At 69.8% G+C, this 112,681-nt stretch carries 100 protein-coding genes and 2 tRNA genes (2 of these 102 running past the window's edge); 35 read left to right on the top strand and 67 right to left on the bottom strand.

What is annotated here, in order from left to right; translation table 11 throughout:
• A protein-coding gene (locus ACZ6Z4_RS25360) for a nucleoside/nucleotide kinase family protein (protein ID WP_465569147.1) crosses the window boundary here: on the top strand, window positions 1-346 show its 3' portion. It extends 284 nt beyond the left edge of the window; the window shows 346 of its 630 coding nt (coding positions 285-630); its start codon lies off the left edge, out of view; its stop codon occupies window positions 344-346.
• Here ACZ6Z4_RS25360 and ACZ6Z4_RS25355 read toward each other — a convergent pair.
• Window positions 343-1,077, bottom strand: coding sequence for a TetR/AcrR family transcriptional regulator (locus ACZ6Z4_RS25355; RefSeq protein WP_465569275.1), 735 nt, complete (start codon window positions 1,075-1,077; stop codon window positions 343-345). The genes ACZ6Z4_RS25360 and ACZ6Z4_RS25355 overlap by 4 nt on opposite strands.
• A 57-nt stretch (window positions 1,078-1,134) precedes the next feature.
• Here ACZ6Z4_RS25355 and ACZ6Z4_RS25350 point away from each other — a divergent pair, with 57 nt between their 5' ends.
• The 3 genes from ACZ6Z4_RS25350 to ACZ6Z4_RS25340 all read left to right on the top strand — a co-directional run bounded on the left by ACZ6Z4_RS25350 (window position 1,135) and on the right by ACZ6Z4_RS25340 (window position 3,379).
• Window positions 1,135-2,070 (top strand): ATP-binding cassette domain-containing protein, encoded by a 936-nt coding sequence (locus tag ACZ6Z4_RS25350; protein WP_465569145.1) that lies wholly within the window; start codon window positions 1,135-1,137, stop codon window positions 2,068-2,070.
• Entirely contained in the window at window positions 2,067-2,840 is a 774-nt protein-coding gene (locus ACZ6Z4_RS25345) for an ABC transporter permease (protein WP_465569143.1), read from the top strand. The genes ACZ6Z4_RS25350 and ACZ6Z4_RS25345 overlap by 4 nt, the downstream gene beginning before the upstream one ends.
• A gap of 344 nt (window positions 2,841-3,184) precedes the next feature.
• Window positions 3,185-3,379, top strand: coding sequence for a hypothetical protein (locus ACZ6Z4_RS25340; RefSeq protein ID WP_465569141.1), 195 nt, complete (start codon window positions 3,185-3,187; stop codon window positions 3,377-3,379).
• A 98-nt stretch (window positions 3,380-3,477) separates the two neighbouring features.
• On the opposite strand, the gene ACZ6Z4_RS25335 is transcribed toward ACZ6Z4_RS25340, so the two are convergent.
• The 7 genes from ACZ6Z4_RS25335 to ACZ6Z4_RS25305 are packed head-to-tail and all read right to left on the bottom strand — an operon-like array spanning window position 3,478 to window position 10,486.
• Window positions 3,478-4,311, bottom strand: coding sequence for an alpha/beta hydrolase family protein (locus ACZ6Z4_RS25335; protein ID WP_465569139.1), 834 nt, complete (start codon window positions 4,309-4,311; stop codon window positions 3,478-3,480).
• Window positions 4,308-5,147 carry an ABC transporter ATP-binding protein gene (locus tag ACZ6Z4_RS25330; RefSeq protein WP_465569137.1) on the bottom strand — a complete coding sequence of 280 codons (840 nt, stop codon included), beginning with the start codon at window positions 5,145-5,147 and terminating at the stop codon, window positions 4,308-4,310. The genes ACZ6Z4_RS25335 and ACZ6Z4_RS25330 overlap by 4 nt, the downstream gene beginning before the upstream one ends.
• Entirely contained in the window at window positions 5,144-5,941 is a 798-nt protein-coding gene (locus ACZ6Z4_RS25325; RefSeq protein ID WP_465569135.1) for an ABC transporter ATP-binding protein, read from the bottom strand. The genes ACZ6Z4_RS25330 and ACZ6Z4_RS25325 overlap by 4 nt, the downstream gene beginning before the upstream one ends.
• Window positions 5,938-6,792, bottom strand: a complete 855-nt coding sequence (locus ACZ6Z4_RS25320; protein ID WP_465569133.1) for an ABC transporter permease — start codon at window positions 6,790-6,792, stop codon at window positions 5,938-5,940. Before ACZ6Z4_RS25320 ends, ACZ6Z4_RS25325 begins: the two co-directional genes overlap by 4 nt.
• Window positions 6,789-7,733, bottom strand: coding sequence for an ABC transporter permease (locus ACZ6Z4_RS25315; protein ID WP_465569131.1), 945 nt, complete (start codon window positions 7,731-7,733; stop codon window positions 6,789-6,791). Before ACZ6Z4_RS25315 ends, ACZ6Z4_RS25320 begins: the two co-directional genes overlap by 4 nt.
• A 3-nt stretch (window positions 7,734-7,736) precedes the next feature.
• Complete coding sequence (locus ACZ6Z4_RS25310; protein ID WP_465569129.1) at window positions 7,737-9,374, bottom strand: ABC transporter substrate-binding protein; 1,638 nt, start codon at window positions 9,372-9,374, stop codon at window positions 7,737-7,739.
• A gap of 8 nt (window positions 9,375-9,382) precedes the next feature.
• Entirely contained in the window at window positions 9,383-10,486 is a 1,104-nt protein-coding gene (locus ACZ6Z4_RS25305; protein ID WP_465569127.1) for a C45 family autoproteolytic acyltransferase/hydolase, read from the bottom strand.
• Window positions 10,487-10,639: 153 nt separating this feature from the next.
• On the opposite strand from ACZ6Z4_RS25305, the gene ACZ6Z4_RS25300 reads away from it, so the two are divergent.
• Window positions 10,640-11,473 (top strand): MurR/RpiR family transcriptional regulator, encoded by an 834-nt coding sequence (locus tag ACZ6Z4_RS25300; RefSeq protein WP_465569125.1) that lies wholly within the window; start codon window positions 10,640-10,642, stop codon window positions 11,471-11,473.
• Window positions 11,474-11,971: 498 nt separating this feature from the next.
• Window positions 11,972-12,298 carry a putative quinol monooxygenase gene (locus ACZ6Z4_RS25295; RefSeq protein ID WP_465569123.1) on the top strand — a complete coding sequence of 109 codons (327 nt, stop codon included), beginning with the start codon at window positions 11,972-11,974 and terminating at the stop codon, window positions 12,296-12,298.
• Window positions 12,299-12,304: 6 nt separating this feature from the next.
• Here ACZ6Z4_RS25295 and ACZ6Z4_RS25290 read toward each other — a convergent pair whose 3' ends face one another.
• From ACZ6Z4_RS25290 to ACZ6Z4_RS25275, 4 genes are all read right to left on the bottom strand, one after another.
• Window positions 12,305-12,517, bottom strand: a complete 213-nt coding sequence (locus tag ACZ6Z4_RS25290) for a hypothetical protein (protein WP_465569121.1) — start codon at window positions 12,515-12,517, stop codon at window positions 12,305-12,307.
• Entirely contained in the window at window positions 12,514-12,963 is a 450-nt protein-coding gene (locus ACZ6Z4_RS25285) for a hypothetical protein (protein ID WP_465569119.1), read from the bottom strand. The genes ACZ6Z4_RS25290 and ACZ6Z4_RS25285 overlap by 4 nt, the downstream gene beginning before the upstream one ends.
• Before the next feature lie 167 nt (window positions 12,964-13,130).
• Entirely contained in the window at window positions 13,131-13,538 is a 408-nt protein-coding gene (locus tag ACZ6Z4_RS25280) for an SgcJ/EcaC family oxidoreductase (RefSeq protein WP_465569117.1), read from the bottom strand.
• A gap of 33 nt (window positions 13,539-13,571) precedes the next feature.
• A complete protein-coding gene (locus ACZ6Z4_RS25275) occupies window positions 13,572-14,366 on the bottom strand; it encodes an NAD(P)-dependent oxidoreductase (RefSeq protein WP_465569115.1) in 795 nt (264 codons plus the stop codon).
• Window positions 14,367-14,462: 96 nt separating this feature from the next.
• On the opposite strand from ACZ6Z4_RS25275, the gene ACZ6Z4_RS25270 reads away from it, so the two are divergent.
• On the top strand, window positions 14,463-14,837 hold the full coding sequence (locus ACZ6Z4_RS25270; RefSeq protein WP_465569113.1) for a DUF1304 family protein: 375 nt from the start codon (window positions 14,463-14,465) through the stop codon (window positions 14,835-14,837).
• A gap of 41 nt (window positions 14,838-14,878) precedes the next feature.
• Here ACZ6Z4_RS25270 and ACZ6Z4_RS25265 read toward each other — a convergent pair whose 3' ends face one another.
• From ACZ6Z4_RS25265 to ACZ6Z4_RS25250, 4 genes are all read right to left on the bottom strand, one after another.
• On the bottom strand, window positions 14,879-15,052 hold the full coding sequence (locus ACZ6Z4_RS25265; RefSeq protein ID WP_363665055.1) for a hypothetical protein: 174 nt from the start codon (window positions 15,050-15,052) through the stop codon (window positions 14,879-14,881).
• Window positions 15,053-15,181: 129 nt separating this feature from the next.
• Window positions 15,182-15,682 carry a DUF402 domain-containing protein gene (locus ACZ6Z4_RS25260; RefSeq protein ID WP_465569110.1) on the bottom strand — a complete coding sequence of 167 codons (501 nt, stop codon included), beginning with the start codon at window positions 15,680-15,682 and terminating at the stop codon, window positions 15,182-15,184.
• Window positions 15,679-16,401: a class I SAM-dependent methyltransferase gene (locus ACZ6Z4_RS25255; protein WP_465569108.1), complete on the bottom strand. Its 723-nt coding sequence runs from the start codon at window positions 16,399-16,401 to the stop codon at window positions 15,679-15,681. The genes ACZ6Z4_RS25260 and ACZ6Z4_RS25255 overlap by 4 nt, the downstream gene beginning before the upstream one ends.
• Before the next feature lie 44 nt (window positions 16,402-16,445).
• Window positions 16,446-17,147 carry a helix-turn-helix transcriptional regulator gene (locus ACZ6Z4_RS25250; RefSeq protein WP_465569106.1) on the bottom strand — a complete coding sequence of 234 codons (702 nt, stop codon included), beginning with the start codon at window positions 17,145-17,147 and terminating at the stop codon, window positions 16,446-16,448.
• A gap of 49 nt (window positions 17,148-17,196) precedes the next feature.
• Here ACZ6Z4_RS25250 and ACZ6Z4_RS25245 point away from each other — a divergent pair, with 49 nt between their 5' ends.
• Window positions 17,197-17,868 carry an alpha/beta fold hydrolase gene (locus ACZ6Z4_RS25245; RefSeq protein ID WP_465569104.1) on the top strand — a complete coding sequence of 224 codons (672 nt, stop codon included), beginning with the start codon at window positions 17,197-17,199 and terminating at the stop codon, window positions 17,866-17,868.
• A gap of 41 nt (window positions 17,869-17,909) precedes the next feature.
• Here ACZ6Z4_RS25245 and ACZ6Z4_RS25240 read toward each other — a convergent pair whose 3' ends face one another.
• Both ACZ6Z4_RS25240 and ACZ6Z4_RS25235 read right to left on the bottom strand, forming a co-directional pair.
• Window positions 17,910-18,269 carry a YciI family protein gene (locus tag ACZ6Z4_RS25240; RefSeq protein WP_465569102.1) on the bottom strand — a complete coding sequence of 120 codons (360 nt, stop codon included), beginning with the start codon at window positions 18,267-18,269 and terminating at the stop codon, window positions 17,910-17,912.
• Between the two features lie 127 nt (window positions 18,270-18,396).
• Window positions 18,397-18,470, bottom strand: a tRNA-Met gene (locus ACZ6Z4_RS25235).
• A 111-nt stretch (window positions 18,471-18,581) separates the two neighbouring features.
• On the opposite strand from ACZ6Z4_RS25235, the gene ACZ6Z4_RS25230 reads away from it, so the two are divergent.
• Genes ACZ6Z4_RS25230 through ACZ6Z4_RS25205 form a run of 6 tightly spaced genes read left to right on the top strand, consistent with a single transcriptional unit; the run spans window position 18,582 to window position 31,476 of the window.
• Window positions 18,582-19,574 carry an ABC transporter substrate-binding protein gene (locus tag ACZ6Z4_RS25230; protein WP_465569100.1) on the top strand — a complete coding sequence of 331 codons (993 nt, stop codon included), beginning with the start codon at window positions 18,582-18,584 and terminating at the stop codon, window positions 19,572-19,574.
• Window positions 19,571-20,617, top strand: coding sequence for a FecCD family ABC transporter permease (locus tag ACZ6Z4_RS25225; protein WP_465569097.1), 1,047 nt, complete (start codon window positions 19,571-19,573; stop codon window positions 20,615-20,617). The genes ACZ6Z4_RS25230 and ACZ6Z4_RS25225 overlap by 4 nt, the downstream gene beginning before the upstream one ends.
• Window positions 20,614-21,690 carry a FecCD family ABC transporter permease gene (locus ACZ6Z4_RS25220; protein WP_465569095.1) on the top strand — a complete coding sequence of 359 codons (1,077 nt, stop codon included), beginning with the start codon at window positions 20,614-20,616 and terminating at the stop codon, window positions 21,688-21,690. Before ACZ6Z4_RS25225 ends, ACZ6Z4_RS25220 begins: the two co-directional genes overlap by 4 nt.
• Window positions 21,691-21,740: 50 nt before the next feature.
• Window positions 21,741-22,538, top strand: coding sequence for an ABC transporter ATP-binding protein (locus tag ACZ6Z4_RS25215; RefSeq protein WP_465569273.1), 798 nt, complete (start codon window positions 21,741-21,743; stop codon window positions 22,536-22,538).
• 4 nt (window positions 22,539-22,542) lie between these two features.
• Window positions 22,543-29,616: an amino acid adenylation domain-containing protein gene (locus ACZ6Z4_RS25210; RefSeq protein ID WP_465569093.1), complete on the top strand. Its 7,074-nt coding sequence runs from the start codon at window positions 22,543-22,545 to the stop codon at window positions 29,614-29,616.
• Between the two features lie 9 nt (window positions 29,617-29,625).
• The gene (locus tag ACZ6Z4_RS25205; protein ID WP_465569091.1) at window positions 29,626-31,476 is read left to right on the top strand and encodes an SIP domain-containing protein; all 1,851 of its coding nucleotides are present in this window, start codon (window positions 29,626-29,628) and stop codon (window positions 31,474-31,476) included.
• A 56-nt stretch (window positions 31,477-31,532) separates the two neighbouring features.
• On the opposite strand, the gene ACZ6Z4_RS25200 is transcribed toward ACZ6Z4_RS25205, so the two are convergent.
• The 4 genes from ACZ6Z4_RS25200 to ACZ6Z4_RS25185 are packed head-to-tail and all read right to left on the bottom strand — an operon-like array spanning window position 31,533 to window position 36,062.
• Complete coding sequence (locus ACZ6Z4_RS25200) at window positions 31,533-31,784, bottom strand: phosphopantetheine-binding protein (RefSeq protein ID WP_465569089.1); 252 nt, start codon at window positions 31,782-31,784, stop codon at window positions 31,533-31,535.
• Window positions 31,784-32,653, bottom strand: a complete 870-nt coding sequence (locus ACZ6Z4_RS25195) for a class I SAM-dependent methyltransferase (RefSeq protein ID WP_465569087.1) — start codon at window positions 32,651-32,653, stop codon at window positions 31,784-31,786. Before ACZ6Z4_RS25195 ends, ACZ6Z4_RS25200 begins: the two co-directional genes overlap by 1 nt.
• Window positions 32,650-34,395, bottom strand: a complete 1,746-nt coding sequence (locus tag ACZ6Z4_RS25190) for an ABC transporter ATP-binding protein (protein ID WP_465569084.1) — start codon at window positions 34,393-34,395, stop codon at window positions 32,650-32,652. Before ACZ6Z4_RS25190 ends, ACZ6Z4_RS25195 begins: the two co-directional genes overlap by 4 nt.
• On the bottom strand, window positions 34,392-36,062 hold the full coding sequence (locus tag ACZ6Z4_RS25185; RefSeq protein WP_465569082.1) for an ABC transporter transmembrane domain-containing protein: 1,671 nt from the start codon (window positions 36,060-36,062) through the stop codon (window positions 34,392-34,394). The genes ACZ6Z4_RS25190 and ACZ6Z4_RS25185 overlap by 4 nt, the downstream gene beginning before the upstream one ends.
• Before the next feature lie 141 nt (window positions 36,063-36,203).
• On the opposite strand from ACZ6Z4_RS25185, the gene ACZ6Z4_RS25180 reads away from it, so the two are divergent.
• A complete protein-coding gene (locus ACZ6Z4_RS25180) occupies window positions 36,204-45,365 on the top strand; it encodes an amino acid adenylation domain-containing protein (RefSeq protein ID WP_465569080.1) in 9,162 nt (3,053 codons plus the stop codon).
• On the opposite strand, the gene ACZ6Z4_RS25175 is transcribed toward ACZ6Z4_RS25180, so the two are convergent.
• The 9 genes from ACZ6Z4_RS25175 to ACZ6Z4_RS25135 form a co-directional block, all read right to left on the bottom strand.
• Window positions 45,358-46,578 carry an FAD-dependent oxidoreductase gene (locus ACZ6Z4_RS25175; RefSeq protein WP_465569078.1) on the bottom strand — a complete coding sequence of 407 codons (1,221 nt, stop codon included), beginning with the start codon at window positions 46,576-46,578 and terminating at the stop codon, window positions 45,358-45,360. The genes ACZ6Z4_RS25180 and ACZ6Z4_RS25175 overlap by 8 nt on opposite strands.
• Window positions 46,579-46,582: 4 nt before the next feature.
• The gene (locus tag ACZ6Z4_RS25170; RefSeq protein ID WP_465569076.1) at window positions 46,583-48,208 is read right to left on the bottom strand and encodes a (2,3-dihydroxybenzoyl)adenylate synthase; all 1,626 of its coding nucleotides are present in this window, start codon (window positions 48,206-48,208) and stop codon (window positions 46,583-46,585) included.
• Window positions 48,205-49,035, bottom strand: a complete 831-nt coding sequence (locus ACZ6Z4_RS25165) for an alpha/beta fold hydrolase (RefSeq protein WP_465569074.1) — start codon at window positions 49,033-49,035, stop codon at window positions 48,205-48,207. The genes ACZ6Z4_RS25170 and ACZ6Z4_RS25165 overlap by 4 nt, the downstream gene beginning before the upstream one ends.
• Before the next feature lie 43 nt (window positions 49,036-49,078).
• Complete coding sequence (gene dapB / locus ACZ6Z4_RS25160; protein ID WP_363665073.1) at window positions 49,079-49,825, bottom strand: 4-hydroxy-tetrahydrodipicolinate reductase; 747 nt, start codon at window positions 49,823-49,825, stop codon at window positions 49,079-49,081.
• 118 nt (window positions 49,826-49,943) lie between these two features.
• The gene (gene panD, locus ACZ6Z4_RS25155) at window positions 49,944-50,357 is read right to left on the bottom strand and encodes an aspartate 1-decarboxylase (RefSeq protein ID WP_363665074.1); all 414 of its coding nucleotides are present in this window, start codon (window positions 50,355-50,357) and stop codon (window positions 49,944-49,946) included.
• Between the two features lie 49 nt (window positions 50,358-50,406).
• Window positions 50,407-50,655 carry an MbtH family protein gene (locus tag ACZ6Z4_RS25150; RefSeq protein WP_465569070.1) on the bottom strand — a complete coding sequence of 83 codons (249 nt, stop codon included), beginning with the start codon at window positions 50,653-50,655 and terminating at the stop codon, window positions 50,407-50,409.
• A gap of 62 nt (window positions 50,656-50,717) precedes the next feature.
• Entirely contained in the window at window positions 50,718-52,067 is a 1,350-nt protein-coding gene (locus tag ACZ6Z4_RS25145) for a lysine N(6)-hydroxylase/L-ornithine N(5)-oxygenase family protein (RefSeq protein WP_465569068.1), read from the bottom strand.
• 121 nt (window positions 52,068-52,188) lie between these two features.
• Complete coding sequence (tcuA, locus tag ACZ6Z4_RS25140; protein WP_465569066.1) at window positions 52,189-53,637, bottom strand: FAD-dependent tricarballylate dehydrogenase TcuA; 1,449 nt, start codon at window positions 53,635-53,637, stop codon at window positions 52,189-52,191.
• 229 nt (window positions 53,638-53,866) lie between these two features.
• A tRNA-Met gene (locus ACZ6Z4_RS25135) sits at window positions 53,867-53,940 on the bottom strand.
• Window positions 53,941-54,042: 102 nt separating this feature from the next.
• Between ACZ6Z4_RS25135 and ACZ6Z4_RS25130 the strand changes: the two genes are divergently transcribed.
• Together ACZ6Z4_RS25130 and ACZ6Z4_RS25125 are read left to right on the top strand one after the other, a co-directional pair.
• Window positions 54,043-55,122 carry a GNAT family N-acetyltransferase gene (locus tag ACZ6Z4_RS25130; RefSeq protein WP_465569063.1) on the top strand — a complete coding sequence of 360 codons (1,080 nt, stop codon included), beginning with the start codon at window positions 54,043-54,045 and terminating at the stop codon, window positions 55,120-55,122.
• A 107-nt stretch (window positions 55,123-55,229) separates the two neighbouring features.
• Complete coding sequence (locus tag ACZ6Z4_RS25125) at window positions 55,230-56,294, top strand: hypothetical protein (RefSeq protein ID WP_465569060.1); 1,065 nt, start codon at window positions 55,230-55,232, stop codon at window positions 56,292-56,294.
• Between the two features lie 66 nt (window positions 56,295-56,360).
• On the opposite strand, the gene ACZ6Z4_RS25120 is transcribed toward ACZ6Z4_RS25125, so the two are convergent.
• The 7 genes from ACZ6Z4_RS25120 to ACZ6Z4_RS25090 form a co-directional block, all read right to left on the bottom strand.
• Window positions 56,361-56,492, bottom strand: a complete 132-nt coding sequence (locus ACZ6Z4_RS25120) for a hypothetical protein (protein WP_465569058.1) — start codon at window positions 56,490-56,492, stop codon at window positions 56,361-56,363.
• Window positions 56,493-56,595: 103 nt separating this feature from the next.
• The gene (locus tag ACZ6Z4_RS25115) at window positions 56,596-57,054 is read right to left on the bottom strand and encodes a hypothetical protein (RefSeq protein ID WP_465569056.1); all 459 of its coding nucleotides are present in this window, start codon (window positions 57,052-57,054) and stop codon (window positions 56,596-56,598) included.
• Between the two features lie 103 nt (window positions 57,055-57,157).
• The gene (locus tag ACZ6Z4_RS25110; protein WP_465569054.1) at window positions 57,158-60,124 is read right to left on the bottom strand and encodes a UPF0182 family membrane protein; all 2,967 of its coding nucleotides are present in this window, start codon (window positions 60,122-60,124) and stop codon (window positions 57,158-57,160) included.
• 2 nt (window positions 60,125-60,126) lie between these two features.
• Window positions 60,127-60,693: a PPA1309 family protein gene (locus ACZ6Z4_RS25105; RefSeq protein ID WP_363665083.1), complete on the bottom strand. Its 567-nt coding sequence runs from the start codon at window positions 60,691-60,693 to the stop codon at window positions 60,127-60,129.
• Window positions 60,681-61,718, bottom strand: a complete 1,038-nt coding sequence (locus ACZ6Z4_RS25100) for a YlbL family protein (RefSeq protein ID WP_465569052.1) — start codon at window positions 61,716-61,718, stop codon at window positions 60,681-60,683. The genes ACZ6Z4_RS25105 and ACZ6Z4_RS25100 overlap by 13 nt, the downstream gene beginning before the upstream one ends.
• Window positions 61,715-61,954, bottom strand: a complete 240-nt coding sequence (locus tag ACZ6Z4_RS25095) for a hypothetical protein (protein WP_363665085.1) — start codon at window positions 61,952-61,954, stop codon at window positions 61,715-61,717. Before ACZ6Z4_RS25095 ends, ACZ6Z4_RS25100 begins: the two co-directional genes overlap by 4 nt.
• A gap of 37 nt (window positions 61,955-61,991) precedes the next feature.
• The gene (locus tag ACZ6Z4_RS25090) at window positions 61,992-62,417 is read right to left on the bottom strand and encodes a molybdenum cofactor biosynthesis protein MoaE (RefSeq protein ID WP_465569050.1); all 426 of its coding nucleotides are present in this window, start codon (window positions 62,415-62,417) and stop codon (window positions 61,992-61,994) included.
• 145 nt (window positions 62,418-62,562) lie between these two features.
• On the opposite strand from ACZ6Z4_RS25090, the gene ACZ6Z4_RS25085 reads away from it, so the two are divergent.
• Window positions 62,563-63,855, top strand: a complete 1,293-nt coding sequence (locus tag ACZ6Z4_RS25085; RefSeq protein WP_465569048.1) for a zinc-dependent metalloprotease — start codon at window positions 62,563-62,565, stop codon at window positions 63,853-63,855.
• The gene (locus ACZ6Z4_RS25080) at window positions 63,852-64,400 is read left to right on the top strand and encodes an NUDIX hydrolase (protein WP_465569046.1); all 549 of its coding nucleotides are present in this window, start codon (window positions 63,852-63,854) and stop codon (window positions 64,398-64,400) included. The genes ACZ6Z4_RS25085 and ACZ6Z4_RS25080 overlap by 4 nt, the downstream gene beginning before the upstream one ends.
• Before the next feature lie 183 nt (window positions 64,401-64,583).
• Here ACZ6Z4_RS25080 and ACZ6Z4_RS25075 read toward each other — a convergent pair whose 3' ends face one another.
• From ACZ6Z4_RS25075 to ACZ6Z4_RS25050, 6 genes are all read right to left on the bottom strand, one after another.
• Complete coding sequence (locus ACZ6Z4_RS25075; RefSeq protein ID WP_465569044.1) at window positions 64,584-65,186, bottom strand: DUF2064 domain-containing protein; 603 nt, start codon at window positions 65,184-65,186, stop codon at window positions 64,584-64,586.
• A gap of 9 nt (window positions 65,187-65,195) precedes the next feature.
• Complete coding sequence (locus tag ACZ6Z4_RS25070) at window positions 65,196-66,854, bottom strand: helix-turn-helix domain-containing protein (RefSeq protein WP_465569042.1); 1,659 nt, start codon at window positions 66,852-66,854, stop codon at window positions 65,196-65,198.
• A 7-nt stretch (window positions 66,855-66,861) separates the two neighbouring features.
• The gene (locus ACZ6Z4_RS25065) at window positions 66,862-68,166 is read right to left on the bottom strand and encodes an MFS transporter (protein WP_363665091.1); all 1,305 of its coding nucleotides are present in this window, start codon (window positions 68,164-68,166) and stop codon (window positions 66,862-66,864) included.
• Between the two features lie 10 nt (window positions 68,167-68,176).
• Window positions 68,177-68,914, bottom strand: coding sequence for an SDR family NAD(P)-dependent oxidoreductase (locus ACZ6Z4_RS25060; RefSeq protein WP_465569039.1), 738 nt, complete (start codon window positions 68,912-68,914; stop codon window positions 68,177-68,179).
• 75 nt (window positions 68,915-68,989) lie between these two features.
• Window positions 68,990-70,834 (bottom strand): rhamnogalacturonan lyase, encoded by a 1,845-nt coding sequence (locus ACZ6Z4_RS25055; RefSeq protein ID WP_465569271.1) that lies wholly within the window; start codon window positions 70,832-70,834, stop codon window positions 68,990-68,992.
• On the bottom strand, window positions 70,768-71,217 hold the full coding sequence (locus ACZ6Z4_RS25050; protein WP_465569038.1) for a rhamnogalacturonan endolyase family protein: 450 nt from the start codon (window positions 71,215-71,217) through the stop codon (window positions 70,768-70,770). The genes ACZ6Z4_RS25055 and ACZ6Z4_RS25050 overlap by 67 nt, the downstream gene beginning before the upstream one ends.
• 169 nt (window positions 71,218-71,386) lie before the next feature.
• Here ACZ6Z4_RS25050 and ACZ6Z4_RS25045 point away from each other — a divergent pair, with 169 nt between their 5' ends.
• On the top strand, window positions 71,387-73,648 hold the full coding sequence (locus tag ACZ6Z4_RS25045; protein WP_465569036.1) for an FdhF/YdeP family oxidoreductase: 2,262 nt from the start codon (window positions 71,387-71,389) through the stop codon (window positions 73,646-73,648).
• Here the strand turns inward: ACZ6Z4_RS25045 and ACZ6Z4_RS25040 are convergent.
• Window positions 73,617-74,780: an MFS transporter gene (locus tag ACZ6Z4_RS25040; protein ID WP_465569034.1), complete on the bottom strand. Its 1,164-nt coding sequence runs from the start codon at window positions 74,778-74,780 to the stop codon at window positions 73,617-73,619. The genes ACZ6Z4_RS25045 and ACZ6Z4_RS25040 overlap by 32 nt on opposite strands.
• A 25-nt stretch (window positions 74,781-74,805) precedes the next feature.
• Here ACZ6Z4_RS25040 and ACZ6Z4_RS25035 point away from each other — a divergent pair, with 25 nt between their 5' ends.
• Window positions 74,806-75,381 (top strand): CGNR zinc finger domain-containing protein, encoded by a 576-nt coding sequence (locus ACZ6Z4_RS25035; protein ID WP_465569032.1) that lies wholly within the window; start codon window positions 74,806-74,808, stop codon window positions 75,379-75,381.
• A gap of 42 nt (window positions 75,382-75,423) precedes the next feature.
• Here the strand turns inward: ACZ6Z4_RS25035 and ACZ6Z4_RS25030 are convergent, their stop codons facing one another.
• Both ACZ6Z4_RS25030 and ACZ6Z4_RS25025 read right to left on the bottom strand, forming a co-directional pair.
• On the bottom strand, window positions 75,424-77,637 hold the full coding sequence (locus tag ACZ6Z4_RS25030) for an MMPL family transporter (protein WP_465569030.1): 2,214 nt from the start codon (window positions 77,635-77,637) through the stop codon (window positions 75,424-75,426).
• Window positions 77,638-77,849: 212 nt separating this feature from the next.
• Entirely contained in the window at window positions 77,850-78,386 is a 537-nt protein-coding gene (locus ACZ6Z4_RS25025; RefSeq protein ID WP_465569028.1) for a YgjP-like metallopeptidase domain-containing protein, read from the bottom strand.
• 510 nt (window positions 78,387-78,896) lie between these two features.
• Between ACZ6Z4_RS25025 and ACZ6Z4_RS25020 the strand changes: the two genes are divergently transcribed.
• Both ACZ6Z4_RS25020 and ACZ6Z4_RS25015 read left to right on the top strand, forming a co-directional pair.
• The gene (locus ACZ6Z4_RS25020; protein ID WP_012922897.1) at window positions 78,897-79,055 is read left to right on the top strand and encodes a DUF5679 domain-containing protein; all 159 of its coding nucleotides are present in this window, start codon (window positions 78,897-78,899) and stop codon (window positions 79,053-79,055) included.
• 133 nt (window positions 79,056-79,188) lie between these two features.
• Window positions 79,189-80,499: an ABC1 kinase family protein gene (locus ACZ6Z4_RS25015; protein WP_363665099.1), complete on the top strand. Its 1,311-nt coding sequence runs from the start codon at window positions 79,189-79,191 to the stop codon at window positions 80,497-80,499.
• Window positions 80,500-80,503: 4 nt separating this feature from the next.
• On the opposite strand, the gene ACZ6Z4_RS25010 is transcribed toward ACZ6Z4_RS25015, so the two are convergent.
• Both ACZ6Z4_RS25010 and ACZ6Z4_RS25005 read right to left on the bottom strand, forming a co-directional pair.
• Entirely contained in the window at window positions 80,504-80,671 is a 168-nt protein-coding gene (locus tag ACZ6Z4_RS25010) for a hypothetical protein (protein ID WP_465569025.1), read from the bottom strand.
• Window position 80,672: 1 nt separating this feature from the next.
• On the bottom strand, window positions 80,673-81,197 hold the full coding sequence (locus ACZ6Z4_RS25005; protein ID WP_465569023.1) for a hypothetical protein: 525 nt from the start codon (window positions 81,195-81,197) through the stop codon (window positions 80,673-80,675).
• Window positions 81,198-81,219: 22 nt separating this feature from the next.
• Between ACZ6Z4_RS25005 and ACZ6Z4_RS25000 the strand changes: the two genes are divergently transcribed.
• Together ACZ6Z4_RS25000 and ACZ6Z4_RS24995 are read left to right on the top strand one after the other, a co-directional pair.
• Window positions 81,220-83,550: a hypothetical protein gene (locus tag ACZ6Z4_RS25000; protein WP_465569021.1), complete on the top strand. Its 2,331-nt coding sequence runs from the start codon at window positions 81,220-81,222 to the stop codon at window positions 83,548-83,550.
• A 3-nt stretch (window positions 83,551-83,553) separates the two neighbouring features.
• Entirely contained in the window at window positions 83,554-84,090 is a 537-nt protein-coding gene (locus ACZ6Z4_RS24995; RefSeq protein WP_465569019.1) for an NUDIX hydrolase, read from the top strand.
• 21 nt (window positions 84,091-84,111) lie between these two features.
• On the opposite strand, the gene ACZ6Z4_RS24990 is transcribed toward ACZ6Z4_RS24995, so the two are convergent.
• The gene (locus ACZ6Z4_RS24990) at window positions 84,112-85,128 is read right to left on the bottom strand and encodes an alcohol dehydrogenase catalytic domain-containing protein (RefSeq protein ID WP_465569017.1); all 1,017 of its coding nucleotides are present in this window, start codon (window positions 85,126-85,128) and stop codon (window positions 84,112-84,114) included.
• Window positions 85,129-85,143: 15 nt separating this feature from the next.
• A complete protein-coding gene (locus tag ACZ6Z4_RS24985; protein WP_465569015.1) occupies window positions 85,144-85,887 on the bottom strand; it encodes a glucose 1-dehydrogenase in 744 nt (247 codons plus the stop codon).
• A 114-nt stretch (window positions 85,888-86,001) separates the two neighbouring features.
• Between ACZ6Z4_RS24985 and ACZ6Z4_RS24980 the strand changes: the two genes are divergently transcribed.
• The gene (locus ACZ6Z4_RS24980) at window positions 86,002-86,913 is read left to right on the top strand and encodes a LysR family transcriptional regulator (protein WP_465569013.1); all 912 of its coding nucleotides are present in this window, start codon (window positions 86,002-86,004) and stop codon (window positions 86,911-86,913) included.
• 424 nt (window positions 86,914-87,337) lie between these two features.
• Here ACZ6Z4_RS24980 and ACZ6Z4_RS24975 read toward each other — a convergent pair whose 3' ends face one another.
• The 4 genes from ACZ6Z4_RS24975 to ACZ6Z4_RS24960 form a co-directional block, all read right to left on the bottom strand.
• Window positions 87,338-87,523, bottom strand: a complete 186-nt coding sequence (locus ACZ6Z4_RS24975; protein WP_184797048.1) for a hypothetical protein — start codon at window positions 87,521-87,523, stop codon at window positions 87,338-87,340.
• Window positions 87,524-87,584: 61 nt separating this feature from the next.
• Entirely contained in the window at window positions 87,585-87,872 is a 288-nt protein-coding gene (locus ACZ6Z4_RS24970) for a WhiB family transcriptional regulator (protein WP_344179750.1), read from the bottom strand.
• Between the two features lie 151 nt (window positions 87,873-88,023).
• Complete coding sequence (locus ACZ6Z4_RS24965) at window positions 88,024-88,221, bottom strand: hypothetical protein (protein ID WP_465569010.1); 198 nt, start codon at window positions 88,219-88,221, stop codon at window positions 88,024-88,026.
• A 334-nt stretch (window positions 88,222-88,555) separates the two neighbouring features.
• Window positions 88,556-90,679, bottom strand: a complete 2,124-nt coding sequence (locus ACZ6Z4_RS24960; RefSeq protein WP_465569008.1) for an ATP-dependent DNA helicase UvrD2 — start codon at window positions 90,677-90,679, stop codon at window positions 88,556-88,558.
• A 102-nt stretch (window positions 90,680-90,781) separates the two neighbouring features.
• On the opposite strand from ACZ6Z4_RS24960, the gene ACZ6Z4_RS24955 reads away from it, so the two are divergent.
• Window positions 90,782-91,021 carry a mycoredoxin gene (locus ACZ6Z4_RS24955; protein ID WP_363665108.1) on the top strand — a complete coding sequence of 80 codons (240 nt, stop codon included), beginning with the start codon at window positions 90,782-90,784 and terminating at the stop codon, window positions 91,019-91,021.
• Window positions 91,022-91,042: 21 nt separating this feature from the next.
• Here ACZ6Z4_RS24955 and nudC read toward each other — a convergent pair whose 3' ends face one another.
• Window positions 91,043-91,966: an NAD(+) diphosphatase gene (gene nudC, locus ACZ6Z4_RS24950; protein WP_465569006.1), complete on the bottom strand. Its 924-nt coding sequence runs from the start codon at window positions 91,964-91,966 to the stop codon at window positions 91,043-91,045.
• A gap of 43 nt (window positions 91,967-92,009) precedes the next feature.
• On the opposite strand from nudC, the gene deoD reads away from it, so the two are divergent.
• Together deoD and ACZ6Z4_RS24940 are read left to right on the top strand one after the other, a co-directional pair.
• Window positions 92,010-92,723, top strand: coding sequence for a purine-nucleoside phosphorylase (gene deoD / locus ACZ6Z4_RS24945; protein ID WP_363665110.1), 714 nt, complete (start codon window positions 92,010-92,012; stop codon window positions 92,721-92,723).
• A 20-nt stretch (window positions 92,724-92,743) separates the two neighbouring features.
• Window positions 92,744-93,259: a hypothetical protein gene (locus ACZ6Z4_RS24940; protein ID WP_465569003.1), complete on the top strand. Its 516-nt coding sequence runs from the start codon at window positions 92,744-92,746 to the stop codon at window positions 93,257-93,259.
• 65 nt (window positions 93,260-93,324) lie between these two features.
• Here the strand turns inward: ACZ6Z4_RS24940 and ACZ6Z4_RS24935 are convergent, their stop codons facing one another.
• Complete coding sequence (locus ACZ6Z4_RS24935; protein ID WP_465569001.1) at window positions 93,325-94,005, bottom strand: GOLPH3/VPS74 family protein; 681 nt, start codon at window positions 94,003-94,005, stop codon at window positions 93,325-93,327.
• A gap of 148 nt (window positions 94,006-94,153) precedes the next feature.
• Between ACZ6Z4_RS24935 and ACZ6Z4_RS24930 the strand changes: the two genes are divergently transcribed.
• Complete coding sequence (locus ACZ6Z4_RS24930) at window positions 94,154-94,318, top strand: hypothetical protein (RefSeq protein ID WP_465568999.1); 165 nt, start codon at window positions 94,154-94,156, stop codon at window positions 94,316-94,318.
• Between the two features lie 69 nt (window positions 94,319-94,387).
• Window positions 94,388-94,957, top strand: a complete 570-nt coding sequence (locus ACZ6Z4_RS24925; RefSeq protein WP_465568997.1) for a Uma2 family endonuclease — start codon at window positions 94,388-94,390, stop codon at window positions 94,955-94,957.
• A 431-nt stretch (window positions 94,958-95,388) separates the two neighbouring features.
• Here the strand turns inward: ACZ6Z4_RS24925 and ACZ6Z4_RS24920 are convergent, their stop codons facing one another.
• The 4 genes from ACZ6Z4_RS24920 to ACZ6Z4_RS24905 all read right to left on the bottom strand — a co-directional run bounded on the left by ACZ6Z4_RS24920 (window position 95,389) and on the right by ACZ6Z4_RS24905 (window position 105,383).
• Window positions 95,389-98,631, bottom strand: coding sequence for a UvrD-helicase domain-containing protein (locus ACZ6Z4_RS24920; protein WP_465568995.1), 3,243 nt, complete (start codon window positions 98,629-98,631; stop codon window positions 95,389-95,391).
• Window positions 98,631-101,756 carry an ATP-dependent helicase gene (locus ACZ6Z4_RS24915; protein ID WP_465568993.1) on the bottom strand — a complete coding sequence of 1,042 codons (3,126 nt, stop codon included), beginning with the start codon at window positions 101,754-101,756 and terminating at the stop codon, window positions 98,631-98,633. The genes ACZ6Z4_RS24920 and ACZ6Z4_RS24915 overlap by 1 nt, the downstream gene beginning before the upstream one ends.
• Window positions 101,757-101,939: 183 nt before the next feature.
• Window positions 101,940-104,702, bottom strand: a complete 2,763-nt coding sequence (locus tag ACZ6Z4_RS24910) for an AfsR/SARP family transcriptional regulator (RefSeq protein ID WP_465568991.1) — start codon at window positions 104,700-104,702, stop codon at window positions 101,940-101,942.
• A 39-nt stretch (window positions 104,703-104,741) separates the two neighbouring features.
• Window positions 104,742-105,383, bottom strand: a complete 642-nt coding sequence (locus tag ACZ6Z4_RS24905) for a TetR/AcrR family transcriptional regulator (RefSeq protein ID WP_465568989.1) — start codon at window positions 105,381-105,383, stop codon at window positions 104,742-104,744.
• A 56-nt stretch (window positions 105,384-105,439) separates the two neighbouring features.
• Between ACZ6Z4_RS24905 and ACZ6Z4_RS24900 the strand changes: the two genes are divergently transcribed.
• Window positions 105,440-105,961: an ester cyclase gene (locus ACZ6Z4_RS24900; protein ID WP_465568987.1), complete on the top strand. Its 522-nt coding sequence runs from the start codon at window positions 105,440-105,442 to the stop codon at window positions 105,959-105,961.
• 23 nt (window positions 105,962-105,984) lie between these two features.
• On the opposite strand, the gene ACZ6Z4_RS24895 is transcribed toward ACZ6Z4_RS24900, so the two are convergent.
• From ACZ6Z4_RS24895 to ACZ6Z4_RS24885, 3 genes are all read right to left on the bottom strand, one after another.
• Window positions 105,985-106,290 (bottom strand): MGMT family protein, encoded by a 306-nt coding sequence (locus ACZ6Z4_RS24895; RefSeq protein WP_465568985.1) that lies wholly within the window; start codon window positions 106,288-106,290, stop codon window positions 105,985-105,987.
• A 33-nt stretch (window positions 106,291-106,323) separates the two neighbouring features.
• Entirely contained in the window at window positions 106,324-107,163 is an 840-nt protein-coding gene (locus tag ACZ6Z4_RS24890) for a TIGR03560 family F420-dependent LLM class oxidoreductase (RefSeq protein WP_465568983.1), read from the bottom strand.
• A gap of 177 nt (window positions 107,164-107,340) precedes the next feature.
• Window positions 107,341-107,607 carry a DUF2277 domain-containing protein gene (locus ACZ6Z4_RS24885; protein ID WP_465568981.1) on the bottom strand — a complete coding sequence of 89 codons (267 nt, stop codon included), beginning with the start codon at window positions 107,605-107,607 and terminating at the stop codon, window positions 107,341-107,343.
• A gap of 57 nt (window positions 107,608-107,664) precedes the next feature.
• Between ACZ6Z4_RS24885 and ACZ6Z4_RS24880 the strand changes: the two genes are divergently transcribed.
• Genes ACZ6Z4_RS24880 through ACZ6Z4_RS24870 form a run of 3 tightly spaced genes read left to right on the top strand, consistent with a single transcriptional unit; the run spans window position 107,665 to window position 109,835 of the window.
• Window positions 107,665-108,348 carry a hypothetical protein gene (locus ACZ6Z4_RS24880; protein WP_465568978.1) on the top strand — a complete coding sequence of 228 codons (684 nt, stop codon included), beginning with the start codon at window positions 107,665-107,667 and terminating at the stop codon, window positions 108,346-108,348.
• Window positions 108,349-108,393: 45 nt separating this feature from the next.
• On the top strand, window positions 108,394-109,032 hold the full coding sequence (locus ACZ6Z4_RS24875; RefSeq protein WP_465568977.1) for a TetR/AcrR family transcriptional regulator: 639 nt from the start codon (window positions 108,394-108,396) through the stop codon (window positions 109,030-109,032).
• Between the two features lie 2 nt (window positions 109,033-109,034).
• The gene (locus tag ACZ6Z4_RS24870; protein ID WP_465568975.1) at window positions 109,035-109,835 is read left to right on the top strand and encodes a maleylpyruvate isomerase family mycothiol-dependent enzyme; all 801 of its coding nucleotides are present in this window, start codon (window positions 109,035-109,037) and stop codon (window positions 109,833-109,835) included.
• 55 nt (window positions 109,836-109,890) lie between these two features.
• Here ACZ6Z4_RS24870 and moeZ read toward each other — a convergent pair whose 3' ends face one another.
• The 3 genes from moeZ to ACZ6Z4_RS24855 form a co-directional block, all read right to left on the bottom strand.
• The gene (gene moeZ / locus ACZ6Z4_RS24865) at window positions 109,891-111,081 is read right to left on the bottom strand and encodes an adenylyltransferase/sulfurtransferase MoeZ (RefSeq protein WP_363665125.1); all 1,191 of its coding nucleotides are present in this window, start codon (window positions 111,079-111,081) and stop codon (window positions 109,891-109,893) included.
• A gap of 91 nt (window positions 111,082-111,172) precedes the next feature.
• Window positions 111,173-112,399 (bottom strand): MFS transporter, encoded by a 1,227-nt coding sequence (locus tag ACZ6Z4_RS24860; protein WP_465568974.1) that lies wholly within the window; start codon window positions 112,397-112,399, stop codon window positions 111,173-111,175.
• A 25-nt stretch (window positions 112,400-112,424) separates the two neighbouring features.
• Window positions 112,425-112,681, bottom strand: partial view of a Calx-beta domain-containing protein gene (locus ACZ6Z4_RS24855; protein ID WP_465568971.1) — the end only. The gene runs 2,452 nt beyond the window's last position; only the last 257 of its 2,709 coding nucleotides appear in the window; its start codon lies beyond the right edge, outside the window; its stop codon occupies window positions 112,425-112,427.

The following is a 112,681-nucleotide window of genomic DNA, read 5'->3' as shown; positions in this document are numbered from 1 at the left end:
GAAGGAGCGCGACGGGACGACGGTCTGGGCGCCACGCTTCGACCGCCGGCTCGAGGACTCGATCGCCGCGAGCATCGGCGTCGGGCCGGAGATCGACCTGGTGGTGACCGAAGGCAACTACTTGCTCCTCGATCAGGAGCCGTGGGCAACTGGTCGCTCACTCATCGACGAGGTCTGGTACATCGACCTCCCCGACAAGGTCCGCCATTCCCGCCTCGAAGCCCGTCATCGCCGCTTCGGGCGCTCACCTGAGGAAGCACACGCGCGCACGTTCGGCTCGGACGAGCACAACGCGCAGCTGATCGCCGCCACCAAACCGTCGGCGGACGCGATCCTTCAGCTCTAGCCGCAGGTGCGCTCGATGAAACCCGCGACGCCGTCCAGGTAGAGCTGCAGGCCGAAGTCGAAGTCCTCGTTGTCGGACTCTTCGTAGGTGATCTCGGTGTCGAAAACCCCCGCGGCGAGGACTCGAGCCAGGGCAGGGAGGCGCTGGGGATCGACGACGGCCTTCAGGACCGCGCCGTACCGGCTGAAGAGCTCGGGCTTGTCGGCGAAGCCTGCGGCGAGGTCGAGGGACAGGCGGATCTGACCGTGGACGTAGGTGAGCAGGCCCATCACCACACCGACCTTGCCCTCCTCGGACAGACCGGTGTCGGCCAGAACGGACAGCGCGGAGTCGAACCAGGCCAGGTTCTTCGGGCCGGTGGGCGGACCCGACAAAGTGAGCTGTGAGTACCAGGTGTGCCGGCGCGTCACGGTCAGGACGTTGTCGGCCCAGAACGTCAGGCCGGTGCGCCAGTCGACGCCTTCCGGCATCGGTTCGGGGTGCTCCAAGGCGGCGTCCGACATCAGCGTGAGCAGGTCGTCCTTGCTCTTCACGTGCCGGTAGAGCGCCATCGTCGAGTTGCCGAGGCGTTCGGCGACGCGGGCCATCGAGACCGCGGCCAGGCCCTCGGCGTCGGCGAGCTCGATCGCGGCCTGGGTGATGTCGTCGACGGTCAGCGACGGCTTCGGGCCGCGCCGGGCGGTGTCCTTCAGCCCCCACATCAGCACCACGTCCGCGGGCAGCTCGCTCATCTCCACCTCGCCAGTCTAGAAACGACTACTGCGTACCTGCTACGCTAATTAGCGTAGATGATACGCAGTAAGGGGATGATCATGATCGTCGAGGCGACCGGCCTGACCAAGACGTACGGCAGTACCGAGGTGTTGAGCGGGGTCGACCTGGAAGTAGAAGAGGGCGAAGTGCTCGCCCTGCTCGGCCCGAACGGCGCCGGCAAGACCACCACCGTGCGGATCCTGACCACGCTCACCCGCCCGACCGCCGGCACCGCGTCCATCGCCGGGTACGACGTGGTGCACGCGGCGGCCAAGGTCCGCGGCGTGATCAGCCTGACCGGCCAGTACGCCGCGGTCGACGACAACCAGACCGGGCGCGAGAACCTCGTCATGGTCGGCCGCCTGATGCATCTCGGCCGCGGCCAAGCGAGGCAGCGGACCCAAGACCTGCTCGAACGCTTCGGCCTCACCGACGCGATGGACCGCCGGGTGAAGACGTACTCCGGCGGCATGCGCCGCCGCCTCGACCTCGCGATGAGCCTGATCGGCCGGCCGCGGGTGATCTTCCTGGACGAGCCGACCACCGGGCTCGACCCGGCCAGCCGGCTGACCATGTGGGAGGCGATCGGCGAACTGGTCCGGGACGGGACCACGATCCTGCTCACCACCCAGTACCTCGAGGAGGCCGACCGCCTGGCCGACCGGATCGTGCTGCTCGACCACGGCCGGATCACCGCGGCCGGGACCGCGGACGCACTCAAGAGCCAGGTCGGCGGCGAGCGGATCGAGCTCTATTTCACCGACCCGGTCGACGCGCAGAAGACGGCGCAGGCGCTGAACGGCCTCGCGGACGGCGTACTGGTGAACCTGCCGTCGGACGGGACGGCCGCGCACCTGCACGCCGTACTGGACGATCTGCGGGCGCAGGGTCTGCAACCCCAGCGTGTCTCGTCGCACCGGCCGACGCTCGACGATGTGTTCCTCACCCTGACCGCCAAGGAGACCGCATGAGCCACGAGGGGTTCGCGGCCGCGCTGAGCGACACCGCGACGATGATCGACCGCAGCATCCGGCTCAGCCGGCGCAACGTGGACACCCTGTTCGTGTCGATCCTGCTGCCGTTGCTGATGATGATGCTGTTCGTCTACGTGTTCGGCGGCGCGATCGAGACCGGTACGGCGTACATCAACTACGTGGTGCCCGGGATCCTGCTGCTGACCACCGGGTACGGCGCCTCGAACACCGCGATGGCGGTCGCCGACGACATGACGAAGGGCATGATCGACCGGCTCCGCTCGTTGCCGGTGCGCAGTTTCGCGGTGCTGACCGGGCACGTCACCGCGAGCGTGGTCCGGAACGCGGCGTCGACCGCGATCGTGCTGCTCGCGGCGCTGGCGATGGGCTTTCGGCCGAACGCAACACCGCTGGAATGGCTGGGCGCGATCGGCCTGCTCGCGCTGTACGTGATCGCGCTGTCCTGGCTCGCGGCCGGGCTCGGCGTGATCGCGAAGACGGTCGAGTCGGCGAGCACGCTGAGCTTCTTCATGCTGTTCCTGCCGTACCTGAGCAGCGCGTTCGTGCCGCCCGAGACGATGCCGGGCTGGCTCCGCCCGATCAGCGAGCACCAGCCGATCACGCCGGTGATCGAGACCGTGCGCAGCTTCCTGACCGGTACGCCGCTGGGCAGCAGCGGCTGGATCGCGCTCGCGTGGTGCGGCGGCCTGCTGGTCTTCTCGGTGACGTTCGCGTCGCTGCTCTACCGGCGCAGCGGCAGCAGCTGAAAAAACGAGTGCCCCGACCTTGGATCGGGGCACTCGCCCGTGCGGGTCCCGGGGGGAGTGGGACCTCCACACGTGGGGGGGACCTCGAATCTATCGCCTCCGAAGGGTCAGACCGGAATCGAGACGGCGATTCTCGTAACCCTGTCCGCTGAGCGGTCGATCGGTGCGCCCAACGGTCGATGTTTGCCTTGACAACGTTTGACCTGGAGGTCCGGAGGTTCGCCTTGTCCGACGACGAGCAGCGTTGTCCGGCCCCGCTCGAAGATTCTCCTCCCCCCGATGTCGATTTCGGGAGTTCTGGTCCGACGTACCAGTGAGAGCGAAAAACAAGGGAGAGGGTCAGCATGAACGGGAACAGCGCCAACCAGATGATCGTCAGCATGCTGGCCGAGGGGAACCCGGTCTGGTACGTGGCGGCGATGGTGAACATGCGCAGTCACGACGTGTACGTGATCGGGCAGGCCGCCGGGTACCCGGACAAGGCGAAGTTGCGGCGGGCGGTGTGGGCCGAGCAGAACCGGGCCCGGGCCGCCGCGTGAGCGCGGCGCCAGGAGCAGTGGGGCGGGGCGGTGCACCCAGGGCAGGGACCGGGTGCACCGCCGGCTGAGCGGGGCGGGACGTCAGTACGTCGTACGGATCAGGCCTTGGCCGCCAGCAGGCCGGCCATCCAGCGGGTGACCGTGGGGAGCATCGCGCTGCCGGAGTGAGCGGCGCCGTCGACCATGTCGAAGGTGACGTCGAGGCCGTGGGAGCGGTAGTTGCGCTCCAGGGTGCGGAGCCGCTCGATGCGGGTGCTGCCGGTCTTCTCGACGCCGTCCATCCAGTTCGACTCGCCGGGGTTGTTGATCTCCCAGGTCTCGACGTCCTCGGTGCCGACCACCATCTGGATCGGCACCCGGCGCAGCGCGTCGAAGTCGATCTTCTGCCCGAACTTCTGCTCGAACCCCTTCGTCCCCAGCCACCACTCCAGCGTGTCGTCGAGCTGGGTGATCCGGCCCGGCGCCCCGATCGAGGCCGCCGCGAGCCGGTCCGGGTGCAGGTACAGGAACCGGTGCGTGAACTGCCCGCCGCCGGAGAACCCGTGCAGGTAGAACTTGTCCGCCGCCACCGGGAACCGCTCGGCCACCTCGTCGACGATCGACAGCAGCATGTGGTCGAAGCGGATGCCCTCGTACTCGATGAACTTGAAGTTGTGCAGGTCGTTGGGGTCGATCAGCCCGGCCGGGAAGATCGGCGTCAGGATCACCACGCCGTACTCGTCGGCGAAGTCCTTGAGGTTGTCGCGGTACTTCGCCGCGGTCCGCGCGGTCCCGTGCTGGACCACCAGCAGCGGCGCCCGGTCGTCGTCCTGCAGCTGCTTGGGCACGTAGAGCAGGTAGTGCAGCCGCGGGTCGGCCTGGGAGGCGAAGATCGGGATCGACCCGCGCTGGTAGAACGCAGCGGTAGGGGCGACCTGCTGGGTGTCGGTCATGAACGTCCTTCGGTGAGTGCGAATGCGGCCCGCAGTTCGGCCACGCGTTCCGGCTGCCAGCCGGGCGCGGGGGCCGAGGAGAGCAGCATCTGGGTGTAGGGGTGCCGGGGCCGGCGGAGCAGCTCGGCGGTGGCGTTCTGCTCGACGTCGTCGCCGCGGTACATCACCAGGATGTGGTCGGTGACCTCACCGACCACCGCGAGGTCGTGGCTGACGAAGACCAGCGCGATCCCGAGCGCGTCGCGGATCTCGTTGAGCAAGGCCAGGATCTTGGCCTGGACGGAGACGTCGAGCGCGGAGACCGCCTCGTCGAGGACCAGCACCTTCGGCCGTACGGCGAGCGCCCGCGCGATCGCGACCCGCTGCCGCTGGCCGCCGCTGAGCTCGTGCGGCCGGGACGCGGCGAGCTTCGACGCGAGCCCGACCTGGTCGAGCAGGTTGCCGACCTCGGCGGCGACGGCCGCCTTGGCCAGGTCCGGCCGGTGCCGGTTCAGTACGTCGCGCAGGCACGACTCGACGCTGAGCCGGCGGTCGAGCGAGGTGTAGGGGTCCTGGAAGACCATCTGGATCTCGCGGGCGCGCCGCAGCCGGGCGGCCTTGCCGCGCTCGAACGCCTTGGTCTCCCGGCCGTCGACCGTGACCGTGCCCTGATCAGGACTGGACAGCCCGACCAGCATCCGGGCGACGGTGGTCTTGCCGGAGCCGGACTCCCCGACGACACCGAGCGAACCGCCGGCCTCGACGGAGAAGCTGATGTCCCGGGCCGCGACGACGGGAGCGGCGCCGCGTTTGCCGTGGAAGGTCTTACAGAGCTTGTCGACCGCGAGCACGCTCATCGGGTCACCACCTCGTCCTGCTCGGGCAGCGTCGGGACGGCCTCCGACAGCTGCCGGGTGTACTCGTTGGTCGGGTTCTCGAAGATCGTCGCCCCCGGCTGGTGGTCGACGATCAGCCCTTCCCGCATCACGTACACCCGGTCGCAGTACGCCGCCGCCAGGTGCAGGTCGTGGGTGATGAACAGGACGCCGAGGTCCCGCTCGCCGCGCAACCGCTTGAGCAGGGCAAGCACCTCGGCCTGCGTCGTCACGTCCAGAGCGCTCGTCGCCTCGTCGGCCAGCAGGAGCTTCGGGTCGATGCTCAGCGCCGCCGCGATCACGACCCGCTGCAGCATCCCGCCGGACAGCTGGTGCGGGTACTTGCGCAGCAGCGACTCCGGGTCACGCAGGCCGACGTGCTCGAACAGCGTGAGCAGCTTGGACCGCGCGGCCTTCTTGTTCAGCCCGTGTACCTGGACCAGCCGCTCGGTGGCCGAGTCGCCGATCCGGCGGACCGGGTTGAGCGCCGTACGAGGGGCCTGGAAGATCATCGCGGCGTCGTTCGCGCGGATGTTCTGCACGGTCGCGTCGTCGGCGGACAGCACGTCCACTCCCCCGACGCTGACCCGGCCGCCGGCCTGCGCCTCGTCCGGGAACAGCCGGAGCGCGGCGCGGGCGGTCGTCGACTTGCCCGACCCGGACTCACCGACCAGCCCGACCGTCTCACCGGTCGCGACCTGCAGCGAGATCCCGCGCAGGATCTCCACCGTCGGGACCCGCAGCGTCAGGTCCTCGATCTCGAGCAGCATGCTCATTTCCTCACCGCCAGCTTGTCGGCCAGCCGGACGCCGATGACATTGGTCGCGACCACCACGATCGCGATCGTCAGACCGGGGATCAGGGCCGGGCCGACGATGCCCTGGATGACACCGGTCCGGCCTTCCTGCACCATCAGGCCCCACTCCGAGCTCGGCGGCTGCGAGCCGAAGCCGAGGAAGTTCAGCGAGGCCAGACTCATCAGGCCCTCGCCGAACAGCACGACCAGGTAGCCGACGAGTGTGGGCATCAGGTTCGGCAGCAGGTACTTGCCGCACAGGACGGCCCCACCGACTCCTTGCAGCCGGTAGGCGTCGACGTACGGGCGGGCCATCTCCTCCAGCGCGATCGCGCGGGTGAACTTCGCGATCGCGGGCGCGTAGGCCAGCGCCATGCCGAGCACCGAGGTGAGCTGACCGCGGTCGAACACCGCGATCACCAGTACGACGAACAGCAGGCCCGGGAAGGCGAACATCACGTCGGTCACCCGGCTCAGCGCCGTGTCGACCCAGCCGCCCTTCCAGGCGGCGGTGATGCCGATCAGCACACCCATCACGGTCGCGACCGCGAGCAGCGCGATCGCGCCGAGCAGACTCGGCCGGGCACCGTGGATGATCCGCGACAGGATGTCGCGGCCCAGCTGGTCGGTACCCAGCCAGTGCGTCGCGCTCGGCGGCTGCCAGAGCGCGCTGAAGTCGGTCTGCGACGGGTCGAACGGTGACACCAGCGGCGCGAACACCGCGGCGATCACCGCCAGCGCCAGCACGCCGGCGCTGAGGTAGAAGGGCCACTCCTGACGGCGGCGGGTCGCCGTCGCAGTCAGGACGGGCGCGGACAGGTCAACGGTCATGAGGTGCTCCTGGCCAGAACCCTTGCATCGAGCAACGGATAGATCAGGTCGACGATCACGGTGACGGCCATGTAGGCGATCACCATGTAGAGCAGGATGGCCTGCACCACCGGGAAGTCGTGGGTGTTGATCGCCTCCACCAGCAGGCTGCCGATCCCGTTCAGCCCGAAGACCCCCTCGACCACGACCGTGCCGGCCAGCATGCCGGCCAGGATCAGCCCGCACATCGTCACGATCGGGCCGAGGGAGTTGCGCAGCACGTGCCGGGTGACGGTCTTCCGGGACGCGAGACCGTACGACCGGGCCGCCTCGACGTGGTCGAGACTCTGCTGCTCGACCATCGTCTGCCGGGTGACCCGGCTGACCACCGCGATCGCCCCGAGGGCGAGCGCGATGGCCGGCAGGGTGAGGTGGTGGATCCGGCCGAGGAACCCCTCGCCCGGACCCGACACCGAGAACCAGCGCAGTTTCACCGCGAACACCGAGATCAGCACCACCGCGACCACGAAGTTCGGGATCGAGGTGGCGAAGGTGGTGACGCCGGTGATCAGCGCGTCGAGCGCGGTGCCCTTGCGCAGCGCGGAGACCACGCCGAGCAGGACACCGATCACGATGAACAGCACCCCGGCGTACGCGACCAGGGACAGGGTGACCGGCAGCCGGCTGCCGAGCAGATCGGTGACCGGCAACTGGTAGACGAACGACGAACCGAAGTCGCCGTGCAGCAGGTCCTTGGCCCAGATCAGGTACTGCTGCAGGAACGACTGGTCCAGGTGGTACTCGGCCCGCACCGCGGCGATCCGCTCCGGTGTCATGTTCTCCGGGTTGCCGATCAGGAACGCGACCGGGTCACCGGGCGCTGCGTACATCCCGGCGAAGATCACGAACGAGCTGATCACCAGGGTGAGCACCATCGCGCCGAGGCGCCGCAGTGCGACCATCGGTCAGGCCCCCTTGGTCCCGAGGTCGGCGGCCCACGGCGAGTAGCGGTAGCAGCCGCTGGCCGGGACACCGGTCACCTTCGACGACAGCGCCACCGTGCTCGGGCTGTCCACCACCGGGATCCACGGCATCGCCTCGGCCCACTTCTGGGCCAGCTGGATCGCGATGTCGGCGCGGGCACCGTCGTCCAGGGCACCACGGCCCTTGTTCACCAGCTCGTCGTACGCCGGGTCGTTGAGCAGCCACTGCACCGTCGAGGTGCTGGCGCCGTTCTTGTAGAAGCCGACCGGGTCGTTCTTGGAGATGAAGTAGTCGTCGGTCAGCACGTCGACGCTCTTGCGGATCGCCTCGTCGTACGGGTCGTACTGCGCGGTCGGGATCTGCGTGATCGAGGCCTTCAGCCCGATCTTCTGGGCGGCGTCGACGAACGCGTTCGCGATCACGTTGCGGACCGGCGAGCCGTCGCTGGCGATGATCAGCGGCTGGGTCTGGCCGACCTCGCCGACCAGCTTCTTGGCGGCGTCGAGGTCGCTCTGCGCGGGCTTCGAGGGCAGGCCCTGCAGGGCGTCGTACGCCGACTTGAACTTGTCCTTCTCGTAGCCCCAGGCACCGGAACCGACCGGCTCCTTCCACGGCTGGCCGAGCCCGGAGAAGGCCGCCTTGGCGATCCCCTCCCGGTCGATCGACATCGCCAGCGCCTTGCGCAGCCGGACGTCGCCGAGACCGCCGCGGTCGGTGATCATCATGTTCCAGACCCGGGTGTCCGGGCCCTGGCTGACGGTGGTGGTGCCGCCGGAGGCCAGCTGGGTCGCCGACGACAGGTTCTCCAGGTACGAGCCGGTCGCCTCACCGGTCTTCAGGGAGTTGACGATGACATCGTCGCTGCCCCACTTGAAGGTGATCTCGTCGGTCTTGGCCGCCTTCTCCTTGTTCCAGAAGTTCGGCGCCTTGGTCAGCGTGATCGACTTGCCGGACTGCCACTCCTTGAGCTGGAACGGCCCGGTGCAGGCGTCGGTCCCGCTCGGCGTGCCGTACTTGCTGCCCTGCGCCTCGACACCCTTCTTGCTCAGGACGACGCCGGCGTCGCCGGCGATCGCCTCGACGAACACCGCGTCGGACTGCTTGAACTTGACCGTCACCTCGTTCGGGCCGGTCTTGCTGACGCCGGTCACGTTCACGTACTCGTCGGACTCGGCGGCGCCGTCGGCGCGGTGCCGGTCCAGGCTCCACAGCACGTCGTCCGCCGTCATCGGCGTACCGTCGTGGAAGGTGACGCCCTGGCGGATCGTGAAGACCAGCGTGGTCGCGTCCTTCCACACGTACTTCTCGGCCAGCCCCGGCTTCAGGGTCAGGTCGGGCTGCAGCTGCAGCAGCCGGTCGCAGACGTTGGACAGGATCAGGTCGCTCTGCGAGTTCGCCGCGTCGTTGTCCAGGTCGAGGGAGCGCGGCTCCTTCGGCATGAACCAGATCGCCTTGTCGAGCTGCCCGGCCGCGGCCGGGGTGCTGTTGACCAGCTTGATCTGGTCCAGGGCCGGCGACTGCGCGGGGCTGCTGCCGTCACCACAGCCCGCGGCGACGAGCAGGCCGGCCGCGGCCAGCGCCGTACCGGTGGTGAACCTCTTCAAGGAGGTGGCGGACATGGGTACTCCTAGTCGTAAAGATTGAAGGGCACGAGCTCGTAGTCGTGCTCGCACGGGGTGCCTGCTGCGACGCGGTAGTCGCCGGTGGTGAGATCGACCAGGCTGGACAGCACGGTCGACCATTGGCTCAGCGGGCCGAGCCGGTCGTCGGGATGGGCACAGAGCGAGTCGGGCTGCCCCAGGTGGTCCGACATCGCGGTGCGGACTGCTTTCGGTACGTCGGTCGTACGCGCTGCCTCCTTCAGCCCCTTCCGGGCCTGCGGCACCCGGAGCAGGGAGTCGGGAGACATCGGGCGGTGCTGTGCCGCCAGCTGCGGCGGCACGAACGCCTGGTAGTGGTTGCCGTGCACAAGCAACCCGTCGGCGGCCGGGTACTCCCAGCCGTGGGCGCCGGGAGTCGTCTCGAGGTCGATGCTGAAACCGGATCGGTCGGTCAGCAGCGCGTTGCTCGCGATGTGCGCCTTGGTGCGGATCAGCACCTTGAGCGCGTCGGAGATGGTGGTCGAGTCCAGGACGAGCCGGCGGATCACCGTCTGCGGTACGCCGACCGTCTCGTCGAAACGGCCGCCGAGGCCGTTCGCGTTCAGGGCGAAGCCGTTGCTGCTGGCACCGTGCCGGCCGATCTGGCCGGCCTCGGTCTGGATGATGATGGTGGGTTTGGGCGGCTGGACCACCTTGAGGACCACGACGGTGTCCTTGACCGCGTGCCGCCAGTCCCAGTTCTGGCCGGCGTAGACGTGGCCGTCGGCCGCCGCCTCGCCGGTCAGCGAGAAGGAGGTGCAGCCGTCCGGGACCTCGTCGGTGGTCTTCCGGTACACGGCGGCGTCGTACACGATCTCGCCGCGGCAGTTCAGCACGACGATCTCGCGGACGGCGACACCCGATCCGGCCGCGATGCCCCGCATCTCCTCGTACAGTTCGGGGAAGTCGGTGCCGATCAGTCGTTCCCACGGCGCGGACAGGGTCTGGACCTCGGTCCAGGTGCGGCCGAGCTGCTGCTCGAACGCGGCGCGGTAGTAGTCGATCGACGCCGCGACCAGGTCGGCGGCTGCGCGACCGTACTGCAGTCCGCGATCATAGGCCGACGGACTCGACACCTCGATGATCCTCATCAGGACGGAACTCCTTGTGGGGACTTACCATGGCATTACAGGGGACCGTCTTTTGAACGGTTCGTTACAGGCTCGATGGGATCGGATGATACACAGATGACCGATGAGGTAACAGGGGTTACGGCAAAGAATCCGGCGATCGCGGAGCTGCGGATGCGAATTCGTGACCATTGGGACGAGTTCACCCCGGCCGCACAGGCCGTCTGCCGGTCACTGTCGGAGATCTCGCCGGAGCGGCTGCTCTACCTGTCCGCGGCCGACCTGGGCGTGGAGAGCCGGACCAGCAACGCGACCGTGATCCGGACGCTGCAGGCGCTCGGGTACAAGGGCCTGGCCGAGCTGAAGGACAAGGTCGCGTCCCCGTTCGGCACCGCGCAGCGCGAGCAGCGGCTTCGAGACCGGATCACCTCCACCGGCGGCGACCCCAAGCACGTCTGGGACAAGGTGATCACCGAGGCCGTCGAGCGGATCGAGTTCCTCAACGAAGGCTTCCCGCTGGACGCGTACGCCGAAGCGGTCCGCCTCCTGCTCGACGCGCGTGAGATCGTCTCGTACGGCTTCGGCGCGAACTACGTCGCCGCCGAGCACCTCACCCTGAAACTCCGCCGCCTCGGCCGCCCGGCTCGCGCGATCACCACCTCAGGCTTCCGCCTCGCCGACGACCTGCTCGCCATCCAGCACGGCGACGTCGTCGTCGTGATCGCCCCCGGCCGCCTGATCCTGGACGCCGAAGCCGTCATCGCCCGCTCCCGCGCGGTCGGCGCCCACATCATCCTGCTCAGCGAACAGAAAGTCGCCGAACGCCTGGCCGGCGACGTCACGGTCGCCATGCACGTCCCCAACACGGTCACTGGTATCACCGCCGAGGTCCTGACGTCGATCGTCGTCACGGATGCGCTCGCGCAGGCGGTGGCGGCTGCCGACACCGAGCACACGCTGGAGTCGGCGCACACTCTCGCGACGATCCGTCAACAACTCGGCTTCTGACCTAGCAAGGAGCTACCGCATCCAGCCGCACACCAGTGGCCGCGCTTGACGTTCCATCCGGCGGCAGAGTGGCAGGACGCCCGACGGCAGCGCCAGCTCCGGTGGAGCAAGGAGCTACCGCATCCAGCCGCACACCAGTTGCCACGCCTGACGTTCCATCCAGCGGCAGAGTGGCAGGACGCCCGACGGCAGCGCCAGCTCCGGTGGAGCAAGGAGCTACCGCATCCAGCCGCACACCAGTTGCCGCGCCCTGACGTTCCATCCGGCGGCGGAGTGGTCGAGCGGGGCAGGACGCGCGGACAGCTCGCCACCACCGTGTCCACCCCGATCTGGGGCAAGCTGTCCGACCCGGGTAGCGCCGGCTGCTGCGGACAAGCTCGGCCCGCGCGCCCTCCTCAGCCCCATGCGACCTCGTCGGCGGCACCACCCCGCACACCGGCAACGACTGGGCCGGTCGAGCGCTCTCGCTAGCGCGCGTGCGTCGGTAACATCCCATCCATGATCTTCATCACCGCGAAGTTCCGTGTCCTGCCCGACGACGCCGACAACTGGCCCACCATCACCGCCGACTTCACCGCCGCCACCCGCAACGAGCCCGGCTGCCTCTGGTTCGACTGGTCGCGCTCGGTCGACGACCCCACGGAGTACGTTCTCGTCGAGGCCTTCGCCGACGACGAAGCAGCCACCGCCCACGTCACCTCGGACCACTTCAAGACCGCCCAGACGTCCCTCCCACCCCACCTCGTCGAGACCCCGCGCATCGTCAACTTCAAACTCGACCAGAACGAGTGGTCCGAACTCGGCGAACTAGCCGTCAAGCGCTGACCCAGCTCACCGGAACTGCCGAACCTGCGCTGCCCGGATCGACCCCGCGACGTCATCCGGGATCCGCACCACGCAGATCTCCACCCCGAGCTCACGGATCGCCTGCCCCTGCCAAGAACGTCCCCGGAGATGCTTGACCGCGAGCTCGTCGCTCACGCAGAGCACCAGCCGGCGGGTCGCCGACATCGGTAGTGATTGAGCGATCCAGTGCAGCTTCACCGCGTCGTCATCAACTTGTACTTCTGAGCCACCTTGGCCGTTCCCTGATGAGCCCAGCACTCGGCCAACACGGACCGATCAGGGCTCACCCCGTCCACCTCGACCCGTGTCCCACTCGGATGCAGGATGCGCGCAGGCGCCAGCGGCACGCCGAGCAGGCTGCTCAACTCGCGCAGCATCACCGCCTCAGCCATCCGCTGCTCCCCCGAGCTCCCCGGCTCCGGGACCAGGGCGGCAGGCTCGACCGCCACAATCCCGTTGCCCACCGCAGTCTCGTTGGCTACCGGCGCCGAGTCGGCCGTGGACTCCTCGACCCAGCTCACCAGCTTGCCGCGCGGGCCGGTACCTCGACGGATGACGCCGTCCGCGGCCAACTGCCGGCAGATCTGGTTCACCGCCTGCCGCGGACTGATCCCGGTCACCTTCGACAGTTCGTCGTCATCCATTGGCATGGCTCGGGACCGGATTGCCCGGAGGATGCGCTCGCGATTGGTCTCCGTGCCTCGGCCCCCCGGTGGCGATTCGTCGTTGCCCGGACTGAAGTGCGCGGGCCCTTCATGCCTACCACTCGGGGTGACTGTGCACGATGGTTCAGACCTGAGGATCTCCCCTGCTATTCCGCAACGACGATCGTGTTCTGCGCGGCGGCGATGCGCCAGGTGTTGTTGTCCTTGGCGAGGACGTAGACGGGGGTGCCTCGGTCGAGGTGGCCGGTGCGGTGGATGTAGGTCTGGTTGACGTTGAGGACGGCGATGTCGGGGCGGACGAAGAGGAGGTGGTCCGGTTCGTACGTCGCGTAGGACTCGGTGGTGGCGCCGGGGAGGACCTGGCGGGTGAAGGCTTCGATGGTGGGGCGGCCGTAGAGGCGTTTGCCGTGGCCGGTGACCCAGAGGGCGTCCTCGCGGAAGACCTCGAGGAAGGCGTCGGGATCCTCGGTGCGCTGGGCGTGGTCGACGGTGGTCAGCAGGGCGAGGATCTGGTCGACGTCGTCCTGGCTCGGGATCGTTCCGGTGATGTCCATGGGACGATCCTCGGAGTTGAAGTTTGGTTGAGGTCAACTGCGGAAGTGCTTGACGAGGTGGGCGATGTCCTCGTCGGAGGGTTCGGGGTACGACGTGAGGCGGTCGTGGACTGCTCGGGCGATGGGGAGGTCGCCGGCGCGGGCTGCGAGGTCGACGTCCTTGGCGGCGAGTTTGACCTGGTAGAAGGCGTTCCCGGCCGCGGCTCGGGTTGCGAGGCCGGCCAGGGGTGAGGTGGCGAGGGACTGCTTGATCAGGTCCTCGGGGAGGCCGTAGGCGTCGGCGAGCTGGTACGCCTCTGCTACCAGGGCGACGCCGTTGACGATGGCGTTGATCATGACGATCTTCAGGGCGGCGCCGGTGCCGACCGCGCCGGTACGGCGTACTGATCCGAAGAGCTCGAGGAGCGGCATGACCTCGTCGGCGTCGCCGCCCACGAGGAGGTTGAGCTCGCCGGCGGCGGCTTTGTCGACGCTGCCCATCACGGGGGCGTCGACCAGGGTGATGCCGGCGGGGAGCAGGGCGGCGATCTCGTGGACGGCTTCCGGGCCGATGGTCGACGCGTCGATCAGTACGGCGCTGGGCTTCAGCTCGTTCGCGATCGCGCCGACGACCTCGCGGACGGCGGCTGGGTCGGACAGCATCGTGATCACCACGTCGGCATCGCTGACCGCCTGGCCCGACGTACCGGCGACGTCGGCGAAGCCGTCGGACTTGCCGGCGGATCGGTTCCACACCGTCAGCGGATAGCCGGCCTCGGCCACGCGCCGGGCCATCGGGGCGCCCATCGATCCGAGGCCGAGGAACGCGATCTTGCTGTTCTTGTCCATGCGACCAACCTAGGCACGCGGCGGACGGCGGACCAGCACCCTCTTGTATTAGTCAGAGACTCGTACCATCCTTGAAGCGAGCTTCAAGGGGGAACCATGGGCACGACAGAGCAGGTCCTCGCGGTGGTCATCGGCGTCATCCTGGTCGCCGTCTGCGTTCTCGAACTGTTCTTCCACAACCATCCGCGGTTGCGTTTCATGTTCCTGATCGAACCCGAGGACGAGGCCGCGGTTCGGCTGTGGCGGATCAGCATCGCGTTCTTCAACCTCACCACGGCGGTCGCGCTGTTCGTCGGTGCCTACCTGCTCGACACGAGCCATCCCGACGCCGGCAAGGCGCTGATCGTCTTCACCGCCGCGCAGCACATCTTCCTGGCCGGCGTCATGCTCGTCACGCAACCGAAGCTCTGGCTCAACTCGGTGATGGAGGCGACGCCGAACATCATCCTGCTCGCCTTCGCGCTGACCTGACGCGCCGGTCGTCCCCTGATCGACCGGCGCGCACCGGTCGGTCAGCGGCGCCGACCCCACTTGGACGACGAACCGACGCCGGCCAGGTGCAGCGCGATGCAGAGCAGGCCGGCCATCAGCAACGTCTGCGGCGTGAACGCGTCGCTGACACTGGCGTTGGCCCAGTCCAGAATCAGGGCAAGACCGAAGATCACAGCGGCGATGATCGCGAACATCTGGTGCTCCTTAACGGATGAACAGCGGGCGGAAGGTCGCTCATCTAACTCCTCCGGCTGGTACCCGCACAAGGCTTCGCTGACACGGTGCCGCCAACGAAGCGAAAGTTCAGTTGAACTTCGCGTTTCTCACCCGAACGCCGGCCGGTCGAGCAGCGGGATCACCGCGGCCGGCGGGAAGTCCGGCCAACTGGTCGGTGCTGCCTCGCCGGGGGTGCGGAGGTGCCGGTCGACGAAGCGCTGGGTGTTGCGGAGCACCTTGCCCGCAACGCCCGCGTCGATCGTCCCGGCCTCCAACGCGTCCGCCAACTCGTCGAGGTCGAGTACGTCGTACCGTAAGACGCCCGGCGGGATCAGCAGGTCGACGTAGAGGTCGTGGACGACCAGGCGGTTCGGGTCCCGCTCGTCGAGCTCGATCAGGTCGATGTACCAGCCGCCTTCGTACGCGCCGGTGAAGGTGTTCGGCTTGGTCAGCTGGACGCCTTCGTCGGGGAGGACGAAGCAGCGGTCGGTGGTCGGGCGACCGGGGGCCTGGTACTGCGGGAGGATCGGTACGTCGTACGCGATCACGTTGTCGGCGGTGCGGATCGCGGGGCACCACTGGCCGGTGCGGTGCAGGACGGTGATCATCGGCGGACGGTGAGGGTGAAGTCGTCCTCGTCGGTCTCGAGGTGGGTGACGGTCAGGCCGGCTTCGGTGCACAGGGCTTGGATCGAGGCCTCTGTGTGCCAGTGGATGATCCAGTCGCGGGTGGCCGACTCTGGTGGGGCGTCGGGAGAGTGGCGTTCGTAGCGGACCTTGGTGGTTCGGGTGCGGGTGGGCTCGTCGTAGGTTTCCGAGAGGGGCGTGTAGGTGAGGGTCGCGCCGTCCGGGTCGACGGCTTCGAGGGTTACGCCGAGGTCCGCCTCAGGTGTGGGGTCGGGGATCCAGAAGGGGATCAGGGCTTGGCCGTCGGGGGTGAGGTGGTTGCGGATTCCGCGGAGGGATTGGAGGGCGGTGGCGTCGTCCGGGAGCAGGGTGAACGTCGGGCCGGCCAGGTAGATCGCTCGGTAGGGGTGTGGGAGGTCGAGGTCCTGCATGCGTTGGTGGTGGAGGGTGACCTCCAGGCCGAGGGCGGCGGCGTTGGCTTGGCAGCGCTGCAGCATGTCGGCGGAGGAGTCGAGGCCTTCGACGTTCAGGCCGGCTTGGCGGAGGGCGAGCAGCGGTTCGCCGTCGCCGCAGCCGATCTCGAGGGCTGGTTCGCCGGCCGTCGCGACGAAGTCGGCGTACGGCGTGGGGTCGAAGGTTGACGACTTCAGCTTGGCGTAGGCGTCGACGACGATTCCGGTGTAGAAGTCTGCGGTGTCCATTGGTCCGGAGCCTAGAACTCGATGGCCGCGGTGGGCCAGGCGATTTAGAGGGCTGCTCTCGTACGGACGGATGCCGCGGTGGTCGGTGGAGTGCCGAGGGACTCGACGGGGAGGTCGCGGGCCGGGCGGGTGGTGAGCGTGGCGCGCTCGATGCGGTCGAGGCGGAACCAGCGGATGGCGTTGCGGTTCTGGCAGTGGGCGACCAGGTACCAGTGGGCTTCGGTGAAGGTGAGGAGTTGCGGGTCGACGGGGCGGGTGGAGACCTCGTCGTTGCGGTTGCGGTAGTGCAGCGAGAGGACCTTGCGTTCCTGGAGGGCGCGTTCGATCGCCTTGCGGTGGCGTGGAGCCGTCGGCTCGGGGTGGTCGATCCAGATGCGTTCGGTGAGAGTGTCGACCTGATGGCGGGCCTGAGGGTCCATCACGGCAAGGACTTTGACGAGCGCGGCGCGGGCCTGCTGGTCGAAGGGCTGGCCGTGGTGGGCTGCGATCGCGGCGGCGAGAGCCGCGGCTTCGGGGGCGGTGAAGTTGACCGGCGGCAGCGTCGCGGACGGGTCGACGACGTACCCGCCGATCCGGCCGGTGCGGGCCCAGATCGGGAAGCCCGCCTGCTGCAGGGCCGAGATGTCGCGCTTGACGGTCCGGACGCTCATCTCGAACGTCGTGGCGAGCTGCTCGGCGGTCCGGCCGCGCGGGCCGGCGCGGCGGAGCTCCTCGCGGATCGCGTACAGGCGGTCGGTGCGATTCATCCCTAAACGGTGCCATAAGGGTGACATCGACACCAGCCAGAATCGGACCATGAGACAGGGACCGATTCTGTTGGTGAGTGGCGCCGGACTGGCGAGCTGGATCTGGGACGACGTCCGTAAGGAGCTCGACCGGCCGACGGTGGTCGCGGAGCGGCCGCAGCACGAGGGCGCGACGCTGAGGCAGTACGCCGAAGCGGCGCTGGCGTCCGCGCCGTGGGAGCGGTTCGCGGTGGTCGCGCACTCCAGCGGTGGCGCTGTTGCGGCGGAGATGATGGCGGTCGCGCCGGAACGCGTGAGCGCGCTGCTCGCGGCGTCGGCGGTGGTGCCGAAGACCGGCGGAAGCTTCGTCTCCTCGATGCCGTTTCCGCAGCGCGCGGTGTTGAGCGTGGCGATGCGGCTCGCGGGGACGCGGCCGCCGGACAGCGCGATCCGGCGCGGTGTGGCCGGGCGGGTCGACGAGAAGACGGCCGATCGGATCGTCGCCGACTTCACGGCCGAGTCGCTGCACCTGTACCGCGACAAGCCCCGAAACACAGGCTTTCCGGCGCATCGCGGCTATCTCACGACGACGCAGGACGCCGAGCTTCCGGTGGGACTGCAGCGCCGATTCGCAACCAACCTCGGTACGGCGTGGAACGAGTCCCTCGAGACCGGCCATCTGCCGATGCTCGAAGCACCGGAAGCTCTCGCTCGCTGGATCGAGCGGTTTCTGACGGCGTGAGCGCAACCGGCCCGGACAGCGCGGTCCGGGCCGGCCGGGCATCAGCTCTCTTTGCGCTCCGGGTAGACGCGACGAATCTCGTGCGGCCAGCCACAGGCCGCGGCGATCTTCGCGCCCCAGAACTTCGCCGCCTCGTCGTCGGGGACGTCAACGATCGCGAAGCCGCCGAGGAACTCCTTGCTCTCGACGTACGGGCCGTCGGTGATCAGGACCTCTTCGCCCTGGGTCGGGTCCGCGCTCCAGCTCTGGCTGCGTTCCTCGAGCCCACCGGCGAAGACGTAGACGCCGGCCGCCTTCATCTCCTCGACCGCCGCGGTCGAGAACTCACTGCGCGCGGCGAACCACTCCTCGGGGTGATCGCCCACCCACTGCTGGTTGAAGTAGAGGAGGTACTGGGCCATGACAGCTCCTTCGGCTCGGGCGGACCCGCGTCCGCCTCCACCTACGCTACGAACAACCCGCACCGAATCCGACAGACCCCACGCGACAAAAAGAAGGCCCGGACCAGTTGGTCCGGGCCTTCCGAAGTAGCGGGGGCAGGATTTGAACCTGCGACCTCTGGGTTATGAGCCCAGCGAGCTACCGAGCTGCTCCACCCCGCGCCGCTTCAAAGCTCCGCCAGTCTAGGCGACGGCCGGTACGCAACCAAATCCGGTCCCATCACACCGACGGCGGCTAGCTTTTTAGGTAAGGGTTACCTAATATTTCGACCCATGACCACGACTCCCCTGCGACGGCGCGGCGCGGCCCTGACCGCCGCGATCCTGAGCGCCACGCTCGTCCTCACGGCCTGTGGCGGCGGCGACGACACCGCCGACGGCAAGACCGGTGACACCGTCGCCGCGACCCGCACCGTCAAGGCCGGCAACGGCGACATCACGATCCCCACCGAGCCGAAGCGGGTCGTCACGATCGGCAACACCGACCTGCCGTTCATCGACATGGGCGGTGAGCCGGTGGGCGTCACCGGGGTGGCCGACTCCGAGCTCGGTCTGCTGCCGGAGGAGCAGCAGGCGACCTTCAAGAAGGCCACGAACCTCGGCGACGAGGTCGACCTCGAGAAGGTCGCGGCGCTCAAGCCGGACCTGATCCTGGTCCAGATCCCCGACGCCGAGTTCAAGAAGATGGAAAAGCAGCTGACGACGGTCGCGCCGACCGTCTTCTGGGGCCTCGACACCGAGTGGAAGGCACTGGCCGAGGGGCTCGCCGAGGCCGGCAACGTGAAGGACGCGCTGTCCAAGCAGAAGGGCGACTTCGAGGCGAAGATCGCCAAGATGAAGGAGACCTACGCGGGTCTCATCTCGAGCACCAAGTTCGTCAACCTCGACCGCTACTCGAACTCCGACCCCGGCACGTACGTCGTCGCCGACATCGGCTGCGTCGAGATCGCCCAGGACGACATCGGCCTGAACTTCCCGAAGGCGCCGGCCGGCAAGGACCCGCTGGCCTACGAGGCCCTGCCGTTCGAGCAGCTGTCGAAGCTGTCGCAGTACGACGTGATCACCTACCCGGCCGACGCCAAGGGCCAGCCGACCGAGGTCTTCGCGCCGGTGGTCGCCACCAACACCTGGAAGGCGCTGCCGATCGTGACGTCCGGCAAGGCGCTCGGCGTCTTCTGCCCGGGGAACAACTCCTACGGCTCCGTCCTGCGCTACCTGGACTCGCTCGACAGCGCACTGGGGACCCTCCCCGACGCCAAGAAGTGACCACTCTCTCCCTGCGACGATCCGACGATCCGGGCACCGTCACGGTGTCCGGATCGCGGCGTCGGCTGATCGGTCTGCTCGTCGCGCTCCTGGTGCTGCTGGTCCTGCTGGTGGCGAGCGTGCTGATCGGGTCGACGGCCATCTCCCCCGCCGTGGTGTGGAAGGCTCTGTTCCATCCCTCGCCGGACATCGACCAGTTCGCGATTCGGGACTTCCGGCTGCCGCGGACCGTCGTCGGCCTGGTCGTCGGTACGGCGCTCGGCGTCTCCGGCGCGCTGATCCAGGCCCTGACCCGCAACCCGCTGGCCGATCCCGGCATCCTCGGCGTGAACGCCGGCGCCTCCTTCGCGGTGACGGTCGCGGTCGGGCTGCTCGGCGTCCGCGACATCCAGAGCTACATGTGGTTCGCGTTCGGCGGAGCGCTGATCGTGACCCTGATGGTGCTCGCGCTCGGGTCGACCCGGCGCGGCCAGTCGCCGGTGATGATGGTGCTCGCCGGGGTCTGCGTCGGCGCGGTGCTCGGTGGTGCCGGTTCGGCCCTCGAACTGACCAACCCGGACGCCTTCGACGCGATGCGGTCCTGGAACGCCGGCTCGATCGTGAGCCGCCCGCTCGACCTGCTCTGGCCGATCCTCCCGTTCTTCGCGATCGCGCTCGTCCTGGCCTTCGTCATCTCGGGCCCGCTCAACGCGATGGCCCTCGGGGACGAGCTGGCCGTCGCGCAGGGCGTCCGCCTGGTCCGGACCCGGATCCTCGCGATCATCGCGCTGACCCTGCTCGCCGGCGGCGCCACCGCGATCGCCGGGCCGATCGGCTTCGTCGGCCTGATGGTCCCGCACGTCGCGCGCTGGATCGTCGGCCCGGATCAGCGCTGGATCTTCGCCTACAGCGTCGTGCTGGCGCCGAGTCTGCTGCTGGCCTCCGACATCCTCGGCCGGGTCGTGATGCGGCCCGGTGAGATCCCTGTCGGCATCGTGACCGCGTTCGTCGGCGCCCCCGTGCTGATCGCGTTGGTGCGGCAGAAGAAGGCGAGCGGGCTGTGAGCAGACTCCATCCGTACGCCGCACCGACGCGCCGCGTCGACTTCGGGCGACGGCTGCTGGTCCTGCGGCGCCGGCGGTTCGCCGTACGGCTCGATTGGCGCTCGGTCGTCATCTGCTCGGTCCTCGCCCTGGCCGTCGCCTGTACGGCGGTGCTCGCGCTGATGACCGGCTCGTACCAGCTCAGCCCAGGACAGGTCGTCTCCGCGCTGACCGGTCAGACCACCGGGCTCGTCCGCGACATCGTGGTCGAGTGGCGGCTCCCCCGCGTGGCCGCGGCGGTGGTGTTCGGCGCCGCGCTCGGGGTGAGCGGGGCGATCTTCCAGTCGACGCTGCGCAACCCGCTCGCCGACCCCGGCATCATCGGCTTCTCCCAGGGCTCCTACACCGGGGCCCTGATCGTGATCCTGCTCGTCAACGGCACCTACTGGCAGTTGGTCGGCGGCGCCCTGATCGGCGGGATCGCCACAGCCATCGCCGTGTACCTGCTCGCCTACCGGCGCGGCGTGCAGGGGTTCCGGCTGATCATCGTCGGCATCGGCATCTCGGCGATGCTCGGCTCGACCAACACCTGGCTGATCCTCAAAGCCGACCTGGACCAGGCGATGGCCGCGGCGACCTGGGGTGCCGGGTCGCTGAACGGCGTCTCCTGGACGCAGGTCGCCATCGGCGGCGCCAGCATCGGCGTACTCCTGCTGCTGGCGGCGCTGTCGAGCCGGCCGATGCGTCAGCTGGAGCTGGGTGACGACGCGGCCGCCGCCCAGGGAGTACGGGTCTCGCCGACTCGGCTCGGGCTGATCGTGCTGGGGGTGGCGCTGACGGCGACGGTCACCGCCGCGTCGGGCCCGATCGCGTTCATCTCCCTGGTCGCACCGCAGATCGGACGCCGGCTCACCCGCAGTGCGGGCATCACCCTCGCGCCCGCCGCGTTGGTCGGCGCGTTGCTCTGTCTGGCGGCGGACTACCTCGCCCAACACGTCGCCCCCACCCCGTTGCCGGTCGGCATCGTCACCGTGATCCTCGGCGGCGGCTACCTCGGCTGGCTGCTGATCACCGAAGCCAGGAGACGCCTGTGAGCACCCAAACCACCACCGGCGACGGCCTGACGGCAGCGGAAGACGCACCGATGCCCACTCCACGACTCCACGTGGAGTCCGCGACGATCGGTTACGACAAGCGCGTCATCTCCCGGGACCTGTCGGTGGCGATCCCCGACCAGTCCTTCACCGTGATCGTGGGCCCGAACGCGTGTGGCAAGTCCACCCTGCTCCGCGGGCTGTCCCGGCTGCTGAAGCCGTCGGCCGGACAGGTCGTTCTCGACGGCGCCGACATCAACTCCTTCAAGACCAAGGAGGTGGCGAAGCGGGTCGGGTTGCTGCCGCAGAGCTCGATCGCGCCCGACGGCATCACCGTGGCCGACCTGGTGGCCCGCGGCCGGTACCCCCATCAGGGGTTCGTCCGGCAGTGGACCGAGGCCGACGAGCAGGCCGTACTGCGGGCGATGGACCAGACCTCGGTCACCGACCTGTCCGGCCGGCTGGTGGACGAGTTGTCGGGTGGTCAGCGCCAGCGGGTGTGGGTGGCGATGGCGCTCGCGCAGCACACCGACATCATGCTGCTCGACGAGCCGACCACGTTCCTCGACATCACCCATCAGATCGAGCTGATGGAGCTGTTCACCGACCTGCACCACGTCGGGCACACCCTGGTCGCCGTACTGCACGACCTGAACCACGCCGCCCGCTATGCCACCCACCTGATCGCCATGAAGGACGGCCGGGTCGTCGCCGAGGGCCCGCCGGCCGAGATCGTGACCGCCGAGCTGGTGCACGAGGTCTTCGGCCTGCGCTGCCTCGTCGTGCCCGACCCGGTCGCCGGTACGCCGTCCGTCGCGCCGCTGGGCCGCGACCGAAGTGGGAGCTGAGCGCATGGAGCTGACCGCGAGCCAGCGGGGCAACTGGGTGGCACGCAACCTCGCACCCGAGTCCTCCGTCTTCAGCGCCGGCCAGCTGATCTGGCTCGACAGCTCCATCGACCCCGCCGCTCTTGCGTCCGCAGTGAGTACGGCGTTCGAAGAAACCGACGCGCTCCGCGTCCGCTTCGGCGAGGACGACGGCGTCCCGTTCCAGTACGTCGACCCGACCACCACGCTGCCAACGACGGTCGTGAACGCCGGCCACGGCGACGAGGAGATCCGGGCCTTGGCCCGCGAGCACCTCAAAGGCACAGCGGAACCGGCAACGAGCTCGACGCTGGTCCGCCGCGACAACGGCGACTGGGCCTGGATCCTCGTCACCAACATCCTGCTCGTCGACGGCTACAGCATCTCCCTGTTCATCCGCCGCGTCACCGAGATCTACCAAGCCGCCGGCCCGGTCCCCGACCGCTGGTTCGGCAGCCTGAAACCCGTCGTAGACCTCAGCTCCGACGACGATGTCGCGTACTGGAACGGCGTCCTCGGGATCGACGGCGCCGACCACTCCGAAGACCTCTCCGCGGTCTTCGTCTCCTCCACTCGGTCGGTCGTCGTCCCGACACCCGAGGACACCTACGCGAGGGTTCAGCAGTTCGCCCGCGCGGCTCGGGTCTCCTGGACCGATGCCCTGATCGCCTTGTGGGGCGTCTACACCGCGCTGGCCGAGGTCCGCGAGTACGTCGCGGTCCGGGTCCCTTTGATGCTGCGCGACGACCGCGAGTCGCTGAAGACCCCGGGTGCGCTCTCGCGAGCGATCCCGCTGGTCACCGAGATCAGTCCGTACGACACCTTCGGGCAGGTCCTCGGGGTCGTCGCCGAGCAGCTGAAGACCTCCCGGCGGCACACCGCGGTCGAGGATCACCAGATCGCCCGTGCCTGGCCGGCTGGTCAAGCGTCGTACCTCGGGCTTCCGACGATCAACATCCGACTGTTCGAGTCGCCGGCCGGTCTGGGCGAGTCCGAGACGATCAGCACCGGGCCGGTCGGATCGCTCGATCTCGCGGTCTACCGCACGCCGGACACCGGGATCCGGCTCGAACTGTCCGCGGGCTCCGCCGACAGCGATCCCCATCGGCACGCCGAACAGTTCGGCCGCTTCCTCGACACCGTCCTCGACGGACCGCTCGACCAGATCCTGCACGAGCTCGTACCGAGTGCCGAGGCCCCGGAGTCGCGCGGCGAGCTGCTCGACGTTCCCGACGCGACGCTCGACGAGTTGCTGCGCCGCCGGACAGCCGCGAGCCCGGACGCTGTCGCGATCGTTGCCGACAGCATCGAACTCACGTACCGCGAGTTCGACGCGCGGGTCAACGCGCTCGCCCACCTCCTCGTCGACCAAGGCGTCCAGGTCGGCGACCGGGTCGCGATCACCATGGACCGCTCGGTGGACCTCGTCGTGGCCCTCGCGGCCGTGCTGCGGGTCGGCGCGGCCTACGTGCCGATCGATCCGGGCTATCCCGCGGAGCGCATCCAGCACATCCTCGATGTGGCCGCACCCAGCCTCACGATCACCGCCGAGCTACTCGCTGAACAACGGCACGAGCAAACCGCCCCGATACTGTCCAGGCCACTGAACTCACTCGACGCCGCCGTCGTCATCTTCACCTCAGGAACCACCGGCAAACCCAAGGGCGTCACCCTCACCCACCGCGCACTCGTCAACCGCCTCGCCTGGGGGCAACAAGTACTGGGCTACACCGCAGACAGCGTGGCGCTGTCAAAGAGCGGTATCGGCTTCGTCGACGCCGTCACCGAGCTGTTCGGCCCGCTCATCGCCGGCACCCGAGTGGTCGTCGTACCGGCTGAAATCGCGCAAGACCCGGCCGGCCTGCTCGACACCATCGCCCGCCACAAGGTCACGCACCTGCTGACCGTCCCCAGCCTCGCCGACGTTCTGATCCGCCACGACACCACGGCGCTGGCCACGATCCAGCATTGGATCTCCTCCGGCGAAGCACTCACCGCAGGCGTCGCGAAGACCATGCAGGCCGCCGCACCGCAAGCAACCCTCCACAACTTCTACGGCTCCAGCGAAGTCACCGGCGACGGCACCGCGGCCATCGGCAACACAACGATCGGTACGCCGGTCGCGAACACCACCGCCCAGGTCCTCGACCCGTGGTTGCGCCCGGCGCCCGTCGGAGCAGCAGGTGAGCTCTACCTCGGTGGCGTACAAATCGCAGACGGGTACCTTCACCGTCCGGGTCTGACGGCCGCCCGATTCGTTGCCTCCGACAACGGCACCCGGCTGTACCGCACCGGTGACCTGGTCCGCCGGACCGTCGAAGGACAGCTGGAGTACCTCGGCCGCAGCGACGACCAGGTGAAGATCCGCGGCCACCGCGTCGAACCGGGCGAGATCCGCGCGGTTCTCGAACAGCACCCGGCGGTATCAGGTGCCGCGGTCGTCGCGCTGGATCACCCGGCCGGCGGTCAGTATCTCGCCGCCTATGTCACGACGGCGGCCGAGGGGGTCGCCGACGCTGCACTGTTCGAGCATCTCGCCCAGTCGCTGCCGGACTACATGATGCCCACCGCCCTCGTGCGGCTGGACGAACTCCCCACCACGCCGAACGGGAAGCTCGACCGCCACGCACTCCCCCAACCAGACCTCGCCGCAACCGCGAGCGACGGCCGGGCACCAGAGACCGCCACCGAGATCGCCCTCGCCGGCATCTTCCGCGACGTCCTCCACCTCGACACCGACCCCGGCGTCGACAACGACTTCTTCCGCCTCGGCGGGCACTCGCTGCTCGCCACCCGCGTCGTCGCCCGCGCCAACGCACAGCTCGGCACCGCGCTGACCCTGCGCGACGTCTTCGACCACCCCACCATCAGCCAACTCGCCCGGGCGACCACAACCGCCAAAGCCCTCCGGCCACGGATCGGCGATCTCCACCGCCCGGCCGTCCTCCCCGTGTCCTACGGACAGCAGTCTCTCTGGCTGATCGATCAGCTCGGTGGGCCAGGCGGTCGGTACGTCGTGCCGGTGGTGCTGCGTCTGCACGGCGAGCTGGATTCCGCCGTGCTGAGCACAGCGGTCCGGGACGTGGTCGCTCGTCACGAGGCACTGCGCACGCTCCTGGTCGAGGACGACGGCGTGCTCTGTCAGGTCGTCGTACCGGCGAACGAAGCGGCCGACCGCGTCGAGTTGCTCGTCGAAGACACCACAGACGCGGACGGCCGCGTGAGCGCGGTGATCCAGACCGGGTTCGATCTCGCGGTCGACCTCCCGATCCGGGTCGCGTTGTTCCGTACCGGCGACGACGACCGGGTGCTCGTCGTCGCCGTCCACCACCACGCCGTGGACGAGTGGTCGTTCCCGTCACTGCTCGGTGACCTGTCGACCGCGTACACAGCGCGGGCCGCTGGGCAGGAGCCGACCTGGACGCCCTTGCGGGCGCAGTACGCCGACTACGCGCTCTGGCAGCGTGAGGTCCTGGGTACGGCGTCGGACCCGACGTCGTTGCTCTCCCAGCACCTGACCTACTGGCGTGAGGTCCTCGCGGACGCCCCCGACGAGTCCACGATCACGCTGGACCGGGCCCGGCCGGTGGCACCGACCCACCGCGGTGCGGATCTCCGCTTCACCGTCGATCCGTCGGTGGCGAACGGCCTGCGCCGGGTCGCGGACGCGCAGGGCGTGAGCATGTTCATGACGCTCCAGGCCGCGACCGCGCTGACCGTCTCGATGCTGGGCGCCGGTACGGACGTCGTGATCGGTTCACCGGTCGGCGGGCGTACCGAAGACGGCCTGGAAGACCTGGTCGGGTACTTCGTGAACACGCTGCCGATCCGCCACCGCCTGTACGCCGGGGACTCGATCGCCGACGTACTGCAGCAGACCCGGCGTACGGTGCTCGACGGGTTCGAGCACCAGGCCGCGCCGTTCGAGGAGATCGCCCGCGCGCTCGGCACCGAGCAGTCCGTCGGCCGCAACCCGCTCTTCCAGATCATGCTCACCCACCGCGTCATCGAGAACCGCGCGGGCGGCCTGCAGATCGGGAACACCACGACGACCCGGGCTGCCGCGGCGGTCGGCGCGGTCAAGACCGATCTCGACCTCGACCTCTTCGACGCGCCCGGCGAGCTGAGCGGGAAACTCGCCTACGCGACCGATCTGTTCGACAGCGCCACGGCGGAGCGGTTCGTTGCCGTCTTCACCTCGGTGCTGAAGGCAATCGCCGCCGGCCCGGAGGCGCGGCTCGGTGACCTCGACCTGTTGGAGTCGCCACAGGTCGACACCTGGTCGCGTGGCGAAGCGGTCGACGTTCCCACGACGACTCTCGACGAGCTGGTACGCCGCCAGGTCGCGGCGACCCCGAACGCCGTCGCGGTCGTCGCCGACAACGGCACCGAGCTGACGTACGGCGCGTTCGACGCACGGGTCAACGCACTCGCCCACCGGCTGGTCGAGGAGGGCGTGCGGGTCGGCGATCGGGTCGCGGTCGCTCTCCCGCGCTCGGCCGACCTGGTGGTCGCGCTGGCCGGGGTGATCCGCGCCGGGGCGGCGTACGTGCCGATCGATCCCGACTACCCCGCCGAACGCGTCAAGCACATCCTCGAGGACGCCCAACCGCGGGTGATGGTCACCGAACGGTACGCCGATCATCCGGTGCGCACCCTCTGCATCGACGACGAGACCGTGCGGCGACGTCTCGCCGCCGGTGTGGTCGACCCACCACGACCATCGCGTCCGCTGCTCCCGACCGACCCCGCGTACGTGATCTTCACCTCCGGCACCACCGGCCGCCCCAAGGGCGTTCAGGTCACCCACGAAGCGATCGTCAACCGCCTGCACTGGATGCGCGACGACTACCAGATCGGCGCGCAGGACCGGGTGCTGCTGAAGACCCCGTTCACGTTCGACGTGTCGGTGTGGGAGTTCTTCCTGCCCCTGGTCACCGGCGCGACGGTCGTCGTGGCGCAGGACGGCGGCCACAAGGACCCGCAGTACCTGCTCGAGGTGATCGATCGTCACGCGGTCACAGTCACCCATTTCGTCCCGTCGATGCTGCAAGCCTTCCTCACCTCGAACCCGGACGCGGCGTCGGTGACTTCGGTACGCCGGGTCTTCTGCTCCGGCGAGGCACTTCCCGTCTCCCCCGCGGCCGGCGCCCTTGCCCTGTTCAAGAGCGCGGAGCTGCACAACCTCTACGGGCCGACCGAGGCCGCGGTGGACGTGACCGCGCACCCGGTGGTTCAGGCCGACCTCGTCGATGCGGTGGGAGTGCCGATCGGTGCCCCGGTGGCGAACACGACGACGCGGGTTCTCGACACCTGGTTGCGTCCGGTGCCGGTCGGCGTGGCGGGTGAGCTCTACCTGGGCGGCGCGCAGCTCGCGGACGGCTACGTCGCTCGCGCTGCGCTGACCGCCGGCCGATTCGTTGCTGATGACAACGGTGCCCGGTTGTACCGCACCGGCGACGTGGTGCGCTGGAACGCACAAGGACGGCTGGAGTACCTCGGCCGCAGCGACGACCAGGTGAAGATCCGCGGGAACCGGATCGAGCTCGGCGAGATCGGCGCGGTCCTCGAACAGCACCCGGCAGTCTCGGGTGCGGCGATCGCCGCCCTGGATCATCCCGCAGGCGGGAAGTACCTCGCGGCGTACGTCGTCACCGACGCCGACGACGCCGTACTGCGGGAGTACCTCGCCGAGTCGCTGCCGGACTACATGGTGCCCGCGGTCTTCGTGCACCTGGACCGCTTCCCGGTCACGGCGAACGGAAAGCTCGACCGCCGCGCGTTGCCGCAGCCGGAGCTGGGGGCAGGCGCGGCCGACGGCCGAGCGCCCGAGACCGACACCGAGATCGCCCTCGCCGGCGTCTTCCGCGACGTGCTGCAACTCGATCAGGGCGTCGAGCTCGGCGTGGACAACGACTTCTTCCGCCTGGGCGGCGACAGCATCTCCGCGGCCCGCCTGGTGGCCTTCGCTCGTGAGCACGGTCTGACCTTCAAGCTGTCCGAGGTGTTCGTGGGACGGACGATCGGCGCCCTCGCGGCGCTGGTCGAGCCATCCGCCGCCGTCACGTCCGTGCCGGTCCTCGTCCCGACCTCAGCTGCTCTCGAGCGCCTGCGCGAGGCGGACCCTGCCCCTGACGAGTACGTCTTCACCGAAGTCATCCGCAGACCGGTGAGCGAATCGTCCTTCCGCGAACTCGTTGCCACCACGGACGCGCTTCGCCTGTCGGTCGACACCGGCAGCAGGCGGCTCTGGTTCACCCACCTGCTGCCTGCCGAGACGGTCGAGCCACCAACCGTGGAGCTAGCCGGCGACGTCGACGCACTCAGAGCGGCCGTCGTCGATCTCGTCGACATCTCGGCCGGTCGTCCGGCTGCCCTCGCCTACTCCCTGACGGAGGCGGTGCTCGCCGTCCACGCGGCGATCGTCGACCGGGCGTCACTGCACCGGCTGGCGGAAGCCCTTGGGCAGGACGAAACGTCCCGCCCATCAGCGCTCGTCCCTGCGCTCGAAGCCATCGAAGCAGCCGGCGACGCGGTCGCCACCGACAGGCTCGATCGCTGGAAGGACCTGCTCGCCAAAGCGCAGACCGACGACGTACAGGTGTTTGCTGCTGGCAACATCTTCAGGTTCGACTGGGACAGCTGCCTCGCTGAGGACGTCGTCAGCAAAGCCATCCGCAACGCGCTGCACACTGCAGGAATCAGCGTGGTCGACGAAGAGGTCTCGCTGACTCCCGACAGCACCGCGATCGGTCCGTTCACCGCCACCGTCGCCCTCGACGAGACCGAGTCGGCCCGAACCACCGAGCTGGCGCTGCTCCGCTACCACAACAAGGTCGGCCGCAGAGCCTTGCGGCGTATCCCCTCCCCCGCGGTACTCGTCACACGGATCTACGACAACGGATCGCCTGCCCCAGAAGGCACCGAGCAGCTGTACCGCGCGGTGATCCGGTACCGCCTCGCACCGACCAGCACCACGATCACTTTCCTCGGCTTCACCGACCAGGCGGTCACCGACCTCCGCGAAGCCGTCGCAGACGAGTTCAAGGCCAACGAATGAGGAGTCAGCGTGCCGCGTCGTGCCCGCCCGTCCGTCGTCCACACCATCGTCCTGCGCGAGCTGGAGGTGGCGCGGGTCGTCGACATCACGCCCGGCCTGCGCCGGGTGACGGTGACCGGTGACCAGCTGGGAGCGTTCACCGCGAGCGACGGGACGGCCTTCCCCGCGTTCTCGGCCGACGGTTTCGACGACAGTGTCCGGCTGATCTTCCCGTACCCCGGCGAGACCGACCCGATCCTCCCGACCTACAAGGACGGCAAGTACAAGTGGCCGGCCGACCCGCCGTCGCTGTGGCGGGTCTACACCGTCCGCCGGTACGACGCGCAGACCCGTGAGCTCGACATCGACTTCGTGAAGCACGGCGTCGGCGTCGCCACCACCTGGGCGTACCGGGCGAACCCCGGCGACCGCATCCACGTCGGCGGCCCCTCGGTCACCTACGGGCAGCCTGAGGGGTACGACTGGTTCCTCGTCGTCGGCGACGACACGGCCATCCCGGCGATCGACCGGTTGCTCACGGAACTGCCCGCCGACGCCCAGGCCGAGGTGTTCATCGAGGTGGCCGAGGAGGCGCACCGGATCGAGTTCCCGGCTCGCCCCGGTGTCCAGGTGACCTGGATCGTGCGGAACGGACAGGCGGCGGGCGCGGAACCCTTGCTGCTGCGGGCGGTCCGGGACGCCGGCCAGCGCGAGGGCTCGATGTTCGCCTGGCTCGCCGGCGAGCAGTCCGTCGTACGGGACCTGCGGCGGTACCTCATCGAAGAGCGCGGGGTCGACAAGGCCGACATCGACTTCACCGGCTACTGGCGGCGCGCGGAGGTCGTCGCGCTGGACGAAGACCCCTCGCTGCCGGACCCGGAGCGCAACGACGAGGCCTTCGAGAAGTTCCACGAGATGTCCGAACTGCTGCCGCCGCTGGCGATCCGGGCGGCCGCGAACCTCGGCATCGCCGACTGCATCAGCCGCGGCGTACGCACCCTGCCCGCGCTCGCTCAGCACACCGGCGCGAAGGAACGCTCGCTGGCGAAGTTCCTGCGGTACCTCGAGGCGATCGAGCTGGTGGAACGCGTCGGCGACGAGTACAAGCTCACCGAGACCGGCGAGTTCCTGACCACCGAGACCGTGCTCGACCACCTGCTCTCCACCGGCGTCGAGGCCCGGATGTCGCAGGCGTTCTTCGGCGTGGAGGCGGCGGTCCGCGACGATCAACCGGTGCTGGACTCGGTGACCGGGAGGGACTGGGACGCCCTCCGCGGCGACGCGACGTTCGAGCACAAGTACCTGGAGAACAAGTCCCGGTTCGTCCAGGTCCTGGCCGGGCCGCTGGCGAAGTCACCCGCCCTGGCGGGTGTCGGCGAGGTGGTCGTGCACGCGACCGGCGCCGGCGTCCACGCCGATTTCCTCACCGCCGAGCACCCGGACGCCCGGGTGACCGTCGTGGCGCTGCCGACCGCGGCCAGGTGGTTCCGCGAGGACCTTCCGGTCAGCATCGCGGACGCGAGCCGACGCGACCGGATCCGGATCGTCGAGCAGTCGGTGTTCGAGAAGACCGAGCCGGCGGACGCCGTACTGGTCATCGAGACGCTCGGGCAGTACCGGGACGCGGAGGCGAGTCTGATTCTCCAGCGGGCCGCCGCGAGTCTGCGTCCGGGCGGCCGGGTGCTGCTGGTCGAGTCGACGTTCGATCCCGACGAGCTGGACGAGCACGACGCCGAGCTCGACATCCTGCGGCTGACACTGCACGGGTCCGGCTACCGCACCGCGGACGAGCTCGAGACGGTCATCGCCGACGCCGGGCTGCGGTTGATCGAGAAGTCGGTCGTGGGCTGGGGCAACACGCTGCGCGTGCTCGCGCCGTGAGCTGAAGTACCGGCCGGGTCGTCCACGACGACCCGGCCGAGCGCTCCACCGCAGGGTCAGGAAGCGACCTCTTCGCCGTTCTGGAGCTTCTCCATGACCTCGACCCAGTGCTCCAGCCGCGAGTCCTCGGCCAGCGTGATGAAGTCGATCCGCTCCACACCAGCGGTCCGCCAGCGCTCCACCAGGTCCATCAGCCGGACCGAGTCCATCCCCTGGTCGCGCAGGCTCAGCTCGTGATCGATCTCGGCCGGCTCGACGTACAGGACGTCGGCGATGTCGGCGATCATCTGCTCGCTGGACAGTCTCATCAGAACTCCTCGTTCGTTGTCACGGTGGCGATCAGCACTTCCTCGCCGCTGTAGGGACGCAGGCCGTCGGACCGGCCCGCGAAGTAGCGATCGGCCAGGCCGGTCGCGGAGATGTGCTCGACCTCGGCGAAACCGGCCTGACGCGTCAGTTCGACGGCCTGGCCGGGGGTGTAGAAGCTGATGAACGGCGTACCGGAACGCCGGGCGCCCTCCCGGGAGGCTCGGCGGATCGCCACGTCCTCGGGCCGGAGGTCCTCTAGCGGAAGGAAGAACGTCAGGATCAGCGAGGAACCGGCCGGCAGACTCGCCACCCGCTTCAGGGTCGCCGTCGTGGCCTCTTCGGTCAGGTACATGGTGACCCCGAGCCAGGAGACGACCGCGGGACGCGAGGGATCGAAGCCGGCCTCCTGCAGCCGCTCCCACCAGTCGTCGTTGGCTTCGAAGTCGACCGGGACCAGCCGCAACCGGTCCGGGAGGTCCTGGCCGAGCTCGATCAGCCGGTTCCGCTTCCAGCTCTGCGTCTCCGGCTGGTCGATCTCGAAGACGGTCATCGTCGTGTCGGGATGACGCTGGGCGTAGGTGTCCAGACCGGCGCCGAGGATCACGTACTGGTCCACGCCGCGGGCCGCAGCCTCCGCCACCAGGTCTTCGGTCAGCCGGGCCCGCCCGACGATCGTGGCGCGCTTGCCCCGGGAGCCGGCCGGGACCATGTCGCCACGCTCGCGCCAGCCGTCGTCGTCCTGCGCCAGCCGCGCGCCGAGCACGTCGTCGAGGACGTGCGGCGCCTCGTCGACCTGCGTGTGCAGGGCGCGCCACAACGCGGTCCGCACCGCCGTGTTGTCCGGTGTGCCGACAACGTTTCCCGTCATGACCGAGTCCTTCCTGAGTTGTTGTTCGTGCTCTGTCCGGCCTCCCACGCACTCCAGAGGCCGCCGTACACACCGCCTGCCGCGACCAGCTCGTCGTGGGTTCCGGTCTCGATGATCCGGCCGTGCTCCATGACGACGATCCGGTCGCAGGTCGCGGCCTGGGACAGGCGATGCGCGATCACCAGCCCGGTGCGTCCCCGCAGTACTGCGTCGGCTGCACGGTCGAGCAACCCGGCGTGGGTGGAGCCCGCCTCGGCGGTCGCTTCGTCGAGAATCGCCAGCTCCGGGTCGGCGAGCAGGAGCCGCGCGAGCGCGACCTGTTGAGCCTGTGCATCGGTCAGCAGCTGACCGCCGGTACCGATCGTCGTGTCGAGACCGTCCGGCAGCAGGTCGATCAGACCGGCTGCTCCGGTGGCGTCCAGCGCCGCGTGGATGTCATCGTCGGTCGCCCCGGGAGCGGCCAGCGTGAGGTTGTCCCGCAGCGTGCCGGCGAACACGTGCGTCTCCTGGGTGATCAACGTCGTACGGCCGGGCTGAGCGACTGTTCCGGCATCGGGCAGATGGATGCCGGCGATGACGGCGGCGAGCGTCGTCTTGCCGGCCCCGGAGGCACCGACCACAGCGACGCGCTGGCCGGCGGGGACGTCGAGGCTGAGGTTCTCGAACAGGCGCGGGCCGTCGCCGTACCGGAATCCGATGTCCTGGAGTCGTACGGCGACGCCCGGGTCCGCTGTCAGCGCCGGCTCGTCCGCTTCCTCCGGGATGGTGGCGACGCCGACCATGCGGTTGAGCGACGCCAGCGCCGACTGGAGATCGTCGACGACGAACACGAGCTCGTTGACCGGTCCGAGCAGCCGCAGGACGAGCAGCATCGCGGCGGTGGCCGCGCCGACGGTCGAGGCGTCCGCGTCGATCAGGACGAAGCCGACGACGAGCACGGTGACCAGGCTCAGACACTCGCCGAGGTTCAGGCGCAGACTCAGCATGACCTGGACGGCGCGCGCCCGAAGCGTCCAGATCGCGACGCCCCAGGACGCGGCCATCACGGTCTGGTGCCGCTGCTCGGCGAGGCCGAGCCCGAGCACGGTCGCGTAGCCGCGCTGCGACTCGAGGATCTGCTGCGCCCGGGCGCTCATCGCCGCACGTTCCGCGCCGTACACCCGCGGGCCGATCCGGAGGTACCAGCGCATGACGAGGAAGTAGACGGGCAGGACGACGGCGAACGCGACGGCGTACGGCCACTCCAGCGCCGCCAGGCCGCCCAGCGACACGACGATGGTGAACGCGGTGACGGTCAGCGCGGGGATCACCGCGGGGGCGGCATCGGCCACCGCGGTGACGTCGTCGCTGGTCCGGGAGATGAGGTCGCCGGTACCGGCGCGTTCGACGAGGTGCTGCGGGAGCGTCATCGCGCGGGCGACGAGTTGTTCGCGCAGCGCGGCGAGGATGGTGTGGTAGACGCGGGTGGCGAGCACGATCGTCACCGCCGTACCGGCCGCGCCGAGCACTGCCGAGAGGATCATGACGGCGGCGACGATGAGAACGGTGCCGACGTCGGCGGTACCTGCCCGCACCCGGTCGACGAGGAACCCGATGATCACCGGCGGGATCACGTTGACGCCGGTGCTGACGATCCCGAGCACGCCGACGGTGGCGAGCCGGAGCCGGTGCCCGCGGCTGAGTCGCCATACTTCCTTGGCCGTGTCCCTGCCGCTCGCGACCGGCAGCGCGTGCCCGGTCACCGCGCTGTCCCTGCGGGCACCGGCGCGTTCACGAGCAGGTCGACCACGCGGTCGCAGCTGCTCAGCAACGCGGGAGACGAGGTGATCAGCAGCGTCGAGCGGCCCGATCGCAGGTCGCGCATTCGCTCCGCGATCTTGTGCTCGGTGACCGAGTCGACCGCCGTGGTCGGGTCGTGCAGCACGAGCACCGGTACGTCGCTCGCCAGGGTTCGGGCCAGCGCGAGTCGCTGCAGCTGACCGCCGGAGAACCGGTTGCCGTCCTCGCCGACCGGAAGGTCGAGGTCGGCGGCGAAGTCGTCGCAGGCCGCGGCGCGCACTGCGGCGGTGAGTAGCTCGGGGGTCGCCGCGGTGGCGGTGAGGTTGTCGCGGATCGTGCCGCCGAACAGGACGACGCGGTGCGGTGTGAAGGTGACGCGCGAGCGGTACTCGTGGGCGGTCAGCTCACGCGCGGCGATGCCGTCGAGGCGTACGGTCAGCTCGCCGGACTCACGCGGATCGAGCAGCGCCTCCGCAAGGCGGGCGGCGGTCAGGTCGTCGGTGCGCAGTCCCACCAGTTCACCAGGCTCCACCCGAACGGTCATGCTGTCTGCTGAAATCTCCAGCACTGGCAGCTGCGATACCTCCGGCCAGGTCGGGTCTTCAGACTCAGGCACCACCGCCACGCCGATTTGCACCGCTTCGAGGATTCGCGCGGCCGAGGCGTGAGACCCCGCGAGATTGGGAATGGAGTCGTTCGCGATCGACTGGATCTGCGGCAGCAGAGCCTGCGCGAGCCCGACAGCAGCGATCAGCTCGCCAACGCTCAGCTGCCCGTCCACGGCAAACCAACCCGCGAGCCCCATCACCGCCGCAACGAAGACCCCGGTGACCACACCGGACCCCATCAGAAATCTCCCCAGCAACCCCGCATTGCGCTTGGCCCCGACGAGCGTCTCCTGACTCGCCTGCCGGTACCTCCTGGTCGCCTCGGTCTCCGCGCGAATCCCCTTGACCACCCGATACCCCGCCACGACATCCGTCGCCATTCCAACGGTGGTCGCCAGCAACCCCTGGTACTCACGCGTGTCCCGCGACAGCCGCTCGCTGAGCACGCCCATCAACCACACAGCGACCGGCGCCCCCACCAGCACCGCCAGCCCGAGCAGCCAGTGCGTCGTCAGCAGTGACACCGCGATGAACCCGATGGTCGTGATCCGCGCGACCGGCATGATCACCAGCTGCACCCCGTTGGACATCCGGGCGACGTCGTTGGTCATCACCGAGACGACCCCGCCGTCCGGCGCATGGGCGCCACCGCCGACCGGATGCAGTACGCCGGTCGAGAGCGTGCTCCGGAGGCGGTGCTGCAGCAGCTGGATCGCGTACGCCGTCAGCTGGGTGGCGATCTTCGCCGCCCCGGTCAGCGCGACGTACAAGCCCACCAGGACGCCGATCCACAGCACCAGCTGGCCCGCGTCACCAGTGGCCAGCGCGCGGTCGATCGCGATCCCCATCACCACCGGGACGGCCGCCTCGCCGACCTGCCACACGACCGCTGCCAGCGCTGCCGGAACGGTGATCCGCCGTACGGAGAGGATCACGCGGACCAGGAACCGGCCGGCCGTGGTCCCCGCGCCGGCCTCGAACGGCTGGACCTCGGGCGGCTCGGTCGGGGCCTGGAAAAGCACCGGCAACCAGCGGGTCAGAGGTCCCCGGCCCAGCCCTGAAGGGTCGGCGGCTGCACCTCGCTCGGGCGGTGGGATGGGTGGCGGCACGGGGCAAGGTTAGCCTAACCTTCGTTGGTGTTGCAGTGACCTGGTCCACGAGATGTGAGGGTGCTTCCGTTGACGGCTTTTGATCGTGTGGAACTGACCGCGAGCCAGCGGGGCAACTGGGTGGCACGCAACCTCGCACCCGAATCCTCGGTCTTCAGCGCCGGTCAACTGATCTGGCTCGACAGCTCCGTCGACCCGGCCGTCCTCGCGTCCTCGGTCAGTACTGCGTTCGCGGAAACCGACGCTCTCCGCGTCCGTTTCGGCGACGAGGACGGCGTCCCGTTCCAGTCCGTCGACCCGACCGCGACGCTGCCGACGATGATCGTGGACGCCGGTCAGGGCGACGACCAGATCCGCGAACTGGCCCGTGGACAGCTCGCCGCCACAGCGGAACCGACCACCAGCTCGACCCTGGTCCGCCGCGAGAACGGCAGCTGGGCCTGGATCCTGGTCACCAACATCCTGCTCGTCGACGGCTACAGCATCTCGCTCTTCATCCGCCGCGTCACCGAGATCTACACCGCCACCCAGGCCGGCGAACCCGTCCCGGAGCGCTGGTTCGGCGACCTCAACCCCGTGACCGGCATCAGCTCCGACGAAGACGTCGCGTACTGGAACGGCATCCTCGGGATCGAGAGCGCCGCCCACAGCACCACGGACGACCTCTCCGAGGCCTTCGTCTCGTCGAGCCGTCCGGTTCTCGTCCCGCTGACCGGCGACGCCTACGCACGGACCCAGCAGTTCGCCCGCTCCGCACGCGTTTCCTGGACCGACACCCTGATCGCCGCCTGGGGCGTCTACACCGCGCTGGCCGAAGGCCGCGACTACGTCGCCGTCCGGGTCCCGCTGATGCTGCGCGACGACCGCGAAGCGCTGAAGACACCGAGCGCGATCTCCCGCGCGATCCCGGTCGTCACCGAGATCAGCCCGTACGACTCCTTCGGACACGTCCTCGCGGTCGTCGCCGAGCAACTCAAGAGCTCCCGGCGTCACATCACCGCCGAGGACCACGAGATCGCCCGCTCCTGGCCCAGCGGCCAGGCGTCGTACCTGGCGCTCCCGACGGTCAACATCAGGCTCTTCGAGTCGACACCGAGTCTGGGTGAGTCCGAGACCATCAGCACCGGCCCGGTCGGATCGCTCGACCTCGCGATCTACCGCAGCGCGGACACCGGGCTCCGGCTCGAACTCTCCGCAGGCTCCACCGCCGATCCGCAGCCGCACGCCGAACAGTTCAGCCGCTTCCTCGATGCTGTCCTCGACGGATCCCAGAGCCTGTACGAACTCGCCCCGGCCACCGACGCCCCGGCGTCGCGCGGCGAGACGCTCGAGGTTCCGGACACCACGCTCGACGACCTCGTACGCCGGCGCGTGGCGACGAGCCCGGACGCGGTCGCGATCGTTGCCGAAGGCACCGAGCTCAGCTACGCCCGGTTCGACACCCGGGTCAACGCGATCGCTCACCTCCTCGTCGACCGGGGCGTGCGCGTCGGGGACCGGGTCGCGATCGTCATGGCCCGCTCGGTGGACCTGATCGTGGCCCAGGCCGCGGTGCTGCGCGCGGGAGCGGCGTACGTGCCGATCGACCCGGCCTACCCGGCCGAACGCATCAAGTACATCCTCGACGTCGCCGCACCCAGCCTCACCATCACCGCCGACCTACTCGCTGGAACACAGCACGAACAGACCGCCCCGGTCCTGTCCAGGCCACTGAACGCACTCGACGCCGCCGTCGTCATCTTCACCTCAGGAACAACCGGAAAACCCAAGGGCGTCACGCTCACCCACCGCGCACTCGTGAACCGTCTCGCGTGGGGTCAGCAAGTCCTGAACTACACACCGGACAGCGTGGCCCTGTCGAAGAGCGGCGTCGGCTTCGTCGACGCCGTCACCGAACTCTTCGGCCCGCTCGTCGCCGGCACCCGCGTCGTCGTCGTGCCCGGGCAAGATCCAGCCGCTCTGCTGGACAGCATCGCCCGCCACCACGTCACGCACCTGCTGACCGTTCCCAGCCTCGCCGAGGTCCTCGTCCGTGAAGACACTGCGGCGCTGGCCACCGTCCAGCACTGGATCTCCTCCGGCGAAGCACTCACCGCGGGCACCGCCGACGCCATGCGGACCGCCGCGCCCCAGGCAACGCTGCACAACTTCTACGGCTCCACCGAGGTCACCGGCGACGGCACCGCGGCCATCGGCGACACCACGATCGGCACCCCGGTCGCGAACACGACCGCGCATGTCCTCGACACCTGGCTGCGTCCCGTCCCAGCGGGTGTGACAGGAGAGCTCTACCTCGGCGGAGTGCAACTCGCCGACGGCTACGCCGGACGGCCCGGCCTGACCGCCGACCGATTCGTTGCCGCCGACAACGGCACGCGGCTGTACCGCACCGGCGATGTGGTCCGCTGGAACGCCCAGGGACAGCTGGACTATCTCGGCCGCAGCGACGACCAGGTGAAGATCCGCGGCTACCGCATCGAACCCGGCGAGATCCGCGCGGTCCTCGAGCAGCACCCGGCGGTGTCGCGCGCCGCGATCGTCGCCCTGGATCACCCGGCCGGCGGAAAGTACCTCGCCGCCTACGTCACCACGAACGCCGAGGACGCCGTACTGCGCGAGCACCTCGCCCGGTCGCTGCCCGACTACCTGGTGCCCACGACGTTCACGCGACTGGACCGCTTCCCGGTCACGGCCAACGGCAAGCTCGACCGTCAGGCACTACCGCAACCAGACCTGACCGGTACGACCGACGGCCGCCGGCCCGCGACCGGGACCGAGATCGCCCTGGCGGACATCTTCCGCGACGTACTGAATCTCGACACGGACCTCGGCGTCGACAACGACTTCTTCCGCCTCGGTGGACACTCGCTGCTGGCCGCACGGGTCGTCGCCCGCGCCAACGCTCTGCTGCACACCGCGCTGACCCTGCGCGACGTCTTCGACCACCCCCGCATCAGCGACCTGGCCCGAGTCGCCGACGCCACCACGGCCGCGGCACCCACGTCCCGGGTCGGCGATCTGCCGCGCCCGGCTGTCCTCCCCGTCTCCTTCGGACAGCAAGCCCTCTGGTTCACCGAGCAGATCGCCGGGCGCCAGGTCTACCGGACCGAGATCGTGCTGCAGGCAAGCGCCCGGCTCGATCTGGAGGCTCTGGAAACAGCCGTACGCCGGATCGTCGCGCGGCACGAGATCCTGCGCACGATCCTCGTCCCGGACGAGGACGGCTCGTCGCTGCGCCAGGTGATCTGCCCGGTCCCCGACCAGGTCCTGGAGGTCGAGGACGCCGGCACCGAGCCGCTCATCGAGAAGATCGCCCAGGTCGCCGCGCTGCCGCTCGACTTCACCACCGAGTTCGGGCTGAAGTTCCACCTGGTGCGGCACGCCGACGGCGACGTACTGGTTGCCTACGGCCACCACATCGTGACCGACGCGGACTCCTTCGGGACCCTGGTCCACGAGCTCAACGCGTTCTACCTCGAAGCGGCGACCGGACATCCCGCCGAGGTAGCGCCGTTGGCGACCCAGTACGCCGACTTCGCGGTCTGGCAGCGGCACGTGCTGGGTGACCGGAAGGACCCGGACTCCCGCTACCAGGCGGACCTCCAGTACTGGCAGGACCTGCTGTCGGACCTCCCGACCGAAACCGTCCTGCCGCTCGACCAGGACCGTGACGTCACCGAAGAACGAACGATCCGACCGGCGACGACGGCCCTCACCGCCGACGAGACCGCCACGGTGGACGAGTTCCTGGTCGACCACAAGGCGACACCGCTGCAGGCATTGATCGCCGCCTTCTCCCTCGCGCTCTGGGACGAAGGAGCCGGCGACACCGTCCCGATCGGTACGCCGGCCAGCCTGCGCGACCAGCCGGAGCTGCACGACCTGATCGGGTACTTCGTGAACACCGTCGTGGTCCGCGCCGACATCGACGCCGAGGCCGGGTTCGCGCAGACGCTGCTCCGGTGCCGCGACCGCATGCTCGAAGCCGCCGACCACAAGCTCGTGCCGTTCGAGCACGTGGTCGAGGCGGTGAACCCGCCGCGCCAGGTCGGGATCAGCCCGCTGTTCCAGGTGATGGCGGCCTACGTCGATCGCGGCGGCGACTCGGACGCGGACGCGCCGCTCACCAACTACGTCTCGACCACCGCCGACGGCCCGCTGGCGTCGCAGCCCTCCCTGTTCGACCTCGTGTCGAGCATCGAACGACTCGGCAGCGGGGCGTTCGGGATGAACCTGAACGCGGCCCGCGAGCTGTTCTCGGAACAGACCGCCGCCCGGTTGTTGCGGAGTACGGCGCGCTTCCTGGCGCTCGGTTCCCGGTACCCCGACCTGACGGTCAGGCAGCTCGCTCAGCTCGTTCGAATCGGCGAGACCGAAGCTGCCGAGAACACCGGCAACAGCAGCTTCCGGTTGCCGCTCGCGGACTTCGACATCAGCGTGGACTCCCTCTGGCGGGCGGCGATCGAGCATGTCGGTCAGGCACTGTCGGTTCCCAGCCTGCGCTTGGCGATCCGCGACGACGGCACCGGTGAACTGGTCGCCGAGACCGGCAACCCCGAGCTGCTCGACGCGGTCCGGGCGAAGCTGACCGAGCTGGTCACGGCGTACCAGGCGAAGATCCCGATGGTCGTCACGCCCGCTCGGCCCGCGGCCGGCTATACCGACGACGAGCTGACGGCTGTCCTCGACGATCCGTTCTGGGAGGACTGGGTCGATCAGCTCGCCGATGCGGAAGCAGGTGAACAACAGGCTCCCGCCACGGCTGAAACGTCCCTCCGGTCCGTCGTGCTGACGGCCGTGGCGAAGGCCTTGGCCGGGACCGCCGAAGCTGACGTGGTCGTGGAACTCCGCGAGTCCGACGGTCCCCTGACGACGCGGAGGTTCCCGGTCCTGCTCGACGATCACGCCGTCGTACTGAGCCCCGAGCAAGCGGCCCAGTACGCCGCCCTGGTCGGGCACCCTCGGTTCAGCCGCTTCTTCGACGACCTTCCGGTCCCCCGGATCCGGGTCGGGGTGTTCCGCAGCGACGCGGAGTTGGTCACCGAAGCTGTGCCAGAGGACGGACTCGACATCCACGTGCTCGTCGGGGACGTCGTCCGGGTCCGGGTGCCGTCGACTGACGAGCTCGACACTTCGGCGCTGGCCGCCGCGATCACCGAACAACTCGCTGGAATCCCTGCCGCCGACCGCCGGGAGGCCTTCACGCTGCGGCGCGCCGACCGGGTCACGTTGACGCCTGCCGAGGAGAAGGCGATCCGGGCCCGCTACGGAAACGACGCCCAGATCCTTCCGCTCGCGCCGTTGCAGCGCGGCTTGTTCTACCACCTGCTGCGGTCCCGTGAGTCCGACGACCACAACACCTACGTCTCGCAGATCACCCGGCGGCTCGAGGGCGATCTCGATCCCGAGCGGATGACGACCGCCATCGCCCACGCGATGGACAGGTACCCCAACGTCCGCGCGGCGTTCGTCCCGCCCGGCGACGTCCAGGTCATCCCAGCCGGCGTCGAGGTCCCGGTCCGGGTCGTCCGCCTGGACGAGTGGGCCGGCCTCGGGGTCGACGTGGAGCAGTACCTGACGGCCGAGCGCGGTGAGCCGTTCGACTTCGAGGTCCCGCCGCTGATCCGCTTCACGCTGCTCGAGCACGACCGCGCGACGTGGACGCTGGTGATGAGTTTCGAGCACATCCTGCTGGACGGCTGGTCGATCAACGCGCTGCTCGCCGAGATCCTCAGCATCTACGCCGACGCCGGGTACGTCGATCGGGTGCCGGCCGCGTCGTTCCGCTCCTACCTGGACTGGGTCGACGACCAGGATCCCGACAGCGCCTACCGCGCCTGGGACGACTACCTCGCGGACCTGTCCGGCCCGACGCTGCTGCGGCCCGACTTCGTCGACCGCGGCGACCGGCAGGGCGAGACCGGTGAGCTCCACCTCGACCTCAGCCCGTCGGAAGCCGCGACGGTCTTCAGCGCCGCCCGCGACGCCAAGGTCACGGTGGGCACCTTGCTGCAGACCGTCTGGGGGATCGCGCTCAGCCGGCTCACCGGCAGCAACGACGTCGTCTTCGGCAACACCGTCTCCGGCCGTCCGCCGGCGTTGCCCGACGCCGACCGGATCATCGGGCTGATGTTCAACACCGTCCCGATGCGGGTGCAGGTGCCCCCGTTCGCGACGAACCGGCAGGTCCTGGCCCGGGTCCAGTCCGAGCAGTTGCGCGTCATCGACCATCCGCAGGCGTCGCTGACCCAGATCCAGACCAACGCGGGCGCTCCGGTGCTGTTCGACACGCTGTTCGTGGTGCAGAACGTGCCGGTCGGCAAGCGCGCCGGCCAGGACACCGGCGGGCTGGAGGTCGTCGGCGCGAAGGTCGACGACTCGACGCACTACCCGGTGACGTTCGCGGTCGACCCGGAGGAGCTCGACGGCGCGGCGACAGTGCACGTGCGCCTGTCCTACCGCCAGGACATCTTCGACGCCACTACCGCGGAGCAGCTGCTCGAGCGCTACGTCCAGCTACTCGTTTCGCTCACCCGCCGGCTCGACGAGCCCGTCGGCACGCTGTCCGCGCTGCTTCCGGACGAGACCACCCCGCACACGGGTGTCGCCGCTGACCTTGTCCGCGAGGTCGAAGCGGTCACGGTCGCCGAGCTGCTGGACCGGCAGGTGCTCGTGTCCGGGGCAGAGACCGCGCTGGTCGCCGGCGACCGCTCGTTCACCTTCACGGAGTTCTCCGCCGAGGTGAACCGCTACGCCCGCCTGCTGCTGGCCGAGGGAGTACGACCGGAGCATCGGGTCGCGCTGGTGCTTCCGCGCGATGAGCGCACGGTGATCGCGATGTTCGCGGTGTTCGCCATCGGAGCGGCGTACGTTCCGGTGGACTGCGAACTACCGGACGAGCGGATCGGCTACATGCTCGAGATCGCCGAGCCGACCGTCACGCTGGTGACCGACCGCGACGCGGACCGGCTCACCGGTGCCATCGGCATGGTGGTCAACCTCGACTCCGGCACGACGGCAGATCAGCTCGCGCAGCTCGACACCGCGCCGATCACGACCGCGGAACGCGGCGGGGAGGTCTCGCTCGACAACCTCGCGTACATCATCTTCACCTCGGGAACCACCGGTCGCCCCAAGGGCGTCGCCGTCGGCTACCGCGGCCTGACCAACATGTACGTCAACCACGTCGAGAAGATCTTCGACCGGGTGGTGGACCACCAGCGCGGGCGCCGGATGAAGATCGCGCACACGACGTCGTTCTCCTTCGACGCCTCCTGGGAGCAGCTGTTCTGGCTGCTGAACGGGCACGAGGTACACGTCATCGACGAGGAGATGCGGCGCGACCACCAGCGGCTGCTGGCGCACTACGACGAGGTACGGATCGACGGGTTCGACGTCACCCCGTCGTACGGGCAGCTGCTGGTCGAGGAAGGGCTGCTGGAGCGCGATCGGCCGGCCGGTCGATCGGTCTCGAACGACGCGCCCGGTGTCGTCTTCGTGTCGCTCGGCGGCGAGGCCGTGCCCGACCGGCTGTGGCAGCAGCTGCGCGACGCCCCCGGCGTCGAGTCGTACAACCTGTACGGGCCGACCGAGTACACGATCAACGCGCTCGGCGCCGACCTCGCCGACAGCGCCACCTCGAGCGTCGGTACGCCGATCTTCAACACCCGCGCCTACATCCTCGACGAGAACCTGCAGCCTGCGCTGCCCGGTGTCGCGGGCGAGCTCTACCTCGCCGGCGAAGGCACCGCGCGCGGGTACTGGGGTCAGGCCGCGATGACCGCCGAACGGTTCGTGGCCTGTCCGTGGGAGCCGGCCGAACGGATGTACCGCACCGGGGACCTGGCCCGCTGGAACGACGCCGGGATGATCGACTTCCTCGGCCGCGCCGACGAGCAGATCAAGATCCGCGGCTACCGGATCGAACCGGACGAGATCCGTGATGTGGTGCAGGGCTTCCCCGGGATCACCCGCGCCGAGGTGGTCGCCTTCGAGCACGCCACGGGGAAGCAGCTCGCGGCGTACTACAGCACCACTTCGGACGGCGACATCAGTGAGTCGCTGCGGAGCCATCTGGCCAAGTACCTGCCGGACTACATGGTCCCGGCAGCGCTGGTCGCGGTGACGTCGTTCCCCCTCACTCCGACCGGGAAGCTGGACCGGCGAGCGCTGCCTCCGGCTGACGTCGCCGCGTCCGGACTCGGCACGGGCCGGGCGCTGGAGACGGACACGGAGCTGGCGGTGGCGGCGATCTTCCGGGACGTGCTCGGCCTCGACGAGGAACTGGTCCTGGGCGCCGCGAACGACTTCTTCCGCCTCGGCGGGCACTCGCTCGCGGCGATGCGGCTCGCCTCGCAGCTGAACCGCAAGTTCCCCGCGGAGATCGCGATGCGCGACGTCATCACCGCCTCGACGATCGGCGAACTGAGCGCGGCCGTCGACGCGAAGCTGCGGCAGGACGGCGACACCGAGGTCGGCATCAGCGCGATCGCGACCCGGTTCACGCCGTCCCGGAACGGCCGCACGCTGTTCTGCGCGCACCCGAAGTTCGGCGCCTCGTCGATGTACTCGGAGCTCGCGGGCTACCTCCCACCCGGCGTCGGGCTGGTCGGTCTCGACGATCCGGCGATCGTCGGCCTGGACGTCGAGTTCGACGACCTGGACGACCTCGCCTCGACGTACGCCGACGTCATCCAGGAGCTGCAGCCCAGCGGACCGTACGAGCTGCTGGGTTGGTCGTACGGCGGCCACATCATGTACGCCGTGGCGCGCCAGCTCCTCTCCCGGGGAGAGCGCGTCGGCCCGCTGGTGATCGTGGACGCGATGCCGGCCGGCGCGAACGAACCGGCGGCGCCGGACTCCCCCGAGGCGATGCGCGAGGAGATGCTGAAGGCGTTCGGCGAGGAGGCGTACCAGGAGTTGCTTGCCGACAGCAAGCAGCTGAAGGCGGTCGAGACGGCCGGCCGGCGGTGCGACGTCCTGACGTCAGCGCCGACGCTGGGCAGCCTCGACGTCGAGGCGCTGGTGGTCGCGTCGTCCGCGACGCACACGCCCCGAGTGGCGGAGCTGGGTCGCGAGGACTCGCTGGGATGGGACGGTCACCTGACCGACTTCTCGTTCTTCGTGGCCGAGGACGAGGACCACCAGTCCATCGTCGAACCCCACTCCGGCCTGCCGAAGTGGGGTCCGCTCCTCACGAAGTTGCTGATCAGGTAACGGCGGCGGCGTCGTGCAGGCTGTCGAACAGTGCTGCACGACGCATGTACGCGCGCGCGGTGTCGAAGTTCTCCGCCGTACGGCGTAACGCGTCGAAGTTCTGCCGGCGTACGTCGGGGTCGCGCTCCTCCAGCAGCCGCTTGTTGGCGATCGTCTGGGCCTGCACGTAGTTCACCGCGGCATGACGACGCTGGCGGCTGTACAGGTCGAGCACGTCGTCGGAGGCCGCACCGGCGATCACCGTCGCGAGCTTCTCGGTCAGGTTGATCGCGTCGTGGATGCCGCCGTTCATCCCCATCCCGCCGATCGGGTTGTTGACGTGCGCGCTGTCGCCGGCGAGCAGGATGCGCCCCCGGCGGAAGGTCGCGGCGACGCGCTGGTTGACGCCGTACACGTCGCGGTACTCGACGTCGTACGGGCCGGTCTTCGGGAGGAATTTCTGCAGCCGCTGCTCGACCCGCTCCGGCGACAGCGCGGTCGCGTCGTCCTCGTCGGCGCCGATCGGCAGGATCACCCGCCAGAGCCCCCCGGGCGATTCTCCGCGCACCTTGAAGACGTTGGCCCACTCGTCGGGGTCGGAGAAGTAGTTGCGGAACGACAGCCCCGGCCGGACCGTCCTCAGGTCGAAGCCGGTCGCGATCTTGATGAACCGCTCCGGGTAGGTGAACCCCTCGAAGTCGATCCCGGCCAGCTTGCGGACCGTCGACCGGCCGCCGTCGCAGCCGACGACGTACGCCACCCGCAGGCGCTCGGCGCCCGCGGGTGAGGTGATCTCGGCCTCGATCCCGCTCGCGGTCTCGGTCAGACCGGTCAGCGTGTGCGAGAACCGGACGTCGAAGTCGGACTCGTTCGCATACTCCGCGGCGATCGCCGCGGTCAGCTTGTACTGCTCGTACTGCAGCACGTACGGGAACCGCACCTCGCTCGCGAGCCGGCCCAGATCGAACTCCGCCACCACGTCCCCGGTCTGCCGGTCGTGGAAGCGGTAGGTGCTCGACACCAGGCCGTGCGGCCGGATCTTCTCGGTGACGCCGAGGTCGTCGAGCATCTCCAGGGTGCTTGGATGGATGCTCGCCGCGCGCTGGTCCCGTACCGGCGCCGGCTCGGACTCGACGACGGTCACCGGAACGCCCAGCCGGTTCAGCGCCAGCGCGCAGACCATGCCGACAGGGCCGGCGCCGACGACCAGGACACGTGTGCTCTCGGTCGGCATGCGGCTAGTTCAGCTCACGCTGCAGCCGCTTGCTGACCTTGCCGACCGCGGTGTACGGGAACTCGTCGACGACCTCCACGACATCGGGCAGCTTGAAGGTGGCCAGGCCCTTGTCGCGCAGGAACTGGCGCAGCTTGCCCAAGGTCAGCTCGGCCGCGCTGTCCGGGGTCCGGGGAATCAGGTACGCCTTGACGCGTTCGCCGAGCACGTCGTCGTCGATGCCGACCACCGAGACGTTGTGGACACCGGCGTGCGAGATCAGCGCGTTCTCCAGCTCCTCCGGCGCGATCTTCTCGCCGCCGCGGTTGATCTGGTCCTTCGACCGGCCGACGACCCGGATGAACCCGCGCTCGTCGCGCTCGACGATGTCACCGGTGCGGTAGAAACCGTCGCTGGTGAAGGCCAGCGCGTTCTGCTCGGGGTTGCGGTAGTAGCCGCGGATCACCGACGGTCCGCGGGTCAGCAGGTGACCGGGGGCACCGGGTGGCACCTCGTTGCCCTCGTCGTCGATGACCAGGATCTCGTCGGCCGCCGAAGCCGGACGGCCCTGGTAGCGCACGCTGGTCGCTCGGTCGACGTCGGCGGGATTGCTGACGACCAGGCCCTCGCCCATCCCGAAGCTCTGCGACAGCTGGACGCCGAACTCCGGCTCGACCCGGCTCGCCACTTGCTCGACCAGCTTCGCGCCGCCGCACATGATCGTCTTCAGGCTGGACAGGTCGTAGGACTTGCGCAGCGAGGAGTTCAGCCAGGCCAGCAGGATCGGCGGGACCAGCGATACCCGGGTCACCCCGTGCTTCGCGATCATCGGGAACGTCGTGTCGGGGCTGCCGTTCGGAGCGATCACGATGGTGGCGCCGACGCTGAACGCCCCGAGGAACCCGGGCGAACGCGTCGACATGCTGTGGCAGATCGGGATCACCAGCAGGTGCACGGTGCGCTCGGTGATGCCGCGCTCCCCCACGCTGCGCCGCAGCGCGTAGCCGTACGTCTGGTGGGTGTGCGGCATCAGCTTCGGGACGCCCGTCGTACCGCCGGACATCTGCAGCAGCGCGACGTCCTGCGGGTTGCAGCGGCGGGCGTGCTCGAGCTTGTTGTTGGACAGCAACGCCTCGTACTCAGCACCGCCGCCGCCGCGTTCCAGTACGACGGTGTGGTCCAGCTGCGGCCACTTGGCCTTCAGATCGGCCGCCATCGCCGCGAGATCGGTACCGCTGTCCGAGGCGACCGTGATGTAGGCGCGCGCCTCGGCGATCTCGACGAAGTGCTCGATCTCGGCCCGCCGGTGCGCGATCGGAGCGACGACGGGAACCGCGCCGAGCTCCCAGAGCGCGAAGACGAAGACGATGTACTCGTGGATGTTGGGCAGGTGGACGACGACCCGGTCGCCGCGGTTCAGCCCCAGCTCCTGCAGGCCGGCCGCGAGGCGCAGGACCTTGTCCGTGAGCTCCGCGTAGGCCAGCTGGGCGTTGCTGTCGATGACGGCAAGCTTGTCGGGAAGGCGCTCCGCGGTGGCGAACAGCAGCTCCGGAAGGGTCTGATCGCGCCAGTTCCCCTCGGCGAGGTACTTGGCCGCCGTCTCGGGCGGGAACGGAACGACCCCGTCAAGGGCCAGCGGTTCGATGCTCATGGGTTTCCAATCTCGTCTGCGAGGAAGTCGAGGATCAGCTGGTTGACCTGCTTCGGCTGCTCCAGGTAGCCGAAGTGGCCGGCGTCGGGAATCTCGGCGTACTCCGCACCCGGTACGGCGTCGGCGACCTCACGGCAGAGGTAGGTCGGGACGACCCGGTCGTCCGCGAAACCGATGACGAGCAGCGGCCTCGTGACCGCGGCGTACGCCGTGAGCCGGTTGTCGAGCTCGGCGGACAGCTCCAGCTGACTGCGTTTGCCGGCGTCCATCGGGCCCGCCGAGTAGGCCAGGACGTCGAGCCAGTCCCGCGCCTTGGCGGTGTCGCGCAAGGTCGCGGGAGACAGGTTCACGATCGCGTCGACCGCGGCCTTGTACTCCGCCGGGAGCACCACGGAGGTGTCGAACAGCTGCCGCTCGCCGGCGCTCAGACGCCGGGTCACCTCGTCGAGGCGCCCGTGCGCGGCCATCGCCACCGCACGCCGTACGAGGTGCGGGCGACTCAGCGCCAGCTCCTGGACGACACGGGCACCCAGCGACGTGCCGACGACGTGCGCGGGGCCTCCGAGGTGCTCGACCAGCTGCGCGACGTCGTCGACGAGGTCGTCCATCGTGATGCGGGGAAAGTGGGTGTCCGCCGGCCGGGGCGTCGGGCTGATGCCGCGGGCGTCGAAGGTCGCCACCCGGTACCCGGCGCCGACCAGCGCCGGGACCTGGTGCAGAGTCCAGACGTTGCCCTTGGCACCGGTGCCCATCACGAGGACGACCAGGTCGCCCTCGCCGGCCACGTCGTACGTCAGCTCCAGGCGGCGGACCGGCAGAACCGGCATCAGCACTCCTTGTTCACAGGCTGATGCCTGTCGTTGCTTCGGGTCAGCCCAGCTTCAGGACGGCGTCGAGACCGACCGTCACCCCGGACAGCTCCGGGACGGCGCGGAGCGAGGTGAGCACGCCGGGCATCAGGGACTCGCGCGTCACCGAGTCGTAGCGCAGCCGCAGGATCTCGCCGTCGACCCCGAGCAGCACCTCCTGCGACGACATGAACCCACGGACCCGGACCGAGTGGACCGAGACGCCCTCGATCCGGCCGCCACGCACGCCGTACGGGTCGAGGTAGGTGGCGTCGGGCGACTGGGCACACCCTGCTTCGGTGCGCGCGCGACCGACCAGCTCGGCGGTGTGCAGTGCCGTTCCCGACGGGGCGTCCACCTTGCCGGGGTGGTGCATCTCGATGATCTCGACGGACTCGAAGTACGGCGCGGCCTGGGTCGCGAACTTGGTCATCAGCACCGCGCTGACCGAGAAGTTCGGGACCACGAAGACGTTGACCTCGTCGTGGTCGACCAGCGCGGCGCGGATCCGCTCCACCGCCGCCTCGTCGAAGCCGGACGTCCCCACCACCACGTGCTTGCCGTGCTTGATGCACCACTGGACGTGCTCGTGGGCGACGTCCGGCGGCGAGTAGACCAGGACGACGTCCGCGTTGTTGTCGACGATGTCCTGCACGTCGTCGTCGATGTCGATCTCGGCGACCACGGTCAAATCGGAGCTGGCCTCAATGGCGCGGACCGACGCGACGCCCATGCGTCCGCGGGCCCCCAACACAGCAACTCGAATCATTTGGATAGCCTAACCTAAGTTGACCGCACGGCTCCAGTGTGCAAAGTCTCACCGGGTGAGACCCGCACCGGGTGCGGAGATGGATGCCGGCGGGCGATCACCGGCGCGCGGCGCGGGCTCAGCCCAGCCGCGCGGACAGCTGATCCTCGGCGCCGGGGACCGGCTCGGCCAGGTCGTTGCCCAGGGCAATGATGCGGTTGGCGCCGTCGACGTGCACGACCTTCGGCTGGTACCCGATCAGCTCGGACTCCTCGGCCTGCACGAACGACATGATGATCACCAGGTCGCCGGGGTGGACCAGATGGGCGGCCGCGCCGTTGATGCAGATGTCACCGCCGCCGGCCGGGCCGTTGATGATGTAGGTCTCCAGGCGGGCGCCGTTGGTGATGTCGACGACCTGCACCTTCTCGCCCTCGATCAGGCCGGCGGCCCGGGCGAGGTCGACATCGAGCGTTAGCGAACCCACGTAGTGCAGGTCGGCCTGGGTGACGGTGGCGCGGTGAATTTTTCCGCCCAGGACTTCGCGAAGCATGTCCGGCTCCTCCAAGAGTTGGTCGTACAGGGGTTGGGGTGGTGCGGGATCAGGTGACGGTGCTGGTCTGCGCCTCGGACCGGGCGATGTGGTCGCGCAGCGACTTCGGGCGGATGTCGGTCCAGTGCTCGTCGATCCAGTCGAGCACCTCCTGACGCGGCTTGCCGCCGGGTTCGCCGTACGCGATGCTCCAGCCGGTCGGGACCGGCTTGAACGTCGGCCAGAGCGAGTGCTGCTCCTCGGCGTTGATCAGCGCGTAGAAGAGACCGTTGTCGTCGTCGAACGGGTTCTGGGCCATTTCTGCTCCTCGTCCTGCTGGCGGGGTCGGCCGAGCGGGGTTGGTCCTAGCGGGGGTCGGTCCTAGCGGGGGTCGGTGTGGACCGCGGCCGGCAGTCGCTGTGGGCCGGTGGAGTGCTCGGGCTGCTCGTCGGTGATCGCGCGCAGGATGTCGGCGGCGCGGACCGCGACGTTCGACAGCAGCGACGACGTCAACCCGTGGCTGTGCTGAACCCCGCCATTGAGGAAGATCCGCTCGGGAACACTCGGCAGCCGCAGCCGGTAGTCGCGCTCGACGACCGGGAGCTCGCCCTCGAACGACGACGACGCGTCGATGCCCGGCCCGAGCATGCCGCGGGTGTCCGCGGCCCGGAACCCGGTGGCGAAGACGGCGGCGTCGACCTCGAGCGTGGTGCTGCCCCGGTCCCCCAGGTCACGGATCGTCGCGGTGACGCCGTCGGGGCCCTCGGTCAGCTGCTCGACCTCGGTGACGCGGTGCACGACCAGGCGGCGTACGCCGCGAGTGCTCTCGTCGTACTCGCGTCGGTAGAGATCCTTGATCAGGTCGGCGTCGACGGCGGAGTAGTTGGTCTGACCGTGGTAGTCGAGCAGCCGCCGCTTGAGCTCGGGCGGTGCGGTGAAGAACTCGTCGACGGCTTCCGGATCGAAGATGCGGTTGGCGTACGGGGTGTCGTCGGACGGGGAGTAGCCGAAGCGACGGAAGGAGGCGTGCACCTCCGCGTCCGGGTACGAGTCGTGCAGGTAGGCGGCGACCTCTGCGGCGCTCTGCCCGGAGCCGACGACCAGAAAGCGGCCGTGCGGGCGTGAAGGTAGCTCGGCGAGGCGGTTCAGGAGTTGGTGGTTGTGGAACACGCGGGGGCCGGGCACGATCCCCGCCGGCAGGACCGGACTGATGCCGGAGCCGAGGACGACATGACGGGCCGCGATCTTCGTCACCGCAGCGCCGTTGGCGACCGACTCGAGCGAGACCTCGAAGGTCTCGCCGTTCCAGTCAATGCTCGTCGCCCTCGTCCCATACGAGACCGGGATGCCGATCCGGTTCGCGGCCCAGCTCAGGTACCCGTGGAACTCACGCCGGGTCGGGAAGAACGTCTTGAGGTTGATGAAGTCGGTCAGCCGGCCCTGCTCCTGCAGGTAGTTCAGGAACGTGAACGGGCTCGTCGGCGTCCGCAGCGAGACCAGGTCCTTGAGGAAGCTGATCTGCATCGTCGAGCCCGGCAGCATCATCCCGTCGTGCCACCCGAACCGCGGCCGGGCGTCGACGAACCGCGCGGTCAGCGGCCGGCCGTCCCGGCGCTGGTCGTTGAGCTCCTCGATCGCGATCGCCAGGCTCAGGTTCGACGGCCCGAAACCGATCCCGAGAACGTCAACCGCACCCGAACGGTGGTCCCCGCCCTCGACCAACTCATCCATCGTCATCCGGTAATCGGCCCCTCTTGGCACGAGACATGAACGGCGCAACGACCGGCCGTCCCTCATCGAGGGGAGACCTTAGCACCAGGAACTTAGGTAAGGCTAACTTTAGTTTCGCGGCTCAGGCGAGTGTGCCCGCGCGTCGCCCGATCACCGATCCGGCGATCAGGCCGGCGCCCGTCGGGTAGTTCCCGCTGAACAGCCCACCGAGCGTTTCGCCGCACGCGAAGAGCCCGCGAATCGGCTCCCCCGCCCGATCGAGCACCCGCCCGTCGACGTCACCGCGCAGACCCCCGAAGGTGAAGCTGATCCCGCACGTCACCGGGTACGCGTAGTACGGCGCCTTGTCGATCGCCGCCGCCCAGTTGCTCTTCACCGGCTGCACCGCCGCGAGGCGGCCGTCCTTGACCGCCGGGTCGAGCGGACGCGTGGTGTCGATCGAGGAGTTGAACTCCTTCACCGTCCGCACGAACCCGTCGACGTCGATCTCCAGCGCCGCGGCGAGCCCTTCGACACTGTCGGCGACCACCGGGACGATCCCCGGCATCTCGTACTCGTACGCCGCCAGCCTCGCGCGCGCGTTCGCGTCGAACACCTGGAACGCGACCGACCCCGGTTGCTCTAGGATCACCTTGCCGTACTTCGCATACGTGTAGTTGCGGAAGTCGGCGCCCTCGTCGAGGAACCGTTCACCCCGGCGATTGACCACGATCCCGAGCGGATAGCCGTACCGGCTCAGCCTGTTGGTCAGCGCACGATTGCTCTCGTTCTCGGGAAACGACGCATCCCACGGAACGCTATGACAGGTCGCCCAGTCACCACCCCGATCGGCACCGATCTCCAGCGCCGCTTGGATCAGATCCCCGGTGTTGTACGGCGTACCGCGCACCTTCGCGTGCTGCCAGCCGTCACCCAGATAGCGCTGACGCCACTCGGCGTTCGCCTCGAAACCACCACTGGCGATCACCACGGATTCCGCTCGAAGCTCCTCGTCGCCGACCCGAACGCCGACGACCGCACCGCCGTCGACGATCAGCCCGGTGACCGCGCAGCCGTAGCGCACCTCGACCCCGAGCCGCGCCGCGACTTCCTCGTGAACCGCCATCAACCCGGGCCCGCCGCCGACGTTGCGCACGTGCGACCCACCCCAGAACTCGAAGGTCCCATCGGGTTGCTCGTGCGCCTGCCGCTCGTACATCAACTCGAACCGCAGCCCCAACCCGTGCAGCCAGCGGACAGCGTCTCGCGACCCTTCGACGACGACCTCGGCAAGCTCCTTGTCACCGCGCCCCTCGGTGACTCGCTCCAGGTCGGCCAGGAACTCGGCCTCCGTGTACGGCGGGACTTCGGTCCGCGCGTGCCGCTGATCAGGCTCGAGAACCTCGAGCAGATCACCGAGCCCGTCGTGCACCATGCGGGTCGAACCGAGGGTGTAGTAGCTGTTCCCGCCGGCGCCACTCTTCGGCGCCTTCTCCAGCAGCAGCACCCGCCGCCCCCGCTCGGCTGCCGCGTGAGCCGCGCAGTAGCCGGCGTTCCCTCCGCCCACCACGATCACCTGAGGATCGCCCACGTCCGCCTCCCACGCTTCAGTCTGCGGGGATGAGCTTAGCCTTACCTAAGTTGATTGGTCATGTGGTGTGGCCCACTGATTGGACAGCACTGAATCCGGGAAGCTGCGGTGGCGGCGTCGACCGTGCGGCGCCTTTAGTTGCTCCAGGCCCCTATATCCGAGTGGCATTCGAAGGAGAATAAAAAAAAATCCTCTGACTGGACATGTCCAGTCAGAGGATTTCTCAGAGTAGCGGGGGCAGGATTTGAACCTGCGACCTCTGGGTTATGAGCCCAGCGAGCTACCGAGCTGCTCCACCCCGCGCCGTTGTGTCTTCAGTTTAGGGGATGGGTGGCGGTAGAACCAAATCGGCGTCGGCGGGAAAACGGGTGTGGGGTGGGCAGGGTCGGGAGTACGGTGCCGGACATGAGTGCTGTGGGGGTTCGGGAGTTCGGGGCCGGGGATCTGAGCGGGGCTGCGCGGGTGCTGGCGGAGCGGCATCGGCGGCATCGGAGCAGGCATCCGCTGTTGCGCGGGGACTTCGAGGATGCACGGGTCGCGCTGGGGGCGGTGACGGAGGCGTGGGAGCTGGAAGGGGCCTCGGGCGCTGTTGCCGTCAGCGATGGCGAGGTCGTCGGTTACTTGCTGGGGGCACCTAAGGGAGCGGTGTGGGGGCCGAACGTCTGGGTGGAATCGGCCGGCGTGGCTGCCACCGACGCGGAGGTCGTGCGGGATCTGTACGCCGTCGCGGCCGCACGATGGGTCGAGGAAGGACGGACGGCGCAGTACGTGCTGGTGCCGGACGACGCCGGGTTGGTGGATGCCTTCTTCCGGTTGGGTTTCGGGGCTCAGCATGCGCACGCGATTCGCGCACCGTTCGACGAGAAGGCAACAACACAGGCCGCGGGCAAGGCTGCAGGCCAGGCCGAGACACAGGCCGCAGGCCAGCCCACAACGCACACCGCCGCGCAGCCCGCTGGCCAGGCCACAACCCAGCCGGTCCCGCAGGCCGCGAAGCAAGCCGCGGCTGTGCGGCGGGCGGAGCGGCGCGACATACAGGTGCTGGCTGAGCTGGATCTGGTGCTGCCGCGACACCAGGGAGCGTCGCCGGTGTTCTCGGCGGGTGAGATTCCTTCGCTGGAGGAGGCAGTCGCGGACTGGGAGGAGTCGGTCGACGATCCGGAGTACGCGACGTTTGTTGCCGAGGTCAACGGTCGGGTGATCGGGTCGGCGATCGGGTGCTCATTGGAGAAGTCGAGCGCACACCAAGGGCTGGCGCGGCCGGACAACGCCGGGTTTCTCGGGTTCGCGGCGGTGTTCCCGGAGGAGCGCGGGCACGGCGCCGGTCGCGCACTGGGTGAGGCGGTGCTGAAGTGGTGCGCGGACAGCGGCTACGACTCGGTGGTGACGGACTGGCGGGTGACCAACCTCCTCTCCTCGCGGACCTGGCCGCGGCTGGGTTTCGTTCCGACCTTCCAGCGGCTGCACCGGCTGATCGGGTACTAGTTCAAACAAACGCTCTGCGTAGTTGCGGAACTACAGCGAGCTATTGCGGTCGCTCACCGCGCATGCTTGCATCGGCTGGGTAATCGGTTCTCAGAGGGGGGATCGCGATGCTCAGACTGTCCTTGCCTGCGCGGATCGTGGGCTGTTTGTTGATGCTGGCAACGTTCTTGGTGGTGGTCAGGCCTGCCGAGGCCGCCGTCCCGGACCGGAAGGCGTGGGTGCTGTGGAACCAGACCAGTGGAACGGTCACGGGGTACGGGACCTGGCCGGCGCCGACGACCGTGACGGTAGTTGGGGTCGGTCGGTACCAGGTGAAGTTCCCCGGCCAGGGTGCGCCGAACGGGGTCGTGCACGTGACGGCCGTGAACAACGCGCCGCACTGGTGCCAGGCGGAGAACTGGTTCCAGTCCGGCGCTGACGAGATCGTCAACATCCGCTGCTACCGGGTCGGTGGTGCGCTCGACCCGAGCAGCTTCAGCGCGTTCTTCGTGCGCGCTTCGGGTGGGCCGGCGCCAGGCCCGTACGGGTACGTCGATTCGGCGGCCTCCGGTGCGTTGGTGAGTCAGTACAACTCGGTCGGTGCGCCGAACTCGTCGACGCCGGGCGGGGTCGGGCAGTGGTTGGTGCGGTTCCCCGGGCTGGTGACCGGTGGACCGCTGGACGGCAGCCTGCAGGCGACGGCGGTCAACGCCGCCACCGGGGCCCGGTGCAAGGTCGGCAGCTGGTCGTCGAACGCGGGCGGACAGGACGTCAAGGTGCTCTGCTTCAACGCCGGTGGAGCACCGCTGAACACCCGCTTCACGCTGACCTACCAGCACAAGGTGTCCCTGTACGGCGCGGCCGTACCGCCGAAGTACTACGGCTACTTCCTGTTCCAGCCCGGCGTCGGCCCGGCCACCACCAACCTCAACTCGGTGCTGGGCCTCGGCGCGAACACCGTGATGGGCGCCGGACCAGGCTTGTTCCTGGTGACGTTCCCCCGGATCGCGTTCCCCCAGAACACCGTCCAGGTGACGGCGTACGGCGCAAACCCGAACTTCTGCGGCCTCAACACCGGCTGGACGAACAGCACGTCGGGCCCCGACCTGTTCGTCCGCGACGTCAACTGCTTCACCAACGCGGGAGCCCCGGTGACCGCAGGCTTCACAGTCAGCGCCAACTCGATCCTCTGAAGTGCACCCTGGGTTCTCCCACCCTGCGGTCGGGAGAACCCAGGGAAGGGAAGGAAGGCGGAGTACTCAGAGCCGAGCGGGCTGCGCGGGCTTGGCCAGCGCAACCAGGCGCTCGGCGTCGACGGTGTCACCGATGTCGGTGACGAAGGCCAGGCGGACCGCCTCGGCGGTCTCGCCCGGGCTAGCCGGCTCGGTCACTCCGACGATTCGGCGGACTCGGCCGGCTCCGCGCACTCGGCGAGCGCAGCGCACTCGGCGGGCCGGGCGAACTCGCCCGCTCAGTCGGCCGGGCTGGCTTAGCTCAGGTTGGTTCGGGGTGGAAGCCTGCCGCGGTGGTCAGTAGCTCTTCCTGGGGAAAGCGTGAGCGGTTGATGGTGATCTCGGCGGCCAGGCCTGGTTCTACGAACCAGAAGGCCTGGCCGTCGGTGACGTAGCCGCCGTAGGAGCCGAGCTCTTGGGGGGTGAGGTCCCAGGTTGCTGGGTCTTTTTCGTGGTACTCGGTGAGGAAGGTGCGGAGGGACTCGAGGTCGGCGATGCGGTCGCCGCGGAGGGTTTTGAGGGTGAGGTCGACTGTGGTCGCGTCGCCGGTGGTGGTTTCCCAGACTCGGCTGTGGAAGGTGACGTCCTCCCACTCGTACTCGAAGTCGGACGACGCTCCGACGTTGGCTGGGACGTGGGTGATGGTGAAGCCGTCCAAGGTGCACACCTCCGGGTGGGGGAAGAGTCCGGCGAACAGGGCGATCAGTACGAGAGGGATCATGCAAGGAAGATGCCGTCGAAGTACCCAGGCGCGGCGGACGAAAAAGCGGCTGTGGACAAAGTGAAACGGCGGCCTCCCCGAAGGGAAGCCGCCGTTCACGGGCTCAGCCGGTTGGTGACGTCGGTGGACTCGTCGGTGTCGGGTTCGGCGTCGGTGTCGGTGTGGGCGTCGAGCTCGGCAGTTGCGCGCCGGCCGCGATCGCTCGCGCCACCGCCGCCTGGGCCTTCTTGACGTTGGTCTGGTACCCGCTCAGATCACCGCGTCGCAACGCCGCCTCGGCGTCGGCGAACGACTTGTCCGCGTCGGCCAGCGCCTGCTTGATGGTCTGGTTCGCCGGTGGCTGCTGCGGCGGGTTCGGGTCCTGCGGTGTCGGGTCGTCGGGCGTTTCCACCGAGGTGTTGAACACCTTGGTCAGCGCCTCCGACAGCGTCGAACCGAACGCGACCCGGTCACCGAAGGAGACCAGCACGTACCGCAGTACCGGATAACTACCGGGGCCGGACGTCCGCACCGAGTAGACCGGCTGCACGTAGAGCAGACCGCCACCCAGCGGCAGCGTCAGCAGGTTTCCGAACTGGGCTCTCGCGCCGCTGCTCGGCTGGTTGATCGGCAGCAGCGCCGTTCTGATCCCGTCGTCGGTCTGGAACTTGTTGTAGACCTGGCCAGGACCGGGGATCTGCAGGTTGCCCGGTAGTCGCAGGATCCTGAACTGCCCGTAGTCCGGTGACGACGCCTCCGCGTCGACGGCCATGAACGCGGTCAGGTTCTCCCGTTCGGCGTTCGGCACGTAGACCGAGGTGAGCGAGAACTTCGGCGAGTCCTGACCGGGCATCCGCAGCGACAGGTAGAACGGCGGCTGGTTCTGCACCGGGGAGTCCGCCGTACCGGTACCGGTCGGGTCGGCCGGGACGCGCCACAGGTCGCTGTTCTGGTACCAGGTGCCGGCGTCGGTGACGTGGTACTTGGCCAGCAGGTCGCGCTGCACCTTGAAGATGTCCTCGGGGTAGCGCAGGTGCGACATCAGCGCCGGCGAGATCTCCGAGCGCGGCTTGACCGTGTCCGGGAAGGCCTTCATCCAGGTCTTCAGCACCGGGTCCTTCTCGTCCCAGGCGTACAGCTCGACCGAACCGTCGTAGGCGTTCACGACGGCCTTGACCGAGTTCCGGATGTAGTTGATCTCCTCGCTCGGCTGCGACGCGATCGCGCCCCGGCCGGTGGTGGTGTCCCGGGTGCTGTCGTCGAGCGCGACCTTCTGCGAGTACGGGTAGTTCGCCGAGGTGGTGTAGCCGTCGACGATCCAGACCACCTGGCCGTCCACGACGGCCGGGTACGGGTCGCCGTCCGGGGTCAGCCACGGCGCGGCCTTCTCGACCCGCTCGCGCGGGTTGCGGTCGTAGAGGATCTTCGACTCGGAGTTGACCCGGCTGGACAGCAGCAGGTTCGCGTCCCGGAACTTGGTGGCGTAGAGCAACCGGTTGAAGAACGACCCGATCTGGACGCCGCCCTTGCCCTCGTAGGTGTTCAGCGTCGGGTCGCCGCCGCTCTTGCCCTCGGGGGTGTCGAGCTCGACCGACGGGGCGCCCTTGGGCGCGCCGACCACGGAGTAGTCCGGCGACTGCTCGCCGAAGTAGATCCGCGGCTCGTACTCGCCGAAGTCACCGGTCGGCGGCAGGTCCTTGGAGGAGAACACCGGCGTACCGTCGGCGGCGCGCTGGTTGCCGTTCGCGGCGACGACGCCGTAGCCGTGGGTGTAGACGGTGTGGTCGTTGTTCCAGTTCCGCTGGCCGGCCGGGAGCCGGTCGACCTGGACCTCGCGGACCGCGATCACCGTGTCGCGGACCTCGTTGCCGATCTTGTACCGGTCGACGTCGAGGTCGGTCGGGAACGAGTAGAAGCCACGGACCTGCTGCAGCTGCTCGAAGGTCGGGCCGACCACGCTCGGGTCGATCAGCCGGATGCCGGGGAGCACGTCGGCGTCGGCCTTGAGCTCGGAATCGCTGGCGTCGGTCTTGGCCGCGTAGTTGTCGACCTTGGTGCCTTCCAGCCCGTACGCCTGCCGGGTGGCCTCGATGTTCTTCGTGATGTACGCCGCCTCGCGGACCGGCTCGCTCGGGCGGACCCGGAGCTGCTGCAGCGCCGCCGGCCAGAGCGCACCGAGCAGCACGGCCGAGAGGATCAGCACGACGGTGCCGACCCCCGGGAGCAGCCAGGTACGCCGTACGACGTTGGCGAAGAACAACCCGGCGCACAGCAGCGCTATGACCGCCAGGATCTCCTTGCTGGGCAGGACCGCGTTGTCACCGGTGTAGGAGATACCGGTGAACAGGCGGCTGTCCGAGGTGGTCAGCCCGTACCGGTCGAGCCAGTAGCTGAACGCCTTGAGCAGGACGAGCAGACCGAGCAGCACCGAGAACTGGACCTGCGCCGCGCCGGAGGCCTTCTGGCCCTTGGCGGACGGGCGGAAACCGCCGTACAGGTAGTGGGTGATGATCGCGGCGACCAGCGACAGCAGGACGATCGAGTACCCGAAGCCGAGCAGGACGCGCAGCCACGGGTAGTCGAAGACGAAGAACGCGATGTCCTTGTTGAAGTGCTTGTCGGTGACGCCGAACGGCGTCCGGTTGCGCCAGGCCAGGAAGACCTTCCACTCCCCCGACGCCGCGGAGCCGCCGAAGACCAGCATCAGCGTGCCGAGCACGCCGACCGCGATCTTGCCGCGCGACTGCAGCAGCTCGCCGTACCGCTCGAAGCCCGGGCTGGGTGATGGCGCGAGCGCCACCCGCGGCCTGGTCCGGTACGCGACCACCACGTTGGCCACGACGGCCACCGCCATCAGCAGACCGACCACCACGAACAGCAGCACGCGCGTGCCGAGCACCGTCCCGAAGACCGAGCCGAGGTCGACCGAGCGGTACCAGAGGCGCTGCGTCCAGACGTCGGTGAAGACGCTGAAAAGAATGAGCAGGACGATCAGCGTCGCGATGGTGGGCAGCAAGGCCTTGGGGCGTTGCCCCGGAGTTCGCCGCGACCGACGCGGCTCCTCCGGCATGTCGTAGACATTGTCACTCATGCTTACTGCTCCTCGCCGCTGGAAGGCTCGAATGTCAGAGACAGTACTTGGCAGAGGGTAGGAACCAAGTCGCTGCCGGTCAGCACCGCACTGTCCTCGTCGTGAGTGCGCAGCCGGACGGCGCCGAACTGCTGTCCGTCCCGCAGTACGGCGGCCACCATCCGCACCTCGTGCCGGCGCGGGTCACTGGCCGCCATCCGGGCCAGCTCGGCGTCGGACTCGGCGTCCGGCAGGCCTGACTCGACCGAAGCCGGCAGGACGACGCGCTCGATCGCCAGCGCGCAGCCGGAGACGCCCTCGGGCCACTCGATCTGACCGAGCACCTCGGCCAGGTCACCGTCCTCGACGCCACCGGGCAGCTCGCCCTGGGCCACCGGCGTCAGCGGCTGGGCCGCGTCGTCGGCACCGAGCTCGGCCGCCAGCTGCGGCTCCGCGGCCAGCAGCTCCTTGGTCGGCACCAGCGCGAACAGCTGCGCGGGCTGGTCCCAGCCCGCGCTGCTGACGTGCTTCTCGATCTCCACCACCGCGCGGCTCAGGGCGTCGGCGGGCAGGTTGTCTATCGCGTGCATGCGGGGACGTCTCCAGTTCCGGCGGCCAAAGCCTTGAGGGCGCCGATCGCGTCGTTCAGGGTGCTGATCTTGACCAGCTGGATGCCGTCCACACCGGCGTGCAGCGCGGCCTCGCAGTTCGGGGCGGGGACCAAGAAGACGGTGGCGCCGTCGTTCTTGGCGCCGGCGATCTTCTGCTGGATGCCGCCGATCGCGCCGACCTGGCCGAGCGCGTCGATGGTGCCGGTGCCGGCCACGTGCTTGCCACCGAGCAGCGGGCCCGGCGTGAGCTTGTCGTAGATGGCCAGGGCAAACGCCGTACCGGCGCTCGGGCCGCCGATGTCCTGGCCGAGATTCACACTGACCTTGACCGGGGAGTCGACGCCGATCGTGATGCCGACCATCGGGCGGGTCGCGTCACCGGGCGTCGCCGCGGCCTTGATCACCACGGTCTGCTCGGCGCCACCGCGCCGGATCAGGAAGGTGACGTTCTCGCCGACCTTGCTCTTGCGGACCAGCTCGCCGACCTGCGGGACCTGGGTGGCGGCGACGCCGCCGACCTTCAGCACCACGTCACCGGGCTTGAGCTTGCCGTCGGCCGGGCTGTCCTTCGACACCGACGCGACCTTCGGGTGGAACGGCACCTTGGCCGCCTGCAGAGCGGCGGCGACCGCGCTGTCCTGCGAGCCGGTCATCTCGGCGGTGTTCTGCTCCTCCACCTGGTCCGCACTCTGCTCGGGCGGGTAGATGATGTCGCGCGGGAACAGGTCGTGGTGCGGGTCGAGCCAGTTGCGCATCGCCTGCGGCAGCGTCAGGTCACGGTCGGGCGAGGTGACCGAGACCGTGGTCAGGTCGAGCTGGCCGGTGGTCGGGAACGTCTCGTGGCCGGTGATGTCGATCACGGCCTTGCCGTTCGCCGTACCGAGGGTGTCCTTGACCGGGCCCGGGCTGAACGAGACGAACGGCACCGGGAAGACGGTGACCAGTCCGAGCGAGAAGACGAGCACGATGATTGCGGTGACCAGCGTGGCGGTACGACGTGTCACGAACCCTGCCCTTGCGGTTTGAACTTGTGGACCAGGCCGCGCAGCCCCGAGCGCGGTGCGGGAGTGGCCCGGGGGCCGGGCGCGGCGAGGGCGTCGGTGAAGCGGCGGAAGTCCTCGACCGAGGCGAAGGCACCACCGGTACGGCGGGGGCCGCGGGTCCGGCCGCGCCAGGCCGCCCAGCCCATCGCCAGGACGGTCGCGGCCAGCGGGAACGCCAGCCAGGCCAGGACCCTCATCCGGTCACCTTCGCAGTCATACGGCCCAGCGTACGGGTCAGCAGGCGCCGACCCACTCGCTCGCACCATCGGTGAAGTGCTGGTGTTTCCAAATCGGGACCTCCGCCTTGAGGTCGTCGATCAGCCGGCGGCAGGCCGCGAAGGCGACGTCACGGTGTGCGGCGGCCACGGCGACGATCACGGCGGCGTCGCCGATCACCAGCGGGCCGGTCCGGTGCACGGCGGCCAGCGCGGTGACGGCGGGGTCCTCGCAGATCCGCTCGGCGACCTTGCGCAGGTGCTGCAGCGCCTCGGGGTGCGCCTCGTAGGTGAGCTGGTCGACCGGGCGGGCGTCGTCGTGGTTGCGGACCGTGCCGATGAAGAACGCCGTACCGCCGGCGGCCGGGTCCGCGACCGCGGCCAGGACCTCGTCGCTCGACAGCGCGGTGTCGCGGATGTCCAGCAGCCTGATCGCGTCGCTCATGACCTTCCTCGTCTCCGGAGTTCGTACACAGTATCCCAAAGCCACTTCCCCGGCGTACGGTGAAACCGTTCGCCCCTGGAGGAACGGTAGCCCGCCACCGGTACGTTGGAGTTGTACGCCCCGTCTGCAGAGGAAGGCCACCGAGATGAGCGACGAACCGGACAACCCGTTCAAGGGAACTCCGTTCGAGGCCATGTTCCAGCAGTTCTCCGGCGCGGCCGGGCCGGGCGGCACGCCTGATCTGAACGCGATCTTCGCCCAGGTCCAGCAGCTGCTGAGCGGCCAGACCGACGGCAAGCCGGTGAACTGGGACCTGGCCAAGGACATCGCCCGCAAGACCGTCGCCGCGAACGGCGACCGCTCGGTCACCGCGACCGACAACGACCGCGTCGCCGACGCGGTCCGGCTGGCCGAGCACTGGCTCGACCAGGCCACCTCGTTGCCCGAGGCCTCCACCACGTCCGCGGCCTGGAGCCGTGCGGAGTGGGTGGAGAACACGTTGCCCACCTGGCAGACCGTCGTCGACCCGGTCGCCGAGCACGTCGCCGGCGCGATGGGGTCGGCGCTGCCGGCCGAGGCCCAGCAGCTGGCCGGCCCGATGGCGGGCATGCTCCGCCAGCTCGGCGGCTCCGTCTTCGGTGCGCAGGTCGGCCAGGCGCTGGGTGAGCTGGCCGGTGAGGTCGTCAGCTCGTCCGACATCGGTCTGCCGCTCGGCCCGGCCGGTCAGGCGATCCTGCTGCCGGACAACGTGGCCAAGTTCTCCGAAGGCCTCGGTGTGACCGACGAGGACGTCCGGCTCTACCTGGCGCTGCGCGAGTGCGCGCACCAGCGGCTGTTCGCCGGTGCGCCGTGGCTGCGGCAGCACCTGTTCTCCCACGTCGCCGACTACGCGGCCGGGATCCAGGTCGACACCGGCAAGATCGAGTCCGCGATGACCGAGGTCGACATGCAGAACCCGGAGGCCCTGCAGGCCGCGCTGGCCGGTGGCATGTTCGAGCCGGAGGACTCCGAGCAGCAGAAGGCGGCGCTGGTCCGGCTGGAGACGGCGCTCGCGCTGGTCGAGGGGTGGGTCGACGACGTCGTACGGGAAGCCACCAAGGACCGGATGCCCGCGGCTGTGCAGCTGGCCGAGACCGTACGCCGCCGCCGCGCGGCCGGTGGCCCGGCGGAGCAGACGTTCGCGACGCTGGTCGGTCTGCAGCTGCGGCCGCGCCGGCTGCGGGACGCGGCGAACCTGTGGGCCGCCGTACGGGATGCGCGCGGGGCGGAGGGGCGCGACGCGCTCTGGTCGCACCCGGACCTGCTGCCGACGACGGCGGACCTGGACGACCCGATCGGGTTCGCCCAGCAGACCACCAGCGGCGAGCTGTCCGACTCGGACATCTCCGCCTTCCTGGACGAGGCCGCCAAGGACGACGAGGGCCCGAAGGACCAGTGACGCTGCACGAGGACGCCACTGCCGTACTGACCAGCTGGACTCCCCCGGACGCGGAACAGGCCGCGCTCCGGGAGCACTACCTGCGCTATCTCGCTGAGCACGAGGACGGGATGTGGCGGAGCAGCCGGCCGGAGCACCTCACCGCGTCGGCGCTGGTCGTCGACGCCGGGCAGGAGCGGGTGCTGCTGACGCTGCATCGGCTGGTCGGGCGGTGGTTGCAGCTGGGTGGGCACTGCGAGGCTGGTGACACCACACTGACCGGGGCGGCGCTGCGGGAGTCGACCGAGGAGTCGGGACTGACCGATTTGAAGGTCGGTGCGGAGCCGGTGCAGTTGTCGCGGCATCTGATCGAAGCCGGTGGCTGCAAGGGCGCGTACCACCTGGATGTGCAGTTCTTGGTGACAGCCACCGCCGGGACCGAGTACGTCGTGAGCGAGGAGTCGCACGACCTCGCGTGGTTCAGCTGGGCCGACCTCCCGGCCGACCTGGACCACAGCGTGTCGGAGCTGATCAGACGGGCGGGGTGTGCGGGCCGGTCCCTGTGATCCGGCCCGCACACGTCTGTCCGGGGTTCGTCGCTCCCCCCTTCGCCGGGACCCGCCGGTTTCACCGCCCCTGAACGGCACCGACGGGCTGCCCCGGTTGCGGCGAACAGCCCTGGTGGACACCCCCATGTCCCCGCTGTCTGATCAAACGACGCACCGGGCGGAAGGTGACGCCTCAGCTAGTTACTTTCCGCGGAGAAGTGCGCGGGTGGCGTCCCAGCCCTCCAGGCCGGGGTCGAGCCGGGCCAGGTCGGCGGCCGAACGCAGCCGGTGCCAGCCCGGTCCGAGGGCGACGGCGTGCCGCCGCGGCTTGACGTGTTCGAGGGTCCCGAGCGCGGTGTCGAAGCTCGGGTCGACAGCGGCGACCCAGGGGGCGACCGGCTGCTTCACACCGATCGCACAGAGCGAGCCGTCCTCGGCAGGGGTGACGGCAACGTCCGCCGACGACAGCGCACGGAACAGCTTGCCGATCAGCAGACCAGGCAGATCCGGTACGTCGTGGCTGACGGCCACGACCGCTACCGCCGGGCCGGCCTTCTCCACCGCGTCCAGCACCGACAGCGCCGAGTAGACCGGCGTACCGGGCCAGGTGAGCGCAGCGATCTCGGCCAGCGCAGCGTCGTCCGCACCGATGACGGCGACAGCGACGTCGACCAGGTCGAGCGCGGCCAGCACCTCGTAGGTGTCCTCGGCCAGCGCCAGGCGCAACGCCTCCGGCTCCCGCCCCGGCGGAGCCCAGGTGCCGGCTGCGGGCACCACGAGCACCACCACACGTCGGTCGACCACCGGCTGAGCTTAACCGTGCAGCGTGCGGAGCAACCGCAGTGCCACCTGTACGTCGAGCGCCCGCTCCGGGTCCTGCCACCCGTCGCCGAGCAGCGCGGTGATCCGGTCCAGCCGCTGCTGGACGGTGTTCGGGTGGATGTGCAGCGCAGTCGCCGCGCGCGTCGGGCTCTGCCCGGCGGCGAAGTACGCCTCCAGCGTGCCGACCAGATCGGTGCCGCGCTGCGTGTCATACGCCGTGACCGGCCCGAGCACATGACCCACGTGCGCCTTCACGTCCACCTCAGCGGCGCCGACCAGCCCGGCCACGCCCAGGTCGTCCGGTGTCGCAGCCTGGCCGACCTTGCCGAGGCGAACCATCGTCAGCGCCAGCCGAGTCGCCTGCTGGTAGGCATCGACGAGTGACTGGCCCCAGCGGGCCGGGCCGGTGACGGCGATCGTCAGACCGCAGCGGCTCGCCACATCGTTCAGCGCCCGAGCAGCATCGACCACATCGGGCAGTGCGAGCAGCAGCACCAGGTCACCGGCGTACGGGCCGGCCAGGACGAGGCGGAGTGCCGCAGGCAGCCGAGCCAGTACGCCGGTGTGGTCGCCGCGGCAGACAGCGACGACCAGCTGCGTCGGCAGCCGACGCGCTGGGTCGAGCAGCCGGAGCCGGTCGGCCAGCGCTCGTGGGTCGGCGGTACCACTGACCGCATCGGCCAGCAGGTCGGCCTGGGCTCGCTGCGACTGCTCAGCGGCCTGGCGACGGAACAGCAGCACCAGTGCGGTGACCACAGCCGCCCGCTCGACGATGCGCTGGTCGGCGGCGGACAGGTCGTCCACTCCCCCGACCACCAAGGCGCCGAGCCGCTCGCCCTTGGCAGCCGCAGCGACGACCCAGCAGTCGCCAGTACGCACCAGGCGACCACTCACCGACGCCACCGCCGCGGTAGCAAGCTCCAGCGAGACAGCACCGGCAGCGGCGAGCTCGTTGCCCTGCGCATCGAACAGCACGACCCACACGTCCAGCAGCTCGGCCAGCGCGGCAGCGATCGCGTCGACGTCCCCGCCGGACAGCACGATGTCGGCGAACCGGTCGTGCGCTGCTGCTGCGTGCTCGACTCCGGCGTGAGCCTCCGACACCTGTTCCAGCGCGGCCGCGGTCTCGGCGGCCGCCCGGACCTGAACGATCGTGACCGCGGCCAGTGCGGCCAGCGAGCCGAGCAGCGACACCTCGTCGCGACTGAAGGGCCGAGCGGTTCGGTTGGACGCGAACAGTACGCCGACGAACGCGCCGTCCACGATCAGCGGCGTACCGAGGATGGCGATCAGCCCCTCCTCGCCCACCGCCGAGTCGATCTCGCCGGTGTGCCGGAAGCGGTGGTCGCCCGGGTAGTCCGCGGTCCAGTACGGCTTGTGGGTCTCGGCGACCAGTCCGCCCAGTCCGGCGCCCAGCGGGAGGCGGACCTGCTGGAAGGCCGCCGAGATCGACCCGTCGGTGGCTCGCATGTAGGTGTCGCCCTGCGCCGCGTCGTACAGGGTCAGGTAGGCGACGTCGGTGCCGATCAGCGTGCGGGCCCGGTGCACGATCGTGTCCAGGACCCGGCCGGGGTCGCGGGCGGACGCCAGCTCGAGAGCGATGTCCACCAGAGCGGTGAGCTCGGCTTCCCGCTTCCGGCCGGCGTCCATGCTGCTCCTAAACGTGGGCGAGGTCCCGCTTGCTGGTCTCGCCGTAGCTGAGCACCGCGGCGAGCGAGATCACCGAACACACTGCCACGTAGATCGCGATCGCGTAGCCCGAGTCGTACGCCTTGAGCAGCGCGACCGCGATGAACGGCGCCAGGCCGCCGGCGATGATCGAGGCCAGCTGGTAGCCGACCGAGACCCCGGAGTACCGGACCCTGGTCCCGAACAGCTCGGTGAAGAACGACGCCTGCGGCCCGTACATCGCGCCGTGCAGGACCAGCCCGACGGTCACCGCCAGCGTCGCCAGCGCGAAGTTCTTGGTGTCGACGAAGGCGATGAAGACGAACGCCCAGATCCCGACGCCGGCCGCACCGAACAGGTAGACCGGCTTGCGGCCGACCCGGTCCGACAGCGCACCCCACAGCGGGATCGCGCAGAAGTGGATCGCGGCCGCGATCAGCACCGCGTTCAGCGCGAACGACTTGCCGAGCCCGAGGTGGTCCTTGGCGTAGGTCGCGATCACGATCGTGAAGATGTAGTAGCTGACGTTCTCGGCCATCCGGGCGCCCATCGCGGTCAGGATCTCGCGCGGGTACTTGGTGATCACCTCGACGAACGGGATCCGCTCGCTCGGCTGCTGCTTGGCCCGGGCCTGCTTGAACAGCGGCGACTCCTCGATCTTCAGCCGCACCCACAACCCGACCAGGACCAGTACGGCGGACAGCAGGAACGGGATCCGCCAGCCCCACGAGTTGAAGGCGGCGTCGCTCTGGAAGGCCGCGAGCCCCGCCAGTACGCCGTTCGCGATCAGCTGGCCGGCGGGCGCGCCGGCCTGCGGCCAGGACGCCCAGAACCCGCGCCGCGCCGGGTCGCCGTGCTCGGAGACGATCAGCACCGCGCCGCCCCACTCGCCGCCGAGCGCGAAGCCCTGGATCAGCCGCAGCACCGTCAGCAGGATCGGCGCCAGCGCCCCGACCTGCGCGTACGTCGGCAGCAGGCCGATCGCGAACGTGGCCAGGCCCATCATCAGCAGCGACAGCACCAGCAGGTTCTTGCGACCGATCCGGTCGCCGAAGTGGCCGAACACCACGCCACCGATCGGCCGGGCGAAGAACCCGACCGCGAAGGTCGCGAAGCTGAGCAGCGTGCCGGTGAGCTGCTCGCCCTTGGGGAAGAACAGGTCGCCGAAGACGACGGACGCGGCGACGCCGTACAGGAAGAAGTCGTACCACTCGACGGTGGTGCCGACCAGGCTGGCGCCGACCACCCGGGCGATCGGGGTCCGGGAGCGGACCGGTTCAGTTGAAGTCGACATGCTTGGCTCCTTAGTGGGCGGTCCAGCCGCCGTCGAGGACGAACGAGCTCCCCGTGAGTGAGGCCGACGCGGGACCGCACAGCAGTGCGACCACCTCGGCGACCTCGGCCGGCTCGATCAGCCGCTTCACCGCGACCGGTTCGAGCAGGATCTTGTCCAGCACCTCCGCCTCGCTCAGGCCGTGCACAGCGGCCTGGTCGGCGAGCTGGGCAGTGACCAGCGGCGTCCTCACGTACGCCGGGTTCACGCAGTTGCTGGTGACGCCGTGCGCGGCGCCCTCCAGCGCGACCACCTTGCTGAGGCCCTCCAGCCCGTGCTTGGCCGCGACGTACGCCGCCTTGAACGGGCTGGCGCGCAGGCCGTGCACCGAGCTGATGTTGACGACCCGGCCCCAGCCGGCGCCGTACATGTGCGGCAGCGACTGCCGGATCAGCCGGAACGGCGACTCCAGCATCAGCCGCAGGATGTAGCCGAACCGCTCCGGCGGGAACTGCTCGACCGGAGCGACCAGCTGGACACCGACGTTGTTCACCAGCACGTCCACGTCGGTGGGGAGGTCCGGAAGCCGATCGAGGTCGGACAGGTCGGCTTGTACGGCGTCGATGCCGTCGCCGGCCACCGCCTGCAGCCCGTCGGCGTCGTAGTCGACCGCTACCACCCTCATGCCCTCAGCGGCGAGCCGGTGAGCGCAGGCCGCGCCGATCCCGGAGGCGGCGCCGGTGACTAGAGCGCGACGTGGTGTGGTCATGCGAGGACTGTAGGAAGCCCTTTAGCGTGCAGCCATGGGCTGGCGGCACACACCTGCGCCGCCAGCCATGTGGTGTCAGCGGATGAGCGGCACCTTCGCCCAGTCGATGTCGGAGCCCAGGTAGAAGCCTGTGTAGGAGGGCTGGTTGTACGTCGTCTGCTGCCGCGCCACCTCGACCCGGTACTGCGGGTCGTGCATCAGCGTGTACAGCTTCCGGTCGGTGCGCTCGGTGCTCAGGTAGATCCGGATGGCGCTGCTGTCCGCCGTACGGACCAGGAGCTCCTCGCGCCAGTCGCCGAAGATGTCGGCGACCAGCGACGGGTTGCCCTTGGTCCCGTTGTTGCTGAGGGTCCCGGTGGCGGTAAGCAGGGTGCCGCGACGCCAGTCCTCGATGGCCGGCGTTGTGCCGTTGACGATCTGCGTGGTCATGTCAGCCGCCCAGCGGATGCTCTGGTTGGTGCCGGGCATCGCCGTGCCCAGCGCGTCGCCGTCTGCTGTCCGGAGCCGCATCGCCCACGTCTCCAGCCCCGGCTCCTCCGGCACGATGTCGCCGACCATCCCGCGACCGGTGTCGCGGCCGGAGTACTCGCCGTACAGCACCTCGCCGGTCCTGGCGTCCCGCAAGGCGTACCCGTACGGCGCTGAGGTGGCGCCCTCGTGCACCGTGAAGATCTCCTTGCCGGGCCGCTGCGGGTGGATGTCGGTCACGTGCATCGCGTCACCGTGACCCAGGCGGGCCAGCGCACCAGGGTCGGCGCTGCCCGGCGGCAGCACGTCCTCCGAGCTGTAGAGCACGCTGCCGTCGTCGTCGAGGGTGGCCGAGCCGTAGACGATCTCCTGCTTGCCGTCGTCGTCCACGTCCGAGGCGCTGAGCGAGTGGAACCCCTGCGTGGTGATCGACCCGTACGTCGGGTCGGTGCCGTCGCGGCCGTGCGGGCTGTCGTTGAACGGGTTGGTCATCGGCGTCCAGCCGCTGTCGATCGCCCAGCCCTTGGTGACCCGGTGGCCGTTCCAGCCGTACGTGGCGAGCGTCGTACGGGTGTAGTAGCCGCGGGCGAAGACCGCTGACGGGTGCTTGCCGTCCAGGTAGGCGACGCCGGCCAGGAAGCGGTCGACGCGGTTGCCGGGCTCGATCCGGGCCATCGCGTAGTCGCCCCAGCGGAGCCCGTCGTCGGTGCGGCCGGGCTCGTAGCGGATGGTCTGGAGCTCCTTGCCGTCGGAGCCGCGGAAGACACTCAGGTACTCCGGTCCGCTGAGGATGAAGCCCTCGAAAGCCCTCAGCTGGTTGCGGGCACTGCGCGCCGGGGCATAGACGTCCATGAAGTAGTCGACCAGCGCTGAAGCGTCCGGACGCGACAGCGGATAGCTGTACTTGTCCGGGATGCCGAAAGCCGCCTCAAGCGTGGCCGGCCACTGGCCGCTCCTCACCTCCGGCTGCTGCTTCCACTGGAGGAACAGGTCGACCAGGTGGTCGTAGTAGTCGGCCTTGCTGACCCGGTAGTCGTCCTGGTTGCTGTAGCCGGCCCGGCGATCTGCTGCGGGCATGGTGATGTAGCGCTGGGACTTGACCCGGCCGGAGCGGTCGTACGTCGTCAGCTTCGTCCCGGGCGCGGTCTTGAGCATCGTCTCCGAGCGACCGTCGCCGTCGAAGTCGTAGACCAGGAACTGGGTGTAGTGGGCACCGGCCCGGATGTTCACACCCAGGTCCAGCCGGTGCAGCAGCGTGCCGTCGGTCTCGTAGGTGTCGACGTAGACGTTGCCGGTGTAGCCGACCTGGGAGACGTCCTTGGCGTTGGAGGGGTTCCAGACCACGACGTACTCGTACTGGCCGTCGCCGTCGACGTCACCGACGCTCATGTCGTTGGCGGCGTACGTGTAGGTCTCGCCGGCCGGGGTGACGCCGTCGGCGGGCTTGCGCAGCGGCAGCTCGGTGTAGCCACCGGTCCAGGGCGTGACGGTGTCGCTGCGGTCGCGTTCGCGGCCTTTGACGACGGAAGTGACTCGACCCGGGAAGTCGGGGTACCGGAGGGGTCGACGTAGTTGGTGCTGTCGGTGACCAGCGCGATCCGGCGGCCGTCGCGGTAGACGGCGAAGTCGGTGCCGGTCAGGCCGTGGTCGGAGTGGCCGGTCGCCTCGGGACCGAGCAGGCGCCAGCTGAGGAAGACACCCTCGCTGGTGGTGGCGGCGACCAGGCCGCGGTCGAGGCGTTCCAGCTGGGGGCCGGAGTGAGATTCAGCACTGGCCTGGGTCGCAGGAACGAGCAGCGCGAGCGAGGTGAGCAGGACGGCGAGTTTCGAAAGCATGCGCGGATCCCTCGGGCGGAGTGGTGGCGGCAAACGCTTTCCTCCGCACGCTAGAGCGGCCGCCACGAGCCTGTCGAGACTTCTGTCCGCTATCGGCCGTCACCTGACCGCAACCACAGCGACGCCTATCACCAACGCTCGTTCTCATAGAAAGATTTATGGTTGAACCATGGTCGACATCGAACAGCCGAAGAAGAAGGCGGCCGGCGTTCCGGCCGTGCTCTCGTCGTTCAAGTTCGGGTTCCGCGAGATGGGCCCGGCGCGGACCGGCAAGGTGTTCCTGAAGATGAACCAGGACGGCGGCTTCGACTGCCCGTCCTGCGCCTGGCCCGATCCCGACCACAAGCGCAAGCACGCGGCCGAGTTCTGCGAGAACGGCGCCAAGGCGGTGGCCTGGGAGGCGACCCGCAAGAAGGTGCCGCGGGCGTTCTTCGCCGAGCACTCGATCGACGACCTGAACCGGATCTCGGAGTTCGAGCTCGGCAAGCTCGGCCGGGTCACCGAGCCGATGCTGCTGCGGGCCGGCGCCGACCACTACGAGCCGGTCGGCTGGGACGAGGCGCTGCACGTCGTCGCCCGGCACCTGCGCGCGCTGGACGACCCCGACGACGCCGTCTTCTACACCTCGGGCCGGACCAGCAACGAGGCCGCGTTCCTCTACCAGCTGCTGGTCCGCGCGTACGGGACGAACAACCTGCCCGACTGCTCGAACATGTGCCACGAGTCCTCCGGTACGGCGCTCACCCGCGTGATCGGCAGCGGCAAGGGCGCGGTGACGCTGGAGATGCTCGAGGAGGCCGAGCTGATCGTCGTGGTCGGCCAGAACCCGGGCACCAACGCGCCCCGGATGCTCAGCCACCTGGAGATCGCCAAGAAGCACGGCGCCGACATCGTCTCGGTGAACCCGCTGCCCGAGCCCGGGCTGATGAACTTCAAGAACCCGCAGCGCCCGTCCGGCTGGGTCGGCAAGGGCACCGCGCTGGCCGACCAGCACCTGCAGATCCGGATCGGTGGCGACCAGGCGCTGTTCCTCGCCGTCGGTCACCTGCTGCTGGAGGCCGAGGCCGCGGCGCCGGGGACCGTGCTGGACAAGGACTTCATCGAGCAGCACACCAGCGGGTACGAGCTGTACTCCAAGCACAACGCGGAGCTGGACTGGCCGGCCGTCGAGCAGGCCACCGGGCTGACCCGGGCCGAGATCGAGGAGTTCACCGACCGGTTCCTGAAGTCCAAGGCGACGGTGATCTGCTGGGCGATGGGCCTGACCCAGCACCGCGAGGCGGTGGCCACGATCACCGAGATCGTCAACGTCCTGCTGCTGCAGGGCAACATCGGCAAGCCCGGCGCCGGGCCGTGCCCGGTCCGCGGCCACTCCAACGTCCAGGGCGACCGCAGCATGGGCATCTGGGAGCAGATGCCGGCCAAGTTCCACGACCGGCTGGACGCGGAGTTCAACTTCACCTCGCCGCGTGACCACGGCATCGACGCGGCCGCGACCGTGCAACGGCTGCGCGAGAACGACGTCCGGGTGTTCTTCGCGATGGGCGGCAACTTCGCGATGGCGACGCCGGACACCGAGGTCGTGCACCGCGGTCTGCGCGAGTGCGACCTGACCGTGCACATCTCGACCAAGCTGAACCGGTCGCACACGGTCCCCGGCAAGGAGGCGCTGATCCTGCCGACGCTCGGCCGGACCGACCACGACCGGACCGTGCTCGGCCCGCAGTCGGTGACCGTCGAGGACTCGCAGGGCGCCGTCCACCTGTCCACCGGAAACCTGCACCCGCCGAGCCCGGACCTGCTCTCCGAGGTCGGCATCGTCTGCGCGCTCGGCGAGCTGCTGGTGCCGGAGGTCGGCGAGATCCCGTGGGCCGACTTCGCCAAGGACTACAGCCTGATCCGGCAGCGGATCGGCCGGGTCTGCGACGGGTACGAGGACTTCGAGGACCGGCTGCGCGCGAACGAGGGCGGCTTCCTGCTCGCGCACGCGGCCCGGGACAGCCGCGAGTTCCACACCTCCGACGCGCGGGCGCAGTTCAGCGCGAACGACCTGACCTGGCTGCCGACCGGCAGCGGGCGGCTGCTGCTGCAGACGATGCGCAGCCACGACCAGTTCAACACCACGATCTACGGGCTCGAGGACCGCTACCGCGGCGTGCACGGGACCCGCGAGGTGGTGTTCGTGAACCCGGACGACCTGGCCGAGCTCGGGCTGACCGACGGGCAGGTCGTCGACATCGTCAGCGAGTTCGCCGGGGTGGAGCGGCGGGCGTCGGGCTTCCGGCTGGTCTCCTACCCGACGGCGCGTGGTTGCGTTGCGGCGTACTACCCGGAGACGAACGTGCTGATGTCGGCCGACGACCTGGCCAAGGGCAGCAACACCCCGGTGGCCAAGGGGCTCACCGTGCGGCTGGAGTCAGTCGCCTCCTGAACCAGGGCTGCAAGCTCGCCAGTACTGCGGCTGTCGCGGCGCTGGCGAGCCACAGGCCCTCCGGACCGGTGCGCTCCAACAGTTGCGTCGCGGTGAGTGGTGCGACGGTTGTCGCGATTCCCCAGCTCAGGCCGAAGACGGCCAGGTAGCGGCCGCGCGCATGCTCGGGAGCGAGCCCGGACGCCTGGGTGAGATAGCGGGTCAGCAGGAACAGCTCACCGAGGCTCCAGAGCACTGTGGCGACCAGGAAGACCGCCAGGCTGTGGGCGAACGCTGTCACGACCAGCCCTAGGGCGAGCAGCCCGTACCCGATGGCGATCGAGCGGAAGTCGTCGAGGCGCTGCACGCGGAGCAGGCGCTGAGCGAGGATCAGCGTGACCGCGGAGACGGCCAGGATGATGCCGGTGCTGGACTCCGGCAGGCCCTGCTCGAGCAGGGTGAGCGGGATGCCGATGACCAGCTGCATGTAGAGCGTGGCGAACACCGTGCCGCTGAGCAGCAGCAGGAGCAGCCGCCGGTCGCGCCACACCACAGCCCTCGCCTCCTGCGGCTGCTCACGTCGTACGTCGGCAGGAAGCGCCACCGCAACCAGGACCGCGCAGGCCAGACAGGTGATCGCGTCAGCCACGAACAGCCAGCGCAGGTCGACATGACTCACCGCTGCCGCCAGCAACCCAGCCAGTACGCCGGCCGCCGCCATCGCCGCCCCCAGCAGCCCGTACGCCGCCGGCCGGTCGGCAGGCTCGGTGACGTCGGCGATCGTCGCCTGGCTCGGCGGCTCGTAGATCTCGAAGGCCAGCCCCAGCAGCACTGCGGCCAGGACGGCCGACCAGAGCACCGGACTCAACGCGATCCACAGCTGCGCGACCGCGCAGCCGCTCAGGCCGAGCACGATCGTCCGGCGGCGCCCGAGCAGCCGGGACGGGATCGTCGCCGCGCCGAAGACGGCCAGGATCAGGCCGGTCTGCGCGAGGGACGCGCCGAACTCGACGGTGAGCACGACGCCGAGGAACGGGAGCGTGAAGGCGCCGATCCGGTTGACCGCGCGGGCCACGACCAGGATCCAGACCGCCCGGGAGAGCTTCCGGGCGACCGTGGGTTCGTGACTGTCTAAAGCGGTATGGTCGGTCACGCAGTCGACTGTACGAAGGAGTGGCGTGACCGGTCAAGTGTCTTTTGATAGTCATACGAAGAGCGTGCTCGCGGCGTCGGTCGAGTACGTGAACCGGCTGACGCCGGGCTTCTCCGGCGGCGTACCGGTGGATGCGCCGGCCGACGAGGCGCAGGCCGTGGCCGATGCTCTCGCGGCGATCGGATACCCGCGGCCGTCGGTCCGCGCGGCCGACGCGCGGCGCCTGGCCGTGCTGGCCGGGCGGATGCGGATCGTCTTCGAGGCGGCGCACGGCGGCGATCTCGATCGCGCGGCGGGCGAGATCAACGCGCTGCTGCTCGACACCAACGCGCGGCCGCAACTCGACCGGCGGGAGAAGGGCTGGAGCCTGCACTTCCACGGGCCGGACGACGGGCTCGTCAACGGCTGGGCGGCGGGATGCGCGGCCGGGTTGGCGCTGGCGGTGGGTAGTGAGCTGGCCGGCCGGCTGGGCGTGTGTGCGGCGCCGCAGTGCGACCGGGTGTTCGTGGACACCTCGCGGAACGGGCAGCGCCGGTTCTGCTCGCCGCAGTGCCAGAGCCGGGTCAAGGCCGCCGCCCACCGCGCCCGCCAGACAGACTGAGGGTCCTGTCCACCAGGACAGGACCCTCAGAGCCGTAGAACGTCAGCCGACCGGCGTCAGCTCGCGCTCCTCCTCCGGCGCCTGCGTGACCGCGTGCTTGGCTGGCTTGTGGCGCAGCCACTTCGGGGCCCACCAGTTCGCGTCGCCGAGCAGCGTCATGATGCTCGGCAGCACCACCGCCCGGATGATCGTCGCGTCGATCAGGATCGCGACCGCCAGCCCGACGCCGAGCTGCTTCATGTCCAGCGTGCTCAGCGTCGCGAAGACCGCGAACACCCCGATCATCACCGCCGCCGCGCTGGTCACCACACCGGCCGAGCCGGTGATGCCCTCGGCCACGGCCTGCTTGGTCGGCACTCCGCGCAGCACCGCCTCGCGGATCCGGCTGACCACGAACACGTGGTAGTCCATCGACAGCCCGAACAGCACCACGAACAGGAACAGCGGCAGCCAGGACACCACCGCGCCGTTCGACCGGAAGTCCAGCAGCCCTTCGGCCCAGGTGTTCTGGAAGACCGCCGTCACCACGCCGTACGCCGCCCCGGCGCTCAGCAGGTTCAGCCCGATCGCGGTCACCGCGACCACCACGGACCGGAACGTCACCATCATCACGATCATCGTCAGCAGCAGCACGAACCCGATCACCAGCGGCAGCTTCGACCGGGTGTGCGCCGCGTAGTCGACGTCGGCCGCGACGAACCCGCCGACGGCGTACTCCGCCCCCGGTACCTTGCCGACGGTCTGCGGGATCAGCTCGTTGCGCAGCTTGGCCAGCGAGTCCCGCGCCTGCTCACTACCGCCCTCGTACGGCGTCGCGACCTCGGCGACGGTGACCCGCCCGTCCGCCGACACCCGCGGCTTCTCCAGCCCGTCGGCGGCGTACAGCGGATCCCCCTCGGTCCGCTTGGCCAGATCCGTCAACGCAGCCTGTACGGCGGCCTGCTGGCCGGCCGGCGCCCTGACGGCGACCTGGTGGCTGGTCCCCGTGCTCGGGAAGGCCGCGGTCAGCCGGTCGTACGCCTGCATCACCGCGGTGTCGCGCGGCAGGTCCTCGGTGCCGGGGAACTTCAGCGTCATCCCGAGCGCCGGCGAGGCGACGGCGAGCAGTGCGACGACCGCGACGGTCAGCGTGGCGACCGGGTGCTTCAGGGCCGGCTTCAGCACGGCCGGCCAGAACCGCGGCTCCGACGTACGGGCCGTGAGGCGCCACAGCAGCGGGATCCGCGGGCGGTCCACCCAGCGGCCGAGCTTGGCCAGCACCGCCGGCAGCACGGTCAGCGAACCGGCGACCGCCACCGCGACGACCAGGATCGAGCCGACCGCGAAGGACGAGAAGACCGCGTCGCGAGCCAGGAACAGCCCGGCCATCGAGATGATCACCGCCGTACCGGAGACGACGACCGCGTGCCCCGAGGTGGCGGCGGCGATCTCGACCGCGTCGACGTGGCCGCGGCCCTTGGCCCGCTCCTCGCGTTCGCGACGCAGGTAGAACAGCGAGTAGTCGACGCCGACCGCCATGCCGATCAGCAGGATGACGCTGTTCACCGCGTCGACCGCGGGGATGAACTGGGAGGCCGCGGCGGCGAGCCCGATCGCGGCGGCGACCGCGGACAGCGCGAGCAGCAGCGGCACGGTCGCGGCGATCAGCGCGCCGAAGGCGACCAGCAGGATCGCCAGCGTGACCGGCAGGCTGAACATCTCGGCCCGCTTGAAGTCCTCGCCGAGCGTCTCGTTCAGCGCCTTGCCGATCGACTCCCCGCCGACCTGCTCGACCCGGAGCTCCGGGTGCTCCTGCTGGACCTTGGCGGTGGCGTCGAGCAGCGGCTGGACCCGGTTCTCGTCGTCGCCGTCCTTCAGCTCGACCCGGACGATCAGCGCGTTCTTGTTCGGCGCGAGGATCGGCTGGGCCACGTCCGCGACCCCACCGAGGGCGCGCATCCGTTCCGTGACGACCGTCGCGACCTGGTTGGCCGCGGCCTGGTTCAGCGACCCCGAGGTCGGCGTGATCAGCACGCTCTCCACGTCCGGGTCGTCGAAGTTGCCGGACTTGACGATGTCGTCGGCCCGGGTCACCTCGCCGATGTCGCCCTCGTTGGTGGACTCCTTCACGCCCGTCACGTTGCCGAGCGCGAAGCACGCGACGACGACGGCGAGCCACAGCCCGATCGCCCGCCACGGGTGGGTCGCGCTCCAGCGTGCCGCCCGGACCGTCAGCGGTCCCCGGCCGCCGGCGTGGCTTGTTGTCTGGCCCCTCATCAGATTCCCTGCCCCTCTGCGCCCCCTCAGGCGCACCGTGCAGCAGGGCCCTCCGCCTCGCCGCCGATGGGCAAAAGCCTCCCGTCGATCAGGGGGTCGCCACCATGCAGGTAACCACCGACTCCACCCTGGGGCCTGCCCCACCCCCACCCTGGGGAAAACCTCAGGGCACCCCTCGGAGCGGCACTTCCCGTACGCCGTACGAAAGGCGGCTAGAAGTCGTCGAGATCCAGCCCGGCGGCGGCCGAGACACCCTCCAGGTACCCCTCGGCGCGCTCGGCCTTGGGGAAGCGGTGGACCAGGTCCCAGAAGGCCGCGTTGTGGGCCGGCTCGACCAGGTGGGCGAGCTCGTGGACCAGCACGTAGTCGACCACCCAGGCGGGCATCGACTGCAGACGGTCACTCAAACGGATCGACCGGTCCGCCGGAGTACACGATCCCCACCGTCTGTTTTGGTTCGAAACCCACCTCACCGACGCAGGTTCGGGCACCTCGGGCAGGTGACGACACGCGAGTTCGTGTGCTCTGGCCAACAATTTTTCGTCCGACACGCGGGACCGGCTGCGCTGCCGCTCGAGGCGCTGGAGCATGGTCTCGACCCAGCGCGCCTCCTCCGCCGCGGAGAGCCGGTCGGGCATCAGCACGACCACCCGCTCACCGTCGCGGTACGCGCTCACGGTCCGCTTGCGCCGCTTGCTGCGCCGGATGTCGACGTACGGCGGGATCGGGCGCGGTGGGGAGTCGGCCATAGGGCAAACGGTATCGCCCGAATCCGCCGACTTTCTTGCGTCCACATCCTGTGTACGGACGTTTTCGCAGGTCAGACGGGTTCCGGCGGGTTCGTGGACGTCCGTTGTTCACACCCTGTTCCCCCGCTCGTCCACAGTGCCGCCCGGCGCGTCCCACAGCTTGCCCACAGAGTTATCCACAGGGGTGGACAACGTGGGCTTGTCAGCGTGACGACGGCCTTCTAGCGTCAGGTCCAACAGGCTCCCGGACCGCCTCCGGAGCCGCTCGGAGGGGAAGCCGAGTGGTTCCGCAGGCGGACCCCCGGGAGCCTGTTCCGTGCCGGGACGGATCTCGGAAAGGGGTTTCCCAGCGGCACGCTGGCCACGGGGTGCGCTTGAGCCACGCTCAGCCTGCCGTAGGGTGAATCCCGACTGGGCCGAACGGCCTACGGCAGGACGGTCTGCCGTTAGCATCCACGACGGCCAGGGGCTGAGGCCCCGGCTGGTATTCAGAGCAAGGAGAGGGCCCTCATGGCAGAGACCTGGAGCGGCGAGTTCTACTGCGTCAAGTGCAAGGCCAAGCGCACCGCCGACGGCGAGGTCAAGGTCAACGACAAGGGCACGCGCATGGCCAAGGCCAAGTGCCCCGAGTGCGGTACGAACCTGAACCGGATCCTCGGCAAGGCCTGACGCACCAAGTCGTAGGGGGTGGTGGCCGGACCTTCGGGTCCGGTCGCCACCCCCTTCGTCGGTTTCGTACCGGTTCGCGACGCGCCGCCCACCCCACCGGGCCGGGGTTTGCGTGAACCGACAGAATGGGAGCGTGTCCGACCTCCCCCGCAAGGCGCTCAGCCGCACCGCGAAGCTGGCCAGCCTGCCGCTCGGTGCCGCCGGCCGCGCGACGGTCGGGCTCGGCAAACGGATCGGCGGCGCGCCCGCCGAGGCGGTGATGGCCGAGTTCCAGCGCCGGACCGCCGACCAGCTGTTCTCCGTCCTGGGCGAGCTCAAGGGCGGCGCGATGAAGTTCGGGCAGATGCTCAGCCTGATGGAGTCGGCGATGCCCGAGGAGCTGGCGGCGCCGTACCGGGCGACCCTGACCAAGCTCCAGGACTCCGCACCGCCGATGCCGATCGCGACCGTGGACAAGATCCTGTCCGAGGAGCTCGGCAAGCGCTGGCGGAGCCGGTTCGCGGAGTTCGACGACAAGCCGGCCGCCGCCGCGTCGATCGGGCAGGTGCACCGCGGTGTGCTCACCGACGGCCGCGAGGTCGCCGTCAAACTGCAGTACCCGGGCGCCGCCGAGGCGCTGCGCGCCGACCTGCGCCAGCTCGGCCGGTTCGCCCGTACCTTCGGCACGCTGGTCCCCGGGCTCGACATGAAGCCGCTGATCGTCGAGCTGCAGGACCGGATCGGCGAGGAGCTCGACTACGACCGTGAGGCGCAGGCCCAGCAGCAGTACGCCGACGCCTTCAAGGACCACCCGGAGTTCGTCGTCCCGCGGGTGGTGAAGCACTCCCCCACGGTGATCGTGTCGGAGTGGATCGAGGGCCGACCACTGTCGAGCTTCATCACCGACGGCACCAAGACCGAGCGCGACGAGCTGGGCCTGAAGTACGTCCGGTTCATGTTCAGCGGCCCGCGCCTGGCCGGTCTGCTGCACTCCGACCCGCACCCGGGCAACTTCCGCGTCCTGCCCGACGGGCGGCTCGGCGTGGTCGACTTCGGGCTCTGCGCGCGGCTGCCCGACGGGCTGCCGCCGGCGATCGGCCGGCTGCTGCGGATCTCGCTGGACGGCGACGGCGAGGAGGTCCTCGCGGGGCTGCGCGCCGAGGGCTTCGTGAAGCCGCGGATGGAGATCGACCCGACCCAGCTGATGGACTACCTGGCGCCGTTCGCCGAGCCGGCCCGGACCGAGACGTTCCAGTTCAGCCGCGCCTGGATGCGCGAGCAGGCGAACCGCACCGGCGACTTCCGCTCGCCGAACGCCTCGCTGGCGCTGCGGCTCAACATGCCGCCGTCGTACCTGCTGATCCACCGGGTGTGGATCGGCGGCATCGCGGTGCTGTCCCAACTGGAGACCGAGGCGCCGTTCAAGTCGGTGCTCGAGGAGTTCCTGCCGGGGTTTGCGGACTAGCGATTCACCACCAGGCGCTGTCGAGTTTGCCTTCGATGCTGCGGACGTTCTCGCGGGCGCAGCGGTCGCAGTAGACGAGGCTGCGGCCGTTCTCGACCGAGGTCATCCAGGTGATCGGCAGGTCCTCGGTCTCGGCCTGCTGACCGCACAGCGCACAGGTCGGGCGGTCCATCTCAGGTCCTCGCCAGCGCGTCGTCGAGCAGGCGCCGCCGGCCGGTCAGCGTGTCCAGGGTGAACCGGTCGGGGTCGGCGTCGTACAGGGCCTGGCCCAGCTCCGAGGCGATCGCCTCCCGCGGTACGGCGGTCGCGCCGGCCGGGACGAACTTGCGCACCTCGTCCAGCGCCGCGACGGCCACCTCCAGCGCCGACCGGCCGCGCGCGACCGCGTCGTCGTCGGTCTCCGCACTCAGCCGGAACGCCTGCTCGGTGGCGCGATCGCTGTACCAGAGGAACTCCCCCGCATCGACGATCTGCGACGGCTCCTCCCCGCCGTACGCCGGCCCGGCCACCGGCTCGGCCGGGAGCCGGAACTCGAACCGCCGCGTCCGGCCACACGCCGGGCAGTCGCCCTCGTAGACCGCCAGCGCCTCGCCGTCGCGCTCGACCACGCTGAACGTGAGCTCGCCGGCCGCGCCGCACTCGCACGGGCGGAGCTCGACGTAGAGCCCGGCTTCCTGCAGGGATCGCGCGATCAGCATCCCGTGAGTTTACTATTCGGCGGTGATCGAGCCCGCCGTCCACAGTGCCGAGGCCGAGGCGGTCCGTACGACGGCGGTTCAGCTCTGGCCCGCCCTGCTGCGGACGCTGAACGCCGCCCGCCCGCTGACCTCCACCGGCCTTGATGCCGTCCGCAACCACACGTTCGGCGCCGTCGACGAGCACGGGCGCGCGCTGACCGTGCGGCTGGACGGGGTGCCGCTCCCGGCGGGTGAGCGGGTGCGGGTGTTCGCGAACACGACGTCGGACAATCATGTGATCCAGCTGTCCGACCAGCTGACACCCGAGCAGGTCGGCCCGATGCTGGCGTGGGGCGCGGCCGAGCTGATGGCGGTACGGCGGCGCGCGGACGCGGGTGTCCCACCGATCCGGCGCGATCTGCTGGACGGCGCGGTGGTCGGCGTCGAGGGCGACCCGGCGCAGGCGCTGCTGTCGGAGAGGGACTACGCGGCGCTGGGCCGACTGGACTGGCTCGCCGGCCAGGCTGCTGGTGCCGCCGAGCCGGAGCAGGTGGCTGCCCGGGACGCGTTCTCCGCTGAGCTGGACCGGATGGGGTTGCGCCCGGAGGAGCAGGACGCCAAGCAGCGGGCGTACAGACTGCTGGTGGTCGACGCCCGACTGGGTGCTGCTGGACGCCGGCTGCTGCACCAGCTGAGCCGGCCGCTGGAGGAGCTGTCCCCGGCAGACGCGGACGCTCTACGCCGCCACCGCGCCGAGCAGGCCGTCGGCCGCAGCACCAGCGAGCTGGCTGCACCAGGCGTGCAGCGCCCGGAGGCGACTCGAGCAGCGCTCAGCGCTGAGGAGCTGGCTGTAGCGGCCCGGCAAGCGGCAGTGGCTCGCGACCAGCACAGCGTGCGGACCATCGAGTCGTTGCGGAAGTTCGCGGCTGACCTGCCGAGCGGGCAGCTGCCCAAGGTCCGGCTCATGATCGGTGGCGGCGCCGCTCTCGCCGGGCGTGAGGCCGACGTCCTGCTGGTCGACGGCCGCGGCCGCTGGCACGTCGACCCGATCCCCGGGATCGTGCAGTCGGCGGACCAGGTTCGCCAGCTGCGCAGCAGCGGGCTCGGCGACCCGTACGACGTCACCGGCCCCCGCGAACGCGTCCCGCTCACCGCCATCCAGCTCTGGGAAGACCAGGCCGCAGCCCGCGGCCCGCTCATCGACGGCACCGCGCAGCTGGCCGTCGACGCGAACGGACGCCTGGTCGCGGACATCAGCCCGCTGGACGGGTCCGCGCCGATCCGGATCGAGGTCGACGGCACGCCCGTGGTGGCGACCGGCGTACCGGCGGAGATCATCCCCGGCGTCTCCCGCTGGGTCCCGACCGTCCCCGAGGCCCTGACCGCCATCGACGGCTACCTGGCGACCGCACAGGCTCCCCACGCTGAGGAGGCCCGCCAAGCGCTGAGCGGTCTACGAGACACCCCGGGCACAGCAGCCGCCGCGCTCGCACGGCTGGAGGGTGTCTCCGAGCTGACCGACCTGCGCAACGCCGTACGGGCCGGTGGGATCGTCGGCGCCTCGCTGGACGAGGCGCTGACGACGCTGGAGGCCACCGCAGCCTGGGACGACGCCCGGCAGCAGCTGCCCGGGCGGGTGCTGATCGGTGACGAGATCGGCGACGGCGACTACGACCCGCAGGCCGGGCGGCGCTGGCTGATCGCGGGGATCGGCGGCGGCGCGATCGCGAACGCCGAGATCATCCTGGCCGGCAACCCGGACGCCGAGGTGGTGATGGTCGGTGGCGAGGCGCCCTGGGTGCTGCAGAACGACGCGCAGTACACGGCGATGCGCCAGCAGCATGACAAGGACTTCAACCCGGAGGCGTCCGGCCGGCTGCAGACGATCTCCGGCAAACGGCTCGGCGCGGTGGCGACCGCCCGCACGGACGACGGGCGGACCGTCGTACGGATGCTCGACTCCCGCGGCCAGGTGCTGCGCGACACCGACGGGCAGCCGCTGCAGGGTGACGTGTACGTCGGGTGCCTCGGGCGGGTCGCGCGGACGCCGCGGGTGCTGGACGGCCTCCGGGCCTGGGCGCAGGAGACGCGCGGCGAGCTGCGGTTCAGCAGCGACCGGCAGTACCTGGGCTACCAGGTGGAGATGCGCAACGGGACGTCGGTGGTCGACGTGGAGGTCACCGGCGCGGCCTCCCGGCTGCTGCCGGCTGACCTGTTCGACGCGGCGACCGCCTCGATGGTCAACGAGCACGGCCTGGTGGAGGCGCCGCCGGAGAGCGGCAACGTGTCCGCTGGGTTCATGGCCACGGCGCTGCAGGCCAAGCACCGCACCGACGACCGCAGCCGGTCGAGCAGTGCCAGAGAGCTGGGCTGACCTGTGCAGTGGTTGATCCACAGCGAGGAGGACGCCTGGCGGAGCCCTTGGCTCGCCGTACGGCGGCTGCAGGTCCAGCGGCCCGACGGCGAACAGGTCGAGTACCACGCGATCCGCGCGAGCGACGTCGCAGCAGTAGTGCTGACCGACGAGCAGCGAGTGCTGCTGCTCTGGCGGCACCGCTTCCTCACCGACACCTGGGCCTGGGAGCTGCCGATGGGACTGGTCGAGCCAGGTGAGACACCGGCCCAGGCGGCAGCCCGGGAGCTCGAGGAGGAGACCGGCTGGCGCGCCGGCGACCTGCAGGAACTCGTCTACGCGCAGCCGGGAGCAGGGATCATCGACTCCGCGCACCACGTCTTCCGGGCGACCATTGCCCAGTACGCCGGGGCGCCGACCGAGCGGAACGAGTCCGACCGGATCGAGTGGATCCCGCTGGCCGACGTACCGGCAATGATCAGCCGGCGCGAGATCGTCAGCAGCATCACGCTGGTCGGGCTGCAGCAGGAGCTGATGACCCGGTGGCCGCTCGAGGGGTGACAGCGGCCACCGGGTGGCTCATCAGGACTGCGGCTGGGTCTGCAGGACGATCCGCAGGTTCGCCTTCGGCTGGTGCTGCCAGGCCTCCTCGGCCTCCTCCAGCGGGTAGGTCTCGATGATCGGGCGAACGCCCTTCAGAACGGCGAAGTTCAGGGTGTCCTCGCCGTCCTGCGAGACACCGCTGTACCAGCCCTTGACCACCCGCCGGCCTTCGGACAGGTCGTGGCCGCTGACCTGGATGGCGTCGCTGCCCTCCAGCACGATCAGCGCGCCGTTCGGCCGCACGCCCTTGAACAGGACGGTCTGCAGCTCGGCCCGCGACACCGTGTCCAGGATGGCGGCCGCTCCACCGAGCGCTGCCAGCGCCTCGCCGGCGTCACCCTCGGTGCTGTCGATGTACTCGTCGGCGCCGAGCTCACGGGCCAGCTTCTCCTTGTCCCGGCCACGGTTGATCGCGACGGTCCGGAAGCCCATCTTGTCGGCGAACTGGATCGCCAGGTGCCCGACCCCGCCGACGCCGTGGACCGCGACCAGGTCGCCCGGACCGGCCGGCGCGTGCCGCAGTGCGTTGAACGAGGTGATCCCGCCGCACATCAGCGGCCCCGCCTCCTCGAAGGTCAGGCCCTCGGGGATCCGGGCCACCGCATCCTGCGGCGCGACCATGTACTCGGCGTAGCCACCGTCGTACGACGTACCGACGATCCGGTGCTGGACGCAGTTGGTGAAGTCACCGCGCCGGCAGAACTCGCAGGTGAAGTCGACGCCACCGGACCAGCCGACGCCGACCCGCTGGCCGACCTCCCAGACCGTGACGCCCTCGCCGACCGCGTCCACCACGCCGGCGATCTCGTGCCCGGGGATCCGCGGCAGCACGGTCCCGAACAGCGCGTTGCGCGGGATCGCGTCACCGCCGCAGATCCCGCAGGCGTACACCTTGATCCGGATCTGCCCGGCCTTCGGCTCGGGGATCGGTACGTCGGTCACCACGAAGGGCCCGCCGGCCTGCTGGACCTGGGCCGCACGCATCGTTGCAGTCATGTGTTGGGTTGCTCCTCAGTGCATTCCGCCGTCGGCGACCACGTTCTGGCCGGTGATGAGTCCTGCTGCGTCGCTCGCCAGGAAGGCGGCGATCCCTGCCACGTCCTCGGCCGTGCCCAGGCGCCCGATCGGCACCATCGCGACCAGGCTCTTCTTGTACTCGTCGTTCGCAGGGTCGGTGAAGATCCCGGCGCCGTCGATCGGGCCCGGGACGATGCTGTTCACGGTGATGCCGCGCGGGCCGAGCTCGAGCGCGAGCACCCGGGCCAGGTAGCCGGTCGCCACCTTGCTGGTGCCGTACAGGCCGACGCCGACCTGCGGGACCGTGGTGGTGTTCGACGAGATGCTGATGATCCGGCCGTTGTCGGCGATCCGCCGGGCCGCCTCGCGCAGGACGAAGTACGGGCCCTTGGTGTTGACCCGGAAGAGCAGGTCGAAGTCCTCCTCGGTCACGTCGGTGACGGGGATGTTGACCTTCTCCATGCCGGCGTTGGCGACCACGATGTCGATCTGCCCGAACGCCTCGGCGGCCGCGTCGAAGACGGCCTCGATCCCGTCCACCCGGGACACGTCGGCGGCGACACTGATCGCCCGGACGCCGAGCTTCTCGGCCTCGGCCCGGACCTCGTCCGCGGCGGCCTGGTCGTGCGAGTAGTTGACGACGACGTTCGCGCCCTCCGCCGCCAGCCGGAGCACGATGGCCCGGCCCAGCCCCTTCGACGATCCCGTGACGAGCGCCGTTCTCCCCTGCAACGTCATGCTTTCTTTCTCCCATCAAGTGGACCTGGTTCCGATCGTCGGACGTGATCGGACCGAACGGAAACAGAGACTCGTTGGCGCGGTCACAAGCAGCCGTTGTGGCACCATGACTAGGTGGATCTCAGCTTGCGGCTGCTGCAGGCACTGGTGGCGGTGGCTCAGGAAGGCAGCATGACCAGGGCCGGTACGCGCCTGAACCTCACCCAGCAAGCGGTCAGCAGCCAGATCCGACAGCTCGAACGGGTCGTCGGTACGGCGCTGGTCGAGCGCCAGTCGTCGGGGATCGAGCTGACCCCGGCCGGGCAGGTCGTGCTCAAGCAGGGCGAGGCCCTGCTGTCCTCGGCCGAGGCGATGGTGGCAGAAGCTCGCCAAGTTTCCACCGGTCGGCCGGAGCCGTTGCGGATCGCGTTCAAGGCGCAGAGCACGGCGCACTTCATGCCCGCCGTCGAGGCCGCGCTGTGCCGGCAGGCGCCGGACCTGCGGGTCGAGCCGATCGCCGTGCACACGCTGCCCGACGAGCTCGCGGCGGTCGTCGAGCGCCGGGCGGACGCGGCGTTCCTGTGGCTGCCGATCGGCGACGACCCGCGGTTCGCGATCCACCCGCTGCTCAAGGAGGAGCGCTGGGTGGCGCTGCCGCCCGGGCACCCGCTGTCCTCGCGGTGGTCGCTGACGATCGCCGACCTCGCGGACGTCCCGGTGATCGGGCCACGGGACAACATGCCGGACGCCGTCGTCTCGTTCTGGTTCATCGACCCGCGCCCGGACGGCCGCCGGGCGATCTTCGGCCCGCAGGCCCGCACCCCGGAGGAATGCCTGCACCTGGTCGCCGCCGGTCACGGCTGCTGGATCGCACCGGCGTCGACGGTCACGTACTTCGCACACCCGCGCCTGGTCTGGCTCCCGCTGGTCGACGCACTACCGAACGAGCTGGCAATCGTCTGGCTCCAGGACAACCCGAACCCGTACCTGAACCTGCTGCTGCAGGAAACCCGCAAGGTAGCGGTCGCCGCCGACCCCCGCGGCTGAGCGCGGGCACTGGCGCGTCGGTGGCGCGCGGGCGCGGGGAGCGGGAGCGCGGGGAGCGCGGGGAGCGGGTGCGGGGAGCGGGTGTGCTGGTGCGGGGAGCGGGCGCGCGGGTGCGGGCCCGCGGGTGCGGGGAGCGGGTGCGCGGGTGCGCGGGTGCGGGGAGTGCGGAAGTGCGGCGGGGCACGAGGAGGGGAAGCGGGAGCGCGGCAAGCGCGAGTGAACATGCCGAGGGGCGGCATCCTCGTGGATGCCGCCCCTCGGTGCAGCTTCGCTGGTCTGGGCCCCTGCTCCGCAGACCGCGGTCAGCTGCTGGTCGGGCTGGGCGCGGCGCCTGGAGATCGGCTCCGGCCGCGTCAGCCGGTTGTACTAGGGCGCCGGCCGGCCGGACCGTGCGGTCCGGCTGGTGGATCGGCGTCCGGGTGGATCAGACCAGACGGGCGAGGGTGAGGCGCGCCTTTGCGCTGGCCCTCTCCGCGCGCCGGGTGGCCCGCTCGGCCTGCTTCTGCGCCCGCGCGACCTGCGTCGCGAGGCGGAAGCGCCGGTTCTGCTCGGCGTCGTTCAGCAAAGAACGACAGTGGGCCCGAGCGAGATCTTCCTGAAGTAAGTTCATCTGAGTGCTCCTGTGAGTGCGGTTCGGGTTCATGGTTCGAGTCTCGATTCGGATGGGTGGGTCAGGCGGCGGTCACGGTGTCGCTCTTGCGGGGACGTCCACGGGGACGCTTGCGCGGCACGACCACCCCCTGGACGAACAGCTGGCCTCCCCACACCCCCCAGGGCTCGGAGCGCTCCAGCGCACCGGCCAGGCACTCGGCCTGCAACGGGCAGGTCGTGCAGAGAGACTTCGCGTACTCCACGTCCGACGGGGACTCTGCGAAGAAGAGTTCTGGCGCGTAGGACCGACAGGGCAGGTCCTGCGACGTTGCCACCTCGGTGAATGCATCGAGGAAGCTAACGCTCATTCCGGTCACCTCCTAGTGACTGTCTTGCTGATCTCTTGTCGTCCGAACCGACCACCGGTTGGTGGCCGGCAAACTGTGGGCTGACAAACAAAAGGGCCGCGGGACCCTTGGTGGGTTCCGCGGCCTCGGAGGTGCCGGCTGACTTCGAGAGTCAGACCGGTGGACTCCAAGATCGAGAACCCGAACCGCCACGCTTCACATCACCGACAGCTCCGCCCTGGATCGGGGCGTAGGCCTTGGCCGTGAGAACAACGGTCTCGACGTGCAGACGCGAAGCGGCACCCGGGATCAGGGCGCACGGCAGCGTGCTACCGACGAACTTCGGCTTCATCGTCATGTTCGTGATCATTTCCCAGGCACCTCCTCTCGTTGTCGCGAACGGGCGGCAAGCTCGATCGCTGTAGTTTGAAGTTTTCGGCCACACCGGTGACCGCAGAAAGAACAGTACGCCGAGGCGCGCGAGCCCCGCAAACTATTTAACGGCAGTTTCTGACATTGGCCGGAAGTTGCCGCCGCGAGGCCCCGATGTCACCGCTCGGGCCCGCTCGGCGGCACGCTCCGGCGCGCCGTCCGCACGCTCCGAATTCGTTGCCTTGGTCATCCAAGTGCGCAGCTGTCTGCTCTCGGCAGAAGCACCTCGTCCAGGGTGCGCCGCGGACCCCCAACCCTGCAACAGAATTCAACTACTGCCGGGTGCAGATCACGATCACCGGTTCGCCGTACTTCGTCAGCTTGGTGCGCCCGATACCCGGGATCCGGAGCAGCTCGCGCTCGTCGGTGGGCCGGGCCTCGGCGATCGCGGTCAGCGTCGCGTCGGTGAAGATCACGAACGCCGGGACGCTCTCCTGCGCGGCCCGCTCGGCGCGCCAGGCCTGCAGCGCGTCGTACAGCTGCTGGTCCATCGTCGACGGGCAGTCCTCGCAGCGGCCGAGCTTGCGGGCGCCGGCGTCGAGCAGGCCGCGGCCGCAGACCCGGCACTTCGGGATCGGCTTGTCGGAGCGCTCCCGCCCGGTCCGGCCGTTCGGCTGCCACTCCTGGGCCGCCGGCCGGGAGGACCCGCGGACGCCGATCGGGTCGAGGAACCGCGTCGGTCCCCTGGTCCCGCGGCCGCCCGGCGAGCGCGACGTCGACCAGCTGACGAACAGCTGCTGCTTGGCCCGCGTCACCCCGACGTAGAAGAGCCGCCGCTCCTCCTCCACCTGGGCCGGGGTCTGGGCGTAGCTGATCGGCAGCGTCCCCTCATGGGCCCCGACGATGAACACGCACTCCCACTCCAGGCCCTTGGCCGTGTGCAGCGTCGCCAGCGTGACCCCCTCGGCCAGCGGCGCGTGCTGGATGGACGCGCGCCGGTCGAGCTCGGTCATCAAGTCGACCAGCCGGGCCTCCGGATGCGCCTTGGCGAAGTCGGCCGCCATCGTCACCAGCGCGCTCAGCGACTCCCAGCGGTCCCGGACCGCGCCCTTGCCGGCCGGCGGCTCCAGCGTCCACCCGGCACCACCCAGTACGCCGCGGACCGTCTCCTGCAGGTCGTCGCCCGGGTCGCCGCCCTTCACCTGGCCGCGCAGCAGCATCGCCGCCTGCCGGATCTCCGGCCGCTCGAAGAACCGCTCCGCGCCCTTCAGCACGGCCGGGATCGTCCGCTCGGCCAGCGCCTGCTCGAAGTTCTCCGACTGGGCGTTGGTCCGGAACAGCACCGCGATGTCGCGCAGCGCGACCCCCTCGTCGGTGAGCCGCTGGACCGCCCGCGCCACGGCGTCCGCCTCGGCGACCTCGTCGGAGTACTCCCGGTAGACCGGCGACGGCCCGGGCTCGAGCTGCGAGCGCAGCGTCACCCGGCCGGGCAGCCCGGCCGGCCCGGCGGCGTCGAGGATCTTGTTCGCCACGTCGACGACCTGCGGGGTGGACCGGTAGTCGCGGACCAGCTTGATCACGTTCGCGTTCGGGTGCTTGGAGGCGAAGCGGACCAGGTTCTCCGGATCCGCGCCGGCCCACGAGTAGATGGTCTGCGCCGGGTCGCCGACCACGCAGACGTCGTCGCGGCCGCCGAGCCACAGGTCGAGCAGGCTCTGCTGCAACGGGCTGACGTCCTGGTACTCGTCGACGACGAAGGTCCGGTACTGGCGGCGGATCTCGGCCGCGACCCGCTCGTCCTCGGCCAGCAGCGCGACCGCGCAGAGCAGCACGTCCTCCAGGTCGATCCGGCCGCGCTCCAGCTTCACGTCCTCGTACGCCGCGAAGACGCGCGCGATCGTGGCCGGGTCGAACGCGGCCAGCGCGCGCCCGGACCGCGGCGCGATCCGCGCGTAGTCGTCGGGGCGGACGTTGCTGACCTTGGCCCACTCGACCTCACCGGCCAGGTCGCGCAGCGCGGGCGTGTCGACGCGGACCCGGCAGCGCCCGGCCGCCTCGGTCAGCAGCGGGAACTTGCGGTCGGCGATCGGCGGCAGCTCCGAGCCGTACACCTTCGGCCAGAAGAAGCGGGCCTGGCGCAGCGCCGCGGAGTGGAACGTCCGGGCCTGGACGCCGTCGGCACCGAGCTGGGCGAGCCGGCCGCGCATCTCACCGGCCGCGCGCTGGGTGAAGGTCACGGCCAGCACCCGGACCGGGTCGTAGGTGCCCGTCCGTACGCCGTACGCGATCCGGTGCGTGATCGCCCGGGTCTTGCCCGTCCCCGCTCCGGCCATCACCACGACCGGGCCGTGCAGCGCGGTGGCGACCGCGCGCTGCTCGGGGTCGAGGGCCGCCAGCAGCTCGTCGGCCGAGCGGCTCGCAACGGCTCGTGTGATGTCACTCACGCGCTGAGACATGCGGGAACAGGACCCCTGACGTCGTGGTTCTCCGATAGGACGGGGACAACCCTAGACGGGACGACTGACAAGTCGCCCACGACAGAGACGGAGCGGGCCACGATGGCGGCATTCACGATGTACTCGACCCCTTGGTGCGGTTACTGCCACCGCCTGAAGGGCCAGCTCAAGCGGGCCGGCATCGAGTTCACCGAGGTCGACATCGAGCAGACCCCGGGCGCGGCCGAGATCGTCGAGAAGATCAACAACGGCAACCAGACCGTTCCGACGGTGGTGTTCCCCGACGGGACCGCGATGACCAACCCGAGCCTCGCGCAGGTCGCGGAGAAGCTCGTCGCCTAGCCGGTGCGCGCCGGGCGCTGGTCACCAGCTGCCCGGCAGCTCCTCGCCGTACCAGCCTTCGATCAGGCGGCGGGAGATGGAGATGTTGCCCGGCAGCGCCAGCGTCTGGTCGGCGATCTGCGCGGCCAGGTCGGCGCGGCTGAACCAGCGGGCGTCGACGATCTCGTCGTCGTCCACCTCGATCGCGAAACCGGTCGCCTTCGCGTAGTAGCCGAGCATCAGGCTCTGCGGCAGCGGCCACGGCTGCGAACCGGCGTACTCGACGTCGTCGCCGATCACGACACCGGTCTCCTCCAGCACCTCACGCCGTACGGCGGCCTCGAGCGACTCGCCCGGCTCGACGAACCCGGCGAGCGTCGAGTACCGGCCCTCGGGCCAGTTCTCGTTACGGCCGAGCAGGGCGCGGTCCTGGTCGTCGGTGACCAGCACGATGATGGCGGGGTCGCTGCGCGGGAAGTGGTGCATCCCGCAGTTGGGGCACTCGCGGACGTGGCCCGCGTTGGTGACGACGGTGTGCTCGCCGCAGTTCGAGCAGTGCGTGTTGATCGCGTGCCAGTTCGCCAGGCCGACCAGGTTGACCGCGATCCCGGCCTCGCGGTCGTCCAGCACGCCGCCGATCTCCCGCAGCCCGCCGTACGCCGGCTCCGGCTCGCCCGGGACCAGTACGCCGAACACGGCGCGCCCGTCGGCCGTCCGCCCGGCGCCGGCCTCGCGGTCGATGCCGAGGAAGATCCGCTGACCCTCCGGCGCCGCCTCGGGCGCCACCAAGCTGAGCGCCGTACGGGCCTCGTCGAGCGCCAGCCGGTCGCCCATCAGCAGCGCGACCTGGGTGTCCGGAGCGGCCCACGCCTTGGCCAGCCACTCGTCGTCGCGCCGGCGGTCGGCCGCCCGGTCGAGCACGGAACGGGACAGCGCGAGCGAAGCTGGATCGATCGAAAAGGCCACAGCTTCAACCTATCCCGGACGGCAACCGTGAGAGCATCCCGGCATGAGTATTCACATCGCCGCCGAGAAGGGACAGATCGCTCCCCGCGTGCTGTTCCCCGGTGACCCGCTGCGGGCGCAGTGGATCGCCGAGACCTACCTGACGGACGTGATCCGCTACAACGAGGTCCGGAACATGTTCGGCTTCACCGGGACCTACAAGGGCGAACGGGTTTCCGTCCAGGGCTCCGGGATGGGTCAGCCGTCGGCCTCCATCTACGCCAACGAGCTGTTCGCCGAGTACGACGTCCAGACCCTGATCCGGGTCGGCACCTGCGGGGCGCTGACCGAGAAGGTGAAGATCCGCGACGTGATCGTCGCGATGTCGGCCAGCACCGACTCGCAGATGAACCGGCTGCGCTTCCACGGCATCGACTACGCGCCGACCGCCGACTACCAGCTGCTGCGCGCCGCCGCCGACGCCGCCTCCGCCGCGGGGCTGAACGTGCACGTCGGCCAGGTGTTCTCCGGCGACCTGTTCTACAACGACCGGCCCGACCTGGTCTCGCGGACCGCCGAGTACGGCGTCCTGGGGATCGAGATGGAGGCCTCGGCGCTGTACACGCTGGCCGCCAAGTTCGGCCGCCGCGCGCTCGGCATCATGACCGTCTCGGACCACCTGATCACCAAGGAGGAGACGTCGGCCGAGGAGCGCCAGACCACCTTCTCCGAGATGATCACGATCGCGCTCGACGCGGCCGTCGAGGTGCCGGTCTGAAGCGGTACGCCGTCACCTTGGTGAGCACTGCCCTGCTCATCGGTACCACGGCCTGCTCCAGTGACGACAAGACGTCCGGTGAGGCTCCGGCTGCTGCGGCGGTCGGTCAAACGAGTACTGCCCCGTCGGCCACGGCCGACATCCCCGCTGCGGAGGTGGTCGCCGGTCTGACCGGCGCCGGCTACAAGTGCGGCCGCGACGGCGACTACGCGATCTGTACGACGGGCCCGGTGGCCGTCTGGGTGCTGACCGGCGACCACAAGCGGGCGCCGGTGATCTCGCTGCACTCGCTCGGCAGCGCGGCGACCGCCACCAGCGAGATCGGGAAGGTGCTGCCGAAGGCGCTGGAGATCGCGCACGTCGTACCGGCTGCGCCGATCGTCGAGTGGTTCGGTCAGCAGTCGGGGAAGACCACCGCGCAGGTCGTCGAAGGCGACTGGCAGGTCGAGCTGTCGGTGGAGGTGGACACCGAGGAACCTGGTGCCCACCTGTCGCTGATGGACCGGCTCTGCAAGGCCGACTGCACTGCTGAGTAGACCTGTGGGGTGCCACCGCTTGGTGGCACCCCGCTCGGCTTCACCTCGCTCAACGCGTGCGCGGCTCAGCTGCTACCGGACGCCGCCGCTGTCGACGCGGCAACAATGCTGGCCGTCACAGCAGCCTGCATCTCCTGCACAGCCCGCCGTACGGCCTCAGCGGCCCACTCCGACTGAGCGATCTCCTTCGCCCGCCGCTTCAACGCCCGCTTGTCCACCGCATCGGTGACCACCTTCGGCACCACATCCAGCGCACTCAGCAACGCGATCAGCGCCCCGGTCCGCTCATCCGGCTGAGTGCCGACCTTCAGCACCTGCTCCAGCGCGGCCCGCACCTCCGCCTCGTGCCGAGCATCCTTCGCCGGCCACCGCGTCACCGGGAACAACCCGAGCACCTTGGCGTCCTCAGCCTCCAGAATCCCCCGCTCAGCCAACCGCCGCAGCAACGGCTCCCGCAGCTTCTTGGACACCTTCCCCATCGCGTCCTTCGGCTTCTTCCCCGCCTTGTCCACCAGCACCGCAAGCCGCTCGTCCAGCACCGCGTCCCCGGTCGGCGAGGAATCCAGCACCTTCAACCGCCCCGGCTTCCCGCCGTCGCGCTCCGTGGTGATGTCGACCTTCCCCATCAACGTCAACTCGACCACCACCGCCCCCGCCAGCCCGTAGTCCAACCCCGGCGACCCAGCCAACGGCTTCCCGGTCACGTCGTCGTACAGCAGCAGCAAGAGATCCTCGGCGATCAACATGCCCCCAACGTAAGACCTCGCCCGCTCCCCCAACATCAGCCGCGCGGCTGATCCACCTACACCTTCGGTAGTAGTCCCCGCCTGCCCCGGGGGCATCCCGGGGCAGATCAACCGCTGCCCCGCCTCGGCGTCACCCGATGCTTGACCGATGACCATCTACCCGCTGGCCCTCACCGCGCTACTCCGCGAACTGATCGCCGGCCGCGACGTCGAACGAGCCGTCGCCAAGGGCAACGAGACCTCCACCACCGACCTGCCGTTCGCCGTACAGATCATCCCGAGCGAACGCCTGCGCTCGGCCAATGGAACCTGATCCGGGGCAACCCGGGGCAGATTGCGATCTGGCCTCCCCAGGAGCGGTCGGAGGCCCCACCGTTGACCCATGAGCGACGGTTCGGGGTGTGGGTGGGTGCCTGCGGGTGATCGGTTCGCGGCAGCTGACCTGGGGAAGCTGCCGGGGGCCTTGGTGTGCGAGTTGGTGGATGGGGTTCTGGTGGCGGCGCCGCATGGTGGGGCGGCGCAGCGGGCAGTAGTACTGGAACTGGGTTTCCTCCTGCGCCGCAACAGCACGGCGCAGTTCCAGGTGATCGTGAGCGCGCAGTACCAACCCACCCCTCGAACCGTCCTCCAACCAGACGTGCTGGTCTGCCACGCCGGCCAGATCTCCAGCGGGCCGGTCAGCTCCACGGTCCAGCTGGTGGTGGAGGTGACCTCCGAGGTCACCCGCACGATCGACCACACCCTCAAGAAGACCCTGTACGAAACCGCAGGCATCCCCGCCTACTGGCTCCTCGACCCCGAAACCCAGACGCTGACGGTCCAAGAACTTGCCCAAGGCAAATACCAGAACCCCACGGTGATCGGCCCCGACGAAACCTACGAGACCAGCAAACCGTTCCCCGTCACCGTCGTCCCCTCCGACCTCTTCCTGAAACCACAGCCCAGGGTCTGACGCCAAGCCAGCCGCCCGTCCGACCTTGCGCGGGGACGGGCCTCGGGAGGGCTCGGCCGTCGCAGGGGAGCGGCCGGGCCACCTCCGGTCAATGCGTCAGCACCCGGCACAGACCTTCAAAGGTGCGATACCGGCAGCGGTAGAAGCCGACACGGCTCGTGGCAACTCCCGGCGGGCTCACCGCACTGCCGCGGGGCGTTCGTGCGCAGGTGGGGCGACAGCGCCGAGGGGCGCTGGGTGGGGTGAAACGCCGGCGTGCGGCACCGGGTGGTGTGAAACACCGGCGTGCGGCACCGGATGGTGTAGAGCGCCGGTGTGCGGCACCGGGTGGTGTGGAGTGCCGGTAGGCGTAGTTCTTGCACCTGCTTCGGCAGGCGCGCGCCCCGACGGCTCGCGGTGCGCCCGCCCGCACAAGCTCGTCGGCGTCCGGGTCAGGCGTTCAGGAGGTCGATCAGCGCCTCGCGGGTGGGCAGGTTGTCGGGGCGTACGACGTCGCCGGTGCGGACGTAGTAGAAGGCTGCTCCTACCTGGTGGAGGGGGAGGCCTACCAGTTCGGCCCAGGCGACTCGGTAGATGGCCAGCTGGAGGGGGTCGGCGGTTTCGGTGCGGCTGGTTTTCCAGTCGATGACGTCGTAGCCGCGGGAGCCGTCGGGGCGGACGGACTGGTAGACGGCGTCGATGCGGCCGCGGATGACGCGGCCGCCGATGGACAGGGCGAAGGGGGCCTCGATCTCGTACGGGGCGCGTTCGCCGTACGGGCCGACGCGGAAGGCGTCCATCAGTTCGGTGAGGTCGGTGTCGTCGACGATGCCCTCGTCGGCGGCGCCGGGGAGGTCGTCGGGGTCGATCAGGAACTGCTGGCCGAAGTAGCTCTCCACCCAGGCGTGGAAGCGGGTGCCGAAGCGGGCGGCGCGGTTGGGTTTGCGGGGCATCGGGCGGGCCAGTTCGGAGGCCAGGCCGTCGGGGTCCTTGGCGAGGCGCATGACCTGGGTGGCCGAGAGCGAGCGGGGGAGCTCCACGTCGTACGCCTTGCGGCTGCGGCTTTCCCGGGCCTCGGTGAGCAACCGTTCGATCTCCGAGTCCCAGCGGGCGACGGTCGCCTGCTCGTCCAGGAACAGCGACTCCTCGGCGTCCGCCGAAGGGCCCTCGGAGCGCGACAGCTGGACCAGCGCCGCACCCTCCAGCCGTCGCTCGTACGCCGGGCGGTCGTACGGCGCCGGCCACGCGGCCTGGGTCTGCTCGGCGAGCTCCGGATTCTCCTCCGAAAGCTCCGGTTGCGAGGCCCACGAGACCACCCGCTCCCCCGCGTGCTGCTTCAGCACCTCCAGGTACGCCGACGGCCCGCGCGGCCGCTTCTGCGTCGGGCCCCACCAGTGCCCGGTCGCGATCAGCACCTCCTTCGCGCGCGTGAACGCGACGTACCCGAGGCGCCGTTCCTCCAGTGCGTTGACCTGCTTGCACTCCTCGGCGAATGCCTTCAGCCCGGCGTTCGACAGGTCGTGGAAGTCGGGCAGCGTGTCCGCGTCGCCGCGCAGCGGCCAGGGCAGCACCTTGGCGTTGGTCGTCCACTTGTCGCGCCCGCGGTCGGACGGGAACACCTTGTTCACCAGCGTCGGCACGAACACGACCGGCCACTCCAGGCCCTTCGACCGGTGCGTGGTGAGCAGCTTCACCGAGTCCGCCTCGCTCGGTACGGCGAGGTCGAGGCCCGCGGCGTACTCCTCCTCGGCGGCCAGGTAGGCCAGCAGCCCGTCCAGCGACCCGTCCGACTCCGTCGACACGAAGTTGCCCACGGCATCCAAAAACGCGGCCAGGTGATCACGGCGCCCGGAGTCGACGTGGTCCGGTGTCGCGGTCAGCTCGACGTCGAGCCCGATGGTGCTGATCACCCGGCGTACGAGGTCGAGCAGCGGCTCGCCCGCGTGGGCGCGCAGCTCCCGCAGCTCGGTCGACAGCTCCAGGAACCGCTCGAGCGCGTCCGCCGAGTACCCCCACGCGGCAGGTCCCGGATCGTCGACCGCCTCCGCGAGCGAGATCACCTCGGTCGAGTCCATCCCGGCGACGGCCGCATCCAGCGCCGCGACCAGGTCGTCGGCCGCGGGCCGATCGCCGCCGTCGGCCAGCACCCGCGAGCGGTTCGCCAGCAGCGCGAGATCCCGGTGCCCGATCCGGAACCGCGGACCGGTCAGGATCCGCAGCATCGCGGCGTTCGCGGTCAGGTCGTTGACGGCCTGCAGCGTCGCGACCACGTCGACGACCTCGGGCAGCGCGAGCAGGCCGCCGAGCCCGACGACCTCGACCGGTACCTTGCGCGCGATCAGCGCCTCGTGCACGGCGGACAGGTCGACGTTCGTCCGCATCAGGATGCCGATGTCCTTCCACTTCCGGTTCGGCAGCTTGTGCGCGGCGACGATCGAGTCGGCGATCCACTCGATCTCCTGCGAGCGGGTCTCGAACAGCCCGACCGTGATCGCGCCCTCCGGCGCACCCTCGGGCGCTTCGAGCGGGATGACGCCGGGGTGCTGCTCGTACAGCTCGGTCGCGTGCTGGTTCGCGGCGGCGAGGATGCGGCTGCCGCAGCGCCGGTTGACGCTCAGCACGTACCGCTGGGCGGGCGAGCCGTCGGCCTGCCGGAAGTGCTCGGGGAACTCGTCCAGGTTCGCGACCGAGGCGCCGCGCCAGCCGTAGATCGCTTGGCAGGGGTCGCCGACGGCGGTGACCGGGTGACCGCGGCCGGTCGACGGGTCCGCGCCCGCGAACAGCGCGGTCAGCATCCGTCGCTGCGAGACCGAGGTGTCCTGGTACTCGTCGAGCAGCACCACCTTGTACCGGCCGCGCTCGATCGCCGGGACCTCCGGGCACTCCTCCGCGAGCCTCGCGCCGAGCGCCATCTGGTCGGCGAAGTCGACGACCCCGCGCTCGACCTTGTACGCCTGGTACTCCTCGACCAGCTGCACGATCTCACCGCGCTTCAACGCGGTCTCGGCGAGCTTCTTCACGTCGACGGTCTGCTTGCGCGCCGCCGCGACCTCCTGCCGGACGGCCTCGTCGTGGTCGCGGATGTCGTCGGCGCGCAGCAGGTGGTCGGCCAGCTCGCCGTCGAGCGCGAGCAGGCTGTTCACCAGCGTCGGTACGTGGTGCGACGCGTGCCGGATCGGCCCGGCCGAGCGCCGTACGACGCGGCCGGCGAGCTGGAACCGGGTCGCGTCGGCCAGCACGCGCACGTCGGGTTCGAGCCCGAGCCGGAGGCCGTGCTCGGCGATCAGCGTGCCGGCGAAGGCGTGGTACGTCGAGACGACCGGCTCGCCGGGCTCCTCGGGCTCCCAGTTCGGGACGTTCTTGCGCAGGTGGGCGGCGAGCAGCGGATGCTGATCGGGCGGCAATGTCGAGCCCAGTACGCCGGCCTTGGTCAGGTCCTCGCGGATCCGCACGTCGAGCTCGTTGGCCGCCTTCTTGGTGAAGGTCAGCCCGAGCACCTCCTCGGGCTTCACCTGCCCGGTGCAGATCAGCCAGACCACGCGCGCGGCCATCGCCGTCGTCTTGCCGGATCCGGCGCCGGCGACGATCACCCCAGGAGCCAACGGCGCGGTGATCGCCTCCAGCTGCTGGTCGCTGAACGGGATCCCGAGCAGCTCGACCAGGTCAGCCGTAGTTTCCAGCTTGGCGGCAGCCATCAGACGATCTCCCTGCCTTCAGGCTGAATCGGACACAAACCCCGTACGTCGCACCGCGTGCACCCGTCGTTCCGCTTCGCGGTGAACTCCTCCGAGCGGACCATCGCCTCCGCGTTCTCGACCGCCTCGTCGAGCCAGGTGCGGCCGTCCTCGTCAGGCTCCAGCGGCGCCTGCCCCTGGACCTTCGGCAGCCCGATGTCGTCGTGCCGCAACTGCACCAGCTCGGCACCACCGCTCTCCGCGTCCTCGCCGAGCAGCTTCAGCTGGCGGGAGGCGATCGCGCGCTGGTAAATGGCCAGCTGGACGTGACGCTCCAGTGCAGGCTTCGTCGGCACGGTCCGACCGGTCTTCAGGTCGATGACCCGGATCTTCCCGTCGCCGTCCTGCTCGATGCGGTCCATCCGGCCCTTGACCTGGACGCCGGGCTTCTCCTCGTCCGGCAGCATCACGCTGAAGTCGACCTCCGAGCCGACCAGTCGCCGATCCGGGCGGCCCTGGTGCCACGCGACGAACCGCCGCAGCGCCTGCTCGGCCTCGACCCGTTCGCGGTCCGAGATCCACGACGACTCGAACTCGAGCTGCGTCCACACCTTGTCGAGCCACCCGTTCAGCTCGTCCGCATCGGGCGGCAGCGTCCCGGTCGCGACCGCGTCGGCCAGCGTGTGCAGCACCATGCCGAACCCGATCGCCGACGTACTCGGTGTCTCCCCGCCGGCCTTCCGCTGCAGGAACCACCGCAGCGGGCAGTCCACGATCGTCGTCAGCGCACTCCCGGACAGCGGCACCGGCTCGTCGTCGACCGCGATCGGCACCTCCGACCGGGTCCGCTCACGCACACCCCACCAGCGCTCCGGCTCAGCCGTCGGGACCAGCGCGTACCCCCGCTCGTCCTCCGCATCAGCCAACACAGCAAGCCGATCCGCCGCGACCCGCTTCAACGCAGGCGACGACGCCGGATCGGCCAGCACGCACCGCAGATCAGCAACCAGACCCGGCAGCGACAACGGCCGCCGCGGCCGGCCGGCGACCAGTTTCAAAGGAATGTCCAGCTCCGCCAGCAACCGCGACGGCTGATCTCCATCCGCCTCCGGCGCCTGCACAGCGGTCACGATCAGCCGCTCCCGCGCCCGCGTGATCGCGACGTAGAACAACCGCCGCTCCTCGGCCAGGATCGCCCCCGCCGACAGCGGTTCGACCAGCCCGTCCGGCCCCAACCGGTCCGGCTCCAGCAACGACCCGCGCCGCCGCAGGTCGGGCCACTGCCCCTCCTGCACACTCGCGACGACGACCAGCCGCCACTGCAGCCCCTTCGACCGGTGCGCCGTCATCAGCTGTACGCCGGCCTCCCGGTAGGTCGCGTCGTACCGGTTGTCGGCCGCGATGTCGAGGTTCTCCAGCTCGCTCAGGAACGCCGAGACGCCCTTGAACCCGACCTGCTCCTCGGCCCGCCCGGCCGCGTCGAACAGCGCGCACAACGAGTCGAGGTCCCGGTTCGCGGCGCGCGCGACCTCGCCGCCGCTGTTCGCCTGGCCGCGGAGCCGGCGCAGCCACGGCGACTCCGACCACAGCGACCACATCACCTCGTCCGGCGCGGCGCCGGCGTTCACGATATTTCTTGCCTTGAGCAACCTCTCGCCCAGCGCGACGAACCGCGCCTCGGCCGGGGACGCCTGTTCGTCGAGCAGCAACGGGTCGAGCATCGCCTCGCGGAGCAGCTCGTCCGACGACCGCGGCAGCCGCTGACCGCCGGCGATCTCGCGATCCCGCTTCCGCAGGACGCGCGCCAGCCGCCGCAGCTGCCCCGCGTCCATCGCCCCCAACGGCGACAGCGCCAACGCCCGTACGACGTCAACAGTCAACGTCGAAGGATCAGCGACCGCGCGCAGCGCCAGCAGCATCGGCCGTACGGCGGGCTCCCGCGACAGCGGCAACTCGTCACCGGCCACGTCCACCGGGATCCCGGCCGCCGCGAGCGCGCGCCGCAGCGGCGGAATCGAGATGCTCCCGGAGCGGACCAGCACAGCCATCTCGTGCCAGCCGACGCCGTCCTGCACGTGCGCCCGGCGCAGCAGGTCGGCGATGTGCTCGAGCTCCGCGCCGCTGGTCGAGTACAGGTTCGCCTCGACCTTGCCCGGGCCGAAGACGCACCCGCTCGCATCCGGGTTGCGGAAGCGGTCGAAGGTGTCGCGGTCCAGCGTGCCCGGGACGCCGAGCCGGTTCACCACGTTGCGCGAGACGCGCAGCAGCGTCGTACCGAATCGTCGCGTCGTGGCCAGCGCGATCTGCGCCGCGGGCTCGCCGGACGCCGTCGGGAACTCCTCGGTGAACCGCAGCAACCCGCGCACGTCGGCCCCGCGGAACGTGTAGATCGACTGGTCCGGATCGCCGACGACGACCAGGTCCCGGCCATCGCCCGCGATCGCCTGCAGCAGCTTGGTCTGCCCGGGATCGGTGTCCTGGTACTCGTCGACGAAGACGACCTTGAACTCCTCGCGCAGCTTGGCCTGGACCTGCGGCTGCTGGGCCAGGATCACCGCGCGGTGGATCAGCTCGGAGTAGTCCAGCACCTGCTCGTGGTCGAGGATCTGCAGGTACTCCTCGAAGAAGTCGCCGACCGCGACCCACTCCGGCCGGCTCGCCGACTGACCGATCGCGGACAGGTCCTCCGGGTCGAGCCCGAGCTGGCGCGCCTTGCCGATCACGGCCTGCACCTCGTCGGTGAAACCGCGCGTCTTGAGCGCCGGGTGCAGGCTCGACGGCCAGTGCACGACACCGACCTCACGGCTCCCGCCGAGCACCTCGCTCAGCCGCAGCGACTGCTCCGGTCCTGACGGCAGCCGCAGCGGGACGTCGAACGCGTCGGCCGGCGTGAACCGGCGGAGCAGCGCGTAGCAGAACGAGTGGAACGTCATCGACGGCATCACGCGCGTGGTCTTGCCGAGCCGTCCGGTGATCCGGTCCCGCAGCTCGGTCGCGGCCTTCCGCCCGAACGTCAGCACCAGCACCTGGTCGGGGCTCAGCCCGCGGTTGGCGACCCGGTCGACGACGGCCTCGACCAGCGTCGTCGTCTTCCCCGTCCCCGGCCCCGCCAGCACGAGCAGCGGCCCACCCGGGTGATCGACCACCGACTGCTGGTCAGCGTCCAGAACCGGCGCAGGGGAAGGCCCTTCCGCTCGCCCTGCCGGCTTCACCAGCCGATACCGGGACCCTGTTCTGCTGACCACTCCCCCATCCCATCAGACGCCACCGACAAACCCCGCAACACACCCCGAGCGCAGGCGACGACGGTCGCTCAGCGGACGGTGGATTCAGTGCTGCGCGAGCAGTTCGCGGATCTCGGCGGTCCGCGCGTCTCCGGCCGGGAACAGCGCCAGCGCCTGCTCACCCAGGGCCGCGGCGTCAGCCGATCGACCGGCCCGTACGGCGATCCGGATCCGCAAGGCGAGCGGCTCGAGCGTGGCCGTCGGCGCGCTGTACCCCTGCAGCCGGTCGAGCGACTCGGCAGCGTAGAAGTCCGCGGCCAGGTCGTCGTCCTTGGCTTCGTACAGTTCGGCCAGGTTGGACAGCGACTGCGCTTCGAGCATCCAGTCGCCGCAGGCGCGGGTCTGCCGGATCGCCTCCTCGGTGTGCACCTGCGCGGCGTCCAGCCGGCCGAGCAGCAGGTTGATCCCGCCGGCGATCATCTCCAGGTGCCCGCGCTGGAACCTCATCGGCTCGGCCGACGGTTCCCGATAGTGCTCGGCGCGCGCGGCGGCCGCCGTCACCTCCACGAGAGCACCGGGCAGGTCGCCGCCTTCCCAGCGGGCGACCGCCAGGTTCGTCCGGAAGATCGACTCGGCCGCGACGTCGCCACACCTCGCCGCGATGTCGATCGCCCGGCGTACGCAGTCCTCGGCCGCAGCCGGCCGACCGGCCCGGTACTCCGCGCTGCCGAGCACGTTCCAGGCCAGGTAGCACGGCCTGGGCTCGCCGAGACGCTCCGCGGCCTCCACCCCCAGCCGGGCGGTCTCCAGCGCGTCGTCGACGAAGAACCCGATGTCCAGGAAGGCCCGCATCCGCCAGGCCAGCCGCCAGACGAGCTCGTCGAACCCGCTGCTCACCGCCGTCTTCACCCAGGGCACCAGCGCGGTCTGCTCGTCCTGCATCCACCGCATCGCCGCGGCCGTGTCCACGAACGTCAGCGGCTCGTGAGGCGACTGGACGAGGAACGCATCACTGGCGTCGGGCACCACACCCCGCTGAGCGTTCTGCGCGGTGTGCAGGAACCAGGTCAGCGCCCTCTCCAGCGCGGCGTGCCGCTCTGCCTCGCTGTCCAGCTGCATCGCGAGCTCGGCGGCGTAGGCGCGCAGCAGGTCGTGCAGCTGGTAGCTGCCGCGTTGGACGGAGCTGACCAGGTTCGCTGCCACCAGCCGGTCCAGGTGCCGCTCGGTCGTGCGCAGGTCGAGGTCGGCCAGCGCCGCCGCGACCTGGGCGCGGATGGTCGTTGCCGGGTGCAGCCCGAGCAGACGGAAGAGCCGCGCCGTCTCCGGCTTCAGCGCTTGGTAGGACCAGGAAAGAACGCGACGGAGGTCCGACTGCTCGTCGTCAGGATCAGCCAGTACGTCGAACCTGTGCTGCACGTCCTGCAACGCACTGACCAGCTCGGCGAACGGACTGCCGACCGACCGGCGGGCAGACTCGGCGGCAACGCTCAGCGCAAGTGGCAGGCCTGCACAGATCCGCGCCAGCTCCTCCACAGCGTGCGGCTCGGCCGCTACCCGGTCGGCGCCGACAGAGGCGGCCAGCAACCGGATCGCGTCCGCAGCGGGCAGCGGCTCGAGCATGAGGCGTGCTGTGCCGAGCCGGGCCGCCAGCGACCGGAGCTGGTTGCGGCTGGTGATCAGCACGAGGCAGCCGGAGGCGGGGATCAGGTCGCGGACCTGATCGGCGTCGCGGGCGTTGTCGATCAGCAGCACGAGCCGCCTGCCGGCGGTGACGGTGCGGAACAGTGCGGCCCGCTCAGCACGGTCGGCGGGGATGGTGTCCGCCGGTACGCCGAGCGCCTGGAGGAATCCGTGCAGCACAACAGCCGGAGGCACCGGCGCATCGGCCGCGAATCCCCGCAGGTTGGCGAAGAGCTGGCCGTCCGGGTAGTGCTCGCTGACCTGGTGAGCCCAGTGGACGGCCAGACTGGTCTTACCGGCTCCGCCGGCGCCGGTGAGGGTGATGATCGTCGGCCGGTCGGCCGGCGCGTTGTCGAGCAGCTTGCCGAGTTGCTCCAGCTCCTCCGACCGGCCGGTGAAGTGCCGGACGTCGAGCGGCAGCTGTCGCGGTGTGCCCAGCGGACTGGTCTCGTCGACACCGCTGGACAGGTCTGGGTCCAGCAGCAGCGCGTACTCCTGTTGCAGCGCAGGCGAAGGATCCACGCCGAGCTCGTCGGCGATGGCTGCCCGGACCAGCGCGTAGGACTCCAGCGCCTCGGCACTCCGGCCGGTCAAGCGCAGTACGGCGATCTGCCGCTGCCAGAGGGACTCCCGGAACGGGTGCTGCGGGGTCAGCTCCCGCAGCAACGCCGGCAGGCCGTCGTACTGGCCGGAGGCGAGGTCGAGATCGACTCGGCGCTCGACGGCCGACAGGTAGAGCTCGGTGAGCCGTGCGGTCTCACCTGTCGCCAGCCAGCCCGACGGTGACCCGACGAAGGGCCTGCCCCGCCACAGATCGAGTGCCGTGGTCAGCAGCTCCCGCTGACGACTCGGCTCGCTCTCCTGACCTGCATCACGCAGTACGGCGGCCAGGTGCAACGCGTCGACCCGGTCCGGTTCGACGCGGAGCAGGTAGCCCGCCGGGTGAGTCTCGAGCGCGCTGTCGCCCAGGTGCTTGCGCAGCCGCGTCGCGTACGTGTGCAGCGTCGACTTCACCGACTGTGGCAGCCGCTCACCCCAGAGCCGGTCAGCTAGTACGTCGAGCGGAACCGGCCGGTTCGCCGACAGCGCCAGCAAGCTGGTCAGCGCGACCAGCTGCCGGCCCGGGAGCGTCACCGGTACGCCGTCCCGCCGGACCTCGAAGGGGCCGAGCAGCCGGATCTCCAGCACGCGTTCCCCTCTCGACGGGCTCCACCGACAGCCTAGTGATCACTGGTCGCACAGGGCCGCTACCAGCGCGTGGCTGAGCCAGCTGGTGTAGCGGTCGAGCGGCCAGCCGCGGTTGAGCACCAGCAGCTCGTAGATCTCGACGGAGATGTAGGTCCACAGCAGGTCGCCCACCTCCTCCACCGACAGCTCCGGGCGGAGCTGACCGGTCGCGTGCAGGTGGGTCGCGAGCATGGTCATCCCGGTCAGCCGCTCGGCGAGCAGGTTCTGCCAGATCTCCTCCAGCGACTCGTCGACATGCCGGCCGTCGCGGATCAGGATCTGTACGCCGGCCGAGCGGACCTGGCGCTCGACCACTCCCCCGGCGTACAGCTCGAGTTTGCGGCGGACATCGGGCTCGGCCTGGATCGCCTTCGCCTCGGAGCGTTCGACGATCGGGACCGGCTCGTCGTCACCGGCGATCACCCGGTCGAAGACCGCCTTCGCCAGCGCCGCCTTGGTCCCGAAACCCTTGTAGACCGACTCCGCCGAGACGCCCGCGGTCCGGGCCACCGCGGCGATCGTGGTGGCCCGGAAGCCGTCGCGGGCGAACAGCTCCTGGGCCGCGGCGACCACCGCGCGGCGCCGGGCCGCGGCCTGCTCGCGGCGGCCGGACGCGTCGTACGACCTCTTGACTTCGGCCATCGGGTGGTTCCATCCTGATTTGGGGACAGTGAGACTGTATCTAATTTGGAGGGGACATGAACAGCACCGTGTCGAGCGACGCCAAGGCCCTCGCGGTCCGCAGCATCCTGATGATGGCCGACGGCGAGCGGGCGGAGTTCGACCAGGTCGTGCACCCGGCGGCGGTCAACCGCGAGGACGACGCCGAGCCGCCGGCCGCGCGGACGCCCGGACCGGAGGGGTTCTGGGCGACCGCGGTCTGGCTGCGGACGGCGTTCGCCGAGCTCGGTCACGACATCCACGAAGTCGTTGCTGAGGGCAACATGGTGGCGGTCCGGACGACGATGCGCGGGCGGCACGTGGCGCCGTTCGTGGTGCACGCCGAGGACGGGTCGGTGGACACGGTGTTCCCGCCGACCGGCCGGACCTTCGCGGTCACCCAGTCGCACTGGCTGCGGATCGAGGACGGACTGGTGATCGAGCACTGGGCCAACCGCGACGACCTCGGCCAGGCGCAACAGCTCGCCTGGGTGCCGCCGACGCCGCTCTACCTGTTCAAGATGGCCCGCGCGAAGTCGAAGGCCCGCCGGGCGGCCTGACGCAGGCCGGATCCGCGAGCTGGTCAATCCTCCGGGAGCTCCGGGTCCCAGCGGACCTGGCGCAGGTTGACCTTGCCGTTGGTGACCCGGACGCCGTCGCCGCGCAGCAGCTCCAACTGCTCGCCGCCCACCTCGTCGGCCGGTACGCCGCTGGCGCGGATGACGCGCCACCACGGCACGCCGCCGCCGTACTCGCGCATGATCGCGCCGACCTGCCGCGGGCCGCCCTGGCCGACGTACACGGCGATGTCGCCGTACGTCGCCACCTGGCCCGGCGGGATCGACTCGACCGCCCGCAGCACCGCCTCGACGTACTCCTCCCGGTCCACGGGCGACACGTTATCGCCCGGGACCGACAGGTTTCAGGCCAGCGGGGCCAGCGCCTTCGCGAGCGGCTCGAGGACCGACGGCGGGGCGTCCAGCGGGAGGTTCATCACGACCAGGTCGACACCGGCCTCGGCGTACGCCGCCGCGCTGGCGACGGCCTCGTCGAGCGGCTTGTCCGGGTCGATCCGGACGTTGACCGAGCAGGTGATCTCGTTGACGTCGCGGCCGAGCTTGTCGCAGTGGTCGACCAGCACCTGCTTGAGCGGCGTCCACTCCTCCGGGCCCGGCACGATCACGTTCCACTGCTGGGCCCAGCGCGCGACCGCGCGCAGCGTGCGCTTCGGGCCCTTGCCGCCGATCGTGATCGGCGGGTGCGGGGTCTGCACGGCCTTCGGCTCGCAGTACGCGTCGGTGAGCTTGACGTACTGACCGTCGAAGTTCGCGACCTTCTCGGTGAGCAGCGCGACCATCGCCTCGACCCCCTCGTCGAACCGGTCGAAGCGCTCCTTCAGCGGCGGCAGGTCGATCCCGTACGCCGCGGTCTCCATCTCGTTCCAGCCCGCGCCGACGCCGAGCTCGAGACGGCCGCCGGAGATGATGTCGGTGGTCGCGGCCATGTTCGCCAGGACGGCCGGGTGCCGGTAGATCATCCCGCTGACCTGGCAGCCGACGCGGATCCGGCTGGTCGCCTGGGCGAGCGCGGCCAGCGTCGTCCAGCCCTCGAGGTTCGGGCCGGCCATGTCACCGGTGAGCGGGTAGAAGTGGTCCCAGTGCCAGGCCGACTCGAAGATCTCGAACTGGTCCGCGGCCACCCAGACGTCCCGCATCTGCTGCCATGTCGTGTGTTCAGGCCGGGTCTTGATCGCGAACCGCATCGCACGCCTCCACTGGGTAAGGGCTTACCGAAGCTGCAACCTACCCCGGAATCGTGCCGGTCAGACACCTGCCCGAGCCAGACCTCACGCCCGGGCACCGTCGCGGCGAGCGCGGGGTGAGTGAGCGCGCGTGCGGTGAGCGCGGGGTGATTGAGCGTGGGTACGGCGAGCGCGCGGTCAGTCGAGGCCGAGGCGGGCCCGCACCTCCGGGCGGCGCAGCGGCGGCACCGTCTGCGGCGGCACCCGGCGGGCCGGCATCTCCTCCAGCAGCGCCTCGGTGATCCGCGCGACCTCGGCCGCGGCGCGCTCGATCGGTTCCAGGGTGGTCGCGCTGAGCGAACCGACGCCGGTCACCTTACGGACGTACTGCAGCGCGGCCGCGTAGATCTCCTCGGAGGTCGCGGACGGCTCCAGGCCTCTCAGGACAGTGATGTTTCGGCACATGCTCCGACGGTAGCCGGAGCCAGGGACAACCGGGGCGGTCGCGGTTACAGTTTTGTGATGGAGCTGGTGCTGTTCGTCCTGGGCGGCGGAGGGGTCGCCGCGGCCGGGCGGTACCTGTGGGCCCGGCACAGCACCCGCCGCCACCGTGCGGCGGAGCTGGCGGACGCCCGGCGACGGGCCGACGAGGACGTCACGCAGTACGGCGAACAGCTGGCCCGCCTGGGCGAGACGCTGACCGCGCTGCAGCTTGACAGTGAGACCCGAGCGGACTACCAAACAGCGCTTGATCTGTACGAGCAGGCCGAACGTGCAGTTCCCAGATCGGAACTGGATGCCGTCGCCGACGCGCTGGCCGACGGCCGATACGCCGTCGCCTGCGTCCAGGCCCGCGTCACCGGCCGCCCGCTCCCCGAGCGCCGCGTCCCCTGCTACTTCAACCCCCGCCACGGCCCGTCGACCACCGACATCGTCTGGACCCCGGCGTACGGCGGCACCCGCAAGGTCGCCGCCTGCGCCCAGGACGCCGCCCGGATCGCCGCCGGCGACGAGCCCAGCCAGCGCTTCGTGAAACCAACCGAGATCCAGCTCGCCTTCTGGGAGCCCTACGACCGCGACAAACCGTTCGTCTTCGGCTTCTGGGACATCGCCGGCGCCCGCGCCGCCAAGATCAACCTCCGCCTCGAACCGATCGCGATGACCGGCCGCGGCCGCCGCGACCCCACCATCGACCGCGAGCACTGACGTCGAGATCTTGACAACCTAATACCGTTAGGTTTTCCTCAGATCATGAGTACAGCACCCTCCTTCGACCGTCGCGCCCGCCGTCGCGAGCAGACGATCGACGAGATCCTGGCCGCGGCCGTGCGGTTGATGGAGACCGAGGGGGTCGCCGGGCTGAGCTTGTCCGCGGTCGCGCGTGAGGTGGGGATGCGGCCGCCGTCGCTCTATCAGTACTTCCCGTCGAAGATGGCGATTTACGACGCGTTGTTCCGGCGTGGGGCGGAGGCCTTTCGCGACGTTCGGCGGGAGACGGTCCGGACGGCGGCGGCCGCGGATCCGCTGGAGCTGGAGCGGATCTGCACCATCGAGTTCGGCCGATGGTGCATGGCGAACCCGATCCACTCGCAGCTGTTGTTCTGGCGGACGGTGCCCGGGTTCACGCCGAGCCCGGAGGCCTACGCGCCGGCGCAGGAGACGATGGAGGACCTCCGCGGCAACCTCCGGGCCGCGGTCGCGGCCGGGCTGCTGCACCCCGACGCCGCCTCCGACGAGGGGATCGCGCTCTACACGTCCGTCACCGCGGGCGTCCTGTCCCAGCAGCTGGCGAACGAACCGGACGCGTCGTACGACGACGGCCGCTTCACCCGGCTGCTTCCTGCCGTGCTGGAGATGTTCCAGCAGCGGTACGCACCACCCAGGGGGTAACGATGATCGCAGTACAGGCACAGGGGATCACGCGCGCGGACCGGCAGCGGTGCCGACTGCACCGCGACAGTGAGATCGGGACCTGGCGTGAGTTCCTGGCCACGCTCGACGGCGACGACTGGCACCGGCAGACGGTCTGCGACGCGTGGGACGTCGCCGACGTGGTCGGTCACCTGTGCGGCCAGGCGGAGGACGTGATCCGCCCGTGGTCGTTCCCGCTCCGCTACCGCAAGGCCAAGCGGGTCTACCCCGACGTGGTCCGGCTCGACGCGCACATGATGCTCCAGGCCGACGCCCACCGCGGTACGCCGCCCGACGTGCTGCGCGCCCGCTTCGACCGGCTGTGGTCGAAGGCGACCCGGACGATCAGCCGCAACCCGGCGCTGGTCCGGCGGATGACGATGTCGATCGAGGGCATCCCCGGCTTCGAGTCGATCGAGCTCGGCTACGTCCAGGACATCCTGCTCGCCCGGGACCTGTGGATGCACCGCGACGACGTCTGCCAGGCCCTCGGCCGGCCGTTCGACCCCGGCCCGTACGCCGGGGAGCTGATCGCGCAGGTCGCGCTCGACCTGGTCGACGGCCCGTTCTGGGGCGACCGGCCGGCGGTCGTCCTCGACCTCACCGGCCCGGGCGGCGGCGTCTACCAGGTCGGCGCCGGAGCGCCGGTGGCCACCGTCCGCACCGACGCGGTCGGCTATATGCGCACGGTGTCCGGCCGCGACGACCACCCGGTGGTGGAGCTGGTCGACGGCGACCAGGCCGGCGCCGAGGCGGTCGCAACCTGCCGGATGCCGTTCTAGAACGCAGACCGGCCCCCGCCGTACCGAAGTACGACAGGGGCCGGAAGCAACTAACTCAGTACGACGGCTGCGACGGGTCGATCTGGTCGACCCACGCCACCACGCCACCGCCGACGTGCACGGCGTCGGAGAACCCGGCGCCCTTGGCGATCGCCAGCACCTCGGCCGAGCGCACGCCCGACTTGCAGTGGAAGACCAGCTGCTTGTCCTGCGGCAGCTTCTCCAGCGCGGCACCGGTCAGGAACTGGTCCTTCGGGATCAGTACCGAGCCCGGGATCTTGTTGATCTCGTACTCGTTCGGCTCCCGGACGTCGACCAGCAGGAAGTCCTTCTCGCCGTTGTCCTTGAGCTTGATCCACTCGCTGAGCTGCTTGACCGAGATGGTCGCACCGGCGGCGGCGTCGGCGGCCTCCTCGGTGATCGCACCGCAGAAGTTCTCGTAGTCGATCAGCCCGGTGACGGTCGGGTTCTCGCCGCAGATCGCGCAGTTCGGGTCCTTGCGGACCTTCAGGGCGCGCCAGTTCAGGTCGAGGGCCTCGTAGATGTTCAGCCGGCCCAGCGACGGGTCGCCGATCCCGGTCAGCAGCTTGATCGCCTCGGTCACCTGCGCGGCGCCGACCGACGCGCACAGCACGCCCAGCACGCCGCCCTCGGCGCAGGACGGGACCATGCCCGGCGGCGGCGGCTCGGGGTAGAGGCAGCGGTAGCAGGGACCGTTCTCGGCCCAGAACACGCTGACCTGGCCGTCGAAGCGGTAGATCGAGCCCCAGACGTAGGGCTTGCCGAGCAGGACCGCGGCGTCGTTGACCAGGTACCGGGTGGCGAAGTTGTCGGTGCCGTCGACGATCAGGTCGTACTGCTCGAAGATCTCGAAGACGTTGTCGTTGTCCAGCCGGGTCTCGTGCAGGACCACGTTGGTGTACGGGTTGGCCTCGAGGATCGACTCCTTGGCCGACTGCGCCTTGGACTTGCCGACGTCGGACTGCCCGTGGATGATCTGGCGCTGCAGGTTGGACTCGTCGACGGTGTCGAACTCGACGATGCCGAGCGTGCCGACCCCGGCCGCGGCCAGGTAGAGCAGCGCCGGGCTGCCGAGGCCGCCCGCGCCGATCACCAGCACCTTGGAGTTCTTCAGCCGCTTCTGCCCGGCCATCCCGACCTCGGGGATGATCAGGTGCCGCGAGTACCGGCGGACCTCGTCGATGGTCAGCTCGGCGGCCGGTTCGACCAGCGGTGGCAGTGACACGGGGCGCTCCTCGTCAGCGGGAATGTCGGGGGATTTCCGGGTTCAACCGTCCGTCCCTCTCCCATGTTCCCGCACCGGCTCAAGCCGCCGGTCAGGAGTCCGCATTCCGGTACATCAGTCTCACCGCGAGCGCCGACGCGAGCGCGACCAGGCAGACCAGCGCGGGCGCGGTCCAGCGCTGCCCGGAGGCCTGCCCGAGGTCGTCGACCCGCCCGACGAGCGGCACCACCACCGCCGAGACCGTCCCGGCGAACAGCCCGTTGATCCCGTACGCCGCCGCCACCTGTCCGGGCGGAGCCAGCGCGGCCGTCAGGTCCTGGATCGGCGGTACGGCCAGCGCGTTCCCGGCGGCGATCGCCACCGTCCCGACCAGCAGCAGCCCGATCGGAACCAGCTGACCACCTCCCGGTACGACGTCGTCCGGCCATCCAGCCCTCGTCGCCACAACGGCCGCGAAGCCCACCGCAGTCAGCGCCACCCCAGCCGCAGCAGCCCGGATGGTCCCCAGCCGCCGCTGCAGCACGAGCAGCCGCACCTGCAGCGCCACAGTGGTCACCGCGATCAGCACGAACACCGTGCCCGTCCCGACCGCGGCGTACCCGGTCAGCCGGGTCGCCTCCAGTGGCAGCAGCAGGAACGCGCCGTTCCATACGGCGTACTGGCCGCTGGCGCTGGCGCTGAACAGGAGCAGCCGGCGGGAGCGGAGGATCGCCAGCACCGCCTGCTTCAGCGCCGGTGCCGTTGGAGTCGGAGCTGGTGGCAGCACGCGGAGCTGACCGACAGCCATCGCGGTGAACACCAGGGCGGCCAGCAGGCAGGTCGTCCGGAAGCCCAGCGGCGAGGCAGCCACCGCGATCAGCGGGCCGATCGCAGAGCCCAGCACCGAGGCGCTGTTGAACAGCGCGAACGCCTCGCTGCGGCGCTCGCCGGCAGCCACACCGAGGTAGGCGCGGGTGGACGGCGCGATGAGCGACCCCGCCAGCCCGAACACCGTGATGGCGACCAGCAGGCTCCACAGCTGCTCGGCGAAGGCCAGCATCACCAGTGACACCGAGCGGGCGGCACTGCCGATCAGCAGTGCCGCCCGAAGACCGATCCGGTCGGCGAACAGCCCGGCGCCGAACATCAGCCCCTGCTGCGAGAAGGTCCGCCAGCCGAGCACGAGCCCGACCGCGGCGCTGCTGATGCCCAGCTCGACCGTGCCGCGGGTGGCCAGCAGCGGGACGACCAGGAAGAAACCCAGCCAGACCCCGAACTGGTTGACGACCAGGAAACGCGCCGGACCCGAGAGGGTTCCCCAGATCTCGCGCCGGCGCATCCCTGGACTGTCGCAGACTCCCGTGTCAGTCGTTGTCGGTGATCGTCCCGGTCACGCTGGCCGGCACCTTCAGGTCGGCGCCCATGACGTCGGTCACGGTCGCCGTGAAGGTCTCGGCCGGCTCCTTCACCTTGTCGTCGACCAGCCGGACCTGGATCACGCCCTTGGTCTGGCCGGGTTCGATGTAGCCGTAGAACGAGCGCGCCGGCGGCTCCTCGTCGACCGTCTTGAAGTCCTTCCCGAGCACGGCGGTGCCGTCCTTCAGCTCACCCTGGATCGACA

It is taken from the genome of Kribbella sp. NPDC104740, from assembly GCF_055583505.1.
This window is presented reverse-complemented; position numbering and strand designations above follow the sequence as displayed.

Excerpts from the sequence above, each read along its gene's own strand:
- ACZ6Z4_RS25355 (WP_465569275.1), bottom strand. The coding sequence starts at position 1,077 with ATGAGCGAGCTGCCCGCGGACGTGGTGCTGATGTGGGGGCTGAAGGAC.
- ACZ6Z4_RS25350 (WP_465569145.1), top strand. The coding sequence starts at position 1,135 with ATGATACGCAGTAAGGGGATGATCATGATCGTCGAGGCGACCGGCCTG.
- ACZ6Z4_RS25345 (WP_465569143.1), top strand. The coding sequence starts at position 2,067 with ATGAGCCACGAGGGGTTCGCGGCCGCGCTGAGCGACACCGCGACGATG.
- ACZ6Z4_RS25340 (WP_465569141.1), top strand. The coding sequence starts at position 3,185 with ATGAACGGGAACAGCGCCAACCAGATGATCGTCAGCATGCTGGCCGAG.
- ACZ6Z4_RS25335 (WP_465569139.1), bottom strand. The coding sequence starts at position 4,311 with ATGACCGACACCCAGCAGGTCGCCCCTACCGCTGCGTTCTACCAGCGC.
- ACZ6Z4_RS25330 (WP_465569137.1), bottom strand. The coding sequence starts at position 5,147 with ATGAGCGTGCTCGCGGTCGACAAGCTCTGTAAGACCTTCCACGGCAAA.
- ACZ6Z4_RS25325 (WP_465569135.1), bottom strand. The coding sequence starts at position 5,941 with ATGAGCATGCTGCTCGAGATCGAGGACCTGACGCTGCGGGTCCCGACG.
- ACZ6Z4_RS25320 (WP_465569133.1), bottom strand. The coding sequence starts at position 6,792 with ATGACCGTTGACCTGTCCGCGCCCGTCCTGACTGCGACGGCGACCCGC.
- ACZ6Z4_RS25315 (WP_465569131.1), bottom strand. The coding sequence starts at position 7,733 with ATGGTCGCACTGCGGCGCCTCGGCGCGATGGTGCTCACCCTGGTGATC.
- ACZ6Z4_RS25310 (WP_465569129.1), bottom strand. The coding sequence starts at position 9,374 with ATGTCCGCCACCTCCTTGAAGAGGTTCACCACCGGTACGGCGCTGGCC.
- ACZ6Z4_RS25305 (WP_465569127.1), bottom strand. The coding sequence starts at position 10,486 with ATGAGGATCATCGAGGTGTCGAGTCCGTCGGCCTATGATCGCGGACTG.
- ACZ6Z4_RS25300 (WP_465569125.1), top strand. The coding sequence starts at position 10,640 with ATGCGAATTCGTGACCATTGGGACGAGTTCACCCCGGCCGCACAGGCC.
- ACZ6Z4_RS25295 (WP_465569123.1), top strand. The coding sequence starts at position 11,972 with ATGATCTTCATCACCGCGAAGTTCCGTGTCCTGCCCGACGACGCCGAC.
- ACZ6Z4_RS25285 (WP_465569119.1), bottom strand. The coding sequence starts at position 12,963 with ATGGATGACGACGAACTGTCGAAGGTGACCGGGATCAGTCCGCGGCAG.
- ACZ6Z4_RS25280 (WP_465569117.1), bottom strand. The coding sequence starts at position 13,538 with ATGGACATCACCGGAACGATCCCGAGCCAGGACGACGTCGACCAGATC.
- ACZ6Z4_RS25275 (WP_465569115.1), bottom strand. The coding sequence starts at position 14,366 with ATGGACAAGAACAGCAAGATCGCGTTCCTCGGCCTCGGATCGATGGGC.
- ACZ6Z4_RS25270 (WP_465569113.1), top strand. The coding sequence starts at position 14,463 with ATGGGCACGACAGAGCAGGTCCTCGCGGTGGTCATCGGCGTCATCCTG.
- ACZ6Z4_RS25265 (WP_363665055.1), bottom strand. The coding sequence starts at position 15,052 with ATGTTCGCGATCATCGCCGCTGTGATCTTCGGTCTTGCCCTGATTCTG.
- ACZ6Z4_RS25260 (WP_465569110.1), bottom strand. The coding sequence starts at position 15,682 with ATGATCACCGTCCTGCACCGCACCGGCCAGTGGTGCCCCGCGATCCGC.
- ACZ6Z4_RS25255 (WP_465569108.1), bottom strand. The coding sequence starts at position 16,401 with ATGGACACCGCAGACTTCTACACCGGAATCGTCGTCGACGCCTACGCC.
- ACZ6Z4_RS25250 (WP_465569106.1), bottom strand. The coding sequence starts at position 17,147 with ATGAATCGCACCGACCGCCTGTACGCGATCCGCGAGGAGCTCCGCCGC.
- ACZ6Z4_RS25245 (WP_465569104.1), top strand. The coding sequence starts at position 17,197 with ATGAGACAGGGACCGATTCTGTTGGTGAGTGGCGCCGGACTGGCGAGC.
- ACZ6Z4_RS25240 (WP_465569102.1), bottom strand. The coding sequence starts at position 18,269 with ATGGCCCAGTACCTCCTCTACTTCAACCAGCAGTGGGTGGGCGATCAC.
- ACZ6Z4_RS25230 (WP_465569100.1), top strand. The coding sequence starts at position 18,582 with ATGACCACGACTCCCCTGCGACGGCGCGGCGCGGCCCTGACCGCCGCG.
- ACZ6Z4_RS25215 (WP_465569273.1), top strand. The coding sequence starts at position 21,741 with ATGCCCACTCCACGACTCCACGTGGAGTCCGCGACGATCGGTTACGAC.
- ACZ6Z4_RS25210 (WP_465569093.1), top strand. The coding sequence starts at position 22,543 with ATGGAGCTGACCGCGAGCCAGCGGGGCAACTGGGTGGCACGCAACCTC.
- ACZ6Z4_RS25200 (WP_465569089.1), bottom strand. The coding sequence starts at position 31,784 with ATGAGACTGTCCAGCGAGCAGATGATCGCCGACATCGCCGACGTCCTG.
- ACZ6Z4_RS25195 (WP_465569087.1), bottom strand. The coding sequence starts at position 32,653 with ATGACGGGAAACGTTGTCGGCACACCGGACAACACGGCGGTGCGGACC.
- ACZ6Z4_RS25175 (WP_465569078.1), bottom strand. The coding sequence starts at position 46,578 with ATGCCGACCGAGAGCACACGTGTCCTGGTCGTCGGCGCCGGCCCTGTC.
- ACZ6Z4_RS25170 (WP_465569076.1), bottom strand. The coding sequence starts at position 48,208 with ATGAGCATCGAACCGCTGGCCCTTGACGGGGTCGTTCCGTTCCCGCCC.
- ACZ6Z4_RS25165 (WP_465569074.1), bottom strand. The coding sequence starts at position 49,035 with ATGCCGGTTCTGCCGGTCCGCCGCCTGGAGCTGACGTACGACGTGGCC.
- dapB (WP_363665073.1), bottom strand. The coding sequence starts at position 49,825 with ATGATTCGAGTTGCTGTGTTGGGGGCCCGCGGACGCATGGGCGTCGCG.
- panD (WP_363665074.1), bottom strand. The coding sequence starts at position 50,357 with ATGCTTCGCGAAGTCCTGGGCGGAAAAATTCACCGCGCCACCGTCACC.
- ACZ6Z4_RS25150 (WP_465569070.1), bottom strand. The coding sequence starts at position 50,655 with ATGGCCCAGAACCCGTTCGACGACGACAACGGTCTCTTCTACGCGCTG.
- ACZ6Z4_RS25145 (WP_465569068.1), bottom strand. The coding sequence starts at position 52,067 with ATGGATGAGTTGGTCGAGGGCGGGGACCACCGTTCGGGTGCGGTTGAC.
- ACZ6Z4_RS25130 (WP_465569063.1), top strand. The coding sequence starts at position 54,043 with ATGAGTGCTGTGGGGGTTCGGGAGTTCGGGGCCGGGGATCTGAGCGGG.
- ACZ6Z4_RS25125 (WP_465569060.1), top strand. The coding sequence starts at position 55,230 with ATGCTCAGACTGTCCTTGCCTGCGCGGATCGTGGGCTGTTTGTTGATG.
- ACZ6Z4_RS25115 (WP_465569056.1), bottom strand. The coding sequence starts at position 57,054 with ATGATCCCTCTCGTACTGATCGCCCTGTTCGCCGGACTCTTCCCCCAC.
- ACZ6Z4_RS25110 (WP_465569054.1), bottom strand. The coding sequence starts at position 60,124 with ATGAGTGACAATGTCTACGACATGCCGGAGGAGCCGCGTCGGTCGCGG.
- ACZ6Z4_RS25105 (WP_363665083.1), bottom strand. The coding sequence starts at position 60,693 with ATGCACGCGATAGACAACCTGCCCGCCGACGCCCTGAGCCGCGCGGTG.
- ACZ6Z4_RS25095 (WP_363665085.1), bottom strand. The coding sequence starts at position 61,954 with ATGAGGGTCCTGGCCTGGCTGGCGTTCCCGCTGGCCGCGACCGTCCTG.
- ACZ6Z4_RS25090 (WP_465569050.1), bottom strand. The coding sequence starts at position 62,417 with ATGAGCGACGCGATCAGGCTGCTGGACATCCGCGACACCGCGCTGTCG.
- ACZ6Z4_RS25085 (WP_465569048.1), top strand. The coding sequence starts at position 62,563 with ATGAGCGACGAACCGGACAACCCGTTCAAGGGAACTCCGTTCGAGGCC.
- ACZ6Z4_RS25070 (WP_465569042.1), bottom strand. The coding sequence starts at position 66,854 with ATGGACGCCGGCCGGAAGCGGGAAGCCGAGCTCACCGCTCTGGTGGAC.
- ACZ6Z4_RS25065 (WP_363665091.1), bottom strand. The coding sequence starts at position 68,166 with ATGTCGACTTCAACTGAACCGGTCCGCTCCCGGACCCCGATCGCCCGG.
- ACZ6Z4_RS25060 (WP_465569039.1), bottom strand. The coding sequence starts at position 68,914 with ATGACCACACCACGTCGCGCTCTAGTCACCGGCGCCGCCTCCGGGATC.
- ACZ6Z4_RS25050 (WP_465569038.1), bottom strand. The coding sequence starts at position 71,217 with ATGCTTTCGAAACTCGCCGTCCTGCTCACCTCGCTCGCGCTGCTCGTT.
- ACZ6Z4_RS25045 (WP_465569036.1), top strand. The coding sequence starts at position 71,387 with ATGGTCGACATCGAACAGCCGAAGAAGAAGGCGGCCGGCGTTCCGGCC.
- ACZ6Z4_RS25030 (WP_465569030.1), bottom strand. The coding sequence starts at position 77,637 with ATGAGGGGCCAGACAACAAGCCACGCCGGCGGCCGGGGACCGCTGACG.
- ACZ6Z4_RS25025 (WP_465569028.1), bottom strand. The coding sequence starts at position 78,386 with ATGGCCGACTCCCCACCGCGCCCGATCCCGCCGTACGTCGACATCCGG.
- ACZ6Z4_RS25020 (WP_012922897.1), top strand. The coding sequence starts at position 78,897 with ATGGCAGAGACCTGGAGCGGCGAGTTCTACTGCGTCAAGTGCAAGGCC.
- ACZ6Z4_RS25010 (WP_465569025.1), bottom strand. The coding sequence starts at position 80,671 with ATGGACCGCCCGACCTGTGCGCTGTGCGGTCAGCAGGCCGAGACCGAG.
- ACZ6Z4_RS25005 (WP_465569023.1), bottom strand. The coding sequence starts at position 81,197 with ATGCTGATCGCGCGATCCCTGCAGGAAGCCGGGCTCTACGTCGAGCTC.
- ACZ6Z4_RS24990 (WP_465569017.1), bottom strand. The coding sequence starts at position 85,128 with ATGACTGCAACGATGCGTGCGGCCCAGGTCCAGCAGGCCGGCGGGCCC.
- ACZ6Z4_RS24985 (WP_465569015.1), bottom strand. The coding sequence starts at position 85,887 with ATGACGTTGCAGGGGAGAACGGCGCTCGTCACGGGATCGTCGAAGGGG.
- ACZ6Z4_RS24975 (WP_184797048.1), bottom strand. The coding sequence starts at position 87,523 with ATGAACTTACTTCAGGAAGATCTCGCTCGGGCCCACTGTCGTTCTTTG.
- ACZ6Z4_RS24970 (WP_344179750.1), bottom strand. The coding sequence starts at position 87,872 with ATGAGCGTTAGCTTCCTCGATGCATTCACCGAGGTGGCAACGTCGCAG.
- ACZ6Z4_RS24965 (WP_465569010.1), bottom strand. The coding sequence starts at position 88,221 with ATGATCACGAACATGACGATGAAGCCGAAGTTCGTCGGTAGCACGCTG.
- ACZ6Z4_RS24960 (WP_465569008.1), bottom strand. The coding sequence starts at position 90,679 with ATGTCTCAGCGCGTGAGTGACATCACACGAGCCGTTGCGAGCCGCTCG.
- ACZ6Z4_RS24955 (WP_363665108.1), top strand. The coding sequence starts at position 90,782 with ATGGCGGCATTCACGATGTACTCGACCCCTTGGTGCGGTTACTGCCAC.
- deoD (WP_363665110.1), top strand. The coding sequence starts at position 92,010 with ATGAGTATTCACATCGCCGCCGAGAAGGGACAGATCGCTCCCCGCGTG.
- ACZ6Z4_RS24935 (WP_465569001.1), bottom strand. The coding sequence starts at position 94,005 with ATGTTGATCGCCGAGGATCTCTTGCTGCTGCTGTACGACGACGTGACC.
- ACZ6Z4_RS24930 (WP_465568999.1), top strand. The coding sequence starts at position 94,154 with ATGACCATCTACCCGCTGGCCCTCACCGCGCTACTCCGCGAACTGATC.
- ACZ6Z4_RS24925 (WP_465568997.1), top strand. The coding sequence starts at position 94,388 with ATGAGCGACGGTTCGGGGTGTGGGTGGGTGCCTGCGGGTGATCGGTTC.
- ACZ6Z4_RS24920 (WP_465568995.1), bottom strand. The coding sequence starts at position 98,631 with ATGGCTGCCGCCAAGCTGGAAACTACGGCTGACCTGGTCGAGCTGCTC.
- ACZ6Z4_RS24905 (WP_465568989.1), bottom strand. The coding sequence starts at position 105,383 with ATGGCCGAAGTCAAGAGGTCGTACGACGCGTCCGGCCGCCGCGAGCAG.
- ACZ6Z4_RS24900 (WP_465568987.1), top strand. The coding sequence starts at position 105,440 with ATGAACAGCACCGTGTCGAGCGACGCCAAGGCCCTCGCGGTCCGCAGC.
- ACZ6Z4_RS24890 (WP_465568983.1), bottom strand. The coding sequence starts at position 107,163 with ATGCGGTTCGCGATCAAGACCCGGCCTGAACACACGACATGGCAGCAG.
- ACZ6Z4_RS24885 (WP_465568981.1), bottom strand. The coding sequence starts at position 107,607 with ATGTGCCGAAACATCACTGTCCTGAGAGGCCTGGAGCCGTCCGCGACC.
- ACZ6Z4_RS24880 (WP_465568978.1), top strand. The coding sequence starts at position 107,665 with ATGGAGCTGGTGCTGTTCGTCCTGGGCGGCGGAGGGGTCGCCGCGGCC.
- ACZ6Z4_RS24875 (WP_465568977.1), top strand. The coding sequence starts at position 108,394 with ATGAGTACAGCACCCTCCTTCGACCGTCGCGCCCGCCGTCGCGAGCAG.
- ACZ6Z4_RS24870 (WP_465568975.1), top strand. The coding sequence starts at position 109,035 with ATGATCGCAGTACAGGCACAGGGGATCACGCGCGCGGACCGGCAGCGG.
- ACZ6Z4_RS24860 (WP_465568974.1), bottom strand. The coding sequence starts at position 112,399 with ATGCGCCGGCGCGAGATCTGGGGAACCCTCTCGGGTCCGGCGCGTTTC.